Origin of the sequence: Bacillus sp. FSL W8-0640, from assembly GCF_038007725.1 — a bacterium.
Lineage (GTDB): Bacteria > Bacillota > Bacilli > Bacillales > Bacillaceae_G > Bacillus_A > Bacillus_A cereus.
On record NZ_JBBOXT010000001.1, the window covers coordinates 1,763,625 to 1,878,967 of the forward strand.

Below are 115,343 nucleotides of genomic sequence, written 5' to 3' on the forward strand. Positions count from 1 at the left end.
GACCCACTAAAAAACCGATAAAACCACTAATTAAAATAGCAAGTAAAGTAGAATATAGTAATTCCCCCTTAAAGAGAATGCCTAAATAAAAACCAATACTTAAACCGATACTCATACTAAAAGACATAATAAATACCATATACTCCATTAGGGTACCCTTACGTTTAGAAATATTGGATGCAATAAGAATTGAGGTACAGCAAAGTGTTAAGGTAGTTAACGTATAAGCAAACATTATGATACCTCCTTGTCCTATCGTTCATTTCATCATATGTGTACTTATGATAATTTATATCTGCATATTATCTGCACAATTTCATAGATGTAAGCAAAGGAACGCTTGATTTTTTAGGGCGTCTTTTTTAATTGTAAGCATGTGAAAGAAATTGTTATATTATGAGTTTCTATTGTGAAGCCATAAAGAATAAGCGTATAATATTATAGGTCTCACATTTGCGAGACAAACCGCGAATGATAAATAAGATTGTTGTTTTATCATCGCTTCTAAACATATAGACAATGAAAGTAACACTGGAATACAGATAGGGAGTTATAAAATGAAATTAATTATTGCCGAGAAACCAGATCAAGGGTTGGCTCTTGTTTCACAGTTTAAATATCGCCGGAAAGATGGATATTTAGAAGTAGAAGCAAATGAGTTATTTCCAAATGGAGCGTACTGTACATGGGCAATTGGTCATTTGACGCAGTTATGTAATCCAGAGCATTATCACGCAGAGTGGAAAAAATGGTCACTTAATACATTACCGATGATTCCAGAGCGTTTTCAATTTGAAGTAACAAAGTCAAAGTATAAGCAATTTAACGTTGTGAAACAGCTGTTACATAATCCACAGGTAACAGAAATTATTCACGCAGGCGATGCTGGGCGTGAAGGGGAACTAATCGTACGAAATATTATTAATCTTTGTAATGTGCAAAAGCCTATGAAGCGTCTATGGATTTCGTCTTTAACGAAGCAAGCTATTTATCAAGGGTTTAAAAATTTACTTGATGAATCAGATACAATTAATACGTATTACGAAGCATACACAAGATCTTGTGCTGACTGGGTTGTTGGTATGAATGCATCACGTGTGTTTAGTATTTTGCTAAAGAAAAAAGGAATGAATGATGTATTTTCTGCTGGTCGTGTCCAAACACCAACGTTAGCATTGATTGTAAAGCGTGAGAAAGAAATTGAAAACTTTAAGTCAGAGCCTTTCTGGGAAGTGTTTGCAACCTTTAATATAGAAGGAAAAAAATATGACGGGAAATGGGAGAAGGATAATGAATCCCGCTTAAAAGACCCTGATATGGCGAATAAAATTGCGGCATTTTGCCAAGGGAAACCGGCTGTTGTGAAGGAAATGAAAACGGAGCGTAAAGAGTTTCAGCCGCCGCTTTTATTCAACTTATCATCACTGCAAGCAACGGCAAATAAAGCCTTTAAGTTTTCACCGAAAAAGACGCTTGATATAACGCAAGCACTCTATCAAAAAGGGATTGTTTCTTATCCACGTTCAGATTCTAACTATGTTACACAAGGAGAAGCAGCGACATTCCCTGATATTTTACAGAAGTTAAGTCAATTTGATGAATATAAAGGCTTATTACCGGCACCAATTGAATCCATTATGAACAATAAGCGTTATGTGAATGAAAAGAAAGTAACAGATCACTACGCAATTATTCCGACAGAGCAAGTTACAAACCCAAGCAGACTATCCGGTGATGAAAAGAAAATTTACGATATGATTGTAAGAAGGCTCATTGCAGCTCATTATGAAGTTGCAATCTTTGACTATACAACAATCATTACGCTTGTAGATGAACGCGCTGAATTCATTTCAAAAGGAAAACAGCAAATTCAAGAAGGTTGGCGTAAAGTTATTTTCCAAGACGATAAAGATGACGAAACCATTCTTCCAATTGTAGCTGAAGGTGAAGAAGGAAAAGTTGTAAAGGTGAAAGTGAAAGAAGGAAAAACACAGCCACCGAAGCGTTATACAGAAGGACAACTTATTACGTTAATGAAAACAGCTGGTAAGTATTTAGAGAATGAAGAGCTAGAGAAGGTATTGAAGAAAACAGAAGGTTTAGGTACGGAAGCGACTCGCGCGGGTATTATTACGATGTTGAAAGACCGTAAATATATAGATGTAAAGAAAAACCAAGTGTATGCGACTGATAAAGGAAAAGTATTAATTACCGCAATTGGTGACAAAATACTAGCTTCACCGGAAATGACTGCGAAATGGGAACAACGTCTTGCGGAAATTGGTGAAGGTACAGCATCACCAGCAACTTTTATGGAACAAACGAAAAAGCTATCAGCTAAAATTATTGAAGATGCAGTGGAAATGTCTGAGAAGTGGGATTTCACTGGACTACATGTTGAATCGATTGAACGAAAAGGATCGAAATTTACAACGGGTAAAAAGGTTGGTAGCTGTAAAAAATGTGATGGCGATGTAATTGATAAGTCAACGTTTTACGGTTGTTCTAACTATAATACAACGCAATGTGATTTCACCATTTCAAAGAAGATATTAAGTAAAACAATTTCGCAAAAGAATATGACAAAGCTCTTAAAAGGTGAAAAGACCGATTTAATTAAAGGCTTTAAAAAGGGCGAGAAAACGTTTGATGCGAAATTAGAGTGGAAAGATAATAAGATTAATTTTGTATTTGAGAATTAATTTGTTAAAAGAGCATGACATAAAATTGTCATGCTCTTTTGTTTTTCTTTGAAATGAAATTTAACGATAAAAAAAATGCTTTAAATAATAAAATTTTATTGTAAAACGATAAATTTTATATTAAAATCATAATAAATGAGTGAGGTGCTTTTGTTAAAAGGTAACAACCTTATTTTTAAAATTAGAGGAGGTATAACTATGAACATTAACAATTTGATTGTTAAACATATGGATAACCCCCATGAGTTGGAGAAGATGTATAGAAAAGATCCGAAAGCTTTTAAAAAAGCATTCTCACAAGCATGGGACCAAAACCCTGATTCCCAGGTTCTAGCTGCTTGGTATGAAAGGTTGCATTTCAAGGAGAAAGTAAATAAAGAAAAAACATCTTTGTTTCAAAAAGGTTTCTTATTCATGGGCCTTTTAGCTATTCTGGCCGGCATAAGCACCAGGATCATTTTCCACTTTGTTGAGCAGGAAGCAATTGCTCCAATAAACTTGGCTTTTGGTGTAATTCCCTTTATTGCTGGTTATTTTGTTTACAATAATAAGCCGAAAAAAAGTATTATTTATTCCCTTATAGCGTTATTCCTAGTTTCCGGGGTGTATCTTAATACGTTGCCAATAAATTATAAAGACAGTACCATACTTGCTTATTTACATCTTCCTATATTTTTATGGGTCTTAGTAGGGCTTGCGTTTACAGGAAATGAATATTCAAAAGGCGGTACAAGATTAGCCTATATTAAATTTAATTTAGAATATTGTCTTCTCTACGGGAGCATGGCAGTGAGCGGAATGATACTAGCAATATTCACCATGCGTTTATTTAGCTTTGTTGACTTAGATATAGGAGAATTCTATTTTAGTAATGTTGTTTTATTTGGAGCAGCGGCTCTCGCTATTGTGGCTGCATACTTAGTATCAATGAATCTTAAGCTTGCTAAAAATATTACACCATACATATCTAAAATCTTTAGTCCGCTTGTCCTAGTCACATTGTTTATTTATCTTATAACGATAATTTTGGTCGGGAAAAACCCGTTCTTGGATCGTAATTTCCTAATGGCATTCAACGGAATACTGCTTGGTGTATTGGCTGTTACTATATTTTCTATCGTTGAGAGTGACTCGGACGAGAAAAAGAACATTTCAGATTATATAAATTTTTCCTTAATTGTTCTGGCGCTTATTATTGACACTGTCGCATTGTCAGCCATAGTATTCAGACTTTCTTCTTACGGGATTACACCTAATAGACTAGCTGTTTTAGGTGTAAACATACTGATCTGGGCAAATCTAATTTGGATTATGTTTTCCTATATGCGTTTCTTGCAAAACAAATCAGGACCGACAGCTATCCAAGATGCCATTACGAAGTATTTGCCAATCTACGGACTTTGGGCAGCTTTCGTTATATTTACGTTTCCTATCATTTTTAATTAGAAAGGATCTGTTAATGTAACGAAAGGTTAATTCTCTATAACATATAAAATTTTTAGAGCCCATCGATTTATAATTGGTAGTATTATGTTTGTAGTTTCGGTAATTTCATTTGTAATGATAAATAAGAAATAAGTGTTGTATGTAATCTTTCCATAATAAAAAACGTCCCAAAATGGGACGTTTTTTATTATGCGTATTGCCGTTTTTTCTTAATAAGCAACAAAACTTGTGACACACAAGCTAATACTGGTAACTCAATCAATGGTCCAATAACGAGTGCAAGTGCGATAAGAGGCTCATCTGGAAAAGCGGTCACAGCGATAGCGAGTGCAACAGGTGAGTTTCTTGCTAACGTTGTTAAGCTTAGACTTACTGTATCTTTGTAAGATAAATGCATCATGCGCCCGATAAATTGTCCTAGTAAAAAATTAATGATGAAGAACAATAGAACAGGAACGAGTAATAATAAAACAACATTCATATTTTGTAGTAAATATTTACCTTGTGATGCAAACATCGCTACTATTGCTAAACTTAAAAATACAATTTGAGCAGAGCTAAAAAACGGAATGAGTTTATTCTCGAGAGTTTCAGCTTTTTTTATTTTATTCATAATGAATTTTGTAGCGTGTGCAAGTATAAATGGTAAGACGATTACGATAACAATACTTTCTACTAAAACAGAAACCGCTACAGTTTTCATGACACCAGCAAATAAAAATAAATAAATGGGAAGGAGTAGAACTTGCAAAATTAAATTTACAGGTAAAATTGCAGTAGAAAGTGCTACATTACCTTTCGCTATTTCAGTAAAGATTAAGTACCAATCTGTACATGGAGTAACCATTAACATTATAAATCCAACCCAAAGTGCTGGATGATCGGAAAGAAATAGTGCCCCTAACCCCCAAGCGAGTAAAGGTGTCCATAAGAAGTTAATAGTAAGACTTGTTCCAGCAAATTTTAAATTGCGAAATCCTTTTTTTATTTCTTTTAATGGGATGCTGAGGAATAATCCATATAGCATGAAAAATAAGAAGGGGACAATAAATTTGTCTGAATACGTATGTATCATATTAAATTGTCCGAGTACGATGCCGCATGTAACAGCAAAAAGAATAATAAAAGTTTGAATCTTTTCTATAGTGCTCATGAATAAATCCTTTCTATATATGAATTTTCCTCTCTAAGTTTATTATACAAGTAATAAAGATGTATTTGGTGTTCAATTGTATCTCGCTTAATATTTTTAAGTCGAGATTTTATTTTTTTATTAAAAGTTACTTGACTAAAGTAAGTGACTATATTACAATCACTTACATAAGGTAATTAAATAACAAAAAGTTGCAACGGCGTAACTTAAGGTATCTATTGGAACTTTTTCTTAGAATAAGAATTTTTATGATGATGAATAATGAATATGAAAAGAAAGATTAGGTGAAGAAAATGGGACTATTTAGCTCATTATTTGGTAAAAAAGAAGAAAATAAGAATGTAGAGGGGAATAAAAAAATGTCAAAAGTATTATTTGTAAAAGCAAACGATCGTCCAGCGGAGCAAGCAGTTAGTTCAAAAATGTATGAAACATTTGTAAGTACTTATAAAGAAGCAAATCCAAATACAGAAATTACGGAATTAGATTTATTTGCATTAGATCTTCCTTATTACGGAAATATCGCGATTTCAGGTGGATATAAACGTAGCCAAGGTATGGAGTTAACAGCTGAAGAGGAGAAGGCAGTTGCTACAGTAGATCAATATTTAAATCAGTTTTTAGAAGCTGATAAGGTTGTATTTGCATTCCCATTATGGAACTTTACAGTACCAGCACCATTAATCACATATATTTCATACTTATCTCAAGCTGGAAAAACGTTTAAATATACAGCAAATGGCCCAGAAGGTTTAGTTGGTGGTAAGAAAGTAGTTGTGTTAGGTGCTCGTGGTTCAGATTACTCTTCAGAACAAATGGCTCCTATGGAAATGGCAGTTAATTACGTAACAACTGTACTTGGATTCTGGGGAATTACAAATCCAGAGACAGTTGTAATTGAAGGACACAATCAATATCCAGATCGTTCACAACAAATTGTTGAAGAAGGTCTAGAAAACGTTAAAAAAGTAGCAGCAAAATTTTAATTCATGATAGTAAATGGAAAAACCAACATGGATGACCATGTTGGTTTTTTAGTCTATTTTTCATGTTAAAAAATGTATATTTATAAAATAAAAGAAAAGTTCGAAAATAGTATTGCAAAATATTATATAGCAAACTATAATGAATTCAAGAATAGTTGATACTTAAATTAAATATTCAGAAAATTCAATTAGTTAAAATTGGAAAATGAGATAAGGAAACTTGAATGGGGGTTATATTATGGCGAATAAAGTACCGTTTTCGTTCATAGTAGTTATTGGATTAATGTTATTTGCACTATTTTTTGGAGCGGGAAATTTAATTTTTCCAGCGATGCTTGGTCAATCAGCTGGAGAGAATGTATGGATTGCTAACGCTGGATTTTTAGTAACTGGTGTTGGATTACCATTACTAGGTGTACTAGCATTTGGTTTTTCAGGTAAAGATGATTTGCAGTCGTTAGCTAGTCGTGCTCACCCAGTGTTTGGGATTGTGTTTACAACAGTTTTATACTTAGCGATTGGTCCGTTATTTGCAATACCAAGAACAGGAAATGTTTCTTATGAAATTGGTCTTAAGCCGTTTATGCCAGAAGGAGTAGGTTCTACACCTTTAATTCTTTTCACAATTATATTCTTTAGTATCACTTGTTTTTTTTCGCTAAATCCCGCGAAAATTGTCGATATTGTTGGAAAAATCTTAACGCCAATTAAGTTGACTTTCATCGGTATTTTAGTAATCGTTGCTTTTATACATCCGATTGGAGATATGCAAGCACCAGTGGAAGCTTATACATCACATGCATTCTTTAAAGGATTCCAAGAAGGATACTTAACGATGGATACGCTAGCATCATTTGTATTCGGGATTATCATTATCAATGCTATTAAAGAAAAAGGTGCGAAAACGAAAACACAAATTATGGTCGTTTGTGCAAAAGCGACAATTATTGCAGCATCTATTTTAGCAATTATCTATACAGCACTTTCTTATATGGGTGCTTCAAGTGTTGCAAAGCTTGGACATTTAGAGAACGGCGGAGAAGTATTAGCGAAAGTTTCTAACTACTATTTCGGATCATATGGCGGAGTATTATTAGGATTAATGATTACAGTAGCTTGTTTAACAACTAGTGTGGGACTTGTATCAGCATGTTCTTCATTCTTCCATAAGTTATTCCCAAATGTTCCTTACAAAGCAATTGCAATTACGCTATGTGTATTTAGTGCAATTGTTGCAAACGTAGGATTAACACAATTGATCGCAGTTTCTGTTCCAGTATTAACAGCAATTTATCCACTAGCAATCGTATTGATTTTCTTAACATTCTTCCATTCATTATTTAAAGGAAGAGCTGAAGTTTATCAAGTAAGCTTAATCGTAACATTTATCATCAGCTTATTTGATGGATTAAGTGCAGCTGGAGTTAACATTGAAGTAGTAAGCCAAGTGTTCACTAAATTCCTTCCCATGCAGGAAGTAGGATTAGGCTGGATCTTCCCAGCGATTATCGGTGGATTTATCGGATATGGCATTAGCATTTTAAAAGTGAAAAACCAAGTTCAACCAGCAACTAGAGCGGATAAGAAAATAGGTTAAATAAAAAAAGTTATAGACTTGTTTCTATAGCTTTTTTTGTTACTATTAATAATGAGAAAAAATAAAGTAGTAGGGGAAATAAAATGAAAAAAACAATTGATCATATCGGAATCGCAGTTCGTGATATAGATAGTACCATACGTTTTTATGAACAGGTTCTATCAGGAGAATTAATAGATCGTTACGTAAGTGAGGCACCAGGTGTAGAAAGCGAAGTAGCCATTCTTGAAGTGGATGGAGATAGAATTGAATTACTTGCGCCGACAAATAACACCACTTCACCAATTGCCCGATTTATAAAACAAAAAGGTAAAGGTGTACATCATGTTGCGTATCGAGTAGATGATTTAGATGTAGCTTTAGAGGAATTGAAAGAACAAGGAATTCGAACGTTAGAGCATACACTGCGCATTAATAAGCACGGTAGAAGGTTAATTTATCTTAACCCAGCGGATACAGAAGGAACGATTATCGAGTATTGTGATTATCCGGAAGAGAAATAGAAGAAGGGTATTTTTAAAAAGGTGTTACGTTATTACGTAACACCTTTTTATTTATGTATTTCACATTTTCTTCACAAATGATTCACGATAACTTTTCTTCTTCAAGAACTTACATTAATATATTTTATGATATAATAACAATCTACTTTAAAATTGTAAGTTGTATCTATCGTGATAGTTACTATCATATTAGAAGTTTAAAGGTGGAAGAGAAATAAAGAGTTATACTTTCTAGAAGTTTATATTTAATCAGGTTAATATTTCGCCGGAGAATCAAACTTCGGAAGTTAAAGTAATGAAAATAGAGCGATGAGGAAGAAAGAAGTGAAATGAGCGTGAAAGTAATGAGAAGATTAGGGACATGGTTATTACTTGCGTGTGTGCTTATCATATTGATACCGAAAAGTGCATCTGCTCATGCGTATGTTGTGAAATCAAACCCTACGGAAAATGAAACGTTGAAGAGAGCACCATCTGTTGTGAAAATTGAATTCGATGAGGACATACAAGTTTCACGTTTTAATACATTGTATGTGAGAGATACATCAGGTAAAAGAGTCGATTTAAAAGATGCTCATATTGATAAAAAAAATAAAAAACTATTAGAAGCCGGATTAAAAGAAAATCTCAAAAATGGTCTCTACTCTATTCAGTGGAAAGCTATTTCAGCTGATGGGCATCCAATTCAAGGGGTTATTCCATTCCGTATTGGATTAGCGGAAGCGGGAACAGACGATGTACAAGTGGAAGAGATGGGGTATGTCCCGCAAATCGATATGATTATGGAACGTGGGATTCTATATACGAGTTTCTCGCTATTTTTAGGAGTTCTCTTCTTTAATCTTATTATGTATAAAGGGAATGCAACCTCGGTTCGATCAAGGAGTAAGAACATAATATGGATCTCTTTATTTGGGATATTGATTAGCTTGTTATTCAATCTACCACTGCAAGCGAAAATAAATGCTGATGTTTCATGGCTAGAAGCATTCAATCCTTTACTATTAAAAGAAACATTACAGCTTTCTGTTTTTGGTTATGTATGGATTACTCAAATGGTTCTCATTAGTACGCTTATAATTGTTACGTATTTTGCGGTGAAGCATGAGAAGTTTTCGTCGTTTAAAGTATGGAGTATTCCAATACTATTGTTTATAGGGCTACTTGTTATGAAGGCCTTTAATAGTCACGCATACGGTTTAAAGTTTAAAGACATTGCTGTCGTTATGGATTTTCTACATTTATTAGCAGCTTCATTATGGGTTGGTGGTTTATCATCTATTATTTTTCTTTTATGTAAAGAGGATAATAAGTGGCATATGTATTGGGATATGATTAAGCGTTTTTCACCGTGGGCAACAGGTGCTGTCATTGTGATTTTAATAACAGGCCTTTTTAATAGTACATTTTTTATTCCAACAATCCACTCGTTATTTGATACGAAGTATGGATTGGCTTTATTAGCAAAGATACTATTATTTATTTTCATGGGGATATTGGGAATTATTCATTATGTGAAAGGGAGAATAAGAGCGCAGCAAGGATTAGGAGCTACGGTGAAAGTAGAGTTTGTCATTGGAATTATCATTTTCGTAATCGTAGCTTTTATGACAAACGTACAAACACCACCGATGCCTCCTACTGGACCATTTACAGAGAGTAAGCAATTAGATAATGGATATGAACTTACGCTAAATGTAAGTCCGAATAAGGTAGGACAAAATAAATTCCATATTACACTAAAGGACGAAAAGGGACAGCCTGTTACTGATATGGAACAAATGATATTGACGACTCAATCATTAGATATGAACATGGGGAAAGGTTCATTTAAAGTTTCAGTAGTTTCACCAGGAGAATATGAAACAGAAGGTATGTATATTAATATGACAGGAAACTGGAATATACATGTTCGTGGATTAACAAAATCTCTTGATAGTCTCGATACAGATTTTAAATTTATTGTCGGTGGCAGATAAAAAGAAGCTATGTATGAAAAGGAGCTAATAGAAAATGAAACGTATAAAAAAATTAGGAACAACAATGATCGCAACAATTATTGCAATGGGAATGTTTTCGTTACCTGTTAGTGCGCACGTCACTGTAAAACCAGCAACTTCTGACGTTGGTTCTTGGGAGACATATACGATAAAAGTACCAGTTGAAAAAAATGTAGCAACAACAAAAGTTACACTGAAAATACCGTCTGGAGTAGAGTTCCAGCAGTATGAACCAGTGCCAGGATGGAAAGTTGAGGAGCAAAAAGATACAGCTGGAAAAGTTAAAACTGTAGTATGGGAAGCAACAGGAGAAGGGATTTTACCCGGTCAGTTCCAGCGATTTACTTTCGTCGCTAAAAATCCGGATAAAGAGCAAAAAATAGCTTGGGACGCATATCAACAATATAAAGATGAAGAAATTGTTGAATGGACAGGCGATGAAAAAGCTGAAAAACCGCATTCACTTACTACAATTGCAAAAGGTACGTCATTAACAGGAGAACATGGTGAAGTTTCTAGTGTAGAAAAGAATGAAGGTACTAGTAATATGCAATTGATAGCAATTGTCTTATCTATTTTTGCGATAGTATCGTCGGTAAGTGCGTGTGTTTTTGTAGTACGTCGTAAAAAGTAAGACGTAAGAAAGAGCCTACAAACAGTAGGCTCTTTCTTACGTTTATTTCAATTCAACTTGCTGCCTTACAGCAAGTGTTTTCGGTTTTATATTTACAAAACAAATACTCACAATAATAAATAATAGTCCGATGAATAAGCTAATGGTAATAGCCTCATGTAAGAAAATTGAACTTACAATAATAGCTATTAGTGGAATGAGGAATGTATAAGCCCCAACTTTACTTGCTTCACCAGCTCCAACAAGTGTGAAGTATGCAAGCCACCCCATTGCAATAACAAAGAATGAAATAAAGAGAAGTACGCTAACAAATGGCATACTCCAAGCGATACTAGACCAGCTTTCAAACTCTGTACCAAATCCAATTAAGCAAAGACCACCAATAATAAGCTGAAGTGTTACCATCCAAATGGCATTAACACGGTGACCAGTCTTCTTAATGAATACTGTGCCAAGTGCCCAGCCAATAGCGCATCCTAACGCGAGAAGGATTCCAATAACAGAAATATGTCCTGTTAAACTGCTTGAGCTAATAACGCCTACACCAATAAATCCGAGAACAAGCCCGAAAATTTTCAAGCCGTACATTGATTCTTCAAGCCATATCCACGAGAAAATACCGAGTAAAACTGGTTGTAGAAATACAATGGCGGAAAATAACCCAGCAGGCATATATTGAAGGCCGACAGTTTGTAATCCGTAAAATATAATGATGTTAAGTAAGGAAGAAATAACGTATAAATGCCACGTTTCTTTTAAATGTAACTCTTTGTATTTCGGTAATGCGAACAGAAGTAAAATGAATCCTCCAATTAAAGTTCGAACGCCTGCAAATAAAACAGGTGGTGTATAATGCAGGGCAAACTTTGATAAAGGCCAATTGATTCCCCACATGAAAACGAGAAAGGTAAGGATGATGGCCGTCTTAGTTCGAGAAAGCTGTGTCACTGAAAGACCTCCTTGTTGTTATTCATTTCACTATGATATGATATCGACTGTAATAAATAAAATGAATCTTTTTTATGAGGAGTATAAGTGATTAGTTATGACCATTACACAACTGCAAGTATTAATAAAAACTGTTGATTTAGGTAGTTTTACGAAGGCTGCCAGGGTGTTAAATATGACGCAGCCAGCTGTTAGTCATGCGATTTCAAGTATTGAGTCAGAGTTAGGAGTTACTATTCTTATACGTGATAAACGAAAAGGGCTACTCGTTACGGATGTAGGAAATAGGATTCTTGTACATATTAGAGAGATTTTGAACGGTGTAGCGAAGATTGAACAAGAAGTTGCGATGGAGAAAGGACACGAAGTTGGGACGATTCGAATTGGGAGTTTTCCGAGCGCTTCTGCACATTTCTTACCCAAAATGATAAACCTTTTTAAGGAAAAGTATCCGAACTTAGAAGTAGTTCTTTGTGAAGGGACGATTAAAGAAGTTGAAGATTGGTTAGTATCGAGGGTTATTGATATAGGGATTGTTATTTTGCCTAATAAAGATATGGAGATTGTTCCATTAACGAAGGGGAAAATGGTTGCTATCTTAAGAGAGGATCATCCTCTCTGTAAGAAGGACGCTCTTACAATTTGTGATTTAGAGAATGAACCGATCATATTATGTAAGGGTGGATACGAACCACCCATTATTGATATGTTTAAACAAGCAAACGTACCACTTCGGGCTGAATATGTAATTTCGACAGTTACTACAGCTTTAAATATGATTCAAGAAGGATTGGGCATTGCAATATTAGCTGAATTATCTTTAACGAATTTACCAAAAAATGTGCAAACGAGAGAATTGGAACCACAAGTATGGAGAGAAATTGCTTTAGCTGTTCCTTCATTAAAGGATTCTTCAATCGCTGTGCAGCTATTTATTGAAGAATTTCAATCGCTATTTGCAGAATAAAAAGAGGTGTCTCATATATCATAATGGGACACTTTTTAATTTACTTATAAAAAATCTATGAAAAGGATTGACTTATTTTTTAGTTGTAACTATAATGATTACATCGAGGTGGTGATTACGATGAAAATTAGTAGCCGCTTTTCCATAGCTGTTCATATTTTATCTATTTTGAAAAACAATCCATCTTCACATTGTACTTCAGACTATATGGCTGAGAGTGTTAATACAAATCCAGTAGTCATTCGTAAAATCATGTCGTACTTGAAACAAGCTGGCTTTGTTTACGTAAATCGTGGACCGGGTGGCGCGGGATTACTAAAGGATTTATATGAAATCACATTGTTAGATGTGTATCATGCAGTGAACGTAGTCGAAGAAGACAAGCTATTTCATATTCACGAGAAACCGAATCCAGATTGTCCAATTGGGGCGAATATTCAAGCGGTGTTAGAAATCATTTTAATTCAAGCACAATCCGCGATGGAAGAAGTTTTGAGAAATATTACAATGGGGCAGTTGTTTGAAACTTTGCAAGAAAAAATGAATGCTTAAATCATATTTATATTTTTTTGTCATTAATGTAACTGATTTGATTACAACGATAAAGGTAAGGTGTAAAAGTTATGACTGTAAAAATGAAAGTATACTCAGATTTTATATGTCCGTTTTGTTTTTTAGCAAAAGGTCCATTAGATGAGGTAGCGAAAGAGAAAGATGTAGAGATTGAATGGATGCCATTTGAATTACGTCCAAGTCCATATTCAAAAATAGATCCATGGAATGAACCAGAAAAATTAGGTTCATGGGATGCTTTCATTCTTCCGACAGCGAAGAAGTTAGGAATTGATATGCGCTTGCCACGTGTTTCACCACATCCATATACACATTTAGCTTTCGAAGGATGTCAATTTGCGAAAGAACGTGGACTAGGTAATGAGTATCATCACCGCGTATTCACAGCATTTTTCCAAGAAGAGCAAAACATTGAAGATATTGATGTGTTAACAAAATTAGCGGTAGAAGTAGGACTTCCTGAGGCGGAATTTAAAGATGCTTTAGTAACTCGTAAATATAAAGAAAAGCATCAAGAAGCAATTCAACACGCATATGATGAAGCGAATATTATGGCTGTTCCAACTGTCATGATTGGAGATGAAGTCATTCAAGGGCTTGCTAGTAAAGAAACACTAGAAAGGGTCATTGATAAAGAAATTGAAAAGGATAAAACAAATTCATTTGAAGGTATGCAATGTAATACGGATGGATATTGCTAATTCGCTTGTTATGAAATAACAAAATAAATTATAAAACAAACATTTGGAGGAATTAAAATGTCAGCAACTACAACAAACTTAAAAGAAGCAATCGTGAACCGCCGTTCAATTCGTAAAGTAGCAAAAAACGATGCAATTACGAAAGAAAGAATTGAAGAAGTGTTAAAAACAGCTTTACACGCACCAACATCTTTCAATATGCAAAGTGGTCGTATGGTTGTATTAATGGATGGAGAGCATGAAAAGTTTTGGGATATCGTTAAAGAAACACTAAGAGCCCGCGTACCAGCAGAAAACTTTGAAGCGACTGTAGAAAGACTAAAAGGCTTCCATGCAGGTGTAGGAACAGTTCTATTCTTTGAAGATCAAGCAACTGTAGAAAAAATGCAAGAAAATGCGCCATTATATAAAGATCAGTTCCCATTCTGGTCTCATCAAGGAAATGCGATGTTACAACATACTGTGTGGATGCTATTATCTGCTGAAGGAATTGGAGCGTCATTACAACATTACAACCCAATCGTAGATGCTGAAGTGAAAGAAACTTGGAACATTCCGGCAGAGTGGAGCTTAGTAGGTCAAATGCCATTTGGTGAACCAAACGAACAACCAGCAGAAAGAACGTTCTTACCTACTGAAGATGTAGTGAAATTTTATTAAGAAATACAATATGTAACGAGAAGGAAGCTGTGCTTAAAAACAGCTTCCTTTTTTGTAGTGGTGTTAATTTATGCGTATTTAGGGAAGAAATATAAGAAATAATACGGTGAGAAGGGAATTAGAAAAATGAATGATGAGAAAAAATATACAGTGGTAGGTACTGATGTTGAGGAAGTAAAGCGTTTAAATAAAAATTCAGGGTTAACGTATAATCAAGTGAAAGAAATGTTAGCAAAGCAAATGCAAAAAAAGAAGTAATTAGATTGAAATCTTTCATTTTTTCATTTAGCATTTTGATTGGAGAGAGTTAAGTAAAAGGTAACTCTCTTTTTTGTATAGCTAAGCATCTTATAGAGTGGAGGAAGCAACATGAAGAAATGGGTAAAGGTAACGCTGTCTATCACTGGAGGCATTGTCTTATTAGCGTGTGCTGGTGGATATTACGTGTATAAAAATTATTTTCCAAAGGAACCTGAGCGTATTGTATATGATAAAGAAAGAGTGCTACAACCGATACATAATCAGCTTAAAGGAATCAATATAGAAAATGTAAAGATAAAAGAAAAAGAAGTCGTAAATGCGACTGTAGATGAGCTTCAAAAAATGATTGATGATGGAAAGTTGTCATATGAAGAATTAACGAGTATTTATCTCTTTAGAATACAAGAACATGATCAAAATGGAATAACATTAAATTCTGTTACAGAGATAAATCCTAATGCGATGGAAGAAGCAAGAAAGTTAGATCAAGAGCGGGGTAGAAACAAAAATTCGAATTTATATGGTATTCCTGTCGTTGTAAAAGATAATGTACAGACGGAAAAAGTGATGCCGACTAGTGCAGGAACTTATGTATTAAAAGATTGGATTGCAGATCAAGACGCAACAATTGTGAAGCAGTTGAAAGAAGAAGGAGCATTTGTTTTAGGAAAAGCGAATATGTCTGAGTGGGCGAACTATTTATCTTTTACAATGCCAAGTGGGTATAGCGGGAAGAAAGGACAAAATTTAAACCCGTACGGTCCGATTACATTCGATACTTCAGGATCAAGTTCAGGATCTGCTACAGTAGTTGCAGCAGATTTTGCACCGCTTGCAATTGGAACAGAAACGACGGGATCGATTGTTGCACCCGCGGCGCAGCAATCAGTAGTTGGGTTACGTCCATCTTTAGGTATGGTAAGTAGAACAGGAATTATTCCGTTAGCTGAAACTCTTGATACAGCAGGACCTATGGCAAGAACGGTAAAAGATGCAGCAACATTATTTAATGCAATGATAGGTTATGACGAAAAAGATGTTATGACAGAAAAAATGAAAGATAAAGAAAGAATTGATTATACAAAGGATTTATCGATAGATGGATTAAAAGGGAAAAAGATAGGGCTTCTTTTTTCTGTAGACCAACAAGATGAAAATAGAAAAGCAGTAGCAGAAAAAATTAGAAAAGACCTTCAAGATGCAGGTGCGATATTAACTGATAATATCCAGTTAAGTGCTGAGGGTGTAGATAATTTGCAAACATTAGAATATGAGTTCAAGCATAATGTAAACGACTATCTTTCACAGCAAAAGAATGTACCGGTAAAATCGTTAGAAGAGATTATAGCGTTTAATAAAAAGGATAGTAAAAGACGAATAAAATACGGACAAACATTAATTGAAGGGTCTGAAAAATCTGTTATAACGAAAGAAGAGTTTGAAAACGTAGTGCAAACGAGTCAAGAAAATGCAAGAAAAGAGCTAGATAGGTATTTAGTAGAAAAAGGTTTGGATGCTCTAGTTATGATTAATAACGATGAAGTTCTTCTATCAGCTGTAGCTGGTTATCCGGAATTAGCGGTTCCTGCTGGATATGATAAAAATGGAGAACCAATCGGTGTAGTGTTTGTAGGGAAACAGTTTGGTGAAAAAGAGCTTTTCAATATTGGATATGCGTATGAACAGCAGTCTAAAAATAGAAAATTACCTAGTTTATAAAAGATTATATGAAAAATAACTGGAATCTAACAATATGAAAAGAAAAAAAGGATTCTTCTCAATTAGTAAGAAAGATTGTCTATAGGAGTTCATAAAATGTAATATATTCAATTTCCATCCATTGAAGGGGGAGGTTAATTCTTAATGAATGAAGTAAAGAGTTTTTTTCGAAGTAGAGGGTTTCAACGGTTTCTCGTTTTAATAATAGTAGCGCTTGTATTATACGCATTAAAAAGTATGATTAATTTAATATTAATTACGTTTATACTGACGTTTTTAATGGATCGATTTCAACGTTTTATTTCAAGAAAATTGAAAGTAAACCGGAAAATTGTTATTGCATGTTTATATATAATATTGGTTTCCTTTATAGGCACAACGTTATATAAATATTTACCTGTGCTGACGATACAAATTTCACAATTAATTTATCAGTTTAAACTATTTTTTCAAAATCCACCTGATAATGAAATCGTTAAATATGCACTTTCGACAATTAATGGGATGGAAGTATCAAAATATATAGAACAAGGTGTAGATGTCATCTATCAATCGATAGCAAATATAGGGAAGGTAAGTTTACAAATATTATTATCTCTAATTTTAAGCTTATTTTTCTTATTAGAAAAAGAGCGTATTATTACATTTACATCTAAGTTTAAAGATAGTAAGTTAAAAATCTTTTATGAGGAAATTGCATATTTTGGTGAAAGATTTGCAAGATCGTTCGGCAAAGTAATTGAGGCTCAGTTTTTAATTGCCGTTGTAAATTGTATTCTTACTGTCATTGCATTAATCGTTTTAGGATTTCCACAGCTACTTGTATTAGCTGTTATGATTTTCTTACTAGGGTTGATTCCTGTTGCAGGTGTGATTATTTCTTTGTTTCCACTTTGTATCATTGCTTACAACGTAGGCGGAGTTATGTACGTAGTATACATACTCGTATTCATAACAGTAATCCATGCTCTTGAAAGTTATTTTTTAAATCCGAAGTTTATGTCTGCAAAAACAAATTTACCAATATTCTACACATTTATGATTCTTATCTTCTCAGAGCATTTCCTCGGAATATGGGGGCTTATTATCGGGATACCAATCTTTATCTTTTTATTAGATGTACTTGATATAAATAATGAGGATGCGACTAAAAAATAAGAAATGATAGAAAATCACTAAAAAGTCATAGGAGATAATTAAGATAAAAAGCAATCCAAAATAAATTGGATTGCTTTTTATCTTAATTAAAGAACCGGAGCCATTGTTTCTTTCAATACTTGAACAGAGTGGTCGAATTTTAATTCTTCATCTTCACTTAATTCAACCTCTAAAATTTCACGAACACCGCCGCGATTTAAAACAGCAGGTACCCCGATATAAACATCTTTTTGACCGTATTGACCTTCTAAGTAAGCTGATACAGTTAATACACTATTTTCGTCGTTTAAAATTGCTTTTGTAACACGTAGAAGTGACATACCGATACCATAATAAGTTGCGCCTTTACGCTCAATAATATGGTAAGCTGCATCACGGACGTTTATGAAAATTTTGTCTAAATCTTCTTGATTATACGTGTTGTCTTTTTCAAGCAGTGTTTGTAGTTTTTGGATACCAACGGAAACATGGCTCCAAACTGGAAGTTCAGTATCGCCGTGTTCTCCGATAATATAAGCGTGAATGTTGTGTGGACCAATATCGAAGTACTCACCTAACATATAGCGGAAACGAGCAGAATCAAGCGTTGTACCAGAACCGATTACACGTTCTTTCGGTAAACCAGATTCTTTCCAAGTTACATAAGTTAAAATATCTACAGGGTTTGTTGCGATTAAGAAGATGCCATCAAATCCGCTATCCATAATACTGCGAACGATTTGTTTAAAGATTTTGGCGTTTTTCTCAACTAAATCTAAACGTGTTTCGCCTGGCTTTTGTGGTAATCCAGCTGTAATAACTACAAGGTCAGCATCTTTACAATCTTCGTAGCTGCCTTTCCATACTCTAGTTGGAGCTGGGGCGAATGGAACAGCATGACTTAAATCCATTGCTTCCCCTTCAGCTTTTGCTTCATTTACATCGACTAAAACAAATTCTTCAGCTACGGCTTGGTTAATCATGCAGTAAGCATAACTACATCCAACTGCTCCTGTTCCTACTAATACAACACGGTTAATACCTTTTTTCATTTCAAAATTCCTCGCAATTTCATTGGTTTTGTTATGTAAGATAATACGTCTTACTTCTATAGAGTCATATCTAGTTTATTACATTTTATAAAAGATATTCAAGTATTTGAAAATGTATCCGTGCAAATCTGCGAACAAAACATAGGAATTCAGTGAACCGAATATAATTCAGTAAAATCCTTTGTAAAAGGGGAAATGGTATGGGGAACCCATTAACAATGGAAGAAATGCTTCATATTATTCATGCAGGGCTTGTTAAAAAGAATAACCCAAAACGGATTACGATTGCAGGTGCAGGGATTTCTGGATTAGTTGCAGGTTCTTTATTAAAAGAGGCTGGGCACGAAGTAACGATTATAGAAGCAAATAACAGAATAGGTGGCAGAGTGTATACGATTCGGGAACCATTTAGTGTGGGTTTATATTTTAATGCGGGACCGATGAGAATCCCTGACACCCATAAGTTAACCTTAGCGTATATTCATAAATTTAAACTACCTTTAAACCTTTTTATAAATAAAACTTTTGCAGATATCATTTATACGAATAACATTCAAACGAGATTGAATGTGTTTGAAAATGATCCAAGTGTACTTGAATATCCGGTTTTGGATAAAGAAAGAGGAAAAACGGCAGAAGAGCTAATGATTGAGGTATTAGAACCAATACTAAATTATATTAAGAAGGATCCTGATAAAAACTGGCTTATCGTTGAAAAAAAGTATAAAACGTATTCGCTTGGTTCATTTTTAATGGAGTATTATTCAGATGGTGCAATAGATATGATTGGGGTACTTCTTGATATGGAAGCTTATATGGGAATGTCCTTAATTGAAGTATTACGTGAAATGATTTTCTTTACTTCAACAACGAAATATTATGAAATAACTGGTGGAATGGATAAGTTATCGAATGCATTCTTACCACAATTAAGGGAACATATTTTAATGCAGTATAAGGTTGATAAAATTATACAAGAAGATAATAAAGTAATGTTACAAGGAAATCATGAACAAACGTTAGAGCAATTTACAATAACAAGTGATTTTGCTATTATTACAATTCCATTTTCAGCGTTAAGGTTTGTAGAAGTTCAGCCATACTATTTATTCTCTTATTTTAAAAAAAGAGCAATTCGTGAATTAAATTATATTGCTGCAACTAAAATTGCAATAGAGTTTAAAAGTAGATTTTGGGAGAAAGCGGGACAGTGTGGAGGTAAATCTATTACTGATTTACCGATACGTTTTACATACTATCCGAGTTATGGCATTCATACTCCAGGACCAGCTATCGTTATAGCAAGTTATACGTGGGCAGATGAGGCGTTAACATGGGATAGTCTCCCGCAAAGAGATCGTATTCGTTACGCATTAAAAAATTTAGCGGAAATATACGGTGACATCGTCTATAGTGAGTTTGTCACTGGAACATCTTTTAGCTGGAGTAAAAATCCGTATTCTTGCGGTGCATTTACAGCTTTCGAACCAGGCCAAGAGCTCGAGTTATTTCCGTATATTACACCACCATCTGGAAAAGTACACTTTGCAGGAGAGCATACGACATTAACACATGGATGGATGCAAGGGGCAATTGAGTCTGGAGTTAGAGTTGCATATGAAGTAAATGAACAGTGAATCTCTTATATTTACAAATGGTCATTCTTTTAATAAAATGATAAATATAAATCGTAATTATTACGCTTTGAATACATTTGAAGTAAAGAAATGGATGGTCGGTTGAATGAATAAAGTGGAGATTCATATATTAGGTGGTTTTTTAGGTAGTGGAAAATCAACATTATTACAAAATTTATTGTTAGCAGAGAAAAAGAAGAATAGAAAAGTTGCAGTATTAATGAATGAAATTGGTGAATACTCGGTAGATACAGATATTATTGGAAAAGAGAATGTTTTAAGAGAACTTCTTAAAGGATGTATTTGTTGTACATTAAAAGAAGAGCTTGAAATACAATTACATTCGTTATACCAACAAGAAAGACCAGATGTAATTTATATAGAAACGACAGGTGTTGCGCATCCAATTGAAGTGTTAGACGCGTGTGTCTCGCCAATTTTAGCTCCTTTTCTGGAAGTGAAATCAATTGTAGTCGTTTTAGATGCAGTAAGGTGGTTAAACCGAAGTATATTAAGTGCAAATGTACAACAGCTATTGCATGAGCAACTTAAATTTGGTAGTCACATTCTTGTTAATAAAGCAGATTTACTAACAGATGAAGATAAGAACACAGTATTTGAAGAAGTAAAGGCAATAAATGATCATGCGAAAATGTATGAGACAAAGTATTGTAATATATCTTTAAAAGATATAGAAGAAGCAGAATTTCCAAATGATGAGGAACATGAGACACTACATGTCAAACAGCATTTACATATACAAACGATGACATATCAATTTACGAAACCGATTGATCAAGACAAATTATATGAATGGCTTTCGAATTTACCAGATAGTATTTATCGAGTGAAAGGTTTTGTGAAATTCCGTGGAGATAAATACCCTCACCTATTCCAATATTCGTTCGGAGTACCAACTTTATTAGAACAAGACTTCGGTTTCCCGACAAACTTAGTAGTAATAGGAGAAGGACTAGATAAGAAACAATTGGCTGAAGGGTTAGAGAAAGTAGAACTTAACTCTAATTAAGGTGAAAAGACTAACTTAAAAAATAAGTTAGTCTTTTTGTATGATCATTACTGAAATGAAACAGTATTTTCAATTGGATTGCAGAATATATATTGATTGTATGTCCGTTTCCATTACATAGGAAGGTGATTATATATTTGTGCCGAATGTAGAGGGTACTACAAGAGTTTTCCATTATCTATCGAATTAGTTAGTCATGATTACGGACAGGGGATTTTGGCGTGTTTGATTCTATCAGAAAGTAAAGTATGGGGAGGATCACAATGTCGATGAAAAAACGTAAGTGGCTAAAGACAATGTTTACTGGTTGTGTTTTAGGTTCGTTATTAATAACGGCAGCTTGTTCAGGAAAGAAAACAAGTACAGAGGATGAAAAAACGATTAAGGTAGGAGTCCTTGCTTCTTTAACAGGACCGCTAGAATCGTATGGAAAACAAACAGTGAACGGATTTGAATTAGGGTTAGATTATGCAACTGGTGGAACTGGGAAAGTAGATGGGAAAAAGATTAAGTTTGTTGTAGAAGATACAGAAACGAAAGCGGATGTAGCAGTTAAAAAAGCTACGAAGTTATTAGAAGAAGAGAAAGTTGATTTTTTAGTTGGATCGTCTAGTTCAAGTGATACGTTAGCGGTTTTACCACTGGCCGGGGAATATGAAAAGATTATGGTTGTAGAACCGGCAGTTGCGGATAGTATTACCGGGAAGAACTGGAATAAATATATTTTTAGAACTGGAAGAAGTTCCTCACAAGATGCGATTGCAGGAGCAGCAGCAATTGCGAAAAAAGATGTAAAGATTGCGACATTTGCCCCAGATAACGCTTTTGGTCGTGAAGGGATTGCTGCATTTAAAGCGGGTGCGAAAAAATTAGGTGCGAGCATTGTGAATGAGCAATACGCGGATACAAATTCAACAGATTTTACAGCGAATATTCAAAATATCATTAGTTCAAAACCAGATTATTTATTTATCGTTTGGGCAGGGGCAAATTCACCTTGGAAACAGTTGAAAGATATGAATGTGGAAGCGCAAGGTATTAAAATTTCTACAGGTGCGCCAGATATACCAGCATTAAAAACAATGGATGCATTAGTAGGTATGCAAGGTTTTTCTGTATATTATCACACACTTCCAAAAAATAAAGTGAATGATTGGCTAGTTGAAGAGCATAAAAAACGTTTTAATGGTGTAGTGCCAGATTTGTTTACAGCGGGAGGAATGTCAGCAGCAATTTCTATTGTAGAAGCCTTAAAGAAAACAAAAGGTGATACAGATGTAGATACCTTGATTAAGAAAATGGAAGGAATGGAATTTGATACACCGAAAGGAAAGATGAAGTTTAGAGAGAAGGACCACCAAGCGATGCAGACGCTGTATTCTATCACATTGAAAAAGCAAGATGGTGTTGATTATCCGGTGCCAGTGTTAGAGCGAGAATTAACGATGAAAGAAACAGAACCACCAGTTCAAAATAAATAGACTGAATTTTCTGTTGTTTTTGTATAAAGAGGGGGGACCCTCTTTATACATATTTCCTTCATACTCACGGCTTTAAAGGGAGGGATTTCGTGACACATTTGCTAGAGACGAAAAATCTTAGTGTATCTTTTGGTGAACATCAAGTTATTAAAGATGTAAATTTAACTGTCCAAAAAGGAAAGCTCATTTCTATTATCGGGCCAAATGGTGCGGGGAAGACAACATTATTTAATTTACTAAGTGGACAGATTTCACCTACAACAGGTGAAGTGTATTTTAAAGGGCAAGATATTACAAAACTATCGATTTCAGATCGAACACGCTTAGGAATCGGTCGCTCTTTTCAGCTTACAAACATATTCCCAGAATTAACGGTACTTGAAAATGTCCGTTTAAGTGTTCAATCATTCGTACAAGATTACTATAGTTTTTTCCCGAGTTCAGCAAAATTAAAGCAACAAGTTGGAGAGGCGAGACGTTTCTTAAAAACAGTATTACTTCACGAGAAAGAGAACATATTAGCGAAAGATTTGGCACATGGAGAGAAAAGAAAGCTAGAACTTGCGATGTTATTGGCTTTAAAAACGGATGTGTTATTACTTGATGAGCCGACGGCAGGTATTTCGGTTGAGGAAGTCCCTGCTATATTACAAGTGATTGAAAATATTAAGAAACATCCAGAGAGCACAATTGTACTTATCGAACACAAAATGGATATGATACTAGGTTTGTCAGATCATCTTATCGTTTTATTTCATGGAGAGTTATTGGCTGAAGGATTGCCAGAAGAAATTATGAAAGATGAGCGTGTACAAAGTGCTTATTTAGGGGGATTATATAGTGGCACTATTACAAGTGAATAATATAGAAACGTATTTAGATCAGTTTCATATTTTGCAAGGAGTATCTCTTGCTGTTGAGAAAGGGACGATTACTGTACTGTTTGGTAGAAACGGGGCAGGGAAAACAACGACATTACGTTCAGTTATGGGATTTCACCGCATTGCAGATGGTGAAATTTATTATGATAGTGCAAAAGTAAGTGGATTACCTACACATTTAATTTCAAGGAAAGGAATAGGGTATGTACCAGAAAATCAAGGTATTTTTCATGATTTGACAGTAGAAGAAACATTCGCTCTTGCTAGGGGAAAAGGTGAGGAAGTAGAAGGGAAAATAGAGTGGATGCTGGAACTATTTCCGGATTTAAAGCAGTTTTGGAATAAGAAAAGTGGGCTCTTGAGCGGAGGGCAAAAGCAAATGTTGGCTATTTCAAGAGCGTTTATTAATAGTGATGGATTATTACTTATTGATGAGCCGAGCAAAGGGCTATCCCCGATAATGGTGGAGAAATTAATGGTAGCTATTTTGAAGATGAAAGAGAAAACAACAGTTTTACTTGTTGAGCAAAATTTTATGATGGCTAGTCAAATTGGTGATTATTTTTACATTATGGATAACGGACGAATTGTTCATAACGGTTTTATGAATGAATTAAAAAAGGATAAGGAAATGTGTCATAAATATTTAGGAATCTCTTAACATGAATCCGAGGTGAAAAGGATGGATGTGTTAATCAATTTATTTGTAAATGGGATTTCAACAGGGATGCTCATTTTTTTGTTAGCATCAGGTCTTTCACTTATTTTCGGTCTAATGAGCGTTTTAAACTTTGCACACGGTGGTTTATTTGCATGGGGAGCATTTACAGGTGTTTGGTTATTTAATATGACAGGAAGTTATATATTAGCTTTAGTTGGAGCAGTAGCCATGGGAATGTTCCTAGGATTTATTTTAGAAAGGTTTCTTATTAGACCGGTATATGGAAATCATGTTCGACAGCTGCTCGTTACGCTTGGAGGAATGCTCGTTCTTAGTGAGTGTATTAAAATATTTTGGGGGCCAAACCCTATTAGTGCAAAATTACCGTTATGGTTACAAGGAAGTTTTACATTCGGAGGTATTATATTAATTAAATATCGTCTATTTGTTATTTTGATTGGGATAATTATTTACATCGCACTACTACTATTACTCAAAAAGACGAAGATAGGTCTTATGATCCGTGCAGGTGTAATGGATAAAGAAATGGTTCAAGCGCTTGGTATTAATGTAAAAGCGATATTTTCTTTCGTCTTTTTATTAGGAGCAGGGATGGCAGCTTTGGGAGGATTCTTATTAGCACCGTATTCGGGCGTTATTTTCGCCGAGATGGGCATGCAGTATGCAATTTTAGCTTTTATAGTAGTAATTATCGGTGGATTAGGAAGCGTACAAGGTTCAGCTATTGCTTCTTTAATTGTCGGATTAGCTGGTGCTTTTACAGCGTATTTTATACCAGATTTATCACTTGCAATTAATATGTTAATGTTACTATTTTTCTTAATAGTGAAGCCAACTGGACTTGTTGGTGAAAAGGGGTGAAATGGTGAACAACACATCGGACCGAATTAAAGTATACTTCGGAGTATGTATGCTCATTTGTTTAAGTGTATTTCCGTTCGTAAATGATTCACGGAGCCTGTTAATTTTGTTCACTCAAATCTTCATCTTTGCTATTTTTGCAATGAGTTTTGATGTATTGCTTGGGTATACAGGAATTGTATCGTTCGGTCATTGTATGTTCTTTGGGATAGGAGCATATGGGGTAGCGCTTTTATTTGATCGACAAGGCGTATCAATAACGAACTTTTTAATTGGAATAGTAGCTGCAATTATCGTTTCAGCAATCGTTAGTTATATAATTGGTTTGCTTTCTTTACGATTGAAAAGTCATTTTTATGCAATGTTAACACTTGCTATTTCACAGTTGTTTTTCGTCCTTGCTGAAAAATGGCGTGGGCTCACTCACGGAGGAGATGGTTTTACATTTGGGGTACCAGAAATATTCCGTGATCGTTTTACTTTTTATTATGTATCACTTGTATGTTTATGCTTCATTTTTATTCTATTACGTCTTTTTACAAAGTCTTCTATTGGGAAAGTATTAAAGGCAATTTCACAAAATGAACAACGTGTTGAAGCACTTGGATATAAAGTCCTCCATTATAAAATAATCGCAAGTGTAGTGGCAGGAATAGTAGCTGCAATTAGCGGTGGTTTATTTGTTATTACATTACGCTTTGTCAATACGACTGTATTTTCAATTGAAATGACACTAAATGCACTCTTGATGACAATGATTGGAGGAGTCGGAACATTAATTGGAGCTATTGCTGGATCTGGGATTATTGAATCCCTAAAATATTATTTATCAGAACTAGCGACGGAATATCCGATTTTTGAAAGATGGACGATTATTCTAGGTTTATTGTATATTATCGTGCTACTCGTTTTTCCGAAAGGATTGGTTGGGACGGTTAAGGGACTGAAGAATATGAAACGGAATAAGAAGGAGAAAAGTGCAGAAGTGGAGCAAAATGTGTGAAAAATCAATTGTATAGAATATGAAAATCCCTCTTTTAGATTCATAAAGGAGGGATTTTTTTATTAACCAAATAGTTCATCAGGGATTTGTTTGAAAGAGTTTTGATTTGTAAAAAAATGAACAGCTAATTTCTCAACTGGAACATCTTCAATTGGTACCAATTTATCATTTTTAATCGGCAAAAAGGCTATCCCTTTTCCGTCCTGAATAAACTCTTCCATAAGCGAATAAGAATCTAATTGTTGAAGTTGACGCTGAGATAAATTATTTTCTTTTAGAAATTGTATCGTCTTATTTCTAAAAGGACACTTTTTGTCATTACTAACGAAGAAGAGTTCCTTTGAATAGTCAATGATACATTTTTCTTGATCTTTTAGTAAGCCTATAGAAATTGAAGTAGTAAATACTTTTTTAAAACCTGCACCAGAATCATCCTCATAAGTGATGACCATATCAACTTTTTGTTGCTGCAGTAATTTTGGCAAATGACTACTATTTTCTACATATATTTGATAATTCATGAAATTTTCTTTAATACGCTTACTTAAATAATTAGTCAAAATCGATTGTGACGTCGCGATTATATAAGAAGACCCACTTGTTTTAATTTTATCTTTCGCTTCTTCTAATAGAGTTAATATTTGATTCGTGTAATCTAATAAAATGTCACCAGAAGGTAATAAGGAAACGCCTTTGTTATCTCTATGTAGTAAAGGCGTTTCTAATTCTTGTTCTAATTTTTTGATTCGCTCAGTTACGTTCGGTTGAACATAACCTAACTCTTTAGCAGCTTTACTAATAGAACCCTCACTGGCTACAGTTTTGAATATAATAAGATCATTTATTTCCATATATCTCAGCCCCTTATGCACTATCATTATAAATGATACCAAACATAATTTATACCTATTTTACGTTAGCTACTTATCGATTTATCATAATGTATATAAGATTGAAAGCGAGTGATAAACATGATTGGAATGCAATATAAGGTCATTTTGCCAAAGGATTATGACATGGAAATTATTAAGAAAAGGGTAAAGGATAATGGTTATAAAACTGATGGTTTCCAAGCACTAAATTTTAAAGCTTATTTAATTACGGAAACGGAGAAAGACGGGAATTTTTATAACTGCTATGCACCTTTATATATTTGGAATGGTCATGAAGGGATGAATAAATTTATCTTTGAAGGGTATTACGATAACATTTTACAATCTTTTGGATGGCAACAAATACATATAGGTGTTCCATTAGTGGTTAATCTAAGTGATGGATTTAAGAAAAGTAGATATGTTGTTGAATATGCAGGAAGTATTTCTCAAAGTAAAACACTGATTGGGACTCAATTAAGCACTATGAATGAAGATGTACAAAACAACGAAAAGTGTTTAGGGAATGTAATCGTTTATAATCCGGATAAATGGGGGTATAGTAGGTTTAATTTTTATGAGGAGAAGCCTGAAATTGCAGTGAATAAAGGTGTTACAGTATATGAGATTTTACACATTTCACGATGAAATTTTGTTGCATATTAAAAATAAGAAAAGGAATGAAAGTCTATGCCTTTTGTGAAGATTTATTATCCTGAAAACATATTAAATGAAGAAGAGTTGGAAAAAATGGGTGAATGTATCCATCTTTCATTAATTGAACATTTTAACATCCCTGAAAATGATTATTTTCAAATGTTCTTACCTTACCAAGAAAACAAATTTTTATATAATCCATATTATTTGTTGGAAAGAGGAGAAAAGAGAACAGAGAATATGATTTATGTTTCTATTACATGTGGACCGGGAAGAACAGTGCAACAGAAAAAAGATTTGTATCAATCGGTATCCTTAAAAATTACGGAATATTCCGATGTTAAAACTTCGGATATTTTTATTACATTAAATGAGACAGCTGCTGAAAACTGGTCATTTGGTCAAGGAATAGCACAAATGGTGAAAATAAAGGGAGAAAAAAATGAACTTATTGAAGTACATATTAAAAAGAAAATGAGAGAAATGTCACCTGCATTTGCTCATTATAGTGAAAAGATATTATTTGAGGAAGTGTGGCGGGATGCCACTTTAACATTAAGAGAAAGAAGCTTGTGTACTGTGTCAGCACTAATCAGTCTCGGTAATACAGAACAATTACAATTTCATCTGAAGCTAGCTAAACAAAATGGGGTTATGGAGAATGAATTGGTTGCATTAATAACACATATGGCTTTTTACGTTGGTTGGCCAAAAGCTATGGCAGCTTTAAATATAGTAATGAATGAAAGGCAAAGTTAAGAATAATGATAAGTAAGAATTCATGTTTATATGAATTCTTACTTATCATTATTTATGCAATACTCTATCGATATATTTATTACATTTTTTCTTGCTTTTTTATCACTTGCGTAGTAAAGTGATAGTAAGATGAACGCTAGGAAGTGACAAAACATGCGTGATAATACGATAGGATCATTAATATGGTTACGTTTAATACGATTTACGAACCAAAGTAATCAAATGTCAAATGAGTTTTTAAAACGTTTTGATTTAACGACAGCTCAATTTGATGTGCTTTTGCAAATACGTACGTATCAGCCACTAACACAAATGGAGTTAGCTGAAAAGGTAACTGTTACACAAGGTGGTATTTCTCGAATGTTAACTCGTCTTGAGAAAGAAGGATATATTGTACGAAAACAAGATTGGAAAACGAAAACAATTAGTCTTACAGAGCAAGGGGAATCGGCCTTAGAGAAAGCATTGCCAGAGCAACTTGCATTTCAATCTTCGTTTTTTGATGATGTATTAAATGAAGAAGAGCAGAAAATATTATACGAGCTAATGACGAAAGTTCATAAGCATAGTGAAAAAAAAGAATTACCGCAAGAGTAATTTTTTTTACACTATCAATTGACTAATCAAGTGAAGGCGTAGGTAATACGGAGATATACCTGACTTACCAACGTTTTTAGAAAAAAACTAATACTACTTTATTAAAGGGGAGAGTAACTATGGAAAAATACCGTATAGATATAAGAAAAGGAATTGAGTTTGGATTATATTCAATTGGTGATCATGTTTTAAATCCACATAATGGGGAGAAAATTACGCCAGAGAAAAGAATTCACGAACTAATTGAAACAGCTAAGTTAGCAGATGAGGCAGGGCTTGATGTGTTTGCTGTCGGTGAAAGTCATCAAACGCATTTTACAACACAAGCTCATACAGTTATTTTAGGAGCTATTGCACAAGCTACGAAAAATATAAAAATTGCAAGTTCAGCAACGATATTAAGTACATCTGACCCAGTTCGAGTATATGAGGATTTCGCTACAATTGACTTGATTTCTAATGGACGTGCAGAAATTGTGGCTGGTCGTGGATCTCGTATTGGGGGATATAGTTTACTTGGTTATGACGTGAATGATTATGAAGAATTATTCGAAGAGAAGATGGATCTTTTATTAAAAATTAATAACGAGGAACATGTAACATGGAATGGACAGTTCAGAGCACCGCTCGCACATGCATCGGTTATTCCGAGAGCGAAAAATAATAACTTACCAATTTGGCGTGCGGTTGGAGGTCCACCAGCTAGTGCAATTAAAGCGGGACGCGCGGGTGTACCAATGATGATAACAACACTTGGTGGTCCAGCAATTAACTTTAAAGTGTCAGTAGATGCTTACCGCGAGGCGGTTGTACAAAGTGGATTTGATTCAGCTAGTCTACCAGTTGCGACAACGAGTTTATTTTATACGGCAAAAAATTCACAAGATGCACTTAGTGAATATTACCCTCACATTAATGCTGGTATGCTTACACTGCGCGGTGGTGGGTATCCGAAACAGCAATTTACAAATGCAATAGATTACCGTGATGCTTTAATGGTTGGTAGCCCACAACAAATCATTGAGAAAATGCTGTACCAATATGAATTATTTGGCCAACAACGCTTTATGGCACAAATTGATTTTGGCGGTGTACCATTTGATAAAATTGAGAAAAATATTGAATTAATTGCTACTGAAATTTTACCAGCCGTTAGAAAACATACAGCAAAATAAATAAAAAAACTGAGAGTCTAATCGACTTTCAGTTTTTTTATTTGTTCTGGAAAAATGACAAAAAAATGAACTTTTAGTCGAGGAAGAGGGAAGTTATTTTCTATTTTTGAATAACATTATTTCGAGTTTGAATTTTAAAAATACATTTTTCACTTGACAAAAAACAAGCGTTTATCGAGGGTAGTTTCGAGGACATTTTTTCGGGTAAAAGTCAAGTGTATGAAGAGAAAAACGATTGTTTTATAGATATAAAAGTAAGAAGTATATTGAAAAAACACATTTTGCTAATGAGAAAAATCTGATTCAAAAAAATGACAAAAGACATATTTCAGACAAAATGATGTCAATAATACGTCAAAAATAACCTGAATTTACTATGCAGGTATATTATACAATTCGATTAACGAATAAAACACTACAGAAATAGTGAAAAGGTAAAAAATAGCATTACAATAGTTTGAAAAACTGAAACTTCATATTTTTCGACAATACATACAAAATGTTTTTGTCTTTTCGTATTTCTTAATAATTGAGTTTGATAAGATTGCTCAATTAACTTTTATTATAAAAACTATGAAGGAAGTGATTTTAGTATGGAAACGCTCGAATTGGCACGAATACAGTTCGCATCAACAACGATTTTCCATTACTTTTTTGTTCCGCTGTCAATTGGTTTAGCTTTTATTATTGCGATCATGCAAACGTTGTATGTGGTAAAAGGGCAAGAAGTATATAAGAAGATGGCAAAGTTTTGGACGCAATTATTCCTTATTAACTTTGCAGTAGGTGTAGTAACAGGTATTTTACAAGAATTCCAGTTTGGTATGAACTGGTCAACGTATTCACGTTTTGTAGGTGATGTATTTGGTCCATCACTTGCGATTGAAGGATTACTGGCATTTTTCATTGAGTCTACATTCCTGGGTTTATGGGTATTTGGTGAGGATAAATTACCGAAGCGAATTCACTTAATGTGTATTTGGCTCCTTTCAATTGGAACGATGTTATCAGCATTCTGGATTTTAACTGCAAGTGCATTTATGCAGTCACCTGTCGGGTATGAAATGGCAGCTGATGGTCGTGCGCAAATGAATGATTTCTTAGCCATTATTCAAAACCCACAACTATGGGTACAATTCCCGCATACAATTACAGCGGCAATTGCAACAGGTGCATTCTTTATTGCTGGTGTAAGTGCATGGAAAATTACAAAAGGACAAGAAACTGTAGTATTTAAAAAATCTTTCCGAATTTCTATCATTGTTGGAACAATTACAACGGCGCTTGTATTATTCTTCGGTCATGCACAAGCGCAACAATTAATTAAGACACATCCAATGAAGATGGCGGCAGCTGAAGCGCTATGGAATACAAGTGAGGATCCAGCACCATTTACAGTATTTTCGAAAATTGATACAGAGAAGAAAGAAAATTCGTTTGAAATTCAAATCCCTTATATGCTAAGTCTATTATCGTATGATAAGTTTAGCGGTCAAGTTGAAGGGATGAATCAAATTCAAAAACAATATGAGGAAAAATATGGACCTGGAGATTATATTCCTCCAGTGCATACAATGTTTTGGAGTTTTAGAGCGATGGTAATGAGTGGAACATTCATGCTTCTTCTAGGAGCTTACGGATGGTTCTTATCAAGAAAAGATCGTTTAGCGGAAAAAACGTGGTATTTAAAATTAATGGTGTATGCAATTTCTCTTCCATTCATCGGTAATACAGTAGGGTGGATTATGACTGAAATGGGTCGTCAACCTTGGGTTGTATTTGGTGTAATGAAAACAGAAGATGCTGTATCACCAAATGTAACATTCGGTGAAGTATTATTCTCACTTATTTCATTCACATCAATGTATTTAATTATGGGTGGAATTTGTGTGTACTTATTTGTTCGTACCATTAAGGGCCACACGAATAAGAAAACGAAAAAGGATTATCAAAGCCATGATCCATTTGATAAGGAGGAAGAGTATGTTATCTCTTAATGAGTTATGGTTTTTAGTTATTGCAATCTTGTTTGTTGGATTCTTCGTACTGGAAGGTTTCGACTTTGGGGTAGGAATGGTTTCGAGGTTTTTAGGAAAGAATGATTTTGAAAAACGAGTTTACTTAAATACAATAGGACCGTTCTGGCACGCGAATGAAGTATGGCTTGTTTGTGCTGGCGGAGCCATGTTTGCGGCATTTCCGCACTGGTATGCAACTTTATTTAGTGGTTTTTATATTCCGTTTGTATTTATGCTTCTTGCTTTAATTTTACGAGGTGTTTCCTTTAAATTTCGTGCGAAAATAGATAATCATAAATGGAAGAGTGCATGGGATTGGGGGATGTTTATTGGAAGTATGTTACCTCCTATCCTTTGGGGAGTTGCGATTGCAAACTTTATGGTAGGTGTACCTATTGATGAGAGTAAAAACGTTGTAGGTGGATTCTTGCAATTACTTCATCCATTTGCGTTACTTGGAGGAGTAATGTTTCTCCTACTATGTATTGTTCACGGATTACAATTTCTTACGATACGTACAACTGGTAAATTGAGAGAACGTGCACGAATTGCTGCAATAAAAATTGCACCATTTTCATTAATTACACTTCTTGTTTTTGCTGGTGTGGGGTTATGGAAAACCGACATTTTCACTGCTCATGGAACAGAATGGATTATGGTGCCAATCGGAGCTTTTGTAGCACTATTAGTGTCCACTTTATTAAATAAAAGAAGAAGAGATGGTTGGGCTTTCTTTATGACGAGTTTAACAATCATTTTACTAAGTGCGAGTGTATTTATCGGTATGTTCCCACGTGTTATGATTAGCTCTTTAGGAGCAATGAATGATTTGACAATTTACAACGCAGCATCAGGAGCTTATGCATTAAAACTTATGACTTACTTTGCGATTGCTATTTTGCCTTTCGTTATCGGAAGTCAAATATGGAGTTATTATGTATTTAGACAACCTGTTAAGTCAGAAAACGATTTGGAGTACTAATGAAAAGAAAAAGAGGACTTCCGTCTTATCCCGGTAGCCGTATTTTATATGTAGCGTTAACGATTATTAGTATTTTAGAAGCTTTTAGTATTATTGCGCAAACAATCTTTTTAGCACGAGCTATTACGTTTTTATTTCATGGAGAGACAGTACAAACAATATTAAGGGAAATTGTTTATTTTGGTATCGCGTTTGCAGCGCGTCACATAGTAGTTCGAACATCACAAATATTAGTGGAACGTTTTGCTGAAAAAACAGGGTCGTTACTAAGAAAACAACTAATAGAGGCATATTTCACATTAGGTCCAAGGTATGTTCAAACTGTTGGAACTGGTCATCTGGTTACCTTATCAATTGAAGGGATTGAGAAATTTAAAACATATATTGAATTAACGATTCCTAAAATGATTAGAAGTAGCATCGTTCCAGGTCTAATTGTATTATACGTTTTTACGCTAGATATTGAGTCTGGAATCATTTTAGTTGTAACGATTCCTATCGTGATCATATTTATGATTCTTCTCGGATTAGCAGCGCAAAAAATGGCAGATAGTCAGTACGAGATATATCGTGTACTTTCGAACCATTTTGTAGATACGTTAAAAGGTTTAGAAACATTAAAGTATTTAGGGAAAAGTGAACAGCACGAAGGAAAGATTGAAAAAGTAAGTAAAAGGTATAGAAAAGCAACGATGCGTACTTTGCGAGTTGCTTTTCTTTCTTCTTTTGCATTAGATTTCTTTACGAGTTTATCAATCGCGTTTGTGGCAGTTGGATTAGGGATACGTTTAATAGATGGAACGATTATACTATTACCAGCCCTTACAATTTTGATTTTAGCTCCGGAATATTTTCTGCCGATTAAACAAGTGGGAGCAAATTATCATGCAACATTAGATGGACAAATTGCGATGGAGCAAATAGAAGAGATTTTGCAACAACAAAAAGGAATACAAAAGAAAGATTTAAATGAAGATATAGTATGGAATGCCTCTAGTAGCTTGAAATTACAAGACATCAAAGTTAATAATACTGAATCTGAAAAGGCTATATTAGAAGGAATTAATTTTACTTGGGAAGGTAACGGTGCTATTGGTGTTATTGGTGAAAGTGGTGCAGGCAAATCGACGTTAATCGACGTATTAGCAGGTTTTTTATCTCCTTCGAGTGGAAAGATGTTAGTAAATGGTGTAGAAGTTGATGGATCTACTCGTGAAGATTGGCAAAAAAATATCGCTTATATTCCGCAGCAACCTTATATTTTTCCGCTTTCATTAAAGGATAACATTCGTTTTTATGAAACAAATGCAACAGATGAAGAAGTTGAAAGAGTTATTAATGAAGTCGGCCTTCGTGCACTCGTTACATCACTTCCAAATGGGATGCACGAAAGAATTGGAGAAGGTGGACGTATACTAAGTGGCGGACAAGAACAGCGTGTTGCTATGGCGCGTGCGCTTTTAAGTAAAAAACCAATCATTTTATTAGATGAGCCTACGGCACATCTTGATATTGAAACCGAATTTGAAATAAAGCAAGCGATGTTACGTCTATTTAATGGAAAGTTAGTATTTTTAGCAACCCACCGTCTACATTGGATGAAACAAATGGACCATATTCTTATTTTAAATAAAGGGGAAATGAAAGAAAGTGGGACGTATGAAGAACTTTTAGAGAATGAGACATTACATTTTCATAGGGAAGAGAGGGGAGAGAAATGAGTAACTGGGTTAAACCTTATATAAAACAAAATAAAGGTAGAATGACTTTAACTATTTTCCTTGGTCTTCTTGGAATTAGTTCAGGAGCGATGTTACTTTTTATTTCAGGTTATTTGATCTCAAAATCTGCCCTTAGACCAGAAAATGTAATGGCTGTATATGTTCCTATTGTTGCAACAAGAGCGTTTAGTATAGGGCAAGCTGTATTTCATTATATAGAGCGCTTAGTCGGACATGATGTCGTACTACGTATATTAGAAAAAATGAGAACGAGGCTATATAGAATAGTAGAACCACAGGCGTTATTTTTCCGTTCTCGATTTCAAACGGGTGATATGTTAGGAGTGTTATCCGAAGATATAGAGCATTTGCAAAACCTATATTTACGTACAATATTTCCTAGCATATTAGCGCTAGTTGTTTATAGTATCTTCGTACTTGTTATCGGTGCATTTGATTTTGTTTTTGCACTTATTGTAGGTTGTATGTTAGCTATTATCGTTTTTCTTCTTCCGTTTGTATCATTACTTTTGATGAAGAAACATCATGTTACTTTAAAGCAAGGAAGAAACCGTTTGTATCAACAACTGACAGATGCTGTTTTTGGATTATCTGATTGGCAAGCAAGTGGTCGTAAAGATGAATTTATTAATGAGTATGTAAAACAAAATGATCAGTTGTTAAAAATCGAAAAGAGAGTGAAACGCTGGTATCATATTCGGGACAGTATCATTCAATTAGTAGTAGGTATTGTAGTTATTTCGATGATCATATGGACTGGGAATGAAGCGGCAAGTGAACAAATTGCTCCTACAGTTATCGCAGCTTTCGTATTAATGACTTTATCTGTAACGAACGCGCTTATTCCTATTGCAGATGCCATCGATCGAATACCGTCGTATGTAGAATCTACCCATCGTCTTAATGGCGTAGAAAGTGATAGTGTTTTACATGATGAAACGGATTTGCATGGAGAGAAAGATTATATTGAACCAAAACATGTAGATATTGAACTGAATCACGTATCGTATAGTTATCCAGATAGTAATGAGATTGTATTAAAAGATGTATCATTACAAATAAAAGCAGGGAAGAAAATTGCTATTTTAGGGAGAAGTGGGACAGGGAAATCTACTTTACTAAAATTGTTAACAGGGGCGTTAAGCCCAGTAAATGGCCAAGTTGTACTAAATGGTGAACGAGCTAATACGAATCTTTTATCTAAATATATTTCTGTATTAAATCAAAAGCCGCATTTGTTTGATACGACAATTGGAAATAATGTACGAATTGGCAAACCAGAGGCGACGGATGAAGAGATATGGAAAGCTTTAGAGAAAGCACAATTAGCTTCACATGTTACTTCTCTTCCAGACGGATTACAAACAAAAATGCATGAAATGGGAAAGCGGTTTTCTGGTGGGGAAAGACAAAGGGTTGCTTTTGCTAGAACTCTTATGCAAGAAACACCAATTATTGTACTTGATGAACCGACTATCGGTTTAGATCCAAAAACAGAATTGTCTTTAATTGAAACAATGTTTTCTGCAACGGAAGAAAAGACGGTTATTTGGATTACGCACCATCTTGTAGGAATAGAACATGTAGACGAAGTTATATTCCTTGATCGTGGCCAAATTGTCATGCAAGGTAGTCATAAACAACTTCTGAAAGAAAATGAAAAGTATCGTAAACTTTATGAGTTAGATAAAGGAATATAATTTGAATAAGCAATAATTGTAAAAATAGCTACGCCTAATGGTGGAGCTATTTTTTTTGTTAGATTGCAGGTGTATATGATTGTTACGAATTAAAAATGAATTTCATATTATACATATAATGGAGGGGATGTACATGAAGGAGCAATATAAAATCATTGTTTTAAGTGATGAATTATCAGGGGATAGGATTCGAAATACGTTAGACAAAAATAAATGTAAAACAATAGTTCATGTTGTGGACGTTTCAGATGTTGTTCGTATAGAAAGTTCTTTTCAATATATAGTCATTTGGAGAGGGGACGCAGAAAAACTTACAAATGACTTGATAAATAGGGGCGTGCAAAGTTCAAAAATTATTAATTTAACAAAATACATGTATGAATGGAAGGATAAATTAATTTCTATCTATCAAATAAATCCGGATCTTATGTCTTTATACATTTCTATGAAAAAAGCAAAGAGTGATCCGACGTATGAATTGTTTGCTACCGGTTTGTCTTATCCGCATTGTGGCATAAGTACGGAGCTTCTCTCAAAAAAGTCAATAAAATTAACACTTCCATCGCAAGATCTATACTATGATTATTTAATAGCGTCACAACTTTTATCAAACAATCATTCATTTCAATATTGTTTAATAGGAATAGCCTATTTTTCGTTTTACTTTGATATGTCGTTATCCTCCGAATCATATAGAATTCACAAAGTATATTATCCATTGTTTCAAGATGGTCATCATACTGTAGTTCACTCTCCTCTACCCACTGATGGATTCTCACATCTAAATACTCCGAAACCACTTCTTTCTATTTTTAATTTGCATTTTGAATATATTTTATTAGATGAACTAAAAGATGAATCATTGATACTGCCTTGGATAAATGCTGAGTGGAATACCACTCCTCTTCACATTCCTTTTGAAGAACACGGGAAAATAAGAGCAGCTTCACATGCTAAATTGTCGTACCCTCATACTTTAGTTGAAAATAAAATGATTTTTAAAAAATATTTAGATTTACTGTTAAAAAATGATATAAAGCCACTAATTGTTGTGTTCCCTGTTACTTCACATTATTTCAATTGTAGTAGTAAAAAATTAAAAGAAGATTTTTATAAAGTTATAAATGATTTTCAAACTCAATATTCTTTTCAAATCATAGATCTATTTGATTCGCCATTATTTTGTGACGATGATTTTTATGATAGTGATCATATGAATAAAAAAGGTGCAAATAAAATGTCCGCATTATTAAATATGTTTATTCAGGAACGAAAAGTATGATAATTTGTTTCATGTTTGCATAAAAGTATATAGGCTCCATACAGTTAAAGTAATGTGATTTTTGTGTCGCGTATATAAATAATATGCGAAGAGGTGAGAGAGTTAAAATGAGAACTCGTATTGAAAGAACTGAAGAGGTGGTAGAGCAACTTCCGTTGGTAAGTGTATTAATTCCTACGTATAATCGTCCTCGTTACTTTGAAAAGGCGCTATGTAGTGTGTTAGAACAAACGTACCCTAATATAGAAATTATAGTTGGAGATGACAGCACGAATGATGAAACAGAAAAAGTGTTACAAAAATACTTATGTGATCATTCAAATATTATTTATATAAAAAATAGATCAACTCTCGGACAATTTGAAAATGCGCTAATGTTATTTAATGAAGCGAACGGTGAATATATAAATTTTTTAATGGATGATGATGTATTTCATGTGAATAAAATTGAAAAAATGATGAAGTATTTTTTCGATGATTTAGATAATGAAATTAAGCTTGTAACATCTCATCGTCAAGTCATTGATGATAAAGGGAAAGAGCTACGACATATTTATTCGACTGTCCGTTTATTTGAAGAGGATACCATTATAGCGGGAACAGAATTAGGAAATAAGGTAATTGTGGATCAAAAAAATTATATTGGAGAACCGACAACAGTTTTATTTCGTAAAAATGATTTACAAGAACCGTTTGGGATTTTTGATAAGAGGCGGTATTTATGTAACGTAGATATAGCTTCATGGTTATCTTTATTAAGTAAAGGAAAAGCTGTATATATAGCAGAGACACTTAGTTACTTTCGATTACATCCAGATCAACAGTTAAATGAATCTAATAAAATGATGGATGGGTTAGAAGATTTTTCACACAGTATTATAGCAGGAGAACAATATGGTTTCTTATCCACTGAAAAAGAGTTAGACAAAGCGATAACTAATTTTCTAGATTATGCAAGAAGGATAGTTCCATCATCAATATTATATACATTAGACTATTACCAAAAAATTAGAGCGAAGAAAATAAACATAGAAAAGAAAAAACAACATATAAATAATAATTCTTCTTTACCGAAAGTAAGTATACTTATTCCTGCATACAATAGACCTTATTACTTGGAATTAGCACTCAACAGCGCTTTGAATCAAACATATGAAAATATTGAAATTATTATTTCTGACGACAGTACAAATAATGAAGTCAATGCTATGATTCAACCGTACTTACGTGAATATGAGTGTATTACATATGTAAAAAATGAAACGCCGTTAGTTGCCGAAAACTTTAATAAGTGTGTAGAACTTGCGAATGGGGACTATATAAACTTTTTATTAGATGATGATTTATTTCATCATGAAAAGATCGAGAGAATGATGAAATACTTTTTGGCGTTAGAAAATATTTCATTTGTGACGTCATATCGTGAACTGATTGATGAGAATGGAGAGATATTACCACCTTCAACATTAAATATGAAAATCGTGAAAGAAACTACACTTTTTGAAGGAAAAGAATTAGGGAATTATATGTTAAAAAACTTGAAAAATGTAGTTGGTGAGCCGACAACTGTTTTGTTTAATCGGAATTTGTTTGACGGGAAGTTTGGATATTTTAAAGGAAAGGCTTATTCTGCTATTAATGACATTGCAACTTGGCTAGATATGATGAGGAAAGGAAAAGTAGTTTATATACATGAACCTCTTAGTTATTTTAGACAGCATAGTGGACAAAATCAAAAACAAATGCATTTTATTTTAATGACAATTGAAGAGTGGATTGAATTAATTATAGATGCATATAATAGTGGGTTTTTAAGCTCCGAAAGTGAGTATAAAGAGAGTTTATCTTATTGTTTAGAAAATGCGGGATTTATAGTTAAGGATGCAGTAAGAAATGGCGAACTAGATCAAATTTATAATGAAAAGATAAAAAAAGGCTTAAACAAGTTAGTTGCTCATATGTTCGAGAAAGAATGTTGTTATTGTCAATATTGCAATCAACAATTTGAAAAATTTTCACCTTGGCCAGCACATTATGATTTTCCGAAATATAAATTTGAAATGTGGAATAAAGATACAGGGATATGTCCAGTTTGTAATTCGATGGATCGTGAAAGATTGTACCGTGCGTACATTGAAACGGAAACGGACTTGTTAAATAGAAACTATACAATGCTTCATATTGCACCTGAAGCAAAGTTAAGAGATTGGTTTAACGAGTATAAAAATATTACGTATGTATGTGGTGACTTAGAACCAAAGGATCCATTAATGAAGGAAATTGATGTTACAAGAATTACATATGATAGTAATACTTTTGATGTAATATTATGTAGCCATGTATTAGAACACGTTCCTGATGATGACAAAGCAATGCGAGAGTTATATAGAGTGTTAAAGCCAAATGGATGGGGAATTATTCAAGTACCAATCGTAATGAATGTAGATTTTATTATAGAGAATGAATTAATTGTAACACCACAATTGAGGAAATTAGCTTTTGGTCAAGAAGATCATGTGAGAATTTACAATCAATCGGGATTTATTCAACGATTAATGAATGCAGGATTTAAGGTAGAATTATATAACATAGCGGAAAAACAAGGAATGAAAAGTGCTAGGAAATTTGGATTATCTGAAACAGATATGCTCTATATTGTCCGAAAATGATAGGAAGGAATAGATAGATATGGAGAATATTCCTTTTTTACGTGCTTCAACTGTACCTGTAAGTGAGTATTTGGACGAATTGAAGGAAATTGATACATCTCACATATATACGAATTATGGACCTATAAATCAACGTTTTGAGGAAACAATTATGTCGTCATTTTTTCAAAACAGGGGAGCTGTTACAACAGTAGCAAACGCAACGTTAGGGTTAATGGCGGCTATTCAACTAAAGAAAAGAAGAAAGGGAAAGTATGCTCTCATGCCTAGCTTTACATTCCCTGCGACTGCCTTAGCCGCTATTTGGTGTGGATTGGAACCTTACTTTATTGATATTTCAATAGATGATTGGTATATGGATAAAACCGTACTTTTGGATAAGATAGAAGAATTAAAAGAAGAGGTTGCGATTGTTGTCCCGTACGCCACTTTTGGATCATGGATGAACTTAGAAGAATATGAAGAATTAGAGAAGAAGGGGATTCCGGTTGTCGTAGATGCGGCGCCGGGATTTGGATTAATGAATGGAGGGATGCATTACGGTCAAGATTTTAGTGGAATGATCGTATATAGCTTTCATGCAACAAAGCCATTCGGAATTGGTGAAGGAGGGCTCATATATAGTAAAAACGAAGAAGATATACAACGTATTAAAAGAATGGGGAATTTCGGATTTGATAAAAATCGTGAATGTACGATGATGGGGTTTAATTGTAAAATGTCTGAATACGCAGCAGCTATTGGGATTGCGACTATAAAAAAGTGGGATCAAAAATTAAAAGAACGTACCCGTATTTCTGAATGGTATAAACAGTTGTTACAAAATACTGGGTTAATGAAAAAAGGGTGGAAAGTCCAAAAGACAGAAGCAGTTATTCACCAATTTATGCCTATCATTTGTCCAGAAGAAGTTCGCAACATACAAGTAATTGAAGAACTGAAAAAACAGAAAATAGAAGCTAGATTATACTTTTCACCATCTTGCCACCAACAAGTTCTTTTTAAAAACTATAAGTCGACAGATTTAACAAAAACGAATAAAATAGCAAAACGAATCGTAAGTTTACCTTTATGGGAAGGAATGACGAAAGAACTAGTAGAGCAAATTGTAATCTGTTTAGAGCAGAAGGTGGTGTCGGTAGATGAATAGTTTTTATAGTCAAGAAGAACTAAAGAAAATTGGATTTTTATCTGTTGGGAAAAATGTATTGGTTAGTAAAAAAGCAAGTATATATAATCCGAGTGCTATATCAGTTGGCAATCATGTAAGAATTGATGATTTTTGCATTTTAAGTGGTAAAATCACAATTGGAAGTTATTCGCACATATCAGCGTATACAGCGTTATATGGAGGGGAAGTTGGGATTGAAATGCATGATTTTGCAAACATCTCAGCTAAAACAATCGTATATGCAGTACTTGATGATTTCAGTGGAAATACATTAATGGGGCCAACCGTCCCGAATCAATATAGGAATGTGAAAGCAGAAAAAGTTATTTTAAAAAAACATGTGATTATTGGTGCTAATTCTATTATTTTTCCAAATGTAATTGTAGGAGAAGGTACGGCAGTCGGCGCGATGAGTATGGTAAAAGAGAGTTTAGATGATTGGTATATTTACGCTGGAGTTCCCGTAAGGAAAGTAAAACCTCGTCAAAAAAAGATGCTAGAGTTAGAAATTGATTTTTTAAAAAGCATTTATTCTTAACAAAAAAGAATGAATGCTTTTTATTTTTATCCCGCTATTTGCCGATAAAGAGTCGACTGGTGAGGGCTAATTAAAGTTTCACTTTATGATAGAGCAGAGTGTATCTTAACTTATTATGTTTTAAATTTTGCTGACCAAGGCAATACTGAGCCATAGTGAATGTAAAGTTGGAGGGCGAGCGTATATGTTTGATGAGGATGGGATTGTTTTAATTATGGAACCAGCTGATGAAAGAAACTTGAGGAGATTTATTTTTTCAGTGCCAAAGTCAGTGTATGAAAAGAAGGGGCTTACATTACACTATGGAACAGCTATAGGACAAGGGTATATGGATATAATTGAAGATATTATAAGCGTGCATATAGAAATAGATGTTGTAACGATAATAGGGCATGTAAGAGGGTAAATAGCTATTTGAAAAAGGTTATAAACAATTTAGCTAGAAGTTATGTATAGAGAAAATTACAGACAATTATAAGGACGAAGGGGGTCTAAAATGAAAATAAAATCAATTGTATTAGTATTCATAGTTTCAATTGGTTTAATGGGATGTTCAATAGTGGAAGAAGGAAAGAACTCCATAGATTATGCTCAAAAGGCGACAGACTATGTAAATGAAATAAGTGCATTTGCAAATGATGCACCAGCATTAGCAGAAAAGGCCGTTAATGATAGCGAGGCTCGAAAAGAATTAGAAACGAAGCTTAGTGAAATTAAACAAGATATACCCGCATTCAATGAATTAACGCCACCTGATGTAGCAAAGGATCTTCATCAACAAATCGTCGGATATAACGAAAAGTTAAATACGTTAATTGATACGGCGAAGACAAAGATAGAAGAAGGCAAAGTGGATGTAGAGCAATTTAAAAACTCTGAGCTTATGCAGACGGTAGATCAAGTTCGAGATTTGAAAGATAAAGTGCAAAATTTAGGTCAATAGTAAAAAGCTCCGTTTGTGATAAACGGAGCTTTTTGTATAAGTGATTACTTAATAAAATACACCACAACACCCATTAAAATGATAGTATTCCCAATTACTTTTCTTTTTGTTACTTTTTCACCTAAAAAATACCAACCGAAAATTAATATGATGATATAACTTAATGATTCTAATGCAGAGACTTGATTTATTGTCAGTCCCTTTAAGGCGATAATATTGAATCCTGCGTTAAGTACAAATAAAGAGTAACCGATGATTACATATGGATTTACATATTCTTTTAATTTAGAATCATATTGCTGTAAAGTAGCCTTTTTTAATAAAATTTGTGAGTAATTGGCCAATACGATTCCAAAGATCAATAACAACATATAACTATTCATCTTTTGTCACCACCACAATTCCGACGATAATAATAGCCGCACCAAGTAAATGATTCCACTGTATCGTATCTCCAAATAGAACTACTGACCAAAGCATTGACCACAGTATAATAATTCCGCGATGTGAATATGCTTTTGATATTTCGAAATGCTTAATTACTTGTTGCCATAAAATTGCATATCCGAATAAAAGTACAACTAGTCCGAAATAAGCAATAAAAAATGAGATGGAAGCAATGGGAAACTTAGCTGCCCATTTCATGTAAACCACAATGATAGAATATATCAAAAAAGCTACATGTAAAAATACGTAATTTTTAATAGTTGGTTTCATTTATTCACTCTCTTTTACATATAAATATATATTTATATCTATCTTTTCCTAATAATAGATATTGGAACGTATTTTGTTTAATCTTTCACATTCCAAATTATATAGTATCATGGCTTTTATTGTAAAACAATAGAAGCTATGCATTCATTTTTTCCAAGGTTCTACAATATGTATCGTTTTATTTGTTGCATCCAACTTTACTTGAATACCGATAGGCATGGTAATCATGGGATGTGTATGACAACAATCGAAGTCAGCTAGAAAAGGAATTCTTTGATTTTGAAGTACTTCTAATAGTATTTCAAAAGGCTTTCGATTTGTACCACAATTATCAAATTGCTCATGTTTTCCAAGAATGATACCTGAAATTTTATCGAATACACCGTTAATTTTAAGTAATGAAAAGCTTCTTTCAATAGTAGCTGCATCTTTTGAACTGTCCTCAATGAAGAGAATGTCGCCTTCTTGAATATGTGGCATATAGGGGCTACCCAAAATTCCTTGTATCGTGTTTAAATTCCCGCCAATAATACGCCCAGTAGCTTTTCCATCAATTACTGAAATCCAATCGTTTGGTCGAAGTTCTTTCTCCTTCGTCTTTTCTTCCCAATTAATAAATTCATCTGACCAAAATAATGGTTGTTTTATATGATAAGGAAGAGAATGATCATGTAGTAAAGTTTCAGCAAAATATTTGTATGTGCAATCAACAAAAGGTTCAAATTCGCCAAAGGAAGGGACGAGAGCTGGTCCATAAAATGTAGGGATTCCTGTTTTGGCGTAAATTCCTAGTAATAAAGCAGTTGCATCTGAATACCCAATCATTATTTTAGGGTTCTTTAGAAAAGCATCATAATCAATATAAGGTAATATTGAATTTGAATTCATCCCACCAATTGTTGACATAATACAAGAAATATTAGGATTTCTTATTAAGACATTTAGCTCCTCAGCACGCTCTTGTATACTACCAGAACGATAAAAATCATATCGACCTGTTAATGAACCTTCTAATATATGAAACCCTTTCTGTTGTAAGTAAGATTTTGCTCGTTCAAATCTTTTTGGAGAAGTGTAGGTTACTGGTGAAGAAGGGGAGTAGATCCCAATTGTGTCTCCGTATTTTAATGATTTTGGAAGTAGCATTTGTATGAATCCCTTCTATTAAATAGTTTATCTCGCTATTTGACGGGTAGCCCGATTGGGGGGCTGATTAAAGTTTCGCTTTATTTACGAGATTTTATTATTGAATATTCTTACGTTTCAATATTGTAAGTTTAACATAAATAAATTAAAAAAATCATTGCTGTACTATGAATAAATATACCTTTTACCTTGACTGTATAAAGGAATTGTTGTTAAGGTTAAATGTGAGTGTATAAAAGGTTTGCTAAAGGAGTTTTGAAATGAATCGGTTAAAATGGGGAAGGATGACAGTCCTATTAGTTATTATTTTAGGGATATGTTGGTTCTTATTCCAAGGAAATCAAAAGAGCATAGCGAATGTAGAGGGACAACCTTTGCAAGTGGCAGAACTACCTAAAGCAGGATTTACTGAAAAAGTAGTCCCGCCAAAGTACATCCCACCAGAAATTAACGCAAAAGCAGCTATGATTATCGATGCGAGTGATGGAGATATTATTTATCAATATAATGAAAATGAAGCTTTTGCACCGGCTAGTATGTCTAAGATGATGACAGCGTATCTCTTACTAGAGAGTATACATAACGGGAAAGTTCGCTGGGAAGATCCAGTAAAAATGAGTGCGAAGGCGGCACAAACAGAAGGAGCGAGAATCCCAGTACAAGTTAATGACACATTAACTGTTAAAGATTTATATCATGCATTAATGATTGAGTCAGCTAATAATTCGGCTGTGGCTTTAGCAGAACATATGGCAAAATCGGAGAAAGATTTCGTTCAGCTTATGGATGCAAAAGCGAAACAGTTAAAAATGTCGGAACATGCTAAATTTGCAAATGCTTCTGGATTACAAGAGCCGGATGGAAGTGAAACAAAAATGACGGCTGGTGATGTAGCACAATTGGCGTATCATCTTATAAAAGATTATCCGGAAATATTAGAAGTGACTCACTTACGTCAAAGTCAGCTAGCATTTAATAATATTAATGTTATAAGCACAAACGACATGTTAAACAAAAATAATAAAAGTTTATATATAGAAGGAATGGACGGACTAAAGACTGGATTTACAGATAGCGCAGGATACTGTTTTACTGGGACTGCAAAGCAAGGTGATAATCGAATTATTACAGTGGTCATGGGGACATCAAGTAAAACAAAACGTTTTACAGAGACAAATAAGTTAATGTCGTATGCATTTGGATTAGTTAATTAAGTAAGTAAGTAAGTAAAATACGAATCTAGATCGCTACATAAGTAAGACTGTTTGTTGTTACTAATTTTAGATAACAACAAACAGTCTTTTTATTTTTATTTTAAAAAGGAAAAAGCTTCTAAATATAAGTGTTATTATTTGAGTTTGTTTGTTGCTGTGATATTATAAAGTTATAAGCTTATTAATAATAAGTTTGAGGGGCGTAATATGATATATACATATGAAATAGCCTCAATTGAAAATTGGAGGGAATTATGATGGCAAAAGATTTTTACTCAGCAATTGAAGACAGAAGATCTATTTATGCAATTAGTAAAGAGCAAGTAGTTTCTGATGAGAAAATTCAAGAAGTGATTTATCATGCTGTAAAACATACACCTTCAGCTTTTAATTCTCAAAGTGCTCGCGTTGTTGTTTTATTAGGAGAACAACATGATAAATTATGGGATATTACGAAAGAAACGTTACGAAAAATTGTACCTGAAAATAACTTTGCACCTACTGAAGAAAAAATGAATGCATTTAAAAGTGGTTATGGAACGGTTTTATATTTTGAAGACAGTGAAGTAGTGGAAAGCCTTCAAGCAAACTTTGCATTATATAAAGATAATTTCCCAACTTGGTCTCAGCAATCATCAGGAATGTTACAATTTGCAATTTGGACAGCTTTAGAAATTGAAGGGTTTGGTGCTACGTTGCAGCATTACAATCCGCTAATTGATGAAGAAGTGAGAAAAGAGTGGGATGTTCCAGCAAATTGGAAGCTCACTGCGCAAATGCCATTTGGTAAACCGGTAGTACATGCTGGTGAAAAAGAATTCCAACCGTTAGAAGCCCGTGTGAAAATTTATAAATAAAATAATTTGATAAAAGGTGAACAGGAATATAACCTGTTCACCTTTTTTTATACGTAATAAGGGTTTTTTTGTCCAGCATTTTTCATCTGATTTTTTAATTCATTTTTACCTGTTTCAATAGCTGATACTTTTTGTAATGTTATCATTGAAACGAATTGAATAAAAGCATAGTATAACTCTATATTTTTTTGTATTGGATCATCTATTATATTTCTCACAAATATGCCTCCTCTTTTTATTCCAATAAAACTCCGCATTAATGGGCAGCCCGAGTGGTGAGGGTTAATAATTAGCGGAGGATGTATAAAACCCTTACTGATTAAAGTTCCATTTTATAAGGGAGTGAAACTTTAGTCAGTTCGCTAAAATTCTATTTTATTAGGATATATATAATACTATAAATATCCTATAAATTCCAGTATCGGAAAAAGAGAACAGTTGATATAGTGTGTGTTTTCTTTAAAGGAGAAATGGCTTTTTTGAAATAAATCTTACAATTCGTCAAATTATTTCAAAATTGTAGATAGTATAGAAATTTAGTTTTCTAAAAATATTATACTATTGATAAATAGAGTGATTTTTGTCATGATGAAAGTATACTTCATGTAAGGAGCTTTATAAGGAAATACATAATGTGGTTTGTATTAGGTTAATAGAATTTTTTATAGAAGATAGAAAAGGGATGTTTTATATTGAGATATTAAATGAAATGTCGAATTTTCATGCGATATATGAGAAATTTGAAAAAATCATTGCAAAAACACTATAATTAATGATAAAGTTCACATGAAGTTCACACGGATTTCACTTTGTTCATTTAAAATGAACTCTGTGTGAAAAATAAAACTCTTGCTAAAAAATGGAACTGGATGAATATTTTACTTTGATAATATTGTAAAGTATTAAAGTTTTAAGTTTTTTTAAGAGGATAGTAGGGAAAGGAAGTAAAGACAACTTATGAAAAAAGTAATTGCAGGTTTAGCAGCAGCTTCTGTAGCTGGCGTTGCAGTTCCAGGAATGGATTCTGTTCATGCACAAGTTTCAAATGAAGCGCTAAAAGAAATTAATGGACAAACTCAAACTCAAACGACTGTAACTGAAACAAAAACTGTAGAAACAACTTCTGAATTAAAATACACAGTAACTGCTGATGTATTAAATGTTCGTTCAGGTGCTGGTACAGGACATAACGTTATTTCTAAAGTGAAATCAGGTCAAGTGCTACAAGTAGTTGGACAAGAAAACGGTTGGTTCAAAGTAAACGTAAATGGTCAAACAGGTTATGTAAGTGGTGACTTCGTAACGACTGGTGGCAAAACAGGAACGACTGTTCAACAAGGAACAGGTACTTACACAGTAAACGTTTCTTCACTTAACGTACGTACAGGCCCAAGTACATCTCATACAGTATTAGGTTCTGTAAACAAAGGTAAAACAGTACAAGTTGTAGGTGAAGTACAAGATTGGTTTAAAATCAACTTCAATGGTGGAACTGGATACGTAAGCAAAGACTTCGTAACAAAAGGTGGTTCTGCTGTATCTAACGAAACACAACAACCAACTACAAACAACAATACTACAACAGTTCAAACTGGTGGTTCTTATGTTGTTAACACTGGTGCTTTAAAAGTACGTACAGGCCCAGCTACATACAACGCTGTAATCGGTGGAGTAACAAATGGTAAAGTATTAAACGTTACTGGTGCTGAAAATGGTTGGTACAAAATTAACCATAACGGCCGCACAGGTTATGTAAGTGCAGACTTCGTTAAGTTTGTAAAAGGCGGAGTAAACAACGTTACAAATAACAATAACGTTACAAATAACGTTCAACAACCAGGTAAAGACGTACAAAAACCAACAACAGGTGGAGATACATCTTCAATCGCTGGATTCGCTAGATCTTTAGAGGGTAAACCTTACAGAACTGCTGGTACGACACCTAATGGTTTTGACTGCAGTGGTTTTATTTACTATGTATTAAATAAAACAGGTCACAACATAGAGCGCACAAATGTTAAGGGATATTGGGCTCAGTTAACAAAAACTAACAATCCACAACCAGGAGATTTAGTATACTTTAGCAATACTACAGAAGCTGGTGGTTTAACTCATATGGGAGTTTATTTAGGAAATGGTAAGTTTATTAGTGCGGAAACAACTTCAACAGGTGTGAAAATTAGTTCAGTAAATAATTCATACTGGAGCAAACATCTAGCTGGTTACACAAAAGCATGCTAAGAAAAAGTAGTTTTATATACTTTTCGTATAGAGAAAAGGCTTTCCAAGGAAACTTGGGAAGCCTTTTTATAGTTGAATAAATTGGAAGTTCAATAGTTTTTATTTTAACTTTCCATTTAAAAATCGATCATATAAGTCATGGAAATAGTTAGGACGAAATAAGTTCGCTGCATGTCCCGCTAACGGTATTTCCTTATATAGAACGTTAGGCAAAATAGATTTCAAATCAAATAGACAAGATTTATAGAGATGATCATGCTCTCCCATTACCCATAGTATAGGGTGAGGAAGTGATTTTAATTTAGATTTTAAATCGAATTCTAATCGATGTCGTAATGACTGGGCAATTATGGATGAATGTAATTGTAATCCGAAACGGTAGTAAATATTTCTTGAAATGACTGCGAACGGATTTGCTTTTAGTATACCACTTGGAAAAATAGTATTTGCGTATTGAGAGAGCCATTTAGAGTATTCATCTCCTCGCTTCTCCCAAAAATTTTGAAATACATTATATAAACGAGAAGGGTTATTGTAATGTCCTCCAATATGACAAATACTTAATACTTTTTCTGGATGCATTTGCGCAAAAATTGTAGAGATGTAACAGCCGTAACTTAGCGCACAAATATGAGCTTTTTTAATACCTTCTTGTTCATATAAGTTTAATAATTGATCTACGAGGCGCTGTAATGAAAAGTCGATTGCTTCACCTTTATCATCACCGTGACCTAATAAGTCATAAGTTATAATGTTGTAGGAGGTGGAAAATCGTTTTTGCTCCTTTTTGAAGGCGCGACGATTGCCAACTAATCCATGAATAAAAATAATTGTTTCCTTTTCAGAATGTATATTTGTTTGCAAAAAGGATACTCCTTTCACTAACTGGAGATTTGTATCGTGTTTTAAATTATTTATCTATAATTTACATAGAATAATATTAAGTACCAGGTAATAATATCAGATGTTTATATCTGTTGTAAAGATGAGTTTTTATGTATATTTTGTAAAAATAGAAAAAGTGTATTTACATTCAGTTTACATTTGTATTGTATTCTAATTTTAGAAAGAACAGTTTTGTTTAATATGAGGAGATGAACAGGAATGGAAGTTAGAAATGAAATGAAGAAAAAAGGGAGTTGGAGGCAGTTTTTACGCCTTATTCAAGATACAAATCCTCCGAAAGGAATTTTAGTATTTGCGTTGTTAATGAGTTTGCTTTCTACGGGAGCGAGTTTATTTATTCCTATGCTGACAAAAGGATTAGTAGATAATTTTTCGCTTTCTTCAATTAGTGCAGGACAAATTGTTGGGTTAGTTGCTTTCTTTGTAATGCAAACTATTGCGGCAGGGTTGTCTATATATTTACTAAATTATATTGGGCAGAAGATTGTAGCGGGACTAAGAGAACGTTTGTGGAAAAAGGTACTTATCCTGCCGGTATCTTATTACGATCAAAATAGAACAGGTGATACGATTAGCCGTATGACGAATGATACAGGTGTTGTGAAAACGTTAATTTCTGAGCATTTGTCAAACTTATTAACAGGTGGTATTTCAATTGTTGGATCGTTAATTGTATTATTTGTTTTAGATTGGAAAATGACTGCGTTACTTTTAACGGTTATTCCGTTGTCTGTGTTAATTTTAGTTCCACTTGGACGAAAAATGTATAAGATTTCAAAAGCGCTTCAAGATGAAACTGCATCTTTTACAAGTGTGTTAACGCAAGTGTTATCAGAAATTCGTTTAGTGAAATCTTCAAATACAGAAAAGAGAGAATATGAAACGGGTAATACAGGTATACAAAAGTTATTACAATTTGGTTTGAAAGAAGGAAAAGTGCAAGCATTAATTTCGCCAGTTATGTCGTTTGTTTTAATGGCACTACTTGTTATTATCGTAGGATATGGCGGGATGCGAGTTTCTAGCGGTGCATTAACAACCGGTGAACTTGTAGCGTTTATTTTGTATTTAGTTCAAATTGTAATGCCAATGAGTCAATTATCTATGTTCTTTACACAATTCCAAAAGGCAATTGGTGCAACGGAAAGAATTAGTACGATTTTAGAATATGAAGTAGAAGATCATGAAACTGGTGTGAAAGTGACAAATGCTAAGCAACCGATCGTTCTTGAAAATGTACATTTTGAGTATAACGAAGAAGAGCAAGTTTTGAAAAATATTGATTTCACAATTGAATCTGGAAAAGTGACAGCGATTGTAGGACCAAGTGGTAGTGGGAAAACAACTTTATTCTCATTATTGGAACGTTTTTATGAGCCAACTAGTGGCGCCATTAAATTAGGGGAAGAATCAATTACGAGTTATTCATTACAGTCATGGCGACGTCAAATCGGTTACGTATCACAAGATAGTCCGTTAATTGATGGAACAATTCGTGATAATATTTGTTATGGCGTCGAGGGTGAAGTAACGGATGAAGAAATTGAAAAAGTAGCAGCAATGGCATATGTTGATGCATTTATTCATGACTTACCAAACGGTTATGCAACAGAAGTTGGAGAACGCGGTGTGAAGCTTTCTGGGGGACAAAGACAGCGAATTGCCATTGCCCGAGCGTTACTTCGAAATCCGCAAATTCTTATGCTAGATGAGGCGACTTCAAGCTTAGATAGTAAATCTGAGTCTGTCGTTCAAAAAGCGTTAAATAACTTAATGAAAGGCAGAACAACGTTAGTGATTGCGCATAGACTTTCTACTGTTGTAGATGCAGATAAAATTGTCTTTATTGAAAAAGGGAATCTTACAGGTAGTGGTACGCATGATGAATTATTACAGACGCATGATATGTATCGTGAGTTTGCAACGCAACAATTGAAAATTAAAGAGGGTGCATTATAAAATGAATCATCAGCGGGAAGTTTACTCCACTGATGATTCATTTTTAAAAAATATATTAGATGCTAAGTAGAAAGGAAATGGTTCCTTTGATACCTAAAATTTTAATAGTAGATGACGATCCACACATTAGAGAACTCGTTTCGGTATTTTTAGAACGAGAAGGTTTTCAAACATATGAGGCAATTGATGGAGTAGATGCACTTCAGAAAATGGATGACGTAAAAGTCGATATGGTTATTCTTGATATCATGATGCCAAATATGGATGGATTTGATGTATGTTTTGAATTAAGAAAATACTATGATATCCCGGTTCTGATGCTAACTGCCAAAGGGGAAACATCACAAAAAGTAAAAGGATTTCACCTTGGGACAGATGATTATCTTGTAAAACCATTTGACCCTATAGAATTAGTAGTGAGAGTAAAGGCATTATTGAAACGTTACCAAATTACAGTTTCCCAATCGATTCAAGTTGGAAATGTATTATTAAATCGTAAAACATTCGAAGTTACATCTGGAGAACAAACGGTTACATTACCGTTAAAAGAATTTGAGCTGCTCTTTACTTTAGGGTCTAAATCGGGAAGAACTTGTTCGAGAGAGCAATTAATTGAAGAAATATGGGGATATGATTTTGAAGGGAATGAACGTACACTAGACGTTCATATTAATCGGTTACGTGAGAAGTTTCAAGAAGAGCAGTCGAAATTTAGTATTAAAACAATAAGAGGATTAGGGTATCGCTTAGAGGTAAGTAAATGAGAAAAAGAAAACGAATGAGTAAGTTGAAGATGCTGAAAGTATTTGGAGCGGTATTAGCGCTCTTTTCTTTTCTTACCATAATTTGGTCTATCTCATTTTATGTAGCAACTAGTATATTGAATGCTTTTGACGTAAACGTATCGCCGTTTGTTGCTTTTCTAATTAGTGATATGGTCGGTTTTGTCTTTATTATTCTTATTTGGACATTGATTGGAATATTAATGAGACCAAAACGAGAGGCGATGATTTGGACTATTATTGAACCGATACAAAAAATTGCAAAAGGAGACTTCTCCGTAAAAATAAGAAATGAAGAAAAGTATGATGGTGAAATTGGCGTGCTCGTAAAAAGTATAAATGATATGACAGATGAACTGAATACGATGGAGAAAATGAGACAAGAGTTTGTATCGAATGTTTCTCATGAAATACAGTCACCGTTAACTTCTATAAAAGGATTTGCTAGAGCACTACAAGACGATAATCTTTCTGAGGAAAAAAGAAAGCATTATCTTACCATTATTGAAACTGAAACAACGAGATTATCTAAACTAAGTCAAAATTTACTAAAGCTAACTCTTTTAGAATCAGAAGAGTATACACCAGAAAGAGTGAGCTATCGATTAGATCAACAATTAAAGCAAATTGTGTTAAATAGTGAACCACTCTGGGCTGAAAAAGAAATTGAGTTAGAACTAGATTTAGAAAAAGTATATGTTATTGCTGACCAAGAAAGTATGAGTCAAGTGTGGATTAATTTAATTCATAATAGTATTAAATTTACTCCAAGCGGTGGTACGATTACTATTCAGTTAAAGGAACATGAGACAGTAGTGGAAGTGCGTATCCGTGATTCAGGAATTGGTATATCAGAAGAACAGAAACAACATATTTTTGAGCGTTTTTATAAAGCGGATTCTTCACGAAATCGTGCCTATGGAGGAAGTGGCTTAGGTTTAGCTATTGTAAAGAAAGTACTCGACCTTCATCAAGGAGAGATAAAAGTGGAGAGTGAGGAAGGAAAAGGTACTGAATTTATTGTGCGTATGCCGAATCATGAAGAGAAATAGTGTTAGAAGGAGAACCCTCTAACACTATTTCTCTTTAAAAATGCATTTACCGTTACTGCAATTATATTGAAAAGCTTTTCCTTCGCTTTTCATACTCATACACTCCCCTATGCTGGATTTGTTTTTATTTTACATGAATAATGGTAAAAAAATGAAACTTATAAATAAAAACTTTCTATAGTTACCTACAAGTAACCTACGCACATGAAAGTGCATCATTGCCTTTTTACATAAACATAGATACAATTTTAATATAATACATAACTGAGATGATTAAGGAGTGTTATACTTGGCAGAATTATTACAAGGTAAAAATGCTTTAATTACAGGAGCAGGTAGAGGGATTGGTCGCGCTGTAGCAATCGCATTAGCGAAAGAAGGCGTAAATGTAGGCTTATTAGCTCGTTCAGAAGAAAACTTAAAAGCTGTAGCAAAAGAAGTAGAAGCAGAAGGTGTAAAAGCTGTTATTGCAACTGCTGATGTTTCTTCATGCGAAGAAGTAACAACTGCGATTGAAACGTTAAAAAATGGTTTAGGATCTATCGATATTTTAATTAATAACGCTGGTATTTCTAAATTCGGTAAGTTTTTAGAACTAGACGTTGCTGATTGGGAAAAAATCATTCAAGTAAACTTAATGGGTGTATACTATGCAACTCGTGCAGCTTTACCGAGCATGATTGAACAACAATCTGGTGATATCATTAACATTTCATCTACAGCAGGACAAAAAGGTGCACCTGTAACAAGTGCATATAGTGCTTCTAAATTTGGTGTCCTTGGCTTAACAGAATCGTTAGCGATGGAAGTTCGCAAACATAACATTCGTGTAACAGCTTTAACTCCAAGTACAGTAGCAACTGATATGGCTGTAGATTTAGGATTAACTGATGGAAACCCTGATAAAGTAATGCAAGCAGAAGATATTGCAGAATTTATCGTAGCGCAGCTGAAATTAAATAAACGTACATTTATTAAATCTGCTGGGCTTTGGTCTACTAATCCATAGGAATTAAATTTAACTTTAAAAGAAGGGATATCTATTCTGTAAGGGGTAGATGTCCCTTCTTTATTTTTTGTATTCGAGACAGAATTTTCGGTATAATTAAAAGTGAATGGTAGAAAGCATTGGGAAATTGAAAGGGATGGCAATTGTAAAAGAGTGATGTAAGGAGGAAAAAGGGATGAAAAAGAAGTTTCAAAAATTATAACATGTATCGTGTATAACGAGATTAGCTCGTGGACCTCCAATATACATAACACTATATTATATATTAAAAAATTGGAGGATATAAGTAGATGAGAACTGAAAAAGAAATGTTAGACGTAATTATAAATATAGCAAAAGAGGATGAAAGAATTCGAGCAGTTATCATGAATGGATCGCGTGTAAATCCAAATGTGAAAAAAGATTGTTTTCAAGACTATGATATTATGTATGTTGTAAATGATATACAATCTTTTACGTCTAATCATAATTGGGTTCATAGATTTGGAGAAATAATGATAGTACAAATGCCAGAAGAAATGTCGTTAGTTCAACCAGATGAAGATGGGAAGTTTCCATATTTAATGCAGTTCATGGATGGGAATCGGATTGATTTAACGCTAGTTCCAGTTGAGTTAATAAAAAAGTTCGTTGGACAAGATAGTTTAAGTAAACTGCTTCTTGATAAAGATAATTGTATGGAAGGATTCCCGCCAGCAAGCGATAAGGATTACTTAATAAAAAAGCCTACAGAAAAAGAGTTTTTGGATTGCTGTAATGAATTTTGGTGGTGTAGTACAAATGTGGCAAAAGGGTTATGGAGAGAGGAACTTTCTTATGCAAAAGGAATGCTTGAAGGACCAGTGCGAGATATGTTCATCGTAATGCTAGAATGGCATATTGGTATGAAAACAGACTTTACAGTTAATACAGGGAAGTTTGGAAAGCATTTCGAGCAATATATTGAAGAAGATATGTGGGAGCAATTTAAAAGGACATTTTCTAATGCTGAATATGAAAACATATGGGAGTCATTCTTTGTCATGAGTGATTTATTTAGGGAAGTGGCGAACGAAATCGCTAACACGTATGAATATCAATATCCGCAAGAAGATGATGATAAAGTGACGAACTATTTAAAACATGTGAAAACTTTGCCAAAAGATAGTACATCAATTTATTAATAATATAAAGCAGTAAGACTGTCCTAATTAAGGACAGTCTTATTTTTGTTTATGAATAACAATTTCTCTAACAAAGTGCAGATGAATCACATATGAAAATTTAGGGAGGTTTTTTATCATGTATTATTTTTATTCGCCACAAATGTTTACTCCATATCAATGGGGACTAGAACGAGATGTTTCGTATGCTTATATGCCATATAACTCACTTTATTATGGAGAATATATAAGCGCATTGCCATACGCATATATCCCTCAAAGCTATGAAGTAAAAATGAAAGCAGATGATCGTGGATCGTGGACACCATTTTCATGGGTTGAAAAATATGCGTACGCATTTTCAGGACCGTATAATAAAGCGGAAGTAGCTCTTACATTTGATGATGGACCAGATTCAGAATTCACGCCAAAAATATTAGATAAGTTAAAACAACATAATGTAAAAGCTACTTTTTTCTTACTTGGTGAAAACGCAGAAAAATTTCCGAACGTAGTAAAGCGTATTGCAAATGAAGGGCATGTAATTGGTAATCATACGTATAGTCATCCGAACTTAGCGAAAGTAAATGAGGATGAGTACCGTAATCAAATTATAAAAACGGAAGAAATATTAAATCGTTTAGCTGGTTATGCACCGAAGTTTATACGTCCGCCATACGGTGAAATACTTGAAAATCAATTAAAATGGTCCACAGAGCAAAATTTTATGATTGTACAGTGGAGTGTTGATACGGTTGATTGGAAAGGTGTGAGTGCTGATACGATTACAAATAATGTGTTAGGGAATTCATTTCCTGGAAGTGTCATCCTCCAACATTCAACACCAGGTGGGCATTTACAAGGATCTGTAGATGCACTAGACAAAATCATTCCGCAGTTAAAAACGAAAGGGGCACGTTTTGTAACACTTCCAAGTATGTTCCAGACATCAAAAGAAAGAAAGTGAATGTGTTATGAATTGGGAAAATAAGGTTTATGTCGTATAATGAAAGTGTAAGTTAGGGGGGATATAATTGATTTATGCACTAGTAAACATAGGAATAAGCATATTGATTAGTATTATTTTTATATTTGCGGCAATTATTCTTCAAAAGAATCCACCGACCGATATTAATGCGGCATATGGTTATCGTACGAAACGATCTATGAAAAATAAGGAATTATGGGGTGCGGGTAACAGGTATAGTGCAGAAGTGATGAAGCAAAATGGATTCATCATGATGTTAATTGGAAGTGTTATTAGTATACTGTTTAGATACTCCCATACAACGTTAGCTATAATGATCTTTATGCTAGTACTAATCATTCGCTTATTCATACGAGTAGAGAAAAGATTGAAGGCACTTGAGCAATAATGAAAAATAGGACTCCACGCAATATAATGCTAGGAGTCCTATTTTATTTATAAACTATTATTTTCTAGTAAGTCTTTTCCTTGTTCAACAACAAATTCATAGTATGCAAGATCATATGGATAAATATCATCAAAAGTTATCGTTATCGGTTTATTGCTCAAAACAGAAGTAGCTGTAAAAGATGAAATTTCACCATTTAATAGTTGTAGAAAAGAAGTTGCATGTACTTTCATCACATCGTCTACTTCTTCACCTGGTGCGAATGGAAGTGGATTGATGACATTGTGAAAATACATATGACAAAATTCACGATCAGTAAGATTTGAAATTTCATAATCTATTTTAAAGATTCCTTTGTATACTAAATCAGTAGTTTGAAAGGAAAGCCCCAATTCTTCTTCGATTTCACGAAGACCACCAATTTGTACATCTTCATCATGCATAATATGTCCAGCTGAAGTAATATCCCATATAAGTGGAGCTTCTTTTTTATTTTTAGAGCGTAATTGGAAATATAAGAATATATCTTTAGCATCTTTTTCTACAAACCAACAATGAAATGTTTCGTGCCAATCACCGTCACGATGCACTTCATCGCGTAATTTCTTCCCAAGTGTATTTCTTTCATAATCAAATATTGTTAACCACTCTGTCATTTTAATTCCCCTTTCTGCAAATTTTATTATACAATATTCGTATTGAATTTTGGGAAAATAAAGAAAAAGGGGCGATTATAAGTGGAGATAGAGCGTATGGAAATAAAATCGATTATTTCAACAGAGGAAGAGTTACGGAAAATATTGGGGAAACCAAGTGAGCGAGCATTGAAAAAAGTTATTTCATCATTAGACCACCATTGTGTAGATTTCCTTTCTAAATCTCCTTTTCTAGTATTATCTACTGCAAATAAGTTGGGGGAGTGTGACGCCTCGCCGAGAGGAGACGCACCTGGATTTGTATACGTACTCAATAATAATAAAATTATCATTCCAGAAAGGCCAGGAAATCGTCGTATAGACTCCATTTTGAATATTATTTCAAATCCACGTGTAGGACTAATCTTTTTTATTCCAGGTCTTGGGGAGACACTCAGAATAAATGGCCGAGCGTATATTACAAACGACGAAGAAATTTTGAAAGAAATGCAGGCGAATGGACGTAATCCGTTGCTTGGAATTGTTGTTGAAATAGAAGAGTGTTACATTCATTGTGCAAAAGCGTTTATTCGTTCTAAGATGTGGGATCCAGAATCTTGGTTACATAAAAAAGAGTTACCTTCAGCAGCAAAAATGTTGTTAGAGCATGCGAAAGTGAATGCTTCAGAAGAAGATGTTGCACGTTCTTTAGAAGAAAGTTATACAAAAAGATTGTATTAAAAATTTTATTGATATAATTTTGTAAGGTGAGTATGTACGGGTTTTAGAATGGGAATTTATCCCGCATTAACGGGCAGTAACACCCCTACCTCAAAATTCAGCGAAAGCAAAGAAGTTAGGTGGGGATCAACTGCCCGTAAAAGCCCGATTGGTGAAGGCTAATAATCAGTGGGGATGAACAAAATCCCCGCTGATTAAAGTTTCACTTTATATATGAACCGTTGATTTATAAACTGGAGAAATGACAAAATAGGTAAATTGAGTGGCAGTTGCATAATGCTATTGTGAAATATAATAAAAAATTATTTTGAAAATAGTTAGTAAAAATAGGCTTGCTTTTTAAAAATTTGATAACTATAATAAGTTAACAAATAGACATGAACGAAAAAGTAATGATAAGGACACGAAATCATTTTTACGGTTTACAGAGAGGGAAGCCAAGGGTGTGAGCTTCCTAACACGAGAAATGATTTTACCACCTTTGAACTTCAATAGTGAACGAGTAATCTAGTAATTATTGGCGGTATCAGCCGTTATCTGAACTTGAGCAATCTAGGGAGAAATACGTCTAGATTGGAACAAGGGTGGAACCACGAAAACACATTCGTCCCTTTCCTAGGGATGGGTGTGTTTTTTTACTTTGAAAGGAGGTGCAGTAACATGGAACGATTTGTACGTACGGAAATAACCACCACCTGCATGATTAAAAAGCAGAGTAAGGTGATTGATAGAGATAAATAATAAAATTGTAGGAGGAGATTAGAAGATGAATAACGTTATAAATGTTGGGGTATTAGGTTTAGGTACGGTCGGAAGTGGTGTTGTCCATATTTTGAAAGAACATTATAAAAAAATCGCTCTTGATACAGGATACGAAGTGAAAGTGAAAACAGTCGTTGTACGTGATTTGGAAAAAGAACGCGATGTTTGTATTGACGGAATTGCAGTAACAAGTCATGCAGATGAAGTTCTAAATGATTCAAATATTGATATTGTAGTAGAGGTAATGGGAGGAATTGAAGAAGCAAAACAGCATATTGTTAAGGCTTTACGAAATAAAAAACATGTCGTAACAGCAAATAAAGATTTAATGGCTGTATATGGTGCAGAGCTTCTTCAACTGGCGAACGATAATGATTGTGATTTATGTTACGAAGCGAGTGTAGCGGGCGGTATTCCAGTGTTAAGAGGATTAACGGATGGATTAGCTTCAGATCAAATTGAAAAAATAATGGGAATTGTAAATGGTACAACAAATTATATGTTAACAAAAATGAGTCAAAATGGATGGTCTTATGAAGAGGCTTTACAGGAAGCACAAAAATTAGGCTTTGCAGAATCGGATCCGACAGCAGATGTAGATGGACTAGATGCGGCGAGAAAGGTAGCAATTCTTGCAAACTTAGGTTTTTCAATGAATGTTTCATTAGATGATGTGCAAGTAAGAGGGATTCGAAAGGTCGAAAAAGAAGATTTACAAATGGCTGAAAAGTTAGGATTTACTATGAAGTTAATTGGTAAGGCTGAAAAACAAGGACCAGCCATTCATTTAAGTGTAGAACCGACGCTTTTACCGAGCCAGCATCCATTATCAAATGTGAATAATGAATTTAATGCGGTGTATGTCCATGGCCAAGCGGTAGGAGAAGTAATGTTTTATGGACCCGGAGCTGGGAAGTTACCGACTGGTTCTGCTGTAGTAAGTGATATTATTTCAATCGTTAAAAATATGAATCAAGTTCCGAAAAATAAAAGTGCGTTAAAAGAACCAGTTCCTTATGAATTACAAGGTGATGAAGAAGTAGTTTCGAAATATTTCTTACGTATTTCATTACGAGATGAGCCTGGGATGTTACAAAAAATAACAGAATGTTTCGTTAATTGTTCTGTAAGTTTAAAAGAGGTTATTCAATTACCTTTAAACCGTGAACTGGCAGAAGTCGTTGTTGTGACACATCGAACTTCCAAGTATCAATTTGAACGAGTTTTAGAAGCGATAGAAGCTGTCGCAAGTGAAATAAACAGTTACTACATTATTGAGGAGGAAAAACAATATGTATAAAGGACTATTAAAACAGTATGCGTCTTATTTACCGGTGAATGAAAATACACCTGATGTCAGCTTAATGGAAGGAAACACACCACTTATTCCATTATTAAATATATCAAAACAATTAGGGATTCAGCTATATGGTAAGTACGAAGGAGCGAATCCGACAGGTTCTTTTAAAGATCGTGGTATGGTTATGGCAGTTGCTAAGGCGAAAGAAGAAGGTTCAGAAGCAATCATTTGTGCATCAACAGGTAATACATCAGCGTCAGCTGCAGCATATGCGGCACGTCTTGGGATGAAATGCATTATCGTAATACCAGAAGGAAAGATTGCACATGGAAAATTAGCGCAAGCGGTCGCTTATGGAGCTGAAATTATTTCAATAGAAGGGAATTTCGATGATGCGCTTAAGGCTGTAAGAAATATTGCTGCAGAAGAGCCGATTACGTTAGTAAACTCAGTAAATCCTTATCGAATTGAAGGGCAAAAAACAGCAGCGTTTGAAATTTGTGACCAATTGCAAAATGCACCAGATGTTCTAGCTATCCCTGTTGGGAATGCAGGGAATATTACAGCGTATTGGAAAGGCTTCTGTGAATATGAGAAAGAAAAAGGTTATAAAAAGCCAAGAATTCATGGCTTTGAAGCGGAAGGAGCAGCTGCAATTGTAAAAGGGCATGTAATTGAAGAGCCTGAAACAATTGCAACAGCGATTCGCATCGGTAACCCAGCAAGTTGGTCGTATGCAGTAGAGGCTGCCGAGCAGTCTCGTGGTGAAATAGATATGGTATCAGATGAAGAAATTTTACATGCGTATAGGTTATTAGCAAAAACTGAAGGAGTTTTCGCTGAACCAGGATCAAATGCTTCATTAGCCGGCGTAATTAAACATGTTCAATCTGGGAAAATCAAAAAGGGAGAAACAGTTGTTGCGGTATTAACTGGAAATGGTTTGAAGGATCCTGATATCGCTATTTCTTCAAATCAACTAGACATCGCAAGTGTGTCAAATGATATAGAACAAATTAAAGATCATATTAAAGGGGTGATTATGTCGTGATACCATTTAGCGTTCGTGTCCCTGCTAGTACGGCGAATGTTGGTCCTGGATTTGATTCAGTTGGAATAGCTTTGTCATTGTATTTAGGTGTGGTGGTTAAAGAAAAAGCTGATAAATGGCAAGTAATCCATTCCTTTGAAGAATCAATTCCGACAGACGATAAAAATTTAATCGTTAGCACGGCATGTAAAGTATGTCCTTCTATATCACCCCATATAATAGAAGTTACTAGTAATATCCCATTAACGAGAGGGCTAGGAAGTAGTGCATCAGCGATTGTAGCTGGGATAGAGCTTGCGAATCAACTAGGCAATTTGAACTTAACTGCTGATCAAAAAGTTCAAATTGCTACAAATTTTGAAGGACATCCTGATAATGTTGCTGCTTCTATATTAGGTGGAACTGTAATTGGAGCACTTGATGGAAAGGATGTTTCCGTCGTAAGAATTGAGAGCAAGGAATTGGGTGTAATTTCTCTCATTCCGAATGCAGAATTAAATACAGATGAAAGTCGATCTGTATTACCAAAGATGTTTCCGTTTCATGAGGCAGTTAAAGCTAGTGCGATAAGTAACGTATTAGTAGCTGCATTATGTCAAAAGCGGTGGGAAGTTGTAGGTGAAATGATGGAGAGAGACCATTTTCACGAACCATATCGTTTAGAACTCGTACCATTATTACCATCTATTCGTAAATGCGCAAAAGAATTTGGTGCGTACGGCACAGCACTTAGTGGTGCGGGGCCATCTATTTTTATATTAACGCCATATGAGAAGCGTCAAGAAATCGCTGAGCAATTAGCGAGAGTATTTACAGATATGAAAGTATGTGAGCTTGAAATCGACCATAAAGGTATTATTGTAAATAAGGAAGAGCATATTGGATCGTAAAGAAAGCTGGCATGGCTAGCTTTCTTTACGTTGCAAACCTATTTTAAATTAGGTTTTTTCGGAAAAATATAAAACAAATGTTGATTTTGAATAATGTAAGTAAAGAGTGCATTCATTTTGGAGGTGATTAAATGAATAAAGAGTCACCAGAAGAAAAAAGAGAGCGTATGAGACAAAGTGAATTAAAAAGTAATCCTACGGGTTCTTTACGTGACGGACTCAATAGAGCGGAAACGGGTAGTCCAGTTGATATAGCAGGCGGTATGAATTGGAAAGGTACAGGAATAATCATTTTAGTACTACTTTTAGGATACATTGTATACACTTATTTTTTCAGTTGAAGAATGCTTGTTAAAATTTTGATTTGTTTAGTTTCATAATTGTTGAGAAAAAATGTAGTTACTGTATTACATATCTTCTAAGCGAATTATAGTTGTTCATATCAACTTTTAATACTCCAAACAGAGCTAGCAAAATGCTAGCTCTATTATTTTTTGCCACATTCCTGTAACAAAGCATCTGTATATTCATTGGTGGAGGTGCAGAGGATGAAAAAAATGATAGCGATATGTCTTCTTACAACTATGTCGTTTTCGACTTTAGTCGGTTGTGACGTAAAAGGTAGTAATGCTGTACAAGAGTCTAAAATAAAGAAAGCGACGTATAAAGATTTTACTTATGATGTAAATCCAGAAACATTCACATTAACTGTAGAACATGAGGGGGCAAAGGAACAGGCATCACAACCCCTACCGAAAATGAAGGTATCGAATGTAAAAAAAGAAAAGGATCGTACATCGTGGGAATATCCAGATCAAAAAGTAAAAATAAAATTAGAAAAGAAAAAAGACCACTTAAACATTGAAGTGGAATCGACTGGTGCAGAAAGCTTTACATGGCCGAAAGTAGAAGCTGAAAATTATACACTTCCGTTATGGGAGGGTAAGCAAATTCCGAGCAATGATGAGAATTGGAAGAAGTTTTTAAAGGATGATGCATATTCATTTGCTGAATCATTTTCTATGAAGTTTTTCGCATTAAATGGTTCGAAATATTCAATTGTATATATTGCAACGAATATGTTTAATAATGAATTGAAATTTCATTCGGATCCGAAAATAGGATTTGATTTTACACATGAATTTCCGAGCATAAATAAAAATAAAACATATGGATTTCAATTATATGTGACAAATAATGATGCGGTAAGCATTGCTAAACTGTATAAGGATGATATTGTTCGAAAAGGTGAATTTAAAACATTACAAGAAAAGGCTAGAAAAAATAAAGAAATCGAAAAGTTATATGGAGCGGCGCATTTTTATTTTTGGAATCAAAATGGTTTATTAGAAAATAATATAAATTGGCCAAAACTAAGGGAGCAAATAAATAGCCCGCTGTTTAGTCATATAAAAGAACTTATTCAAAAGAATAGTTCCGAGCCTGGGGAACTGAATGTATTGGATCAAGTAAGTAAACAAGATTTCATTGATAAGTATCAAAAAAATGTTATTTTACGTTATATAAACGAAGTATTATCGATGAAGGAATTTTATAAAGAGGATATTTTTCAAAACGTTAATCAGGAAGCTAGTGTGCTATTAAAGAAAGGTGTAGGTCACTTAACGAATACAGAATTGTATAGCTTAAATAAGCATTTATTAAAGTCGCTACTTGGTGATGCGGTTGAAGAGGTAAGTAAATGGGGTAATGCAGATGGAACGGATATATTAAAGGAAATGAAAGAGGCAGGAATAGAAAAAGCGTGGATTGGTCTGCCGAACTGGGAACAAGGATTTATGCAACCTAATTTCGTGACAAAAGCTAAGGAAATGGGGTATTTAGTTGGTCCGTATGATTCGTATCATTCCATTCACGAAAAAAGTGATAAAAATTGGAACACAGCATCCTTTAATGACCCGTCATTATACGAAGAGGCTACTGTAACGAAGAAAAACGGAGAAAAGGTGCAAGGCTTTTTAGGAAGAGGTCGCAAGTTAAATCCGACTTTATCGCTGCCTAGTGTAAAGGAACGCATGAATGATATATTACAAAATGGTCCTAAATATAATTCATGGTTTATTGATTGTGATGCGACAGGTGAAATTTACGATGACTATTCAGCGAAACATATAACGACGCAAGAGCAAGATTTAAAAGCACGTTTAAAACGAATGGACTACATTGCGCAAGAAAAGGGTATGGTCGTTGGTTCTGAAGGCGGAAATGATTTTGCTAGTAGTACGATTGCATTTGCACACGGAATTGAAACACCTGTTATTAAATGGGACGATGAAGATATGCGGAAAAATAAAACAAGTCCGTATTATGTCGGTGGATATTGGTCACCAAATCAAAATGTGCCTGAAAAATATGCAAAACAAGTACCATTGAAAGAAGAATATAAACAAGTATATTTAAACCCAGTATATTCGGTACCATTATATAAATTAGTATACAATGATTCCGTTATTACAACGCATCATTGGGAATGGGGAAGTTTAAAGGTAAAAGATGAAGTTGGAAATCGAATGCTGTCTGAATTATTGTATAATGTTCCTCCGTTGTACCATTTAGATGAAGTAGAGTGGAATAAGCATAAAAAAGAAATTACAGAGCATCTAAAAGTTTGGAATGAAGTTCATGAAAAAGCAGTAAAAGAAGAGATGACGAATTTTGCGTATTTGTCAGAAGATAAGCTAGTACAATCTGTTTCTTATGGAAAAGATATTAAAATCATTGTGAACTTCTCAAATGAAGACATGGAAGTAGAAAAAACGAAAATAAAAGCAAAGTCGGCTTACATTGATAATCAGGGGAAGAAAAGTGTGTATACGCCGTTTGAGAAATAATAAAGTTAAATATACTGTATTCATAGAGATTTTATAATTAGCTGGATTCTTTATTCATATCGTTTGTTAGGAAAAAGACATTCTAATTTAAAATGAAAGAGTTAATAAATTTGTAAATCCGTATGTTGCGAAGTGCTAAATTTTTGAAATTGGTAAATAGTGACTTGCCAAAAATAAGTACGAGAGTATAATGTGAAATGGAATACGTATTGGGTTTAAGTAGTAACCTTACAAAATTGTAAGGTTAGTGAAAGGAAATTCAATATGAAGATAAATAGACTTACATTATACTTGGTAAAGAGAAAGAGAGGCGAATGGGTATGAGCTCTGAATTAGAACAAAATACGAGAAGTAATAAAAAGCGTTCTAAAAGAAAGTCAATAAAATGGTTCATATTAATTCCATTTTTCCTACTTATTTTTGGAGGAGTAGGATATGGTTCGTTTATATATAATAAAGCAAAAGCTGTTGTAAATGATGCGTATGCAAAAATTGATAAGTCATCAAAGCGTGATAAAGAAGTTGAACCTTTAAAGGATAATATTTCAATATTAATCATGGGTGTAGATGGAAGTGAAATGAGAAAAAGCCAATATGGCGAAGCAGTTCGAACAGATGCACTTTTATTAGCAACAATTAATAAAGATGATAAGTCTGTTAAGCTAGTAAGTATTCCACGTGATTCACGTGTTTACATTCCAACTAGAAAAAAATTAGATAAAATTACTCATGCTCACGTATTTGGTGGCGTAGAAAGCACACGTGATACGGTGGAAAGATTTTTAAATGTCCCTGTTGATTATTATGTGAAGTTTAACTTTGAATCATTCGTACAAATTGTCGATTCAATTGGTGGTATTGATATTGATGTACCAGTTACTTTCACTGAACAAGATAGTAAAGACCAAGCTGGTATGATCCATTTAGAAAAAGGTTACCAACATTTAAATGGAGAACAAGCACTTGCACTTGCAAGAACGCGTAAAATTGATAGTGACGCAATGCGTGGACAGAGACAGCAACTTGTAATAGAAGCAATTGCTAAAAAAGCGATGTCTGTTCAATCAATTAGCAAAATGGGCTCTTTACTGGATGCGGTTGATAAAAATATGAAAACGAACTTAACATTTGACGATATGCTGGCCATTACAAAAAATATGGCAGGATCTAATTTGGAAATGGAAAAAATGCAAATAGAAGGTACAGATAAACGTATCGGTGGTATTTATTATTACATTCCAAATGAAAAAAATGTAAAAGACATTTCCAAAAAATTAAATGATCATTTAGGTGTAACGCCAAAATCAGTCCGAAACGAATAATAAAAAAAGATTGGCTTTTGCCAATCTTTTTTTATGGGAATGTATTTGTAACTTTTCTGTAACGATTTTTTAGTTTAGAAAAATTATACTCATATGTATGAGTATAATGGATAGGTAAAAAAGTAAAAGGACATATTCAAAATTTGTGGTAAGGAAAGATATCATATGCAGAAATGGTTAAGCATGATGGGAATTATCTTTATATTGACTGGATGTAAAATGTCTGAGGCTCCAACAAGTCTAATGGAAGCTCCTACAAATGAAAAATGGATTAATGAATTAAAGGAACAAATTGATAAAGATTTACCTGTTAATTATCGCTTACTTACTCCAATGTCTAACAAAGATAAACAGATGATTTGGTCAATGAATTTTAAACAAGATAATAAGAAAGAAGCCATCTTATTTTATAAATTGCCGAATGAAGATCATAGCGTATATTTAGCCGTATATGAAGAAATCGGAAATGGCTGGAGAATAAAGTCCACACATAAATTTGATGGAGGAGATGTAGATATCGTTGAAGTCGGTGATTTTACAGGGAACGGGAAGAGAGAGTTGTTAATCGGAATCTCTGTAAATCGTGAATCGTTAGAACATGTTATGTATGTTTTTTCGGAAGAAAATGAAGAGATGAAGGAAATATATAATCGAAGTTATACGAAGTTATTCATAGAGGATCTAAATGAAAATGGACTGAAAGATATAAGCCTTGTTACATTTGAAAAAGATGAGAAGCTGACAGTTGAGTTCATGGAACAATTTAAGACTTTATCTGAAGTGTCATACGATCCATTTATAAATAGTATTCAAAGAATACAAATGGGTCGTATATCTAAATCACTAAAGGCGGTAGTAATTGATGCAGGAGTTGGCGCTCATTCAGGTATAACTTATGTAGCAAAATTTGATCAGGATCATTATGAAGTATTACCTATAGATGGGAAAGAAGATTTATTTAATGAATATGTTGTAGAAAGTAAAGATGTTAATGAAGACGGCATTATTGAATTTGTTCGTACTGTACGTCCAAAAGGTTGGGAGGATAAATCACATGGCGATAGTCCGCTTTTTGAACGTTACATACAGTGGAGTGAATCTGGAATTAAACCAATTGAAGAACGATATATAGATATAGAAAAAGGATATTATGTGAAAATTCCTAAAGAGTTAATAGGGAAAATTACAATACCAGATCAGCAAAAAGAATCAAATTCTCAAAAGTTTTTGGATACAAGAACAAATGAAATATGGCTTGAAGTTCATATTTTTAAGCGGAAAGAATGGTTCAATATAAAAGGCTACAGCGCAGCAATTAAAACAGCTTCTCACGTATATGCAGTACCGAAGCAATCGAAATTTGAAAAAGTGAAAGAATATATAAAACCGCTAGCGGATTATCAACAAGAGTAGGAGGTGGGAATTATGTCAAAAATTTTAGTTTTAGAAGATGAATTAACAATCCGTAGCTTTATTGTTTTAAATTTAAAACGTGCTGGATTTTATGTAATAGAAGCTACTACTGGAGAAGAAGCGTTACAGATTTTGAGTGAACAAACTGTTGATATAGCACTGCTGGATGTTATGTTACCGGGAATTGATGGTTTAGAAGTTTGTAAGGCTATCAGGAAAGAAAATGAAAAAATGGGTATTATTATGTTAACCGCACGTGTACAAGATGAAGATAAGGTGCAAGGACTAGGAATAGGGGCAGATGATTATATTGCAAAACCGTTTAGTCCAGTAGTATTAACTGCACGTATACAGTCTTTATTAAGAAGAATAGAAGTACATGAAGAAAAAACGAATATTGTTACGTCAGGTCCATTTTCGTTAAATATTATAGAAGAAAGATTGTATAAAGATGGACAATTAGTCGATTTAACACCTACAGAGTATATGATATTACAGTATTTAATGAATCAGGCTTCAAAGCCAGTTTCGCGTGATGAAATTTTAAATATGATTTGGGGAACCAATTACGTAGGTGAAACGAAAGTAGTAGATGTAAATATGAGACGGTTACGTCAAAAAATAGAATGTAATCCATCAGAACCTGAATTTATTCTTACGGTGTGGGGAAAAGGATATGTGTGGAAGGAAAGTATAAGATGAAACGGAAAGTGACTCTATATTTTATGACGGTCATTACACTTATGCTTGTATTATTTGAAGTTGTATTTTCAGTTTCAATTTATCGATACTATTATAATGGTATTGTGCAATATATAGAGTCTCATGCGAAAACGAGTACACGTTTTTTTTCAGAATACAATTCACTATACTTTATTCGATTACAAGAATATAGTGGTGACATAATTAGTAGCTTTCAATTAGAAGGAACAGAATTACAGTTAATTGATCGTCACGGCTCGGTTATACAATCTTCAAGTGGTGAAAAGGTAGAAGGTAAAGTGAATATTCCACAATCATTATTAGAAGGTGAAATGTATAATCAAGTTACTACGAAAGGTAATAAAAAACAACTAGAGGTGCTAAGCCCACTTATACATCAAGGACAAACTATTGGTGTTTTAAAATACACGACTGTTTTAACAAATGTAAATAAAAAGATTATTGAAATTATTACGTTTACTATTTCTGTAGGTATTGTTATTTCAGGAGTTGCCTTCTTAATTAGTAGACGTTTGGCAAATTCATTTGTTGAGCCAATTGAATCCATTATTCAAGCCTCTTCACAAATTGCAGAAGGCACATTAAAGCAAAAAATTAAAGAAGATTATCCTGGAGAATTAGGTGACTTGGCACATAGTTTAAATTATATGGCCTATAAAATAGATAAGGCTGAGCAGATGAAAAATGAATTCATTGCTTCTATTTCGCACGAAATACGAACGCCTTTAACAGGAATTAAAGGTTGGAGTGAGACGTTAAAAACAGTAGATCATTTAACAGAAGAAGAAATAAAGCAAGGTATGGGCATTATTTCAGGTGAGACAGATAGGTTGATTCATTTAGTAGAAGAATTGCTAGATTTTTCAAGATTACAATCAAATCATTTTAATTTATATAAACAAAAGGTGCAATTGTACGATATACTAGAGGAGACGATTTGGCAATTAACTCCTAAATCGGAAGAGAAGGAAATTCAATTTATTACTACTATAGACCGAATTGAATTGATGGGAGATCGAAATAGGCTAAAGCAAGTTTTCTTGAATATTGTTCAAAATGCAATTAAGTATTCACATGAAAAAAGCACAATACACATTGAAGCGACTAAAATAGAAGGACAAGCAGTGATTAAGGTAAGAGACGAAGGGATTGGAATTGCTAAAGAACATTTACCATATATTGAGCAATCATTTTACCAAATTAATAATCATGCTGCAGGTGCAGGTATTGGTTTAGCTATCGTTAAAAAAATGGTAGAGCTTCATGGCGGTGCGCTTAGTGTTACAAGCAAAGAAGGAATAGGAACAACAATTTTGATAAAACTCCCATTATAATACAAATAAAATCTATTTATATGGTGAAATAAAAATAAATAGATGTATAATTATATTGGGCGATTTATATATAAGATTAATAGGGAGAGGAATTCGATAGAATGGAAAAAGCTTTAAAAATTAAACAAATAGTAGTCGTTTTAATAGCGATTGCCGCAGTAGCTATTGGGTATTACATGTTTCAATCAATTACTTCACCAGCAAAAGCTGTTGCGAAACAAGAAAATGTAGTGCAGCTTGCAAGTGAACAGCCGAAAGTTGAAATGAATAAAACGGCACCAAGTCGTTTTAATGGAAAAGAAAGAAAAGTTGCTTATCTTACATTTGACGATGGGCCAGGGAAATATACGGCTGAATTATTAAATACGCTAAAACAACATGATGCGAAGGCGACGTTCTTTTTAATTGGAGCGAATGTAAAAGAATTTCCTGATTTAGTGAAACGTGAAAATGCTGAGGGTCATTATGTAGGCATGCATAGTATGACACATAATTTCGCAAAGTTATATAAAAATGGCGAGTATGTAAATGAGATGAAAGAAGATCAAGGTTTAATCGCTAATATTATTGGGAAATCACCTAAATTAACACGTCCTCCATATGGTTCGATGCCTGGATTAAATGAAGGTCTTCGAAATAAAGTGGTAGAAGGCGGATTTAAAGTATGGGATTGGACAATTGATTCATTAGATTGGAGATACAATAAAATGCCAGTTGATGCAGCTGCAGCACAAATTGCTCAAAATGTATTAACAAACGCAACAAAACCACAAGAAGTAATTTTAATGCATGATATTCACCCGCAATCAGTTGCTGCTGTGCCAGCAATTTTAAAAGGGCTAAAAGAAAAAGGTTATGAGTTCGAAGCTTATCATGAAGAAAGTCACTTCCCAGTGAACTTCTGGCATGATAACCGTATGTAATGGAGGAATGAACGTTGAAGTATGGAAAAGTAGCAGTAGTTGGAGCATTATCAGTAGGACTTTTAACAGGTTGTTTCGGTGAAAAGCCAGAAGAAAATCTATATACAGCTTTTGAAACAGCAGCAACACAAGAAAAATCTTTAGTGGATGAAGCAAAAAAATTAGAGCAGTTAGAGAAACAAGGGCAAGAATTATATGCTCAAATTTTGCAAGAAGGTAAAGATCATAATGAAGCAGTTGTGAAGAAAATAGAGCAAGCTACTGCAAATGTAGATGATCGTGAAAAAGTATTGAAAAGTGAGAAAGAAATGCTAGAAAAAGCACAGAAGGAAACGAAATCTGTTCAAAGTAATATAGAGAAGATTGAAGATAAGAAGTTACAAAAACAAGCAAAAGCAGTAGAAGAGTCGTATAAGAATCGTTATGATGCATTCCAAAAGATGAATGAAAATTACACGAAAGTGTTAGCGACTGAAAAAGAACTGTATGAAAAATTAAAAGTAAAAGAAACGAAATTAAAAGAAATCGGTGAAAAAGTTAAAACCGTTAATGAATTAAATGTGGAAGCACAAAAGTCGAAAGAGCAGTTTAACAAATTTACAAAAGAGTATAATGACAGTAAATTAGCATTCTACAAAGATGCAGAAATTAAGATTAAAGATCAGAAATAAAGAAGAATCTAAAGTGTAATAAAAAGCCGGAGAAACATCGTTATAAATGTTTTTTCGGTTTTTTACGTTAAATGAATAGAAAAGACTGGAATTGATATCATAAAAGAGTTATAGTGAGTTATTCTAAGGGAAACATTGTAAAGTAAGGAGAATGGGAATATGTCATATGAATTTTTACTCAAATTAGGTTTAGCACTCTTTTTAGGATTATTCATCGGGATAGATAGGCAGCTAAAGAATAAACCACTTGGTGTGAAAACAAGTATGGTTATTTCTGTAGCAAGTTGTTTAATTACGATGGTTTCAATTGAATCTGTGCATGTATATTCTGTTCCAGGACATACAAATATGGATCCGATGCGACTGGCCGCTCAAATTGTTAGTGGAATTGGTTTTCTTGGCGCAGGTGTCATTTTACGAAGAAGTAATGACGTTATTTCTGGATTAACAACAGCTTCTATGGTGTGGGCTGCTTCAGCTTTAGGAATCGCAATTGGTGCAGGATTTTATTTACAAGCGACAGTTGCTATGGTTTTAATTATTTTAGCGATTAATGTACTTCCGCAACTTGTGAAAATTGCAGGACCGTATTCATTAAGACAAAAGGATTTATCTATAAAAATTACTGTTAAAGAGCATCATGAGTTAGATGGTATATTTAAGCAAATTAAAAATTTAGGCATGCATGTGAAACGCGTGAAAATTAAAGATATAGATAGTGGAGCATTTCAGCAACTGGAGATGGTTATTTTAGCTCCAGAAGATTTATATACAACAGAGTTATATAGTTCCCTGAAAGAGATAGATCGAGTAGTTTCAGTTGAAGTGGAAAGTAGATAATTGTGACAAAAAAGAGTGAAGTTCAAATTCACTCTTTTTTATTTGGATTTTTAAGGAATGAAATTGATATAATGATGAGTAATAAGGGGAGGAGAAATGATGGGAATACATATTAGAAGAGCAATAGAGGATGATATATAAGGTATAGCAAAGGTGCATGTCGATAGTTGGAAAACAACGTATAAAGGGATATTTGCTGACGAAATTCTAGATAATATAGCATATGAGAAACGAGAAAAACAATGGGAAGATATTTTTCAAAAAGAAGGTAATCATCAATTTAGATTTGTAGCAGAGAATTTAAATGGAGAAATAGTTGGATTCATCGATGGGGGAGTAGAAAGAACTGGTACATATAATTGTGATGGAGAATTATATGCAATCTACCTTTTACAAGAGTATCAAGGAATGAAAATAGGACAAAAGTTATTTCAAACTTTATTATCGGATTGTATAAACAATAACATGCAATCACTTTTAGTTTGGGTTGTTACGAATAATCCTTCTAAAAAGTTTTATGAAAAATTCAACCCTGAAAAAATTGATACGAAATTTTTAGAGAGAGTAAGGGTAGAAGAAACAGCGTATTGTTGGAGAGATTTGAATTTGTTACAAAAACAAACAGCTATATAGATTGATACATATAATAATATTATGTAAACATATCATAGGGAAAGGTATACCTCATTTGGTGTACCTTTTTATTAATCCATCAAAAAATGGATTAATAAAAAATAGTAGGTAATTAGTTTGAAAGCAAGAATTTTTCTAGTGTACTTTTAACTAGATTAAAGAAAAGAAAGAAAAAAATAAAAATTTAATTTGATAAAAAAATTCTGAAATATACTCTTGAATTGAATATCATTATCAATTAGAATCAGAATTGATAACGATATTCAATTATCAATTATAATATGAAATTCCGATAGCGTTAATATAAAGAGGAGGAACTAACAGTAAGTGAAAACATAAGTAAACGTGGATATGCGTAATGAAAAATATAAGCTCGATGACTGCATGGAGAGAAATGTTTCAACCATCACCATCGCACACAAAGATAGGGTTTTCCGTTTTGATTATGATTGGTTTGATGGATTTCTTCATAAGTTGGGAGTCAAAGTTATCATTGTTACTAATGAAAGGTTGTCTCCACAAGAAGAGTTTGCTTAGTATTTGATATCTGTTATTCACATATTTAGTTGTAGGATATACAGATTGAGGAAATACAAAAAGAGAATGTCGGAGGATGAAGATCTATGAAAAAAGCATATCTAATAGAGATTAAGCCGACAAATGAACAAATAACCAAGATCCATCAAACGATTGGAGTGTGCAGGTATGTTTACAATCTATATCTTTCAAAAAACAAAGAGATATATGAATCCGAGGGGAAATTTCTTAGTGGCTATGAATTTTCTAAATGGCTAAACAACATTCATACAAAAGAATGTGACCAGTGGATAAAAGAAATATCAAGTAAAGCTGTAAAACAAGCGATTATGAACGGAGATAAAGCTTTTAAGCGATTTTTTAAAGGTTTATCTAAGTTTCCACGCTACAAGAAAAAGAAAAATGAAGATGTAAAATGTTATTTCCCTAAAAACAACAAAACAGATTGGATAGTTGAAAGACATAGAGTAAAAATCCCTACGATTGGATGGATGAGATTAAAAGAGTATGGATATATTTCAAAAGATGCGGTTGTAAAAAGCGGAACGATAGCTAAAAGAGCAGGAAAATATTTTGTATCTGTGCTTTGTGAATTGGAAGAAACAAAAGCGAAGCCAACACTCCATTCAACGGGTGTAGGCATTGATTTAGGCGTGAAAGATTTCGCTGTACGTAGCGATGGGAAAATTCACAAAAATATAAACAAAACAGGAAAAGTAAAAAAGATAGAAAAGCGGTTAAAACGTGAACAACGCTCTTTATCACGTAAATTTGAAAATCTAAAAAAGAGAGGTGAACACTCTGTTACTAATAAAAGAGCGAATATAGATAAAAACATTCTTAGGGTGCAAAAACTACATGCCAAGTTAGCAAACATTCGATTAGCGTATGTAAAGTCTGTTGTAAATGGTGTGGTGAAAACCAAGCCAACGTTTATTACAGTAGAAGATTTGAATGTGAAAGGTATGATGAAGAATAAACATCTATCTAAAGCAGTTGCTAAGCAGTGCTTTTATACATTTAAAACATGGTTATTGACGAAGTGTGAGGAATATGGAATTGAACTGCGTCAAGTAGACAGGTTCTATTCATCTTCAAAGCTATGTTCATGTTGTGGTCAAAAGAAAGTAGACTTAAAGCTATCCGACCGAGTATATGAATGTGACTGTGGAAATGTAATGGATAGAGATTTGAACGCGTCAATCAACCTTTTACAAGCAAAAGAATATATAATACTAACGTAAATAGATTGTATATATTACGGTGGGCTACATCGGAATTTACGCCTGTGGAGTGTTACAGCAAACTGTAGTAGCGAGTGATTGGCGAGACAGGACACGTAGAAGCAGGAATACTCTAAGAATGTACATTTATCTATATTTTTAGTAGCAGGACCAGTATGCAGCATGCGAAACAAATCGCAGAACATGCAACATTACAAAGCTTTTTAAACTGTTATTTAAGAGAAACAGGGAGTGGAGAATGGATTACAGAGGATGAAAGAATGAAAAGTATCTTCAGTAATACGTTGAATAGAGATACAGTCCCCACATATTTATGTTGTCGGCTATCGGCACAGAACGTTACTTTGTATGGAGAAGTTATATATAAATCATCAACAGATCGCCATTTGTTTGGAGAACAATTTTATTATCAAATTGGAGATAGTAATTCCGTTATTACAGCAGATTACGTTACAGTTATTACGTTTTTAATAAAAGAGATGTCGATCAACTACGGAGAAGGAACGAATCCTGCGGAACTTATGCTTCGAGTTATCCGCAGTTGTCAAAATATTGAGGAATTTACAAAAGAGAGAATAGAAGATACATCCGCATTATACGGTTTCCATACAACTTTTATAGAAGCGGAGCAGTCTTTATTATTTGGGCATTTAACTCATCCTACACCAAAGAGTAGACAGGGGATATTGGATTGGAAAAGTGCAATGTATTCTCCAGAATTAAAAGGGGAATGTCAGCTTCATTATTTTCGGGCACATAAAAGTATAGTAAATGAAAAATCATTATTATCAGATTCTACAACAACGATTATAAAAGAAGAATTAAGTAATGATGAGATGGTTAGTAAGGAATTTATAGCGAAGTACTGTAAGGAAGATCAATATGCATTAATTCCAATTCATCCGCTTCAGGCAGAATGGCTCTTGCATCAAGCTTACGTACAAGATTGGATAATTCAAGAATTGCTTGAGTATATTGGTCCTGTAGGTAAGTATTATATGGCAACATCATCACTAAGGACGCTATATCATCCCAATTCGAAGTATATGCTTAAGTTTTCATTTCCGGTGAAAGTAACGAATTCAATGCGTATTAATAAACTGAAAGAACTTGAGAGTGGTCTTGAAGGGAAGGAAATGTTAAATACGGCTATTGGTGAAGTACGAGAAAGATTTCCAGGATTTGATTTTATTTGTGATCCAGCCTTTATTACATTAAATTATGGAACACAAGAATCTGGATTTGAAGTGATTATTCGTGAGAATCCTTTTTATAGTGAACATGCAAACGACGCAACATTAATTGCTGGGCTAGTTCAAGACGCTATACCTGGGGAGCGTACGCGGTTATCGAATATTATTCATCGCCTAGCAGATTTAGAAAGTAAAAGCTGTGAAGAAGTAAGCTTAGAGTGGTTTAGACGATATATGAATATTTCTTTAAAGCCAATGGTATGGATGTATTTACAGTATGGTGTTGCATTAGAAGCTCATCAGCAAAATAGCGTTGTTCAGCTAAAAGATGGTTATCCGGTCAAATATTATTTCCGTGATAATCAAGGATTTTATTTCTGTAATTCAATGAAAGAGATGCTTAATAATGAATTAGCTGGTATTGGAGAACGTACTGGAAATTTATATGACGACTATATTGTGGATGAGAGATTTCGTTACTACTTAATTTTCAATCATATGTTTGGCCTCATTAATGGTTTTGGCACAGCAGGATTAATTAAGGAGGAAATTCTTCTCTCGGAATTAAGGTCTGTACTTGAATCATTCCTTCCATATAACCGGGAACCTTCTACATTTTTAAGAGAATTATTGGACGAAGATAAGTTAGCGTGTAAAGCAAATTTACTAACGAGATTTTTCGATGTCGATGAGTTAAGTAATCCATTGGAGCAAGCTATTTATGTGCAAGTACATAATCCACTCGTTAGAGAAGTGGCTGTTCGTTCATAAATAACGTTAAAATTTCACGTAATACAAATAATGGTATTTTGTCATAAGGTGGAGGGTTTTATGAGAGTGGACATGTATCATACGAAAGTATTGAAGGCGCTCGAATCAGAAGATTACATTTCAGTACGAAGAAGAGTGCTACGTCAATTAGTAGAATCGTTAATTTATGAGGGGATTATTACACCGGTTCGCATAGAAAAAGAAGAACAACTTCTTTTTCTAATACAAGGACTTGATGAAGAAGGCAAAAGTGTCACGTACAAATGCTATGGCAGGGAACGGATGACATTTGGACGTATTTCGTTAGACTCATTAATAGTAAGAGTTCAAGATGAACAGCAAGAAATACAATCTGTCTCGCAATTTCTAGAAGAAGTTTTTCGGGTTACTAGTGTAGAACAAGCTAAATTAGATTCTTTTATACACGAATTAGAACAAACAATATTTAAAGACACGATTGCACAATATGAAAGAAATAATAAGAGAGAATATACTCAAAAATCTTACGATGAGTTTGAAAGCCATTTAATAGACGGCCATCCATATCATCCTAGTTATAAAGCACGTGTTGGATTTCAATATCGTGACAATTTTCAATATGGTTATGAATTTATGCAGCCAATAAAACTCATATGGATTGCAGCGCATAAGAATTATGCGACTGTAGGTTATGAGAATGAAGTGATGTATAACAACCTTTTAAAAGAGGAGATTGGCGATCGTAAATTAGAAGAGTTTATGGAACGAATTCGTAATAAGGGATGTAATCCAAAACAGTACGTGTTTATACCTGTTCACCCATGGCAGTGGGTGAATTTCATCATTTCAAATTATGCGGATCATATACAGGGGAAATTTATTATTTATTTAGGAACATCTGAGGACGATTATTGCGCGCAACAGTCAATGAGAACATTAAGAAATATTACGAGTCCAAAGAAACCGTACGTTAAATTATCGATGAATTTACTCAACACTTCAACACTTCGTACGCTGAAACCATACTCTGTTGTGAGTGCACCAGCAATATCAAATTGGTTAAATGATGTTGTAAGTAATGACGCCTATTTAATGGATGAAGCACGTTTAATCTTGTTAAATGAGTTTTCCAGTGTAACGTATGACACGAATAAAAAAGCTATATATGGTTCATTAGGATGTATTTGGCGCGAAAGCATTCATAAGTATTTAGATGCACAAGAAGATGCAATTCCTTTTAATGGTTTATACGCTAAAGAGAAAAATGGTACACCAATTATTGATGCGTGGTTGAATAAATATGGAATGAAGGATTGGCTACAATTACTTATTCAAAAAGCGATAATACCAGTTATACATCTTGTTGTAGAGCATGGCATCGCACTGGAATCACATGGACAAAATATGATTCTAGTCCATAAAGAAGGGGTGCCTGTTCGTATTGCGTTAAAGGATTTTCATGAAGGGCTTGAGTTTTATCGTCCATATTTGAAAACGGTTGACAAATGTCCCGACTTTACTAAAATGCATAAAACATATGCGAATGGAAAAATGAATGATTTCTTTGAAATGGATCGCATTGAATGTTTGCAAGAGATGGTGTTAGATGCACTATTCCTGTTTAATTTAGGAGAATTAGCATTCGTACTTGCGGATGAATATGGATTGAAAGAAGAACATTTTTGGATGATGGTTGTTGAAGAAATTGAAAATCATTTAAGAATATATCCACATTTGAAAGGTAGATTTGAAAATATTCAATTATATGCACCTACATTCTATGCTGAACAATTAACGAAACGTCGATTATATATGGATCTGGAATCGCTTGTTCATGAAGTTCCAAATCCATTGTATAGAGTAAGACAACTTATGAAACAAAAATCAGCTGTTACAGGGGGAAATTATGCTAATCGTTAATAAACAAGAGTATAGCAAAAGTGATTTTGAATCGAGATTACAAGTTTATGAGGAAATGGAACAATTTAAAGAAGCAGAAGGAAATAGATTTGCACTTTGTCTGAAAGATCCATTCGATATTATTACGATTGTGTTTTTCTTAAAAGAAAAGAAATCATCAGTATTACTTATACATGAAGATACACCAAAAGAAACAGCTATTGAAATGGCAAAGCGTGCAAATTGTGTAGGAATTTTATATGGAGAATATGGCGATTTTACAAAATTAGAAGTAGGGAACTTTTTACTAGAAGAGCCTTCTTTATTGCAATATAGTTCTGGAACTACAGGGGAACCGAAACTAATTCGTAGAGCATGGACGGAAGTTGATACGGAAATTACCGCTTATAATGAAGCTTTAAACTGTGAAGTAGATGAAGTGCCAATCGTTATGGCTCCTGTTTCACATTCATACGGACTAATATGTGGTACTTTATCAGCAATTAAGAGGGGGAGCCAGCCTGTAATCATTACGAATAAAAATCCTAAATTCGCATTAAATATAGTTCGCAATACAGAGAAACATATTATATATGCAGTACCACTTATGTTACACATTATGGGGAGTTTTCCATTAGGAACGTTCCAGTTTCATAAAATTATGACATCAGGATCGCCTTTGCCAGAAGCACTATTTTATAAACTAAAAGAAATGACAACATATATGATGCAGCAATACGGTTGTTCTGAAGCAGGTTGTATTAGTATATGTCATGATATGAAGAGCCATTTAGATTTAGGAAACCCTTTACCTCATGCGAGTATAAGCATAGGTTCAGATGAAAATGCACCGGAAGAAATCGTCGTGAAAATGAATGATAAGGAAATCTTCACGAAAGATTTAGGGTATAAATCTGAGCGTGGCATTCATTTTATGGGGCGTATGGACGATGTAATTAATGTTTCGGGATTAAAAGTCTTTCCTATAGAGGTAGAAGAAACGATGCTTCGATTGGAAGGTGTTCAAGAGGCAATTGTATATCGAGGGAAACATCCTGTCATGGGCGAAATAGTTAAAGCGAAAGTGATCTCTCATGTTGATCCAGTACAAATAAGAGAATGGTGTATTCAGTACTTACCTTCTTATAAAGTTCCCCATGAAATTGAAAGTGTAAATGAAATTCCTAAAAATAAAACTGGAAAAGTAAGTAGAAAGTTACTAGAGATGGGAGAGGTTACAACATGAGACGGGAAGCGTTAAAGAATGCCGTGTTAAAAATTATGATAGAAAAAATGGAACTGAAAAATGTAACGCATTTAGAAGAAACGATGCGCTTAAATCAAGATTTATATATAGATTCGGTAATGATGTTACAGCTTATTGTATACATAGAAATGGATATAAAGCTATGCGTTCCAGAGGATGAGGTAGATCCAAAGGCATTTCTTACTGTAGGATCTTTGCTTGATTTTATGGAGGAGTTACAAGAAGTAAATGTGAATAACTAACCTTTAGGAAAGTGGATGAGAGTATGACTTCAATAAAAGTGCACTGTTTAGTGAGTTGTTTTTGTGAAATTATAAAAAGGCGTAGCGACATTGATTTTCGTCCATTTTATTTTGGACTATGGGATGGAGATTTTGATATAACAGAAGGCGGAATTATTTCATATCACTCTGAAAACATTAACCATGATCATTATTTACTTTGGTTTGAAAAATTGTACGGTATTAAAGTAAACGAATGGTATGATCATGCAAAAGATAAAGATAGCAATGTAGAAACGTTTTTAGAATTAGTAGAAAACAAGCCGGGAAATCGTTATGTCATTGTAATGGTTGATATGTCTCTATTACCAGAGAGGGAAAATAAATTTCATCAAAAACCGTTTCCACATTATTTAATGATATCAAAAACAGAGAAAGAAGAAGAGTGGTTCATGCTAGATCCTGATTTTCGTTGGGAAGGAAATATGGAAAGAGAAAAAGTACTTCACTCTATTCAAGATAACCCATTTGGTGGAGGGTATTTCATTGATATAGAAGGAATTGGGGAGCCAACGCAAGAAACAGTAGCTAGTTATTTCACAGAAACATTCAAAAAGAACGACAATGAACTGACTATGGAGCTGAAAAATTTAATTGTAAAAATGGCAAATGAGGAAGAAGGATATGCGCTTTCTGGACTTGTAGCAGCAGTAAAACAAATACCAGTACTTGCAATTCGTAAATATAGTTATGAGCATGCCTTTGCATACTTCCGTGAAACGTTGCAATATTCGGAGCAAGAATTTGATTATTGGTGTGATCGGGTAGAGGATATTGTACAAGGATTTACAAATGTACAGTATCGTGCAATTAAAATGGCAATGACGAATAATAAAGGTATGCTAGTATCGATTATTGAAAAACTGGATGAAATGAATGCAATTGAACTGCAAATTAAGAAGGAATTAGAGAGACAGTTTCTATCATGGAAAGGTATGAAAACAAATCAGTCTGTCGCAACTTTTTAATAAGCTAACTGAATTTAAGATAGGGGAGTTTAATGCTATGAAATATTCGCTATGTACCATTTCATTTCGTCATCAATTAATTTCATTTACTGATATTGTTCAATTTGCATATGAAAACAGTTTTGAAGGAATTGAATTGTGGGGGACTCATGCACAAAATTTGTATATACAAGAACGCGAAACGACAGAACGAGAATTGACTTTTCTAAAGGATAAAAACTTAGAAATTACGATGATAAGTGATTACTTAGATATATCATTATCAGCAGATTTTGAAAAAACGATAGAGAAAAGTGAACAACTTGTAGTACTAGCTAATTGGTTTAATACGAATAAAATTCGCACGTTTGCTGGGCAAAAAGGGAGCAAGGACTTCTCGGAACAAGAGAGAAAAGAGTATGTGAAGCGAATACGTAAGATTTGTGATGTGTTTGCTCAGCACAATATGTATGTGCTGTTAGAAACACATCCCAATACACTAACGGACACATTGCCTTCTACTATAGAACTATTAGAAGAAGTAAATCATCCGAATTTAAAAATAAATCTTGATTTTCTTCATATATGGGAGTCTGGCGCAGATCCAATAGACAGTTTCCATCGATTAAAGCCGTGGACACTACATTACCATTTTAAGAATATATCTTCAGCGGATTATTTGCATGTGTTTGAACCTAACAATGTATATGCTGCAGCAGGAAGTCGTATTGGTATGGTTCCGTTATTTGAAGGTATTGTAAATTATGATGAGATTATTCAGGAAGTGAGAGGTACGGATCTTTTTGCTTCCTTAGAATGGTTTGGACATAATGCAAAAGAGATATTAAAAGAAGAAATGAAAGTATTAATAAATAGAAAATTAGAAGTAGTAACTTCGTAATGTGAAATGATGTGAGAGTCTCGTTTTAGAGGCTCTTTTTTTATGGTAAAAAATAACCAAAAATTTCCATGTATTTTAATTTGAATTTAACACAATTTATATATAAATAAGGAGGTGATTGGTAATGGCTAGAAATCGTAATTCTAATCAATTAGCATCACATGGAGCACAAGCAGCTTTAGATCAAATGAAATATGAAATTGCACAAGAGTTTGGTGTACAACTTGGCGCTGATACTTCTTCACGTGCAAACGGTTCTGTAGGCGGTGAAATTACAAAACGCCTTGTAGCGATGGCAGAACAACAACTTGGTGGCGGATATACTCGCTAATTGTAGAAGGTTATAGGAGAAAGGAAGGATTCTTCCTTTCTTTTTTTTTCAATTAATTGGTATGGATATATTGTGAACTGGATTCAAAGAATAGGAATAATACTATAATTTCCCCAATTTCTTTTGTTGTGAATGGGAAGTAGTAAAGATGTAATAGCCCTGGTGGAATGAAAAGTTACGTTCCAGCGGGGCTATTATATGGTAAGAAATATATGATGAAAGGTTTCGAAGCCAACATGTTAAAAAAAGAAAACTGTTGTTTAATTGCGCTTGCATCAGTTCCACTTGTTATGACATTAGGGAATTCAATGCTCATCCCAATTCTGCCGACTATTGAAAAGAAATTACATATTTCATCGTTTCAAGTATCCATGATTATTACAATTTACTCTATCGTAGCCATTCTACTTATACCGATTGCTGGTTATTTATCAGATAGATGGGGACGAAAGATGGTAATGGTTCCGAGTTTGCTGATTGCAGCTATAGGAGGAGCGATAACTGGTTGGGTATCTTGGAAAGTTGATAATCCCTACAATTGGATATTGATTGGTAGAGCGATTCAAGGTATTGGTGCTGCTGGTGCAATGCCAGTTGTTATACCGTGTGTTGGTGATTTATACAAAGACGAAAAACAAGTTAGTACAGGTTTAGGAATCATAGAAACATCCAATACATTTGGGAAAGTGCTGAGCCCTATTTTAGGGTCTGCTCTTGCTGCCGTTGTATGGTTCTTACCATTTTGGGCGATTCCAATTTTATGCGTAGTATCAATTGTTTTATTACTTGTTCTAGTAAAGGCAAAGAAACAAGAAGGAGAAGTACCACCACTTAAAGAGTTTATAAAATCTATTCTGTCTACGTTTCGAGAAAAAGGAAGATGGTTAATTGCCATTTTTGCATTAGGTGCAATTATTATGCTTATTTTATTCGGAATTCTCTTTTATTTGTCGACTATACTGGAATCAAAGTATGACATTCATGGTATATGGAAAGGGTGTGTGCTTGCTATCCCGTTACTTGTACTGTCACTTAGTTCATATATGGCCGGTAAAAAAATTGGAGATAATCAAAATGTTATGAAGAAGTGTATCTATATTGGTTTTTTAATGGCAGCTGCATCAGTCATCATTCCTTTATTTATAAAAGGGATTTATTTACTACTTCTTTGTCTCGTTATTATGGGGATAGGGATTGGTATGGCACTCCCATGTTTAGATGCCCTCATTACACAAGGAATTGAAAAGGAGCAAAGGGGAACAGTTACGTCATTTTACAGTTCAATGCGATTTATCGGTGTAGCAGCTGGACCACCTTTATATTCTTTTTTCATGAAAGGGGCGGACCATGAAGTGTTTTATTTGACTAGTATTTTCGCTGCCATTGGTGCTGTCATAGCAATCATTTGGATTAAACCAGCAAAGGATGCAAAGGCGGTAAAACAGAAACCGGAACCTACTTCATAATTTGTAAGAGAATTGCATGATGTTTTGAGTAACATGCAATTCTCTTTCGTTCATTAAGAATAAATAACTTGTTTTAACATATAAAGTGCGACACCCCATATGATGAGACCAGAAAATTTATTTAATAATAAAATTGTCTTTCCGGTTGAGTCTAGTCTTTTTAGAAATTTCCCCGCTAAAGCTAAGCTTATAAACCAAATCCAAGAAACGATAATAGTTGCAAGTGTGAAAGCCCATTTTTCACTTCCTATGTATTGAATAGAATTTGTTCCAATTACACCGATTGTGTCTAAAATAGCATGTGGATTTAATAACGAAACTGATGCTGCGAAAAGGATTTGCTTTTTTAAGGGCATACTTTTTTCTTGTGTTACATCGTTGGAAGGGCTACTTCTCCAAATAACAAAGCCCATGTATAGGAGAAAGAAAAATCCAATTATATATAATGAGTTAGTTAGCCAAGAAAAAGTAAGGAGTACAAGGGAGACACCTTGCACTGCAATCAATATGAGTAACGTATCACATATAGAGGCAGTTAATACTACAGGGGCTGCCCTCCAAATGTTTGGTTGGCTCGCACCTTGGTTAAAGACAAAAACATTTTGTACACCTAATGGAATGATAAGTCCAAATGCAAGAATGATACCATGAATAATTGCTTCACTCATCATATTACCTCCTATTTTAATTCATTATGATAGTGTATATTGTATAGAAGAAATGAAAATTTGTATCCATCCATATGGTTGGGGAGGTTACCAACCAAAAAGAATATAAGGTGATATGATGGAAAGATTCGTTTGGAAACCGGATATGTCTCTAGCGACGCCGCTGTATAAACAAATAGAAACGTATATAAAAGAAAGGATCGTTAATGGAGAATGGACCGTTGGAACGAAATTACCTTCACAAAGAGATTTGGCCCATACATTTGGTGTGAATCGAAGCACAATTGTAATGGCTTTCGATGAACTAGTTGCGAAGGGATATATTGAAGGGAATGGCAGGAAAGGAACAATTGTTGTAAATAATAATGAGAATGTTTCAACTTACGCACCCCCGCCTAATTGGCAGTCTTATGTAGAAACAGGACTTCATTATCCGAATCTCCCAGCTATTCAAGAGATTAATCAAGCTGAATTTTACCCACATGTAATTCGGTTAGGAACAGGTGAGCTCGCGCCGAGTCTCTTACCTGAGAAAAAGATGAAAGAAATTATGAATAACCTTTTAAAGTCAAATGTGACGCTTGGGTATGAAGAGCCGAAAGGAAATCTTTATTTAAGGGAAAAGATTTCCGAATACTTAAAGGAGCATGGCGTATATGTATCTCCTGACTCTATATTAATTGTTTCAGGAGCAATTCAAGCGCTGCAACTTATTTCTATGGGGCTTCTTTCGAAAGGGGCATCAATCTTATTAGAGAAACCATCCTATTTATATTCGCTTAATGTTTTTCAATCAGCAGGAGTACGTTTAATTGGAATCCCAATGGATGAAAGCGGGTTACATACATCATATATTAAGAAATATAAGAAGCAATTTAATGCCTCTATTTTATATACAATCCCGTCTTTTCATAATCCAACGAACTTTAGTATGAATGCGAAGAAACGAATAGAAGTGATGGAAATATGTAATGAAATTGGATTACCTATTATAGAGGACGCAGTGTATCAAGACTTATGGTTTGATGCACCTAGTTCGAAACCTTTAAAAGCCTATGATAAAAATGGAATCGTACTACATATTGGAAGCATGTCCAAAGTAATTAGTCCAGGTTTAAGAATTGGATGGATTGTTGGACCCGAGCCAGTAATTCAAAGATTGTCAGACATAAAGATGCAAACAGATTATGGTTCAAGCACTATATCCCAGCAAATTGCAGCAGAGTGGTTTACAAATGGTCTATATGATGAGTATTTGCGATTTGTAAGAAGTGAATTGAAAAAACGAAGAGATTTTATGTTACTAATGTTAGATAAATATCTTCGTGAAATAGCAACTTGGCATGAACCAACAGGCGGGTTTTATATATGGGTACATATAAAAGTACCCATTTCATATCGCAGTTTATTTGATAAAGCTCTGCAAGAAAAGGTTTTATTAAACCCAGGTACTTTATATGATAGAAGTGCAAATCAATTTTTGCGCCTATCGTATTCATACGCAACGTTAGAAGAAATTGAAATAGGTATAAAAAAACTTGCACAACTAATGAAAAAGTAAGAGGAGAAAGTAATGAAACAATATGTAATTTGCCAAATGATCAATGGAGAAAAATATTTAGCTGCTTATGCGGAGACGAAGCAAGAGGCGATTGAAAAAGCAGAACTGTTAGGATTAAGAACGGGAAATCGTTACATAGTTATAACTGCAGAAGAAGCCGAAGGCTTAACGTATCCTTAAACAATGTATGAGATTATATAGGAAGTAAATAAGTCTAGTAATATAAGAATTTACTAGGCTTATTTACTATTAAGTTGTTAAACGTTCTCGTATTTATACGCAAAGTAATAATATTATGAGTCAAGTTGACGAAAAAATCGATTTGTCTTTCGGTCTTGATTTCCTTTTCTATACTCATCAATATATTGCCTAAAGTTCCAAGCTTGTAAAAATTTATTAGCAGAGTTATAACCAGAATTGTAAAGCCAGTCTTTTTCTTCCTTCGTCAGTTCAAAATTAGTACTTGTAATCGTTCCTGTTGGAATTGTAATCGTTCTTGCTTTTGATTCCTTATCTAAATGACGTAAATCATGAGCTTGCATCATTGTTTTAAATAGTCCTTTGAACATAGAAATAGGCTCGTTATAGTGAGCAGGGTCAGCTTGAATCTCATCTTTTACAAAATGAAATCCGAAAGTCGGCCAGCGAGGAGCGGTAGGTGAATCGAAGATCCAAATTGGATAATTACTTAGAATTCCTCCGTCAACCATATAACAAGGCTGCTTCCATTTTGGAGTTCTCCATTTTACGGGTTCAAAGAAGAAGGGGATTGTACTACTCATTCTTACCGCTTTAGCGATAGAGAAGCGATAATTTAAAAATCCATAGTTTGGTAAGTCGTCAGGAAAGACAACCATTTTACCATTACTAATATCAGAAGCGATGATTTTGAGTTTGTTTAGATCCGGTAAATTAGTAAATAAATGAACACCTTTTTTTCGAAGTAATTCTTCAATCCATTCTTCTATAAATACATTAGAGTATATACCTAGAGTAGTCCATGCACTTAGTCCTTTTCCGATAAAGGGGATTTTGTCAATAAAGGTTTTCTTCGTAAATTTGTTATAATCGATATCAGTTATAATGGTTTTTAGCTCTGAACAAGAATATCCTGCAGCTAAAAGTGCCGCGATAATTGCACCAGCTGATGTTCCAGCTACACGTTCCCATTCATAACCTTTTTCGGCTAACGCGCAAATTGCCCCAACATGCGCAATACCGCGCACACCGCCTCCTTCAAAAACACCATCAATCTTCATTAAACATACTTCCTTTCAAATAAAAGATTTGGAAATGGCAAAAAAGCACGTATTGTACGTGCTTTTTTACAATGGTTTTTAAGTTTACTAGCAGCCTACAAAGCCGCCCCAACAGCTAGCTCCGATGATGATTAGAAGGATGAATAAAACGATTAATAAAGCGAAACCTCCGTAACCACAACCACCACAGCTACCGCCGTAACCGTAACCGCCGCAACTATATCCGTAACCCATGTGGAATTCCTCCTTATATTAAAAATAAAAATGAACGAGGGGAAAATGTACTGGAAGAACTAAAGAACTATCGTGTTTGTAGGAACAATGTATAGTATGCTTTTTTAAACTTGTTCGCGTACGAAGGATAAGCCCGTTTTTGGAGGCTTGTTGATTTTGTAAAGAATGAAGTATAATCTTTGTACTATGATATAAATAAGTATGTAAATGTAAGGAGAATTTATGAATAAAAAAATTGAAGTATTAATTGATAAATATGAACTAACACACTTGAAAGAGGAACTTATTAATACTGTATTTCCTTGTATAAAAGTTGTGCCAAAGCAGCAGGAAACTGTTGCGATAGGTAGTTCGAAAATGGGAGGAGTTCCTGATTTACCAGCTTTATTTGAATATCCAAAGCATAAAGGAAATCCACTACAATTTATCGCGCAATTTAACTTAAGTGATTTACAAAACGTTGGTATGGATCACAATCTTCCTAAGACGGGGATGCTGTATTTCTTTTGCATTGAAAATTATTTTGAAGAAAATGTGAAGCTAACAGAGGGTGGGCGTGTACTTTATTATGATGTTCCTGTAGAGCAATTACGAAGAGGAAATGAAGTACAAGCGAAATATAACCAGTGTGCAATTACTTTTGAACTGACATACAAATTACCAGAACTTTTCATTGAAGATGAGGCTGATTCAGATCGTTTCTTGCAATTACTTGAAGAGCTAATTCCGGATAACTACGATAACCATCAAATGTTTGGTGAGCCATTCTCTGTACAAGAAGAAGTGTTATATGAGACGGGAGAATATATGGGAGTAGACCCGCAGCAAATGACTCTTTTATTCCAAATTGATTCAGATCATAAAAATTGTAATATGGTTTGGGGAGAACTAGGGATGCTATATTTCTGTATTAGTAATGAAGATTTGAAAAATCAACGTTTTGAAAATACATGCTGCGTATTACAAACATGCTAATGAAAAAAGGTTGTTCTTTTTAAAAGAACAACCTTTTTATGTGAATTAGTTAATATGCATAATCTCATATGACCTATACGAAAAAGTATTGTATACTCTGAAACTATACGATACTTTTTCGTATAGTTATAGAATATAAGGAGTGACAAGATGGGAAAGACAAGTAAGTATGTGACAGCTGCCGCACTTTGTTCAACTATAGTAATGGGAGGCTTACAAGCGTCATCTGTATCTTATGCAGCTACAAATCCGACTACAGTGACAGCACAATCAGATGTAAAGTTATTAGATGATTTCAGAAAAGAATTAAAAAAACAGATTGATAATCGAGAAGAAAATATTACAATCACATATAAAACAAAAGATAGAAATGCTAGAAATATTATGGATCAATTGTATGGTGAGTTTAATAAAATTGTAGATGCTGATGAGTATGTAAAATATAATGTAGCGTCTACTAGATATTCCATTAAAGGAATGCCAGGGGACTATACGTTTACACTGCAAGTAAAATACCGTGAATCAAAAGAACAAACTCAATATGTAAAAGCTCAGGCGAAATCAATTGTTGGATCAATTGTAAAACCAGGGATGGATGAGCATGAGAAAGTAAAAGCTATTCACGATTACGTTGTTAAGCATGTGTCTTATGATACGTCTTATCAAGCGTATACAGCATATGAAGCATTAGCGAATCGTTCTGCCGTTTGCCAAGGATATACATTATTGACGTATGAGTTGTTAAAAGAGGCAGGTATTCAAAATCATATTGTAACAGGCACAGGAAACGGACAAGCTCACGCGTGGAATTTAGTGAACATTGAAAACAAATGGTATCACCTAGATACTACATTTGATGATCCAGTACCAGATAAAGCAGGGCGTGCAACTTACTCATATTTTAATATGTCTGACGAACAGTTAAGTAAAGATCATGAATGGGATCGTAGCAAATATCCAGCGGCAACTACAAGTTATTTTGGTGAATTAACAAATAAAATAAAAGCTGGTAGCTCAAAAACTGTCGTATATGAGCAGATGTTAAAAGAAACAAATTTACAATACTTATCTGCAGAATACGGAGCAGAAAATTATAATGAATTTAAGCAAAAGTTGCAGCAAAAGTTTGCAACCAAACCAGAAAAAGTAGAAGTACGATATAAGCAGTCCATGGATGGGACGATGCAAGATATAAAGAAAGTATTAAATGAAATAAATTGGCCAAAAGGTGCAAAGCGTGTGTCTTATCAAGTAGCGCCTTACAGTGCATTGGCGGGTTATTCATTAGCGACAATTACATTTACGTATTAAGCAATGAGAAAGAGCATCTGTAAAAGATGCTCTTTTTATATTTATCGATCACTTTAAAATTTTGGGAATTATGTGATAAAATAAAAAGGAGAGGATGTGAATGCTGAATGAACTTGTTCGAAAGTAATATTTTTACATTGATATATACTTGTTTAGTAATCGGACTTATCGTTTTGTTTTTCATATCATTTACTTTGTTTATTAGAAGAGTATTACAAAGCAGTGCTGCAAAGAAACACCACGTGATTAATATGAACCAGAAGCTAGATCGAATCATTGAATTGCTTGAAAAAGATAAGAAATAGCGATAGAAGAGGTATGAAAAGGGGAAAGAGAATGGCCAATTATATAAAAGAATTACGTGAAAAAGTAGGACATGATTATGTTTTCTTAAACTTTGCCGGTGGTTGTGTATTTAATAAAGAAGGAGAAGTATTACTGCAAAAAAGAGGAGACTTTAACGCTTGGGGATTTCCAGGTGGTGCAATGGAGATAGGAGAATCAGCTGCGGAAACTGCAATCCGAGAAATAAAAGAAGAAACCGGGTATGATGTAGAAATAAATGAGCTTATTGGAGTGTATACAAAATATTTTCAATCATATCCAAATGGAGACAAGGCCCAGTCAATTGTGATGTTCTTTTCATTCTCAATAGTTGGAGGTGACAAAAAAGTAGATGGTGATGAAACGTTGGATTTGAAGTTTTTCCCGTTAGACGACATGCCACCGTTATTTTGTAAACAACATGAAGATTGCCTGCAAGATTTATTGGAGAAAAGAGTAGGGGTATATCGTTAACATATAAAAAAGAAGCTAAATGAAGATTAGCTTCTTTTTTATGTTTAATTTATTTCCACCAATCATCAAACATTGACGCTGGTACTTGTCTTTTATGCTCACTCACTGTGTAACGTTTTTCAATTTTCTCTGCAACGTCAGCTGGAACTGCTTTACCTTCTAAATAATCATCTAATTGATCATAAGTAATACCTAACTCTGTTTCATCAGCTTGACCTGGTTTTTCATCTAATAAATCAGCTGTTGGCATTTTTAAGTACAGTCGCTCGTCTGCGCCTAACTCTTGTAATAATGCACGTCCTTGGCGCTTCGTTAATCCCGTTAATGGTAATAAATCTGCACCACCATCTCCGAATTTTGTAAAGAACCCTGTTACAGCTTCTGCAGCGTGATCTGTTCCGATAACAAGTAGCCCTTTTTGTCCACCAATTGCATATTGAGTAACCATACGGATACGTGCTTTCACGTTACCTTTATTGAAATCTGTTAATGATTCACCCAATAAGTTTTCATATTGATTTGAAAAAGCATCAACAGTTGAAGCAATATCAAATGCAACAGATTGATCTGCTTGAATGAATTGTAATGCTAATTGTGCATCATCTTCATCTTTTTGTACTTTATAAGGAAGACGCACGGCGATAAACGTTGCATTACCACCTTCGTTACGAATTTCTTCAACTGCAAGTTGTGCTAAGCGTCCTGCTAATGTAGAGTCTTGTCCGCCGCTAATACCAAGTACAAATCCTTTTGCACCTGTTTTTTTTACATAATCCTTTAAGAAATCAACTCGTTTACGAATTTCAATTTTTGGATCAATTACAGGCTGAACATGTAATGCTTTCATAATCTGTTCTTGTAATGTCATTATGTTTCCTCCTATTCATATTAAAGCGGTAATTAAGTTTATATGTATAATGGTACATACTTCTATCCTTTATTATTTCGCAAAATTAACGAATATACAATAGGATGTGTGTATGAATATGAATGTAGTCATTATAAATAAAGTACTACGTATAAGCAATTTTTTAAACCTTTCAAAAATGTAAGGTTTTTGTCATTTGAATCGATGGAAGGTATTTCCGCACTTTACTAATATAAAAACATAGATAGTAGAAGGGCGGAGAAGTAATATGAACATTAGAGAACTAGCATATCGGAATGTAACCCGAAATAGACGGACATACTCAGCCTATTTTTTGAGTAGTGCATTTGCAATTATGGCCTTTTTTGTGTATTCATTTTTTGCGTTTCATCCGGCATTAAGTGCAGGAGAATTAGGTCAGTACGTATTCGTAAGTATGTCTTTTGCACAGTCTATTATTTACTTATTTACATTCTTCTTTATTTTATATTCGATGGGAATGTTTTTAAAAACGAGAAAGCGTGAACTAGGAATTTTAATGATGCTAGGTATGACGAAATATCAATTAAAGCGTCTGATCTTTTTTGAAAATATTATGATTGGAATAGGGGCAATTATTTTTGGTATTCTTTCAGGTATGTTATTTTCAGGGGGATTACTATTTGTCGCTCCGATGATATTGAAACTAGATATCTCCTTATCCTATTACATACCGATGAAAGCAATTGTTGTAACGAGTATTATGTTTTTTATTTTATTTATGATCATATCATTGTTTAGTGCAGGAATGATTCGTAAAAATAAGATTATGAAGTTGTTTAGAGGATCAGCAGAGGCGAAACCGGAACCGAAAGCATCAATCATTTCTTCCATATTAGCAGTAGTATTGCTTAGTGCTGGCTATGTAGGAGCTCTTCTATCACATGGAGCAATGGTATTTATTATGATGATTCCTGTTACAACGGTAGTTATTATTGGGACGTATTTGTTGTACAAGCAGCTGAGTGTCTTTATTATTCGATTATGTAAAAAAAGTAAACGTTTCTATTGGACACAGACTAATATTATTACGTTATCAGATTTAGCGTATCGCATGAGAGATAACGCAAGAATGTTCTTTATTGTAACCATTATTTCTACTGTAGCATTTTCCGCAATAGGGACATTAGTTGGCTTCGCATCCATGACGAAAGGGATAATGGAGAGACCGATTTCGTTTCATTACCATTCTAAGCAAGGGAATAGTAACGAATCACAGCATATACAAATGATTGACAAAGGATTAAAGAAACATAGTATAGCAGCTTCAAAAACTAATATTTCGACAAAGAAAACGGAGGAACAGTCGTTAAGAAGCGCCATTTTTATAAAAGAATCAGACTATAAGAAATATGCAAAGTTAACAGAAGAACCATTTAATACTGTAGCAAATAAAGAAGTTGTATTTTTGTCAGCTAATATACCAGGGCCAACGATGAAAGAAAGAAAAGAAATTACTTTACCTAATATGAATGAAAATTTAAAAGTGAAAAAAGTTACCTCATCTTCATTGGGGAAAATATTAAGAGGAAATGTTTATGTAATCTCTAATAGTCAATATGATTCATTACAAGATGGGTTTATAGAGACAAAAGACTATATGTATAAAACTGAAAGAACGAAAGATGAGATTGAAATTGGTAAAGAGCTTACGCATCAAATTAAACCGTATCAAGAATATTCAACGTTTAGTGCGGAAGAGTACGAGCAAAACCAAAGTTTACAAATTGCAGGACCGATTTTATTTGTAGGTTTCTTTATTGGTATAGTATTTTTCGTTTGCGCAGGAAGTTTCCTTTACTTCCGTTTATTCTCCGATTTGGAGGATGATGTTCGTTTGTTCGAAATGATTCGTAAAGTTGGATTGACAAGTAGGGAATTATCGAAGGTAGTTACAATTCGATTGGCCCTTTTATTCTTCGTTCCAATTGGTGTTGCAACATTACATGGAGCAGTAGCCTTAACGGCGTTAGGACAAATGTTTGAGTACTCATTGTTTAAAGAAAATACAGTTGTATTAAGTATTTTCATAGGTATTCAAGTTGTATACTTCTTACTTATAAGATCCCGTTATGTAAAACAATTGAAAGAGAGATTACGTATGCATTAAATGTGTTTTTTTAACTCGAGTACAAAATTTTCTAAAAAGAGGCAAGTATTGTCAAAAAGTGATAAAATGGAAAAAGCGAGGTGAAAAAATTAATAGAGAGTAAGGGGGGAGAAATATGAAAGCAACAGGAGTTATTCGAAAAGTAGACGAATTAGGACGAATTGTTATCCCTAAAGAATTACGCGATGTATTGGGAATACAAATCAAATCACCGCTTGAAATTTTTGTAGAAGCAGATAAAATCATTTTACAAAAATATCAACCTTACAATGCTTGCCAAATCACAGGTGATGTTTCAGGGCAGAATATTACATTAGCAAATGGAAATATTACAGTTGGCATAGAGGGAGCGGAATATTTAGTAAAAGAAATAGAAAAGTTTTTAAACAAGAGTGAGGTTTAGTCTTAATTTATATTATTTTTCAAATACATATCATTCTTTTAAAAGACTGTAAGAGGACCATTAATTGGTCCTCTTATTTTGGTTATTAGTTGAACGACTCGGGTTGTTACTTCCTACAAATCATAGGGAAAATAAAGAAGTATTATAGAGGTAGTAAATGATGTTGAGAAATATTTGAAAAGAAGGAAAACAAAAAGAATAAAACGAATGTTACATTTACACGTATTCAAAAGTGGTCTGAAATGAAAATAATACATTTTCAGGAGGGATTACGATGAGTAGTACAGTGAATAAACAAAAAGGTATACAATTGATTCCGTTTACCGTAAATAAGGTGGTAGAACAAGTAAATGAAATTCCACCAGGTGTACAACTGATTCACGCTCCGCAAGTATGGGAAAAGAGTGTGAAGGGGCAAGATGTAGTCGTTGCCGTATTAGATACAGGGTGTGATACTAATCATATAGATTTAAAAGATCGTATTATCGGCGGAAGAAATTTCACAAAAGATTATGAAGCTGATCCAAATGTGTATCTTGATAATAACGGACATGGTACTCATGTTGCGGGAACGATTGCCGCGACTGAAAATGGTGTCGGTGTATTAGGAGTTGCACCACTTGCTAAAATGTTAGTATTAAAAGTTTTAGCGGGAGATGGTTCTGGAAGTTATGAGCAAATTATTGAGGCAATTCATTATGCTGTAAATTGGAGAGGGCCGAATCAAGAGAAAGTGAGAATTATTTCAATGTCACTTGGTGGTCCGCAAGATGTTCCAGAATTACATGAAGCAATTCAAAATGCGGTAAAGCAGGATGTTCTCGTTGTATGTGCTGCTGGAAATAATGGAGATTGCGATGATGAAACAGAGGAACTAGACTTTCCGGGTGCGTACTCCGAGGTAATTGAAGTTGGTGCCGTTAATTTAGAGCGGAAGATTGCATGTTTTAGTAATTCAAATCAAGAAATTGATCTAGTAGCGCCAGGTGATGAAATATTATCTACGTATCCAGAAGGAAAATATGCTGTGCTAAGTGGAACTTCCATGGCGACGCCGCATGTTGCTGGAGCGCTCGCCTTGCTCATTAAACAGTGTGAGAAAGAATACGGTCGAAAGTTATCGGAGCCGGAAATATATGCACAACTCATTAAAAGAACTGTACCTTTAGGGTACGAACGTACATCTGAAGGGAATGGATTAATAGATTTATTAAAAGAATAGCCATATTAAAAAAACATCTCATATGAATATGAGATGTTTTTTTAATATGGCTCTGTCGCATGTAATACAACTTGTAATAAACCTGGGAATCTAGCATTTAAATCTTCTTCACGAATTGAAATGAAACGTTGTGTTCCTTCAAGGCGCGTGTACATAACACCTGACTCACGTAAAACTTTGAAATGGTGAGATAAAGTTGATTTTGCAACAGGGATGTTTAAAGCACCACAAGATTGTTCATTTTTCTCTAGTAACATATTTACAATTTGTAAACGAATTTGATCGCTAAGTGCATATAAGACAGAAGAAAATTGAATTTCTTCTCGATTTGGATGATAGAGTGTACGCATATTTCACCTACTTGTATAAGTTAAGATATTTGCACTATAACATATAAAGTGGTATATTTCTATTGTTCGAATATATTCGAACAATAGAAATATAGGGGGAGAAAAAATGAAGTATATAAAATTGCAAAAGGCAGGATTAAATATTTCAAAGTTGGGTTTAGGTACAAATGCAGTAGGGGGACATAATTTATATGCTGATGTGAATGAAGAAGAAGGAAAGCGATTAGTAGAAGAAGCTATTCAGCAAGGGATTACATTTTTTGATACAGCAGATTCATATGGTTTCGGTAGATCGGAGGAATTAGTAGGAGAAGTATTAAAGGGAAAACGTCATGAGTTTATACTTGCTACAAAAGGTGGAATTCAACCGTTGTTAAATGGAGAAACTTATATTAACAATGAACCAAGTTATTTAAGGAATGCTGTGGAAAATAGCTTAAGAAGATTACAGACTGAATATATTGATTTATATTATTTACACTTTACAAATCCTGAAACAAGTTACATAGATTCAATCGGAGAGCTTACTCATTTAAAAGAAGAAGGGAAAATTCGTTCAATTGGAATATCGAACGTAAACATAGAACAATTAAAAGAGGCGAATCAACATGGTCATATAGATGTTGTACAATCTCCATACAATATGTTAGAACGTACAGCTGAGGAAGAACTGTTGCCGTATTGTATAGAAGCGGGTATTTCATTTATTCCATATGGGCCTCTTGCTTTTGGAATATTAGGCGGAAAATATACAGAAGATTTTAAATTAAATGAAGTCGATTGGCGTCAAAATGTAAATCTATTTGAAGAAAATACATATAAGAGTAATTTTAAGAAAGTGAATAAGTTAAAAGGGCTAGCTAAAGAAAATGATATTGAAGTGTCTCATTTAGCGTTAGCATGGTTATTAAATAAAGAAGGGATTGATACTGTTATACCTGGTGGAAAGCGGGCAGAGCAGGTAAGAGAAAGTGTGAAAGCGGTAGATGTTGCATTGAATGAAAGAGTCATGAAAGAAATCCAATCTATTTTAGAAGATTAGTTAAACAGAGGGAGAGTACCCTCTGTTTATATAAGGAGAAGGTCTAAATGAACAGAGTACTAGCTGTATTTTTTATGATAATGTTTATGATCGGTACAGATACTTTCTTAATTTCACCACTGTTGCCGACATTGCAACAGGTGTATCATGTTTCAACTGAGTTGTCAGGATGGATGGTGAGTTCGTATGCTTTAGGGTATGCTGGATTTGCGCTTGTGGCTGGTCCTATATCAGATGGATTAAACAGAAAAAAAGTAATGGTACTAGGTATGAGTTTTTTTGCAATAAGTACGTTTTTTTGTGGAATTGCACCGAGTTTTTTATGGATGCTAACATTTAGATTTTTAGCAGGTGTAAGTGCAGCTTTTGTATCTCCACAAGTGTGGGCATCTATTCCGCTCCTTATAGAGAAGAAGCAAATTGTGAAAGCAATTGGGGTTGCAACAGCAGGGTTATCAATCTCTCAAATTTTAGGGCTGCCACTGGGAGCTTATTTAGCAACGATACATTATACAATTCCATTCTATTTCATTGGTATATTATCAGCACTACTTGTCATTCTTATTTATGTTGTATTACCAGAAATACAGTCGGTTCATATAGGTGGAAATAAAAAAGCGATTTTACAGCGTTATAAACAATTACTTACAGATTCAAAGGTTTCACTTTCTTATTTTGCATACTTTGTTTTTCAAACCGGAAATTTTGCTGCATTTTCATTTTTTGGTGTATGGCTTTCCATTCAATTTGGCTTACAAGTTCATGAAGTAGGTACAGCTATGCTCGTATTAGGATTAGGAAATTTAATTGGTAATATTTTTGGTCCTAGAATCGTAAATAAAATTGGTTATAACCTTTCTTTCTATGGTGGAATTATATTTACAGCAGTGCTATATGTATTACTTCCTCATGTAAAGAACATTGTATTGGTGGAGTTATTGTTCTTTGCTTTATTTTTTGTGACAGGAATTTTGTTTGTATTAATGATGAGGCACTTACAAAACATGTCTAGTGTAGCAAGAGGAACAGGAGCCGCGCTTGCAAATGCTTCTATGTACATTGGTCAAATGATTGGTGCGGCAATAGCTGGAATGTTATTTGCAATATCTCACAATTTTATACTTATAGGTAGTTTTACTGCGTTACTATATATAGGAGCTTTATTTTTGTTTAGAAAAAGTGAAAAAATTACTGAAAATAGTGAAACAGGAATTGCATCATAAAGCTTGTATAAATATTTCGCAATTCAGAATTAATAAGAGTGTGAATACATGAATGTGCTTTTAATTAAAGTGGTTACTAAAAGTATAGAAATAGTAGAAGAAATGTATTGTAACAAAGTTATGAGGAATCAAAAAATAAAAATCCCTATAAAGATAGGGATTTATATATCGGCATATAGTTCCTTGGAAAAGGATATACTTAGTTTAACATATAGGAGTACTTATAATTGTGAAATAGATGTGAAAGTAATGTGAAAAGTATTGTAATAAAAAGCACTGTTTTAGCTAATGTAGCTAAAACAGTGCTTTTCTCTTTGATTGAACAGTTGCAGCATTTTCATCATGTATACCTGCATCTTTTATAATTCGTTGTTTTGCTTTATTTAATAGATGGTTTACTGCTTCGCCAAAATAGTTAGCTTCGCTTTTTGTGCGGGCTTCTCGTAAACATTTATAGTTTTCTAGCAGTTCCTCTTTTTCGGAGTTTGTTAAGAAATCTTCTATTTTCTTTTTTGTCATACGAAACACCCTTTCTCCTGACAAACGACGCAATAGAAAATATTTATTTCTCATTATAACAATAATTTTAAAAGAAAGTATACACTAACGTCGCAATAATTTGTCAATTTCTTGAATCTTCTCATCAGCTTTCCCAATTTGCGTATTTTTAGCCTGTTCGCCACCAAGAGCTTGATGTAGTAAAAAAGTTTGACCGGAAATAGCAGTTACAATGGATACTTTTATAATTTCTTTTATTGCGGTGACATCGAATAAAACGAGCCCAAGAAGTGCGGCTAGGCTACCAGTAAAAATATCAGTTAAAAATCCAAAATGAAAAAATGTTTTCAAACGGCGTGGAAGCAATAACTTACCTTGGTTATTGATTAGATGGGAAACGAAGCCGGTAATGCCACCAACGAGAACAGCGGTTAGCCATTGATACATCTCCATCGAATCCACTCCTTTTAGTGAATAAGATTCGATTATTTTATATTGATTCCTTTTAATATTTCATATAAGCATATTGAGAAAGTTTGTTTGGGTATAATTTGTATTCAAATTAATTGTAACAGAAAATTTAGATATATTTCAGTCTATTATATGAATCATTTTTACAATAATATGAATGCAGAAAGGGGTGCGTGATATGAATATAGATTATCGAATAAGAAGTGTAGATGGTTATACAAAAAAAATAGGGGAATTAGTAAGCCTGCTTGAGCATACGAGAGCTGTAACATTAGGCGAAGTAAAAAATTTATCAGTTGAGCAATTAGATTTAATTATGCAAAGCAGCGGAAATTCAATTGGCGCCTTATTAAAGCATATAGCAGCTATTGAAAAAGTTCATCAGCTTATTTCATTTCAAGATCATGACTTTACAAAAGAAGAATTAGAAATATGGGAAGATGCACTGTATTTAGGGGAAGCGGGTAGAGCAATCCGTGGTCATGAAATACAATATTATGTACAACTTCTACAAAGTGTTCGAGAAGAATCTCTGAAGTATTTAAGTGAACAAGGTGATGAGTGGCTCATGTTAGAAAGAAAGTGGCCTAACTATGGTTTCATGTGCTAGAAGATGAAATTAGTCATCGAGGACAAATTAGAATGCTCAAAAACAAGTTATTTGAAAATTACGTAAAATAATGTAGCTTTTTATAGGAGAATTCCATATAATGAGAATAATTAAAATAAGAACGGGGTGATGTATTATGGCGAAAATAACTTATATGAATAATCAACCAAATACAAAGGTGGATGGAAAGGGCGATATTATATAAGGTAATTCGCAATCCTTCCACTTAGTACAAACTAGGGAGGATATTTATTTGAATCAAAATATTTTAGAATCTTTCGGCTGGGATTCATTTTTTGAAGAACAAGTTACAGAGAAAAATTATGAAGTAGGTCGTATTTTACTTGAGCATAAGCATATATATCGCATTATTTGTAATGATGGTGAATATATGGCAGAACTGTCTGGGAAGTTTCGGCATGAAGCGATTACGAAAGGCGATTATCCAGCAGTTGGTGATTGGGTGTATATAAAGAAAATAGAAGATGAAAAGAAAGCGATTATTCATCGTATTTTCCAGCGAAGAAGCTCTTTCTCAAGACAAGAGGCTGGAACAAGAACAGAAGAACAGATTATAGCAGCAAATGTAGATTATTTATTTTTAGTGAATGCACTTAATCATGATTTTAATGTTAGAAGGATGGAACGTTATTTATTATTAGCGTATGAAAGCGGCGCTATGCCAGTTATTGTTTTAACAAAGAGTAGTATATGTAATGATGTGGAAGAGAAAATTGTAGAAACGGAAGCTATAGCAATTGGTGTTCCTATTTTCGTTGTTGATAGTTTAGAGCATACAGGTATAGATTCGTTGAAACAATTCGTTTCTTCAGGGAAAACAATTGCTTTAGTTGGATCATCAGGGGTAGGAAAGTCAACTTTGTTAAATGCTCTAATAGGAATTGATGTAGCAAAAACGGGAGATATACGTGAAGAGGATAGTAGGGGGAGGCATACGACAACGCATCGAGAATTATTCCAATTGCCTAGTGGCGCTCTCGTGATTGATACGCCTGGCATGAGGGAATTGCAACTTTGGGAAGGCAGCGAAGCGATTCAAACAGCATTCTCTGATATTGAAGAATTTGCGACAACATGTCGTTTCCGTGATTGTAAGCATGAGAATGAACCAGGATGCGCGGTGTATAGTGCAATTGAAAATGGACTTATTACGATAGATCGTTTGAAAAGCTATAAAAAATTACAAAGAGAACTGGCGTATTTTATGAGGAAACAAGATGCAATCCTTGCCAGAGCAGAGCGTGATAAATGGAAGAAAATTTCTAAACAACATAAAAAAATGTAAAAACCAAAGGGGCCCCTTTGGTTTTTTCTATTTGTAAATTTTATAATAATATTATTCGTATATATAGACAAAAGGAAATTAATTGTTTAAACTTTACAAAGTATTCACCATAATAGGTTATGAAAATAATAATTAGGGAACGGGAAATATTCATAATTAACTCAATTTAACTTTTAAATTTGAAAATTAGGAGGTTCATAATGGGTAAACTATTAAATTTGTTTCGTGATATGAAAGTAGCAAAAAAGCTATTAATTTCATTCTTTGTAATTTTAATTGCAGCCGTTTCTATAATCGGGGGCATGTCTTATCAAACTGCTAAAAAGAATTTTGAATCACAAATTACGAGTAGTGCTAACGATAATATAAAAATATTAGATAATTTAATCAATCAAATGATTGAAGCAAAATTTAACGATGTGAATAACTTTGCACGAGTAATTCAAGGGAATATGTATCAAGGGGATAATCAGGATGAGCTAAGAAAGACATTATCTCAGTATATCAATTTGAATATAGATGTTGAACAAGTGTATGTTGCCGGTAATGATAAGAAATTTGTACAGGAACCAAATATACAAATGGCAGCAGATTATGATCCAACAACACGACCTTGGTATAAAGATGCAGTGGCAAAACAAGGTGGTATTGTTGTTAGCGAGCCATATAAGGCAAAAGGAAATGGACATATTGTCGTAACGATTGCAAAACAAACAGAAGATAAAAATGGGGTTGTTGCGCTAGATTTAAGTTTAGACAATTTATTAAAAACAACAAAGTTAATCAATATTGGTAAAAAAGGATATGCCTTCATTTTAGATGGAAAGCAAAAAATCATTGCTCATCCACAAGAAAAATCAGGGGATAAAGCAGCTGATTCTTGGGCAAAGAAAATTTATGAAGATAATCATGGTGCTTTTACATATTCTTATGGTGGTAGTGAAAAGAATATGGTATTTGCTACAAACGTAAAAACAGGTTGGAAAATTGGTGGGACGATGTACGCAACTGAAGTAATTGAAGCTGCTCAACCTGTATTTTATAATATGTTAATTGTTATGCTTATTTCGTTAGTAGTAGGTGGAGTACTTATTTATTTTGTGACACTTTCAATTACGAAGCCTTTAAAGAGATTAGTTATCACTTCTAAAGAAATAAGTGAAGGGGATTTAACGCAAACAATTGAAATTCATTCTAATGATGAAATTGGTCAACTTGCGAAAGGTTTTAACGAGATGACAAATTCATTACGGACGTTAATTGGAAGGATTAACACTTCGGCAGGACATGTTGCAGCAGCATCAGAAGAACTAACTGCAAGTGTAAGACAAGCGAGTGAAGCAACTGAGCAAATTACAACAGCAATGGATGAAATATCAAGTGGGGCAACGACGCAAACAACAAGTGTAGAAAATGGTGCTATGTTACTGTTTGATGTAACGGAAGGAATTCAGCATGTAGCAAATAGTTCATCATCTATTAATATCGCTTCTGCTCATACTCGTGAAAAAGCAGAAGATGGTGGGAAACTAGTAGGAAGAACAGTAAACCAGATGCAGTCTATTGCAGAATCGGTTTCACAATCAGATGCTGTTATACAGTTATTAAATAATAAATCAAAACAAATTGGTGATATATTGGAAGTAATTCAAAACATTGCAGATCAAACAAATCTTCTAGCTTTAAATGCGGCAATTGAAGCGGCAAGAGCTGGTGAACATGGAAGAGGTTTTGCAATTGTTGCAGATGAAGTACGTAAATTGGCAGAGCAGTCTAGCATATCTTCCAGTGAAATTAGTAAATTAATAGGCGAAATACAAGACGATATGGGTAAGACAGTCAAATCAATGAATCATGTAAATGAAGAAGTTCAATCTGGACTTGTTATTGCAAATGAAACGAAGCAAAATTTTGCTGAAATTTTACAATCTACAAATGAAATAGCTAATCAAATTAAGACGATGGTTGAAACGGCTAATGGAATGTCAAAAGGGGCAAATGAAGTATCTATTTCAGTAGGACAAATTGCAATGACAGCACAAAATAATGCGACAAGCACACAAAATGTTGCGGCTTCAGCTGAAGAACAGCTAGCTTCGATGGAGGAAATTGGATCAGCGGCGGGTACGCTATCTCAAATGGCTGAAGAATTGCAAGTATTAATTGAGAGATTTAAAGTTTAATAGAGAACAGACTCCCCCTAGTAGCATTATGACACTAGAGGGTAGTCTGTTTTATTATGTAAAATCAAATGGAGATGTAAACTTCCTTTATGACGTTTAAAATGGTATTTTGCATAATATTTGTCGAAAAATAGAGGTGTTTGTTAGCTTTGTGTATAATTATTAACCTATAGAATACAAATAAAAGGAGAGTATTATGGGAGTGTATTGGGGGACAAAAAGACATTCTTGGCTTAGTTACGTCTCATTTTGGCTAAGTATTTCATTTTTTATTGTTTTTCTAATTGAAGTGTTTATATTAAAAACACTTTCGAATAGCTCGGTGCAAATTGTTAAATATTTTTATTTTATACTTGTACCAGTAAATATTTTTCTTAGTTTAAAGCTACTATTTAAGAAGAATGAAAAGAAAGCGTTACCTATTTTTAGTTTCATTGTCTCATTATTATTTGCAATTTTAATAATCGTATTAGTTTTAGCAGCTATAGGGAAGTTCTTTTAAGGGGAGTGGTATAAGTCACTCTCCTTTTTTATTTGTGGTAGTCTTACTATATGTAAAAGTGTGAATGCTGTGAGCTAATAAAAGCGGAGAGTAGACAATATTTGCATGGATTAAAGTCTGTCGTTATTTGAACTTGTAAGAGTGTATGGAGTAATGAGGTAATATACATAATAATGGAGATAGAATTAGTTATTTTATAAGTGTGTATGAAGCAAATGAATACGGTAAGAACGGTGATATATGGTACAATAGCTATGGATAGTGATAGAGATAAAGGGTATATAAAATACTCATCGTTTTTTAGTAAGAGAGGGGTTATCTTATGCTATACGAGGATTTGGAGACATTATTTCAAACAGCTCCGAAAGAAGATAGAGGCGGATGGAAATATATAATCCAAGAACAAAATGATACATTTAAAATTGGTGATGAAATACTGAAAAATCAAATGAGTGTCGAATTGTATTTTAATGAATACGATGAGGTGAAAATCACTTTATATAAAGATGGAATTCCCATTACGACTATGCAAAAAATTACGATTTCAAAAGTTGAATTAGACGAAGATGAAGAAGGTATTCAATTTGTTTTAGAACGCATGCCTAGTCGAATGATTCGGTTGCAGTTAAAGCCGTATTTAGCATTAGAAATGGGACCGTACTGGGAAGTATGTGATGATTGTGAATGAACATAAAAAAGCATCCAATAACATGGATGCTTTTTTATGTTTTTTGAAGTTGTTTAAACGCAATGATTGGAAGTATAACAATACTTACCCATCCGATGATAGGATATAGAATGTGAAGTAAGTCACTGTAACCGATGTAACTAAAGCAATAACTAATTAGTAAAATGAAGAAAATAATATTGTGATTTTTCCACCCAGTAATAGATTGCATCTGTTTTGTCATTCCGAACACATTACCAACTAAAGTTGTGAAAACTTCACCGAAAATAATGAGAACGAAGAAGAAGTGAAAAGTTGCATTAAATCTTCTTATGACTTCAGCCATTGGGATGTTATATTGATAAAATTGATCGACTGATAAGATTGCTAAATGGCTGCATAATAAAATTAAAGAAAGTCCAGCACCACCTAAAATCCCACCCCAAAAAATGGCTTTTCGATCCTTTACTTCACTGGCTAATGGGACGAGAACACTTTGGGCGAGAGAAAGGTTTAAGGCGACATATGTAATAGGGCTAGTAATCCATTTCATATTCCAGCTCTCTGCAGGAATAGTGTTATTAATAGGAGGTGTACCGTGAAAAAAGGTTGTAATAGCAAGTCCTATAATAAAAATCATCATAATAGGTACGACAAGTGTATTTACTTCAAAAACACCTTGTAACCCGCGGCTACTTATAATGAGACAAGCGATAACTGTAATGAGAATACCGAGTTGTCTTGGTAAGCGAAGTTGCTCTTCAAATACTGCACCAGCGCCTGATAACATAACGCTCGTTACGCCGAATAAAACGAGTAATAATAATGTGTTTACAACATTCCCAAATACATCCCCAAATAAATATTTGTTAAATTCTTGCGCTGAAAATGCCCCGATTTGTGATGAAAGTAACATCATCTTTGTACCAAGCCAAATAAAAAAAAATCCACTTACACATATGCCAATTGTCCCGTATAATCCATTCACTGTGAAAAATTCAACAATTTCTCGTCCAGTAGCAAATCCAGCTCCAACGACAGTTCCGATATAAGTAGCAGCTACTTTCTTTGCTACTTGCCATTGTTGATTGTCCATGTTATCCCTCTTTCTACTATGATGAGCTTGATGTACTATTATGCATATGTATGAGCTTGGACAATTAGACGTATGAAGTGGTTGAAAAAATACATGAATTAAATGATATTAGGGAAGCATTAAAGGTGTTAAAACTTTGTTACATATAAGCCAATTGTTCGAAAGGAAAGGGAATGTATGGTAAAATGTAATTAAGTAATTAAAAGATAAACATTACAAAATGATAAGAGGAGTGATTGTATGAGTACGAAAACAAATGTTGTTGAAGTATTAAACAAGCAGGTAGCAAACTGGAATGTGTTATATGTTAAATTACATAATTATCACTGGTATGTGACAGGGCCACACTTCTTTACATTACATGAGAAATTTGAAGAGTTTTATAATGAGGCTGGAACGTATATTGATGAGTTAGCAGAACGTATTTTAGCTTTAGAAGGTAAACCATTAGCGACAATGAAAGAATATCTCGCAACATCTAGTGTCAGCGAAGGGACAAGCAAAGAATCTGCAGAAGAAATGGTGCAAACATTAGTGAATGATTATTCTGCACTTATTCAAGAATTAAAAGAAGGTATGGAAGTTGCGGGTGAAGCTGGCGATGAAACATCAGCTGACATGCTGTTAGCAATTCATACAACATTAGAACAGCATGTATGGATGCTAAGTGCATTCTTAAAATAACGATAAATATATAGAAACCCATTGAAAAATTATTTCAATGGGTTTTTTTATGATTTTTCAGTTTTCTTTTATGCTATAATATAGTAAAAAGGAGGCGATGCGATGTTTCGCTTTTTCAGAACTGGAAAAGAAGAGCGGGAAATTACGAAAGATGAATTAGAACAAGCGATGGCTCAGTTTTTAGAAACGAATGCTAATATCGTTTATACAGTATTAGTAAATGATGATTATACAGTAAATTATGATTTGTTAAAACCATATTTACCTGCATTTCCAACAAATGTTTTTCTCATAACGAAGGAAACGCTTGAGGTATTTGAACATACAGCAGAAAATTTAAACCTAGTGAAAGAAATTGATGTCGTACAAAAAGCAGTAGATCAATACGTAACAGAAAAAGAAATGTTCCCAATTGTTGAAGGTAGCGAAGATCGCCTCATATGTGGAATGAAATTAGGACCTTACTTAAATCGTAGCTTAAAAAGAGACTTATATATTTCAGAAAAACATTATTTAGTTTCAAGTAAACCAGATAGAAAAAAACAAAAGAGTGGGTAGACGTAATGAAAACAACAATACATATATTGTTGTCTTTTTTTGTTTGTTAAAATATTGATTTTTCAGTCTATTCTTATTTATACTAAATGTATTGGACAGGGAAGAGCAACTATTAAGCATCATTTTGAGAATAAGGTATTGTTAGCGTGGGTTATACAAAGTGGTATAAAGATTCGCAAACAAATATTATAAAAGGTTTCGGGGGAATTGGTACATGAAAAATAGTATGACTTACATTCAATTATTAAATGAAACGTTACGTTGTTATGCAAATAAAGGAAGTTTTGAAGCGTACAATTATATAATGGAAAACGCTACAGGTGTAATAGGGAATGAGGCGCAAATATATAATTTTAAGTATGCACTCGCAAGTGCATCGGGACTTGAAAAAGAAGCATTACATTTAATGAGAGAGGCCATTATAGAAAAGGGATTCTGGTATGGAAATGAGTATTTAATTTCCGACGAAGATTTAAAATCACTACATAAATTTGAAGAATTTCATACAATGGTGCAATTATGTAAAGAAAGAGAAGAATTAGCACATAAAAAGGAAAGACCAGATGTGAAATATATATACAGTAAGAAAGAGGGAAATCTACTACTTACATTGCATGGTAACCAAGAAAATATACAAATAGTAGAACCATATTGGAAATCTGTTTTGATACAAGATTATATGTTAGCTTTACCACAGTCTTCACAAATTGAGTTTTCAGATGGATTTGTTTGGGAGGATATAGAGAGAGGGAAAGAGGAATTAAAAGAGCATTACAATAAGTTTATAGAAAATCATACAGTAGAAAGTGTAATCATTGGTGGTTTTTCTTCAGGGGCGAGAGTAGCTTTATATACGATTTTACAACAAGATATAAATGTAGATGGTTTTGTTTTTATGGCACCATGGCTTCCCGAGATTGAAGAATGGGATGAGTTGCTAAGAGTGCTGAAGGATAAACATATAAAAGGATATATAGTATGCGGGGATCAAGATGAAGATTGTTTCGAATCCACGCAGCAATTTGTACAACTATTAAGAGAGAAAAATATAGAACATAAGTATAAAGTTGTGCCTGACTTAGATCATGATTATCCTATTAACTTTGAAGAGCTATTAAAAGAAGCTATTGAATATATAGGAAATGAAAACAATAAGTAGTAAGAAAAAGAGATGCATCACATGTGATGCATCTCTTTTTAGAATTATAAATTAAAAGCATTCGCTAGTAAGCGATAAGAATTTAATTTATGTTCAAATTGATGAGTAATCGTGACAATCATAAATTCGTCAGTATTGTATGCTTTGCTTAAGTTTATTATTTTTTCTTTTACAGAAGACGGATCACCAACAATCATACGTTGACGATTTTCTTTTATACGGAATAAATCATAAGCGCTGTATGAATAATTTTGAGCAGTTTCAATAGAAGGTGTACCAGTAGTTCGTTTTCCTTGCTCTAATAATAAGATTGATAGATCTAAACTAGAAGCAATTTTTTCCGCTTCTTCATTTGTTTCTCCGCATATAACAAAGATGGCAACGATTGAATTAGGCTTATCTCCTAAAAATGAAGGCTCATATTGTTCTTGGTAAGCCCTCATAACTTCAGGGCCTCCGAAGCCGTTAATAAATTGTGCAAATGCGAAAGAAGCTCCGTTGTTTGCAGCAATTTTAGCGCTCTCTCCGCTAGAACCGAGCATCCACATTTCAGGAGACGTTGGGATAACTGGAGTGGCTTTTAAGTTTGCATAGTGATGGTTTTCTGGTACTTGATCATGTAAGTACATTGCAACGTCTGCAATTTGTTCTGGATATTGATCAAGTGAGACCATTTTCCCTTCTTGAAGTGCGCGAGTTGCTATTGGCATACCACCAGGTGCTCTACCAACACCGAGATCGATGCGGTTCGGATACAATGCTTCTAGAACACGGAAATTCTCAGCAACTTTATATGGGCTATAATGCGGTAACATAACACCACCTGAACCGACTCTAATACGGTCCGTTTTTGCGGCAATATGAGAAATAAGTATTTCTGGACTTGAACCAGCTAAGCTTACGGAATTATGATGTTCGGATACCCAAAAACGTGTGAATCCGAGTTTTTCAACTTCTTGTGCAAGCGTAACTGTATGTGAAAAAGCTTGGGCTGCTGTGCTACCATCTGAAATAGGTGATTGGTCTAATACACTTAACTTGATCATAGAATATACCTCTCAATCTTAATGTACATCCTATTATATATTTACTTATGAAAAATGCGTAGTGAAATGCTCAAAATGAAAAGCGGATAATCTTATTTCCGCTTTTAACGAGAAAATCCGCGTTCATAATGATTCATTTCGACTAGATTTAAAATATATTCATAGTTGTCAATTTCACGCTTTAGTTGTTCACGTTCTTTTTCAGATAGTGTCATATTGCTAAGTTTTTTACATAAGTTTTGTTTCTTTAATTCTAAATGTTTTTTTGTAGCATCGTAGTCATAAGTATGTTTCATTTTTAACCACTCCTTCTTTGTAGTTGCTATATTATACGAAGTATAAAGAAAAGTGAGATCTGTCTCTTATGTACTTTTAGTGAATATTCAAATTGCAATGGTGTTATGTTTATGGGGATTTATGAATAAAATGCACTAAACCACTAACGTCCATTTGATGAAGTAAGGGGTGGAATTGTGCAGAAAGATATAATGTATAATACTGAAATGGATGAAGCGTTAAAAGTTATAGATCAAGGATTGAAGAAGACGATAAGCCCAAAACAAATTATTGTAGTGGGAGCTGGTATGGCTGGGTTAGTTTCAGCTTCTTTATTAAAGGCTGCAGGACATGATGTGAAAATTTTTGAAGCAAATAACCGGGTAGGTGGTCGTATAGAAACAGTTAGAATGGAAGATACCGGATTATATTTAGATGTTGGAGCAATGAGGATTCCTTATTCACATACATTAACGATGGCATATATAAGAAAATTTAGGCTACAGGTGAGACCTTTTATTAATAGGAATGAGACGGATATTATATACGTAAATGGACGGAAAACGACGTTAAAACAATATGAAAAAGATCCAAGTATTCTAAGATATCCTGTGGAAATGAATGAAGTTGGAAAAACGTCAGAGGAATTATTATTGTTAGCGGTACAGCCCATTATAAATTTTATAAAAAAGAACCCAGAAAAAAATTGGGATATTGTTGTAAAGGATTTTGGGAGATACTCTACTGGACAATTTTTAAAGTATCATCCTTATCAGTATAATACTTACTTTTCGCCAGTAACAATTGAGATGATTGGTGTTTTATTAGATTTAGAAGGTTTTTTGGAACGGTCGTTTGTAGAGACTTTACGCTTTCTATACATTATGCAAGAGGAGAGCGGATTTTGTGAAATTGTGGGCGGGAATGATAGATTGCCAAAGTCATTTTTACCGCAATTAGAAGAGAATATTATATATAATCAAAAATTAATGAAGTTACATCAACACGATAATGGTGTGACAGCTTTCTATCGGAACGAGGAAACTTTTGAATATAGTAGTATTACAGGAGATTTAGTTATTGTTACCATTCCGTTTTCGACAATGCGTTTTGTAGAAGTAGATCCGTTTGATTCTATATCTCATGAAAAATGGAAAGCAATTCGTGAATTACATTATATGCCTGCGACGAAAATAGGAATTCAATTTAAAAGCCGATTTTGGGAAGAACAAGGACAATTAGGTGGCAGAATTATAACAGATTTGCCAATTCGTTATGCCTATTATCCAAGTTATGGAATTGGGGAGAAAGGACCGGCTATGATGTTAGGTAGCTATACATGGTCTTATGACGCGTTGTTATGGGATGGTTTATCAAAAGGGGATCGTATTTATTACGCATTACACAACTTAGCAACAATATTAGGTGGTCAAGTGTATGATGAGTTCATATCTGGAATTTCAAAAAGCTGGACATTGGATCCGTATGCGCTTGGAGGATTTGCACTTTTTCAAGCAGGTCAAGAATCTGAGCTGCAACCAGCGATTGTCAAACCAGAGGGGAGAATATTCTTCGCTGGAGATCATACAACGCTATATCACGGATGGATTCAAGGTGCGATTGAATCTGGAATTCGTGTAGCGGTGGAAGTGAATGAGTAAAAGGTTTTCAATTCAGAAAATTCTTTACTATATAACTTCAGATGGATATTATTATATATAAAAGAAATATAGGGAGTGTTTACAGTGAATCCGTTATTATTCGATTTTCCTTCTGAATTTTATACTGACAGACTTTTTATTCGAATGCCGAAACCAGGAGATGGTAAAGTTGTATATGATGCAATTCAGGCTTCAATACAAGAACTAAAACCTTGGATGGTGTTTGCACAAAAAGAGCAAACAGAGCAAGAAGTAGAAGAAAGTATTAGAAAATCACATATTCAATTTTTGCAACGTGAGGATTTAAGATTACTAGTATTTTCGAAAGAAACAGGTGAATTTATTGCTTCAGCCGGATTACATCGTATTAATTGGGATATACCTCAATTTGAAATCGGATATTGGATTGATACAAGGTTTAGCGGAAAAGGCTATATGGTAGAGGCTGCGAAAGGTATAACGGATTACGCTTTTTCTGAATTAAAAGCAAATCGTGTAGAAATTCGTTGTGATTCTTTCAATAAGAAGAGTAGAGCGATACCTGAGAAATTAGGTTTTAAGTTAGAAGGTACGTTAGAAAGTGCGAGTGTTGCGGTAGATGGAAACGGATTAAGAGATATGTGTGTATTTGCCATGACTAGAAATACATATGAAAAAGAAGAGCTGTAAGAAAACAGCTCTTCTTTTTATGCATTATGGTACAGGATGTCCATTAGAGCTTTCGAAAATTGTAAACCATTGTTGACGGTCTAAGTTAACTTTTGTAGCAAGAGCGGCAGTTTTTACGCGATCTAATTTACCAGAGCCAACGATTGGCATCATATTAGCTGGATGAGCAAGTAACCAAGCATACATAACCGTATCTATACTAGAAACACCTAGCTCAGTAGCAACTTTTTGCACAGTTTCACGTACACGTACGGCGCGTTCTGATTGACCAGTAAAGATCTCCCCACCAGCAAGAGGTGACCAAATCATTGGATTGATTCGTTTTTCTTGGCATAAATCAATTGTCCCTTTTTCAAAATGCTCAAGCTGCAATGCAGAAACTTCAATCTGGTTCGTAATAAGCGGGAAATCTAAGTACGAACTTAACATATTAAATTGTGAAGGTAAGAAGTTAGATACACCGAAGTGACGAACTTTCCCTTCTTGTTTTAATTGTGAAAATGCTTTTGCCACTTCATTTGGATCCATAAAAGGATCGGGACGATGAATAAGTAATACGTCAATATAATCTGTATGTAAATTTTTAAGTGATGCTTCTACACTTTGCATAATATGCTCTGTACTAGTATTGTAGTGAGCAACATATCGTTCTGGAAATTTCGGTGATGGGGGAGCGATTCCACACTTTGTAATAATTTGCATGTTTTCTCGTAAGGAAGGCTTTAATTGTAAAGCTTCGCCAAATAACCCTTCACACGTATATGCGCCGTAAATATCAGCGTGATCAAAAGTAGTAATTCCCATATCCATACAATCTTCAATGAAAGAAAGTAATTCTTGTTTTGTCATATTCCATTCTGCTAAACGCCAAAATCCTTGAATAATACGAGAAAATTCTAGCGTTTCAGCCATTTGAACTCGCTCCATTATAAGTACCCCCTTGATGAATAATAATGTTTTGAAAAGGCTTTCTTACTACATATTATTATATAGTTAATTAGGTGTACAGACAATAAATATGTTTTGCTATAAAAACGATTTTTTCTATCATGCCTTTCGAGAGGACTCCCATCTCTAAACGTAAATGAAGGTGGTGAGGTGAATCGAAAGGAATATTTTATTTTTGAGAAAAAAACGGAAACGTATGTTCTTTTTTTGCTATAATATCCTTAACAAGGAGGTGAATAAAATGGCAAAAGAAAATCCATCAAACTATAAAACTCTTCAAATCTGGATAAAAAAAGGGCATCGTATGTATTCTTATTTTCAAGAATGTTGTCATAACGCTAAGAATATGTACAACACCACAAACTTTTATATACGCCAGGTGTACACTGGATTAACACAAGAAAAAGAGTTGCAGCCTTTGCAAAAAGAAGTTCTGGATAATATTCATAAAAATATTGGGAAGATGAATGACACACAACGTCTTGTCTATCGGAAGAAATTGGAAAAAGAGAAAGTAAAGCCTAAAGAAGAACAGAAAGAGATTACATGTAATTTGTTTTCAGAACCTAATTTTGAAAAACCTTATGTAGATTACAACTTTCTAGATGCACTATTTAAGGCTATGATTCAAAATGATTATCGAGCTTTGCCTACGCAATGTAGCCAGTCCATCATGAAAGGTTTGTTCCAAAATTGGAAATCTTTTTTTGCTAGTTTAAAAGACTATAAAAAGAATCCAAACAAATATGATGGAATGCCTAGGATTCCAAAGTATATTCGTTCTTCTGAAAAAGAGATTCTGTATACAAACCAAGATTGCATCATTAAAAACGGTAGATTTTTAAAGTTTCCAAAGACGAAATTGCAATTAAATATTGGGAAACTAGGTTTCACTGAAGGTAAACTGAAACAAGTTCGTGTGATTCCAAAATACAATGAATATGTAGTGGAATTGGTAATTGATGTTCCTTCTGAACAACAAATGATTGAAGAGAATGCTCGTTATATGAGTATTGATTTAGGGATTGATAACCTTGCAACCATCGTAACAAACACAGGTATGAAACCTGTCCTTGTTAAGGGCAAACATGTCAAAAGCATAAATCAATATTACAACAAAATGAAGAGTCATTTTACAAGCATTCTTAGAAATGGAAAACAAACGAATGAAGGACCTTTTACTTCTAAAAGGATAGAAAAACTTCATCAAAAACGTTACTTGAAAATAAAAGACGTCTTCCATAAAGTTAGTCACCACATCGTAAAACTAGCTCAAGAAGAAGAAGTTTGTAAAATCGTTATTGGTCAAAACAAAAGTTGGAAACAAGAAACGAATATGGGAAAAAGAAATAACCAATCGTTTTGTCATATCCCGCATAATTTACTGATTCAAATGATTACATACAAAGCAAATGCTGTAGGCATTCAAGTTGTTGTAACTGAAGAATCATATACATCGAAAGCAAGTTTTCTGGATAACGACTTCATTCCAACGTATGGAGAAAATGACCAAAATACAACTTTTTCAGGAAAACGAATAAAGCGCGGTATATATCGTTCAGCAAATAAAACTTTAATTAATGCAGATGTAAATGCTGCGGCTAACATTTTACGAAAAGTAATCCCAAATGCATGGACAAATGGGATAGAGGGGTTAGGCGTGAAACAGCTCGCTAATGTGTTAACTCCCCTGACGTTAATCGTCCGTTAGGTCGAAACGTTAGAAACCCCCACTTCAAGCTTTGTTAAGTGGGGGAGTGTTCATATGCTATAATGTAGAAACATATAGCTATAAGGAGATGTACGAAATGATTCCAGTAACAATATTAACTGGTTTTCTTGGATCTGGGAAAACGACATTATTAAATCGTATTTTATCAGAAAATCACGGTAAGAAATTAGCGGTGATTGTAAATGAAA

General features: G+C 34.0%; 114 protein-coding genes, 3 pseudogenes and 1 other annotated feature (2 of these 118 cut by a window edge). Of the genes and pseudogenes, 94 read left to right on the plus strand and 23 right to left on the minus strand.

Features of this window, described 5'->3' with window-relative positions; all coding sequences use genetic code 11:
- Positions 1–235: the start of a hypothetical protein gene (locus N2V80_RS09230; protein ID WP_000458531.1), read on the minus strand. It extends 311 nt beyond the left edge of the window; the window shows 235 of its 546 coding nt (coding positions 1–235); its start codon is at positions 233–235; the stop codon falls past the left edge of the window.
- Between the two features lie 322 nt (positions 236–557).
- Between N2V80_RS09230 and topB the strand changes: the two genes are divergently transcribed.
- Both topB and N2V80_RS09240 read left to right on the plus strand, forming a co-directional pair.
- Entirely contained in the window at positions 558–2,702 is a 2,145-nt protein-coding gene (topB, locus tag N2V80_RS09235; protein ID WP_000766764.1) for a DNA topoisomerase III, read from the plus strand.
- Positions 2,703–2,900: 198 nt separating this feature from the next.
- On the plus strand, positions 2,901–4,148 hold the full coding sequence (locus N2V80_RS09240) for a DUF4153 domain-containing protein (RefSeq protein WP_001024713.1): 1,248 nt from the start codon (positions 2,901–2,903) through the stop codon (positions 4,146–4,148).
- A 187-nt stretch (positions 4,149–4,335) separates the two neighbouring features.
- On the opposite strand, the gene N2V80_RS09245 is transcribed toward N2V80_RS09240, so the two are convergent.
- On the minus strand, positions 4,336–5,301 hold the full coding sequence (locus tag N2V80_RS09245; protein ID WP_000103804.1) for an arsenic resistance protein: 966 nt from the start codon (positions 5,299–5,301) through the stop codon (positions 4,336–4,338).
- A gap of 293 nt (positions 5,302–5,594) precedes the next feature.
- Here N2V80_RS09245 and N2V80_RS09250 point away from each other — a divergent pair, with 293 nt between their 5' ends.
- From N2V80_RS09250 to N2V80_RS09270, 5 genes are all read left to right on the plus strand, one after another.
- Complete coding sequence (locus N2V80_RS09250; RefSeq protein WP_000522502.1) at positions 5,595–6,287, plus strand: FMN-dependent NADH-azoreductase; 693 nt, start codon at positions 5,595–5,597, stop codon at positions 6,285–6,287.
- 238 nt (positions 6,288–6,525) lie between these two features.
- Positions 6,526–7,884 (plus strand): branched-chain amino acid transport system II carrier protein, encoded by a 1,359-nt coding sequence (gene brnQ / locus N2V80_RS09255; RefSeq protein WP_001284783.1) that lies wholly within the window; start codon positions 6,526–6,528, stop codon positions 7,882–7,884.
- A gap of 83 nt (positions 7,885–7,967) precedes the next feature.
- On the plus strand, positions 7,968–8,387 hold the full coding sequence (locus N2V80_RS09260; RefSeq protein ID WP_000750855.1) for a VOC family protein: 420 nt from the start codon (positions 7,968–7,970) through the stop codon (positions 8,385–8,387).
- Positions 8,388–8,716: 329 nt separating this feature from the next.
- Positions 8,717–10,366, plus strand: coding sequence for a copper resistance CopC/CopD family protein (locus tag N2V80_RS09265; protein ID WP_000114328.1), 1,650 nt, complete (start codon positions 8,717–8,719; stop codon positions 10,364–10,366).
- Between the two features lie 34 nt (positions 10,367–10,400).
- Positions 10,401–11,021: a YcnI family copper-binding membrane protein gene (locus tag N2V80_RS09270; RefSeq protein ID WP_000821400.1), complete on the plus strand. Its 621-nt coding sequence runs from the start codon at positions 10,401–10,403 to the stop codon at positions 11,019–11,021.
- Between the two features lie 42 nt (positions 11,022–11,063).
- On the opposite strand, the gene N2V80_RS09275 is transcribed toward N2V80_RS09270, so the two are convergent.
- Positions 11,064–11,969, minus strand: coding sequence for a DMT family transporter (locus N2V80_RS09275; RefSeq protein WP_061654540.1), 906 nt, complete (start codon positions 11,967–11,969; stop codon positions 11,064–11,066).
- Positions 11,970–12,066: 97 nt separating this feature from the next.
- Between N2V80_RS09275 and N2V80_RS09280 the strand changes: the two genes are divergently transcribed.
- From N2V80_RS09280 to N2V80_RS09310, 7 genes are all read left to right on the plus strand, one after another.
- Positions 12,067–12,936, plus strand: a complete 870-nt coding sequence (locus N2V80_RS09280; RefSeq protein ID WP_000156749.1) for a LysR family transcriptional regulator — start codon at positions 12,067–12,069, stop codon at positions 12,934–12,936.
- A 120-nt stretch (positions 12,937–13,056) separates the two neighbouring features.
- Positions 13,057–13,488: an Rrf2 family transcriptional regulator gene (locus N2V80_RS09285; RefSeq protein WP_000704063.1), complete on the plus strand. Its 432-nt coding sequence runs from the start codon at positions 13,057–13,059 to the stop codon at positions 13,486–13,488.
- A 71-nt stretch (positions 13,489–13,559) separates the two neighbouring features.
- Entirely contained in the window at positions 13,560–14,210 is a 651-nt protein-coding gene (locus N2V80_RS09290) for a DsbA family oxidoreductase (protein ID WP_000216673.1), read from the plus strand.
- A gap of 57 nt (positions 14,211–14,267) precedes the next feature.
- Positions 14,268–14,870: a nitroreductase family protein gene (locus tag N2V80_RS09295; RefSeq protein WP_001277011.1), complete on the plus strand. Its 603-nt coding sequence runs from the start codon at positions 14,268–14,270 to the stop codon at positions 14,868–14,870.
- Positions 14,871–14,996: 126 nt separating this feature from the next.
- Positions 14,997–15,128, plus strand: coding sequence for a hypothetical protein (locus tag N2V80_RS09300; protein ID WP_000997344.1), 132 nt, complete (start codon positions 14,997–14,999; stop codon positions 15,126–15,128).
- Between the two features lie 111 nt (positions 15,129–15,239).
- The gene (locus N2V80_RS09305) at positions 15,240–16,850 is read left to right on the plus strand and encodes an amidase family protein (RefSeq protein ID WP_000759469.1); all 1,611 of its coding nucleotides are present in this window, start codon (positions 15,240–15,242) and stop codon (positions 16,848–16,850) included.
- Positions 16,851–16,994: 144 nt separating this feature from the next.
- On the plus strand, positions 16,995–18,008 hold the full coding sequence (locus tag N2V80_RS09310) for an AI-2E family transporter (protein WP_001006597.1): 1,014 nt from the start codon (positions 16,995–16,997) through the stop codon (positions 18,006–18,008).
- 86 nt (positions 18,009–18,094) lie between these two features.
- Here N2V80_RS09310 and N2V80_RS09315 read toward each other — a convergent pair whose 3' ends face one another.
- A complete protein-coding gene (locus N2V80_RS09315) occupies positions 18,095–19,039 on the minus strand; it encodes an L-lactate dehydrogenase (RefSeq protein ID WP_000715321.1) in 945 nt (314 codons plus the stop codon).
- A 200-nt stretch (positions 19,040–19,239) separates the two neighbouring features.
- On the opposite strand from N2V80_RS09315, the gene N2V80_RS09320 reads away from it, so the two are divergent.
- The 7 genes from N2V80_RS09320 (at position 19,240) to N2V80_RS09350 (ending at position 26,614) form a co-directional block, all read left to right on the plus strand.
- Positions 19,240–20,676 carry a flavin monoamine oxidase family protein gene (locus N2V80_RS09320; RefSeq protein ID WP_000528025.1) on the plus strand — a complete coding sequence of 479 codons (1,437 nt, stop codon included), beginning with the start codon at positions 19,240–19,242 and terminating at the stop codon, positions 20,674–20,676.
- Positions 20,677–20,782: 106 nt separating this feature from the next.
- Complete coding sequence (locus N2V80_RS09325; RefSeq protein ID WP_001044941.1) at positions 20,783–21,706, plus strand: CobW family GTP-binding protein; 924 nt, start codon at positions 20,783–20,785, stop codon at positions 21,704–21,706.
- Between the two features lie 263 nt (positions 21,707–21,969).
- The gene (locus N2V80_RS09330) at positions 21,970–23,187 is read left to right on the plus strand and encodes a substrate-binding domain-containing protein (protein ID WP_000062003.1); all 1,218 of its coding nucleotides are present in this window, start codon (positions 21,970–21,972) and stop codon (positions 23,185–23,187) included.
- Positions 23,188–23,276: 89 nt separating this feature from the next.
- Complete coding sequence (locus N2V80_RS09335; protein WP_000149337.1) at positions 23,277–24,050, plus strand: ABC transporter ATP-binding protein; 774 nt, start codon at positions 23,277–23,279, stop codon at positions 24,048–24,050.
- Positions 24,028–24,729: an ABC transporter ATP-binding protein gene (locus N2V80_RS09340; protein WP_001196696.1), complete on the plus strand. Its 702-nt coding sequence runs from the start codon at positions 24,028–24,030 to the stop codon at positions 24,727–24,729. Before N2V80_RS09335 ends, N2V80_RS09340 begins: the two co-directional genes overlap by 23 nt.
- 21 nt (positions 24,730–24,750) lie before the next feature.
- Positions 24,751–25,611 (plus strand): branched-chain amino acid ABC transporter permease, encoded by an 861-nt coding sequence (locus tag N2V80_RS09345; RefSeq protein ID WP_000382787.1) that lies wholly within the window; start codon positions 24,751–24,753, stop codon positions 25,609–25,611.
- Between the two features lie 49 nt (positions 25,612–25,660).
- Positions 25,661–26,614, plus strand: coding sequence for a branched-chain amino acid ABC transporter permease (locus N2V80_RS09350; protein ID WP_002102967.1), 954 nt, complete (start codon positions 25,661–25,663; stop codon positions 26,612–26,614).
- Positions 26,615–26,676: 62 nt separating this feature from the next.
- Here the strand turns inward: N2V80_RS09350 and N2V80_RS09355 are convergent, their stop codons facing one another.
- Positions 26,677–27,465 carry a LysR family transcriptional regulator gene (locus tag N2V80_RS09355; RefSeq protein WP_000405005.1) on the minus strand — a complete coding sequence of 263 codons (789 nt, stop codon included), beginning with the start codon at positions 27,463–27,465 and terminating at the stop codon, positions 26,677–26,679.
- Positions 27,466–27,585: 120 nt separating this feature from the next.
- Between N2V80_RS09355 and N2V80_RS09360 the strand changes: the two genes are divergently transcribed.
- From N2V80_RS09360 to N2V80_RS09430, 15 genes and pseudogenes are all read left to right on the plus strand, one after another.
- Positions 27,586–28,134: a DUF4865 family protein gene (locus N2V80_RS09360; RefSeq protein WP_000579894.1), complete on the plus strand. Its 549-nt coding sequence runs from the start codon at positions 27,586–27,588 to the stop codon at positions 28,132–28,134.
- Between the two features lie 42 nt (positions 28,135–28,176).
- A pseudogene (locus N2V80_RS09365) lies at positions 28,177–28,590 on the plus strand (tautomerase family protein); the annotation flags it as partial.
- 27 nt (positions 28,591–28,617) lie between these two features.
- The gene (locus N2V80_RS09370) at positions 28,618–28,902 is read left to right on the plus strand and encodes a carboxymuconolactone decarboxylase family protein (RefSeq protein WP_223272771.1); all 285 of its coding nucleotides are present in this window, start codon (positions 28,618–28,620) and stop codon (positions 28,900–28,902) included.
- Positions 28,903–29,055: 153 nt separating this feature from the next.
- A complete protein-coding gene (locus tag N2V80_RS09375) occupies positions 29,056–29,499 on the plus strand; it encodes a MarR family winged helix-turn-helix transcriptional regulator (RefSeq protein ID WP_001205528.1) in 444 nt (147 codons plus the stop codon).
- Between the two features lie 119 nt (positions 29,500–29,618).
- Positions 29,619–30,674 (plus strand): LLM class flavin-dependent oxidoreductase, encoded by a 1,056-nt coding sequence (locus N2V80_RS09380; protein ID WP_000417539.1) that lies wholly within the window; start codon positions 29,619–29,621, stop codon positions 30,672–30,674.
- Positions 30,675–31,267: 593 nt separating this feature from the next.
- The gene (cydA, locus tag N2V80_RS09385; protein ID WP_000448870.1) at positions 31,268–32,671 is read left to right on the plus strand and encodes a cytochrome ubiquinol oxidase subunit I; all 1,404 of its coding nucleotides are present in this window, start codon (positions 31,268–31,270) and stop codon (positions 32,669–32,671) included.
- On the plus strand, positions 32,658–33,674 hold the full coding sequence (gene cydB, locus N2V80_RS09390) for a cytochrome d ubiquinol oxidase subunit II (protein WP_053512678.1): 1,017 nt from the start codon (positions 32,658–32,660) through the stop codon (positions 33,672–33,674). The genes cydA and cydB overlap by 14 nt, the downstream gene beginning before the upstream one ends.
- Entirely contained in the window at positions 33,674–35,395 is a 1,722-nt protein-coding gene (gene cydD, locus N2V80_RS09395) for a thiol reductant ABC exporter subunit CydD (RefSeq protein ID WP_061654539.1), read from the plus strand. The genes cydB and cydD overlap by 1 nt, the downstream gene beginning before the upstream one ends.
- Positions 35,392–37,116: a thiol reductant ABC exporter subunit CydC gene (gene cydC, locus N2V80_RS09400; protein WP_061654538.1), complete on the plus strand. Its 1,725-nt coding sequence runs from the start codon at positions 35,392–35,394 to the stop codon at positions 37,114–37,116. Before cydD ends, cydC begins: the two co-directional genes overlap by 4 nt.
- A 133-nt stretch (positions 37,117–37,249) precedes the next feature.
- On the plus strand, positions 37,250–38,398 hold the full coding sequence (locus N2V80_RS09405; RefSeq protein ID WP_000664248.1) for a hypothetical protein: 1,149 nt from the start codon (positions 37,250–37,252) through the stop codon (positions 38,396–38,398).
- A gap of 107 nt (positions 38,399–38,505) precedes the next feature.
- The gene (locus N2V80_RS09410; protein WP_061654537.1) at positions 38,506–41,067 is read left to right on the plus strand and encodes a glycosyltransferase; all 2,562 of its coding nucleotides are present in this window, start codon (positions 38,506–38,508) and stop codon (positions 41,065–41,067) included.
- A 19-nt stretch (positions 41,068–41,086) separates the two neighbouring features.
- Entirely contained in the window at positions 41,087–42,217 is a 1,131-nt protein-coding gene (locus N2V80_RS09415) for a DegT/DnrJ/EryC1/StrS aminotransferase family protein (RefSeq protein WP_000427968.1), read from the plus strand.
- Entirely contained in the window at positions 42,210–42,776 is a 567-nt protein-coding gene (locus N2V80_RS09420) for an acyltransferase (protein WP_001084184.1), read from the plus strand. The genes N2V80_RS09415 and N2V80_RS09420 overlap by 8 nt, the downstream gene beginning before the upstream one ends.
- 184 nt (positions 42,777–42,960) lie before the next feature.
- Positions 42,961–43,182, plus strand: coding sequence for a hypothetical protein (locus N2V80_RS09425; protein WP_000459099.1), 222 nt, complete (start codon positions 42,961–42,963; stop codon positions 43,180–43,182).
- Between the two features lie 90 nt (positions 43,183–43,272).
- On the plus strand, positions 43,273–43,719 hold the full coding sequence (locus N2V80_RS09430; RefSeq protein ID WP_000695229.1) for a DUF6376 family protein: 447 nt from the start codon (positions 43,273–43,275) through the stop codon (positions 43,717–43,719).
- A gap of 44 nt (positions 43,720–43,763) precedes the next feature.
- Here N2V80_RS09430 and N2V80_RS09435 read toward each other — a convergent pair whose 3' ends face one another.
- The 3 genes from N2V80_RS09435 to N2V80_RS09445 all read right to left on the minus strand — a co-directional run bounded on the left by N2V80_RS09435 (position 43,764) and on the right by N2V80_RS09445 (position 45,582).
- Entirely contained in the window at positions 43,764–44,102 is a 339-nt protein-coding gene (locus N2V80_RS09435; protein WP_001089876.1) for an EamA family transporter, read from the minus strand.
- Positions 44,095–44,436: an EamA family transporter gene (locus tag N2V80_RS09440; protein WP_000805132.1), complete on the minus strand. Its 342-nt coding sequence runs from the start codon at positions 44,434–44,436 to the stop codon at positions 44,095–44,097. The genes N2V80_RS09435 and N2V80_RS09440 overlap by 8 nt, the downstream gene beginning before the upstream one ends.
- 144 nt (positions 44,437–44,580) lie before the next feature.
- Positions 44,581–45,582 (minus strand): S66 family peptidase, encoded by a 1,002-nt coding sequence (locus N2V80_RS09445; RefSeq protein WP_061654536.1) that lies wholly within the window; start codon positions 45,580–45,582, stop codon positions 44,581–44,583.
- Between the two features lie 260 nt (positions 45,583–45,842).
- Here N2V80_RS09445 and N2V80_RS09450 point away from each other — a divergent pair, with 260 nt between their 5' ends.
- Complete coding sequence (locus N2V80_RS09450) at positions 45,843–46,796, plus strand: D-alanyl-D-alanine carboxypeptidase family protein (RefSeq protein ID WP_001080871.1); 954 nt, start codon at positions 45,843–45,845, stop codon at positions 46,794–46,796.
- A 254-nt stretch (positions 46,797–47,050) separates the two neighbouring features.
- Positions 47,051–47,653: a nitroreductase family protein gene (locus N2V80_RS09455; RefSeq protein ID WP_170950841.1), complete on the plus strand. Its 603-nt coding sequence runs from the start codon at positions 47,051–47,053 to the stop codon at positions 47,651–47,653.
- Between the two features lie 47 nt (positions 47,654–47,700).
- Here N2V80_RS09455 and N2V80_RS09460 read toward each other — a convergent pair whose 3' ends face one another.
- Entirely contained in the window at positions 47,701–47,871 is a 171-nt protein-coding gene (locus N2V80_RS09460) for a hypothetical protein (RefSeq protein ID WP_061654534.1), read from the minus strand.
- A gap of 739 nt (positions 47,872–48,610) precedes the next feature.
- On the opposite strand from N2V80_RS09460, the gene entFM reads away from it, so the two are divergent.
- Positions 48,611–49,894: an enterotoxin EntFM gene (gene entFM, locus N2V80_RS09465; RefSeq protein WP_061654533.1), complete on the plus strand. Its 1,284-nt coding sequence runs from the start codon at positions 48,611–48,613 to the stop codon at positions 49,892–49,894.
- A gap of 99 nt (positions 49,895–49,993) precedes the next feature.
- On the opposite strand, the gene N2V80_RS09470 is transcribed toward entFM, so the two are convergent.
- The gene (locus tag N2V80_RS09470) at positions 49,994–50,758 is read right to left on the minus strand and encodes an alpha/beta fold hydrolase (RefSeq protein WP_061654532.1); all 765 of its coding nucleotides are present in this window, start codon (positions 50,756–50,758) and stop codon (positions 49,994–49,996) included.
- A 240-nt stretch (positions 50,759–50,998) separates the two neighbouring features.
- Here N2V80_RS09470 and N2V80_RS09475 point away from each other — a divergent pair, with 240 nt between their 5' ends.
- The 3 genes from N2V80_RS09475 (at position 50,999) to hitS (ending at position 54,593) form a co-directional block, all read left to right on the plus strand.
- A complete protein-coding gene (locus N2V80_RS09475) occupies positions 50,999–52,759 on the plus strand; it encodes an ABC transporter ATP-binding protein (protein ID WP_061654531.1) in 1,761 nt (586 codons plus the stop codon).
- Between the two features lie 86 nt (positions 52,760–52,845).
- Positions 52,846–53,523 (plus strand): envelope stress response regulator transcription factor HitR, encoded by a 678-nt coding sequence (hitR, locus tag N2V80_RS09480; protein ID WP_000612414.1) that lies wholly within the window; start codon positions 52,846–52,848, stop codon positions 53,521–53,523.
- The gene (hitS, locus tag N2V80_RS09485) at positions 53,520–54,593 is read left to right on the plus strand and encodes an envelope stress sensor histidine kinase HitS (RefSeq protein ID WP_061654530.1); all 1,074 of its coding nucleotides are present in this window, start codon (positions 53,520–53,522) and stop codon (positions 54,591–54,593) included. Before hitR ends, hitS begins: the two co-directional genes overlap by 4 nt.
- 24 nt (positions 54,594–54,617) lie before the next feature.
- Here the strand turns inward: hitS and N2V80_RS30510 are convergent.
- Positions 54,618–54,686 (minus strand): annotated as a pseudogene (locus tag N2V80_RS30510) (DUF3139 domain-containing protein); the annotation flags it as partial.
- A gap of 196 nt (positions 54,687–54,882) precedes the next feature.
- Between N2V80_RS30510 and N2V80_RS09490 the strand changes: the two are divergent.
- The 4 genes from N2V80_RS09490 to N2V80_RS09505 all read left to right on the plus strand — a co-directional run bounded on the left by N2V80_RS09490 (position 54,883) and on the right by N2V80_RS09505 (position 58,120).
- Positions 54,883–55,602: a 3-ketoacyl-ACP reductase gene (locus N2V80_RS09490; protein WP_000818979.1), complete on the plus strand. Its 720-nt coding sequence runs from the start codon at positions 54,883–54,885 to the stop codon at positions 55,600–55,602.
- A gap of 290 nt (positions 55,603–55,892) precedes the next feature.
- Positions 55,893–56,765 carry an aminoglycoside 6-adenylyltransferase gene (locus N2V80_RS09495; RefSeq protein ID WP_061654529.1) on the plus strand — a complete coding sequence of 291 codons (873 nt, stop codon included), beginning with the start codon at positions 55,893–55,895 and terminating at the stop codon, positions 56,763–56,765.
- 118 nt (positions 56,766–56,883) lie between these two features.
- Positions 56,884–57,711: a peptidoglycan-N-acetylglucosamine deacetylase gene (locus N2V80_RS09500; RefSeq protein ID WP_061654528.1), complete on the plus strand. Its 828-nt coding sequence runs from the start codon at positions 56,884–56,886 to the stop codon at positions 57,709–57,711.
- A gap of 70 nt (positions 57,712–57,781) precedes the next feature.
- Complete coding sequence (locus N2V80_RS09505; RefSeq protein WP_025966230.1) at positions 57,782–58,120, plus strand: SdpI family protein; 339 nt, start codon at positions 57,782–57,784, stop codon at positions 58,118–58,120.
- 47 nt (positions 58,121–58,167) lie between these two features.
- Here N2V80_RS09505 and N2V80_RS09510 read toward each other — a convergent pair whose 3' ends face one another.
- Positions 58,168–58,776 carry an NUDIX hydrolase gene (locus N2V80_RS09510; RefSeq protein ID WP_061654527.1) on the minus strand — a complete coding sequence of 203 codons (609 nt, stop codon included), beginning with the start codon at positions 58,774–58,776 and terminating at the stop codon, positions 58,168–58,170.
- Between the two features lie 81 nt (positions 58,777–58,857).
- Between N2V80_RS09510 and N2V80_RS09515 the strand changes: the two genes are divergently transcribed.
- From N2V80_RS09515 to N2V80_RS09630, 24 genes are all read left to right on the plus strand, one after another.
- Positions 58,858–59,496 (plus strand): pyridoxamine 5'-phosphate oxidase family protein, encoded by a 639-nt coding sequence (locus N2V80_RS09515; RefSeq protein ID WP_000402131.1) that lies wholly within the window; start codon positions 58,858–58,860, stop codon positions 59,494–59,496.
- 383 nt (positions 59,497–59,879) lie between these two features.
- Positions 59,880–60,111, plus strand: a binding site (T-box leader).
- Positions 60,112–60,262: 151 nt separating this feature from the next.
- Positions 60,263–61,558: a homoserine dehydrogenase gene (locus tag N2V80_RS09520; protein ID WP_061654788.1), complete on the plus strand. Its 1,296-nt coding sequence runs from the start codon at positions 60,263–60,265 to the stop codon at positions 61,556–61,558.
- Entirely contained in the window at positions 61,551–62,609 is a 1,059-nt protein-coding gene (thrC, locus tag N2V80_RS09525; protein ID WP_000276439.1) for a threonine synthase, read from the plus strand. Before N2V80_RS09520 ends, thrC begins: the two co-directional genes overlap by 8 nt.
- Positions 62,606–63,499 (plus strand): homoserine kinase, encoded by an 894-nt coding sequence (thrB, locus tag N2V80_RS09530; RefSeq protein ID WP_000612105.1) that lies wholly within the window; start codon positions 62,606–62,608, stop codon positions 63,497–63,499. The genes thrC and thrB overlap by 4 nt, the downstream gene beginning before the upstream one ends.
- A gap of 131 nt (positions 63,500–63,630) precedes the next feature.
- Positions 63,631–63,840 (plus strand): DUF6366 family protein, encoded by a 210-nt coding sequence (locus N2V80_RS09535; protein ID WP_001031483.1) that lies wholly within the window; start codon positions 63,631–63,633, stop codon positions 63,838–63,840.
- Between the two features lie 207 nt (positions 63,841–64,047).
- Positions 64,048–66,351: a glycoside hydrolase gene (locus N2V80_RS09540; protein ID WP_000738150.1), complete on the plus strand. Its 2,304-nt coding sequence runs from the start codon at positions 64,048–64,050 to the stop codon at positions 66,349–66,351.
- Positions 66,352–66,671: 320 nt separating this feature from the next.
- Positions 66,672–67,673 (plus strand): LCP family protein, encoded by a 1,002-nt coding sequence (locus N2V80_RS09545; protein WP_001987131.1) that lies wholly within the window; start codon positions 66,672–66,674, stop codon positions 67,671–67,673.
- Positions 67,674–67,838: 165 nt separating this feature from the next.
- On the plus strand, positions 67,839–69,086 hold the full coding sequence (locus N2V80_RS09550) for a hypothetical protein (protein ID WP_001174863.1): 1,248 nt from the start codon (positions 67,839–67,841) through the stop codon (positions 69,084–69,086).
- A 12-nt stretch (positions 69,087–69,098) separates the two neighbouring features.
- Positions 69,099–69,788 (plus strand): response regulator transcription factor, encoded by a 690-nt coding sequence (locus N2V80_RS09555; protein ID WP_000036068.1) that lies wholly within the window; start codon positions 69,099–69,101, stop codon positions 69,786–69,788.
- On the plus strand, positions 69,785–71,143 hold the full coding sequence (locus tag N2V80_RS09560; RefSeq protein ID WP_000824531.1) for a sensor histidine kinase: 1,359 nt from the start codon (positions 69,785–69,787) through the stop codon (positions 71,141–71,143). The genes N2V80_RS09555 and N2V80_RS09560 overlap by 4 nt, the downstream gene beginning before the upstream one ends.
- Before the next feature lie 101 nt (positions 71,144–71,244).
- Entirely contained in the window at positions 71,245–72,066 is an 822-nt protein-coding gene (locus N2V80_RS09565; protein ID WP_000409484.1) for a peptidoglycan-N-acetylglucosamine deacetylase, read from the plus strand.
- A gap of 14 nt (positions 72,067–72,080) precedes the next feature.
- Positions 72,081–72,737, plus strand: coding sequence for a YkyA family protein (locus tag N2V80_RS09570; protein ID WP_000873565.1), 657 nt, complete (start codon positions 72,081–72,083; stop codon positions 72,735–72,737).
- A gap of 159 nt (positions 72,738–72,896) precedes the next feature.
- Complete coding sequence (locus N2V80_RS09575; protein WP_000119510.1) at positions 72,897–73,577, plus strand: MgtC/SapB family protein; 681 nt, start codon at positions 72,897–72,899, stop codon at positions 73,575–73,577.
- Positions 73,578–73,721: 144 nt separating this feature from the next.
- A complete protein-coding gene (locus N2V80_RS09580) occupies positions 73,722–74,210 on the plus strand; it encodes a GNAT family N-acetyltransferase (protein ID WP_240520977.1) in 489 nt (162 codons plus the stop codon).
- 351 nt (positions 74,211–74,561) lie between these two features.
- Entirely contained in the window at positions 74,562–74,747 is a 186-nt protein-coding gene (locus N2V80_RS09585; protein ID WP_021728404.1) for a putative site-specific integrase/resolvase, read from the plus strand.
- Positions 74,748–74,833: 86 nt separating this feature from the next.
- On the plus strand, positions 74,834–75,991 hold the full coding sequence (locus N2V80_RS09590) for an RNA-guided endonuclease InsQ/TnpB family protein (RefSeq protein WP_000710469.1): 1,158 nt from the start codon (positions 74,834–74,836) through the stop codon (positions 75,989–75,991).
- Between the two features lie 155 nt (positions 75,992–76,146).
- Complete coding sequence (locus tag N2V80_RS09595; protein WP_001163356.1) at positions 76,147–77,955, plus strand: IucA/IucC family protein; 1,809 nt, start codon at positions 76,147–76,149, stop codon at positions 77,953–77,955.
- Positions 77,956–78,015: 60 nt separating this feature from the next.
- Positions 78,016–79,854: an IucA/IucC family protein gene (locus N2V80_RS09600; protein ID WP_001261836.1), complete on the plus strand. Its 1,839-nt coding sequence runs from the start codon at positions 78,016–78,018 to the stop codon at positions 79,852–79,854.
- The gene (locus tag N2V80_RS09605; protein WP_061654787.1) at positions 79,841–81,079 is read left to right on the plus strand and encodes an AMP-binding protein; all 1,239 of its coding nucleotides are present in this window, start codon (positions 79,841–79,843) and stop codon (positions 81,077–81,079) included. The genes N2V80_RS09600 and N2V80_RS09605 overlap by 14 nt, the downstream gene beginning before the upstream one ends.
- Complete coding sequence (gene asbD / locus N2V80_RS09610; protein ID WP_001250558.1) at positions 81,076–81,342, plus strand: petrobactin biosynthesis protein AsbD; 267 nt, start codon at positions 81,076–81,078, stop codon at positions 81,340–81,342. Before N2V80_RS09605 ends, asbD begins: the two co-directional genes overlap by 4 nt.
- 23 nt (positions 81,343–81,365) lie before the next feature.
- On the plus strand, positions 81,366–82,349 hold the full coding sequence (locus N2V80_RS09615; RefSeq protein ID WP_000200708.1) for a DUF6005 family protein: 984 nt from the start codon (positions 81,366–81,368) through the stop codon (positions 82,347–82,349).
- A gap of 37 nt (positions 82,350–82,386) precedes the next feature.
- On the plus strand, positions 82,387–83,229 hold the full coding sequence (locus N2V80_RS09620) for a sugar phosphate isomerase/epimerase family protein (protein WP_061654786.1): 843 nt from the start codon (positions 82,387–82,389) through the stop codon (positions 83,227–83,229).
- Positions 83,230–83,353: 124 nt separating this feature from the next.
- The gene (locus tag N2V80_RS09625) at positions 83,354–83,560 is read left to right on the plus strand and encodes an alpha/beta-type small acid-soluble spore protein (RefSeq protein ID WP_000113545.1); all 207 of its coding nucleotides are present in this window, start codon (positions 83,354–83,356) and stop codon (positions 83,558–83,560) included.
- A 236-nt stretch (positions 83,561–83,796) separates the two neighbouring features.
- Complete coding sequence (locus tag N2V80_RS09630) at positions 83,797–85,026, plus strand: MFS transporter (RefSeq protein WP_033667350.1); 1,230 nt, start codon at positions 83,797–83,799, stop codon at positions 85,024–85,026.
- Between the two features lie 53 nt (positions 85,027–85,079).
- Here N2V80_RS09630 and N2V80_RS09635 read toward each other — a convergent pair whose 3' ends face one another.
- The gene (locus tag N2V80_RS09635) at positions 85,080–85,694 is read right to left on the minus strand and encodes a LysE/ArgO family amino acid transporter (protein ID WP_001287305.1); all 615 of its coding nucleotides are present in this window, start codon (positions 85,692–85,694) and stop codon (positions 85,080–85,082) included.
- A gap of 118 nt (positions 85,695–85,812) precedes the next feature.
- On the opposite strand from N2V80_RS09635, the gene N2V80_RS09640 reads away from it, so the two are divergent.
- A complete protein-coding gene (locus N2V80_RS09640; protein ID WP_061654789.1) occupies positions 85,813–87,255 on the plus strand; it encodes an aminotransferase-like domain-containing protein in 1,443 nt (480 codons plus the stop codon).
- Positions 87,256–87,267: 12 nt separating this feature from the next.
- Positions 87,268–87,435 (plus strand): DUF3933 family protein, encoded by a 168-nt coding sequence (locus N2V80_RS09645; protein ID WP_000816389.1) that lies wholly within the window; start codon positions 87,268–87,270, stop codon positions 87,433–87,435.
- A 113-nt stretch (positions 87,436–87,548) separates the two neighbouring features.
- On the opposite strand, the gene N2V80_RS09650 is transcribed toward N2V80_RS09645, so the two are convergent.
- A complete protein-coding gene (locus N2V80_RS09650; protein WP_061654785.1) occupies positions 87,549–88,514 on the minus strand; it encodes a patatin-like phospholipase family protein in 966 nt (321 codons plus the stop codon).
- A gap of 87 nt (positions 88,515–88,601) precedes the next feature.
- Positions 88,602–88,748 (minus strand): YjcZ family sporulation protein, encoded by a 147-nt coding sequence (locus N2V80_RS09655; protein WP_000540425.1) that lies wholly within the window; start codon positions 88,746–88,748, stop codon positions 88,602–88,604.
- Positions 88,749–88,970: 222 nt separating this feature from the next.
- Between N2V80_RS09655 and N2V80_RS09660 the strand changes: the two genes are divergently transcribed.
- The 4 genes from N2V80_RS09660 (at position 88,971) to N2V80_RS09675 (ending at position 91,832) form a co-directional block, all read left to right on the plus strand.
- The gene (locus N2V80_RS09660) at positions 88,971–89,723 is read left to right on the plus strand and encodes a YwqG family protein (protein ID WP_001034837.1); all 753 of its coding nucleotides are present in this window, start codon (positions 88,971–88,973) and stop codon (positions 89,721–89,723) included.
- Positions 89,724–89,873: 150 nt separating this feature from the next.
- Positions 89,874–91,034, plus strand: coding sequence for a transglutaminase domain-containing protein (locus N2V80_RS09665; protein ID WP_000520858.1), 1,161 nt, complete (start codon positions 89,874–89,876; stop codon positions 91,032–91,034).
- 107 nt (positions 91,035–91,141) lie between these two features.
- Positions 91,142–91,339: a DUF4083 domain-containing protein gene (locus N2V80_RS09670; protein ID WP_001048102.1), complete on the plus strand. Its 198-nt coding sequence runs from the start codon at positions 91,142–91,144 to the stop codon at positions 91,337–91,339.
- Positions 91,340–91,370: 31 nt separating this feature from the next.
- Entirely contained in the window at positions 91,371–91,832 is a 462-nt protein-coding gene (locus N2V80_RS09675; RefSeq protein WP_000024999.1) for an NUDIX hydrolase, read from the plus strand.
- 49 nt (positions 91,833–91,881) lie between these two features.
- Here N2V80_RS09675 and nadE read toward each other — a convergent pair whose 3' ends face one another.
- Positions 91,882–92,700, minus strand: a complete 819-nt coding sequence (gene nadE, locus N2V80_RS09680) for an ammonia-dependent NAD(+) synthetase (protein WP_000174891.1) — start codon at positions 92,698–92,700, stop codon at positions 91,882–91,884.
- A 268-nt stretch (positions 92,701–92,968) separates the two neighbouring features.
- Between nadE and N2V80_RS09685 the strand changes: the two genes are divergently transcribed.
- The 3 genes from N2V80_RS09685 (at position 92,969) to N2V80_RS09695 (ending at position 96,474) form a co-directional block, all read left to right on the plus strand.
- A complete protein-coding gene (locus N2V80_RS09685) occupies positions 92,969–94,849 on the plus strand; it encodes an FtsX-like permease family protein (protein WP_061654784.1) in 1,881 nt (626 codons plus the stop codon).
- A 115-nt stretch (positions 94,850–94,964) separates the two neighbouring features.
- Entirely contained in the window at positions 94,965–95,252 is a 288-nt protein-coding gene (locus N2V80_RS09690; protein ID WP_000648325.1) for an AbrB/MazE/SpoVT family DNA-binding domain-containing protein, read from the plus strand.
- Between the two features lie 274 nt (positions 95,253–95,526).
- Complete coding sequence (locus tag N2V80_RS09695) at positions 95,527–96,474, plus strand: serine protease (RefSeq protein ID WP_000099756.1); 948 nt, start codon at positions 95,527–95,529, stop codon at positions 96,472–96,474.
- A gap of 41 nt (positions 96,475–96,515) precedes the next feature.
- Here N2V80_RS09695 and N2V80_RS09700 read toward each other — a convergent pair whose 3' ends face one another.
- Positions 96,516–96,824 carry an ArsR/SmtB family transcription factor gene (locus N2V80_RS09700; RefSeq protein ID WP_001259906.1) on the minus strand — a complete coding sequence of 103 codons (309 nt, stop codon included), beginning with the start codon at positions 96,822–96,824 and terminating at the stop codon, positions 96,516–96,518.
- A 106-nt stretch (positions 96,825–96,930) separates the two neighbouring features.
- Between N2V80_RS09700 and N2V80_RS09705 the strand changes: the two genes are divergently transcribed.
- From N2V80_RS09705 to N2V80_RS09715, 3 genes are read left to right on the plus strand one after another with little or no spacing between them, the layout of a single operon-like run.
- Positions 96,931–97,866, plus strand: coding sequence for an aldo/keto reductase (locus tag N2V80_RS09705; RefSeq protein WP_000874082.1), 936 nt, complete (start codon positions 96,931–96,933; stop codon positions 97,864–97,866).
- 47 nt (positions 97,867–97,913) lie between these two features.
- Complete coding sequence (locus tag N2V80_RS09710; RefSeq protein WP_001082497.1) at positions 97,914–99,089, plus strand: MFS transporter; 1,176 nt, start codon at positions 97,914–97,916, stop codon at positions 99,087–99,089.
- Positions 99,090–99,137: 48 nt separating this feature from the next.
- Entirely contained in the window at positions 99,138–99,344 is a 207-nt protein-coding gene (locus tag N2V80_RS09715) for a hypothetical protein (RefSeq protein ID WP_001101742.1), read from the plus strand.
- A 39-nt stretch (positions 99,345–99,383) separates the two neighbouring features.
- On the opposite strand, the gene N2V80_RS09720 is transcribed toward N2V80_RS09715, so the two are convergent.
- On the minus strand, positions 99,384–99,608 hold the full coding sequence (locus tag N2V80_RS09720) for a hypothetical protein (RefSeq protein WP_000162602.1): 225 nt from the start codon (positions 99,606–99,608) through the stop codon (positions 99,384–99,386).
- An 84-nt stretch (positions 99,609–99,692) separates the two neighbouring features.
- The gene (locus N2V80_RS09725) at positions 99,693–100,040 is read right to left on the minus strand and encodes a DUF4257 domain-containing protein (protein WP_000426317.1); all 348 of its coding nucleotides are present in this window, start codon (positions 100,038–100,040) and stop codon (positions 99,693–99,695) included.
- A gap of 196 nt (positions 100,041–100,236) precedes the next feature.
- Between N2V80_RS09725 and N2V80_RS09730 the strand changes: the two are divergent.
- The 5 genes and pseudogenes from N2V80_RS09730 to N2V80_RS09750 all read left to right on the plus strand — a co-directional run bounded on the left by N2V80_RS09730 (position 100,237) and on the right by N2V80_RS09750 (position 105,347).
- Positions 100,237–100,739: pseudogene (locus N2V80_RS09730) on the plus strand (DinB family protein).
- Between the two features lie 182 nt (positions 100,740–100,921).
- On the plus strand, positions 100,922–101,974 hold the full coding sequence (gene rsgA / locus N2V80_RS09735) for a ribosome small subunit-dependent GTPase A (protein WP_001073074.1): 1,053 nt from the start codon (positions 100,922–100,924) through the stop codon (positions 101,972–101,974).
- A 200-nt stretch (positions 101,975–102,174) separates the two neighbouring features.
- Positions 102,175–104,157 carry a methyl-accepting chemotaxis protein gene (locus N2V80_RS09740; RefSeq protein WP_000517294.1) on the plus strand — a complete coding sequence of 661 codons (1,983 nt, stop codon included), beginning with the start codon at positions 102,175–102,177 and terminating at the stop codon, positions 104,155–104,157.
- Between the two features lie 196 nt (positions 104,158–104,353).
- Entirely contained in the window at positions 104,354–104,659 is a 306-nt protein-coding gene (locus N2V80_RS09745) for a hypothetical protein (RefSeq protein WP_000539571.1), read from the plus strand.
- Between the two features lie 322 nt (positions 104,660–104,981).
- Positions 104,982–105,347: a DUF3979 family protein gene (locus N2V80_RS09750; RefSeq protein ID WP_000965059.1), complete on the plus strand. Its 366-nt coding sequence runs from the start codon at positions 104,982–104,984 to the stop codon at positions 105,345–105,347.
- Positions 105,348–105,381: 34 nt separating this feature from the next.
- Here N2V80_RS09750 and N2V80_RS09755 read toward each other — a convergent pair whose 3' ends face one another.
- Positions 105,382–106,422, minus strand: coding sequence for a YkvI family membrane protein (locus tag N2V80_RS09755; protein ID WP_000370203.1), 1,041 nt, complete (start codon positions 106,420–106,422; stop codon positions 105,382–105,384).
- 240 nt (positions 106,423–106,662) lie between these two features.
- On the opposite strand from N2V80_RS09755, the gene N2V80_RS09760 reads away from it, so the two are divergent.
- From N2V80_RS09760 to N2V80_RS09770, 3 genes are all read left to right on the plus strand, one after another.
- Entirely contained in the window at positions 106,663–107,106 is a 444-nt protein-coding gene (locus N2V80_RS09760; RefSeq protein WP_000105199.1) for a Dps family protein, read from the plus strand.
- A 102-nt stretch (positions 107,107–107,208) separates the two neighbouring features.
- Positions 107,209–107,664 carry a DUF3939 domain-containing protein gene (locus N2V80_RS09765; RefSeq protein ID WP_000488206.1) on the plus strand — a complete coding sequence of 152 codons (456 nt, stop codon included), beginning with the start codon at positions 107,209–107,211 and terminating at the stop codon, positions 107,662–107,664.
- A gap of 214 nt (positions 107,665–107,878) precedes the next feature.
- On the plus strand, positions 107,879–108,823 hold the full coding sequence (locus N2V80_RS09770) for an alpha/beta hydrolase (RefSeq protein WP_061654783.1): 945 nt from the start codon (positions 107,879–107,881) through the stop codon (positions 108,821–108,823).
- A 44-nt stretch (positions 108,824–108,867) separates the two neighbouring features.
- Here N2V80_RS09770 and N2V80_RS09775 read toward each other — a convergent pair whose 3' ends face one another.
- Both N2V80_RS09775 and N2V80_RS09780 read right to left on the minus strand, forming a co-directional pair.
- Complete coding sequence (locus N2V80_RS09775) at positions 108,868–109,869, minus strand: LLM class flavin-dependent oxidoreductase (RefSeq protein WP_000594042.1); 1,002 nt, start codon at positions 109,867–109,869, stop codon at positions 108,868–108,870.
- A gap of 104 nt (positions 109,870–109,973) precedes the next feature.
- Positions 109,974–110,165, minus strand: coding sequence for a DUF3896 family protein (locus tag N2V80_RS09780; protein ID WP_000683359.1), 192 nt, complete (start codon positions 110,163–110,165; stop codon positions 109,974–109,976).
- Positions 110,166–110,342: 177 nt separating this feature from the next.
- Between N2V80_RS09780 and N2V80_RS09785 the strand changes: the two genes are divergently transcribed.
- The gene (locus N2V80_RS09785; protein WP_061654782.1) at positions 110,343–111,806 is read left to right on the plus strand and encodes a flavin monoamine oxidase family protein; all 1,464 of its coding nucleotides are present in this window, start codon (positions 110,343–110,345) and stop codon (positions 111,804–111,806) included.
- Between the two features lie 84 nt (positions 111,807–111,890).
- Positions 111,891–112,475, plus strand: coding sequence for a GNAT family N-acetyltransferase (locus N2V80_RS09790; RefSeq protein ID WP_001068749.1), 585 nt, complete (start codon positions 111,891–111,893; stop codon positions 112,473–112,475).
- A gap of 24 nt (positions 112,476–112,499) precedes the next feature.
- Here the strand turns inward: N2V80_RS09790 and N2V80_RS09795 are convergent, their stop codons facing one another.
- Positions 112,500–113,402 carry an aldo/keto reductase gene (locus N2V80_RS09795; RefSeq protein WP_000442785.1) on the minus strand — a complete coding sequence of 301 codons (903 nt, stop codon included), beginning with the start codon at positions 113,400–113,402 and terminating at the stop codon, positions 112,500–112,502.
- A 262-nt stretch (positions 113,403–113,664) separates the two neighbouring features.
- On the opposite strand from N2V80_RS09795, the gene N2V80_RS09800 reads away from it, so the two are divergent.
- Both N2V80_RS09800 and N2V80_RS09805 read left to right on the plus strand, forming a co-directional pair.
- Entirely contained in the window at positions 113,665–115,134 is a 1,470-nt protein-coding gene (locus tag N2V80_RS09800; protein ID WP_001040871.1) for an RNA-guided endonuclease InsQ/TnpB family protein, read from the plus strand.
- A gap of 97 nt (positions 115,135–115,231) precedes the next feature.
- On the plus strand, positions 115,232–115,343 hold the start of the coding sequence (locus tag N2V80_RS09805) for a CobW family GTP-binding protein (protein ID WP_061654781.1). The gene runs 839 nt beyond the window's last position; the window shows 112 of its 951 coding nt (coding positions 1–112); it begins with the start codon at positions 115,232–115,234; the stop codon falls past the right edge of the window.

Bases quoted from the DNA above. Each gene is read 5' to 3' on its own strand.
- topB (WP_000766764.1), top strand. From the start codon at position 558: ATGAAATTAATTATTGCCGAGAAACCAGATCAAGGGTTGGCTCTTGTT.
- N2V80_RS09240 (WP_001024713.1), top strand. From the start codon at position 2,901: ATGAACATTAACAATTTGATTGTTAAACATATGGATAACCCCCATGAG.
- N2V80_RS09245 (WP_000103804.1), bottom strand. From the start codon at position 5,301: ATGAGCACTATAGAAAAGATTCAAACTTTTATTATTCTTTTTGCTGTT.
- N2V80_RS09250 (WP_000522502.1), top strand. From the start codon at position 5,595: ATGGGACTATTTAGCTCATTATTTGGTAAAAAAGAAGAAAATAAGAAT.
- brnQ (WP_001284783.1), top strand. From the start codon at position 6,526: ATGGCGAATAAAGTACCGTTTTCGTTCATAGTAGTTATTGGATTAATG.
- N2V80_RS09260 (WP_000750855.1), top strand. From the start codon at position 7,968: ATGAAAAAAACAATTGATCATATCGGAATCGCAGTTCGTGATATAGAT.
- N2V80_RS09265 (WP_000114328.1), top strand. From the start codon at position 8,717: ATGAGCGTGAAAGTAATGAGAAGATTAGGGACATGGTTATTACTTGCG.
- N2V80_RS09270 (WP_000821400.1), top strand. From the start codon at position 10,401: ATGAAACGTATAAAAAAATTAGGAACAACAATGATCGCAACAATTATT.
- N2V80_RS09280 (WP_000156749.1), top strand. From the start codon at position 12,067: ATGACCATTACACAACTGCAAGTATTAATAAAAACTGTTGATTTAGGT.
- N2V80_RS09285 (WP_000704063.1), top strand. From the start codon at position 13,057: ATGAAAATTAGTAGCCGCTTTTCCATAGCTGTTCATATTTTATCTATT.
- N2V80_RS09290 (WP_000216673.1), top strand. From the start codon at position 13,560: ATGACTGTAAAAATGAAAGTATACTCAGATTTTATATGTCCGTTTTGT.
- N2V80_RS09295 (WP_001277011.1), top strand. From the start codon at position 14,268: ATGTCAGCAACTACAACAAACTTAAAAGAAGCAATCGTGAACCGCCGT.
- N2V80_RS09300 (WP_000997344.1), top strand. From the start codon at position 14,997: ATGAATGATGAGAAAAAATATACAGTGGTAGGTACTGATGTTGAGGAA.
- N2V80_RS09305 (WP_000759469.1), top strand. From the start codon at position 15,240: ATGAAGAAATGGGTAAAGGTAACGCTGTCTATCACTGGAGGCATTGTC.
- N2V80_RS09310 (WP_001006597.1), top strand. From the start codon at position 16,995: ATGAATGAAGTAAAGAGTTTTTTTCGAAGTAGAGGGTTTCAACGGTTT.
- N2V80_RS09315 (WP_000715321.1), bottom strand. From the start codon at position 19,039: ATGAAAAAAGGTATTAACCGTGTTGTATTAGTAGGAACAGGAGCAGTT.
- N2V80_RS09320 (WP_000528025.1), top strand. From the start codon at position 19,240: ATGGGGAACCCATTAACAATGGAAGAAATGCTTCATATTATTCATGCA.
- N2V80_RS09325 (WP_001044941.1), top strand. From the start codon at position 20,783: ATGAATAAAGTGGAGATTCATATATTAGGTGGTTTTTTAGGTAGTGGA.
- N2V80_RS09330 (WP_000062003.1), top strand. From the start codon at position 21,970: ATGTCGATGAAAAAACGTAAGTGGCTAAAGACAATGTTTACTGGTTGT.
- N2V80_RS09345 (WP_000382787.1), top strand. From the start codon at position 24,751: ATGGATGTGTTAATCAATTTATTTGTAAATGGGATTTCAACAGGGATG.
- N2V80_RS09350 (WP_002102967.1), top strand. From the start codon at position 25,661: ATGCTCATTTGTTTAAGTGTATTTCCGTTCGTAAATGATTCACGGAGC.
- N2V80_RS09355 (WP_000405005.1), bottom strand. From the start codon at position 27,465: ATGGAAATAAATGATCTTATTATATTCAAAACTGTAGCCAGTGAGGGT.
- N2V80_RS09360 (WP_000579894.1), top strand. From the start codon at position 27,586: ATGATTGGAATGCAATATAAGGTCATTTTGCCAAAGGATTATGACATG.
- N2V80_RS09370 (WP_223272771.1), top strand. From the start codon at position 28,618: ATGAGAGAAATGTCACCTGCATTTGCTCATTATAGTGAAAAGATATTA.
- N2V80_RS09375 (WP_001205528.1), top strand. From the start codon at position 29,056: ATGCGTGATAATACGATAGGATCATTAATATGGTTACGTTTAATACGA.
- N2V80_RS09380 (WP_000417539.1), top strand. From the start codon at position 29,619: ATGGAAAAATACCGTATAGATATAAGAAAAGGAATTGAGTTTGGATTA.
- cydA (WP_000448870.1), top strand. From the start codon at position 31,268: ATGGAAACGCTCGAATTGGCACGAATACAGTTCGCATCAACAACGATT.
- cydB (WP_053512678.1), top strand. From the start codon at position 32,658: ATGTTATCTCTTAATGAGTTATGGTTTTTAGTTATTGCAATCTTGTTT.
- cydD (WP_061654539.1), top strand. From the start codon at position 33,674: ATGAAAAGAAAAAGAGGACTTCCGTCTTATCCCGGTAGCCGTATTTTA.
- cydC (WP_061654538.1), top strand. From the start codon at position 35,392: ATGAGTAACTGGGTTAAACCTTATATAAAACAAAATAAAGGTAGAATG.
- N2V80_RS09405 (WP_000664248.1), top strand. From the start codon at position 37,250: ATGAAGGAGCAATATAAAATCATTGTTTTAAGTGATGAATTATCAGGG.
- N2V80_RS09410 (WP_061654537.1), top strand. From the start codon at position 38,506: ATGAGAACTCGTATTGAAAGAACTGAAGAGGTGGTAGAGCAACTTCCG.
- N2V80_RS09415 (WP_000427968.1), top strand. From the start codon at position 41,087: ATGGAGAATATTCCTTTTTTACGTGCTTCAACTGTACCTGTAAGTGAG.
- N2V80_RS09420 (WP_001084184.1), top strand. From the start codon at position 42,210: ATGAATAGTTTTTATAGTCAAGAAGAACTAAAGAAAATTGGATTTTTA.
- N2V80_RS09425 (WP_000459099.1), top strand. From the start codon at position 42,961: ATGTTTGATGAGGATGGGATTGTTTTAATTATGGAACCAGCTGATGAA.
- N2V80_RS09430 (WP_000695229.1), top strand. From the start codon at position 43,273: ATGAAAATAAAATCAATTGTATTAGTATTCATAGTTTCAATTGGTTTA.
- N2V80_RS09435 (WP_001089876.1), bottom strand. From the start codon at position 44,102: ATGAATAGTTATATGTTGTTATTGATCTTTGGAATCGTATTGGCCAAT.
- N2V80_RS09440 (WP_000805132.1), bottom strand. From the start codon at position 44,436: ATGAAACCAACTATTAAAAATTACGTATTTTTACATGTAGCTTTTTTG.
- N2V80_RS09445 (WP_061654536.1), bottom strand. From the start codon at position 45,582: ATGCTACTTCCAAAATCATTAAAATACGGAGACACAATTGGGATCTAC.
- N2V80_RS09450 (WP_001080871.1), top strand. From the start codon at position 45,843: ATGAATCGGTTAAAATGGGGAAGGATGACAGTCCTATTAGTTATTATT.
- N2V80_RS09455 (WP_170950841.1), top strand. From the start codon at position 47,051: ATGATGGCAAAAGATTTTTACTCAGCAATTGAAGACAGAAGATCTATT.
- entFM (WP_061654533.1), top strand. From the start codon at position 48,611: ATGAAAAAAGTAATTGCAGGTTTAGCAGCAGCTTCTGTAGCTGGCGTT.
- N2V80_RS09475 (WP_061654531.1), top strand. From the start codon at position 50,999: ATGGAAGTTAGAAATGAAATGAAGAAAAAAGGGAGTTGGAGGCAGTTT.
- hitS (WP_061654530.1), top strand. From the start codon at position 53,520: ATGAGAAAAAGAAAACGAATGAGTAAGTTGAAGATGCTGAAAGTATTT.
- N2V80_RS09495 (WP_061654529.1), top strand. From the start codon at position 55,893: ATGAGAACTGAAAAAGAAATGTTAGACGTAATTATAAATATAGCAAAA.
- N2V80_RS09500 (WP_061654528.1), top strand. From the start codon at position 56,884: ATGTATTATTTTTATTCGCCACAAATGTTTACTCCATATCAATGGGGA.
- N2V80_RS09510 (WP_061654527.1), bottom strand. From the start codon at position 58,776: ATGACAGAGTGGTTAACAATATTTGATTATGAAAGAAATACACTTGGG.
- N2V80_RS09520 (WP_061654788.1), top strand. From the start codon at position 60,263: ATGAATAACGTTATAAATGTTGGGGTATTAGGTTTAGGTACGGTCGGA.
- thrC (WP_000276439.1), top strand. From the start codon at position 61,551: ATGTATAAAGGACTATTAAAACAGTATGCGTCTTATTTACCGGTGAAT.
- N2V80_RS09535 (WP_001031483.1), top strand. From the start codon at position 63,631: ATGAATAAAGAGTCACCAGAAGAAAAAAGAGAGCGTATGAGACAAAGT.
- N2V80_RS09540 (WP_000738150.1), top strand. From the start codon at position 64,048: ATGAAAAAAATGATAGCGATATGTCTTCTTACAACTATGTCGTTTTCG.
- N2V80_RS09545 (WP_001987131.1), top strand. From the start codon at position 66,672: ATGAGCTCTGAATTAGAACAAAATACGAGAAGTAATAAAAAGCGTTCT.
- N2V80_RS09550 (WP_001174863.1), top strand. From the start codon at position 67,839: ATGCAGAAATGGTTAAGCATGATGGGAATTATCTTTATATTGACTGGA.
- N2V80_RS09555 (WP_000036068.1), top strand. From the start codon at position 69,099: ATGTCAAAAATTTTAGTTTTAGAAGATGAATTAACAATCCGTAGCTTT.
- N2V80_RS09560 (WP_000824531.1), top strand. From the start codon at position 69,785: ATGAAACGGAAAGTGACTCTATATTTTATGACGGTCATTACACTTATG.
- N2V80_RS09565 (WP_000409484.1), top strand. From the start codon at position 71,245: ATGGAAAAAGCTTTAAAAATTAAACAAATAGTAGTCGTTTTAATAGCG.
- N2V80_RS09575 (WP_000119510.1), top strand. From the start codon at position 72,897: ATGTCATATGAATTTTTACTCAAATTAGGTTTAGCACTCTTTTTAGGA.
- N2V80_RS09585 (WP_021728404.1), top strand. From the start codon at position 74,562: ATGCGTAATGAAAAATATAAGCTCGATGACTGCATGGAGAGAAATGTT.
- N2V80_RS09590 (WP_000710469.1), top strand. From the start codon at position 74,834: ATGAAAAAAGCATATCTAATAGAGATTAAGCCGACAAATGAACAAATA.
- N2V80_RS09595 (WP_001163356.1), top strand. From the start codon at position 76,147: ATGCAGCATGCGAAACAAATCGCAGAACATGCAACATTACAAAGCTTT.
- N2V80_RS09600 (WP_001261836.1), top strand. From the start codon at position 78,016: ATGAGAGTGGACATGTATCATACGAAAGTATTGAAGGCGCTCGAATCA.
- N2V80_RS09605 (WP_061654787.1), top strand. From the start codon at position 79,841: ATGCTAATCGTTAATAAACAAGAGTATAGCAAAAGTGATTTTGAATCG.
- asbD (WP_001250558.1), top strand. From the start codon at position 81,076: ATGAGACGGGAAGCGTTAAAGAATGCCGTGTTAAAAATTATGATAGAA.
- N2V80_RS09615 (WP_000200708.1), top strand. From the start codon at position 81,366: ATGACTTCAATAAAAGTGCACTGTTTAGTGAGTTGTTTTTGTGAAATT.
- N2V80_RS09620 (WP_061654786.1), top strand. From the start codon at position 82,387: ATGAAATATTCGCTATGTACCATTTCATTTCGTCATCAATTAATTTCA.
- N2V80_RS09625 (WP_000113545.1), top strand. From the start codon at position 83,354: ATGGCTAGAAATCGTAATTCTAATCAATTAGCATCACATGGAGCACAA.
- N2V80_RS09630 (WP_033667350.1), top strand. From the start codon at position 83,797: ATGTTAAAAAAAGAAAACTGTTGTTTAATTGCGCTTGCATCAGTTCCA.
- N2V80_RS09635 (WP_001287305.1), bottom strand. From the start codon at position 85,694: ATGAGTGAAGCAATTATTCATGGTATCATTCTTGCATTTGGACTTATC.
- N2V80_RS09640 (WP_061654789.1), top strand. From the start codon at position 85,813: ATGGAAAGATTCGTTTGGAAACCGGATATGTCTCTAGCGACGCCGCTG.
- N2V80_RS09645 (WP_000816389.1), top strand. From the start codon at position 87,268: ATGAAACAATATGTAATTTGCCAAATGATCAATGGAGAAAAATATTTA.
- N2V80_RS09650 (WP_061654785.1), bottom strand. From the start codon at position 88,514: ATGAAGATTGATGGTGTTTTTGAAGGAGGCGGTGTGCGCGGTATTGCG.
- N2V80_RS09655 (WP_000540425.1), bottom strand. From the start codon at position 88,748: ATGGGTTACGGATATAGTTGCGGCGGTTACGGTTACGGCGGTAGCTGT.
- N2V80_RS09660 (WP_001034837.1), top strand. From the start codon at position 88,971: ATGAATAAAAAAATTGAAGTATTAATTGATAAATATGAACTAACACAC.
- N2V80_RS09665 (WP_000520858.1), top strand. From the start codon at position 89,874: ATGGGAAAGACAAGTAAGTATGTGACAGCTGCCGCACTTTGTTCAACT.
- N2V80_RS09670 (WP_001048102.1), top strand. From the start codon at position 91,142: ATGAACTTGTTCGAAAGTAATATTTTTACATTGATATATACTTGTTTA.
- N2V80_RS09675 (WP_000024999.1), top strand. From the start codon at position 91,371: ATGGCCAATTATATAAAAGAATTACGTGAAAAAGTAGGACATGATTAT.
- nadE (WP_000174891.1), bottom strand. From the start codon at position 92,700: ATGACATTACAAGAACAGATTATGAAAGCATTACATGTTCAGCCTGTA.
- N2V80_RS09685 (WP_061654784.1), top strand. From the start codon at position 92,969: ATGAACATTAGAGAACTAGCATATCGGAATGTAACCCGAAATAGACGG.
- N2V80_RS09690 (WP_000648325.1), top strand. From the start codon at position 94,965: ATGAAAGCAACAGGAGTTATTCGAAAAGTAGACGAATTAGGACGAATT.
- N2V80_RS09695 (WP_000099756.1), top strand. From the start codon at position 95,527: ATGAGTAGTACAGTGAATAAACAAAAAGGTATACAATTGATTCCGTTT.
- N2V80_RS09700 (WP_001259906.1), bottom strand. From the start codon at position 96,824: ATGCGTACACTCTATCATCCAAATCGAGAAGAAATTCAATTTTCTTCT.
- N2V80_RS09705 (WP_000874082.1), top strand. From the start codon at position 96,931: ATGAAGTATATAAAATTGCAAAAGGCAGGATTAAATATTTCAAAGTTG.
- N2V80_RS09710 (WP_001082497.1), top strand. From the start codon at position 97,914: ATGAACAGAGTACTAGCTGTATTTTTTATGATAATGTTTATGATCGGT.
- N2V80_RS09715 (WP_001101742.1), top strand. From the start codon at position 99,138: ATGAATGTGCTTTTAATTAAAGTGGTTACTAAAAGTATAGAAATAGTA.
- N2V80_RS09720 (WP_000162602.1), bottom strand. From the start codon at position 99,608: ATGACAAAAAAGAAAATAGAAGATTTCTTAACAAACTCCGAAAAAGAG.
- N2V80_RS09725 (WP_000426317.1), bottom strand. From the start codon at position 100,040: ATGGAGATGTATCAATGGCTAACCGCTGTTCTCGTTGGTGGCATTACC.
- N2V80_RS09740 (WP_000517294.1), top strand. From the start codon at position 102,175: ATGGGTAAACTATTAAATTTGTTTCGTGATATGAAAGTAGCAAAAAAG.
- N2V80_RS09745 (WP_000539571.1), top strand. From the start codon at position 104,354: ATGGGAGTGTATTGGGGGACAAAAAGACATTCTTGGCTTAGTTACGTC.
- N2V80_RS09750 (WP_000965059.1), top strand. From the start codon at position 104,982: ATGCTATACGAGGATTTGGAGACATTATTTCAAACAGCTCCGAAAGAA.
- N2V80_RS09755 (WP_000370203.1), bottom strand. From the start codon at position 106,422: ATGGACAATCAACAATGGCAAGTAGCAAAGAAAGTAGCTGCTACTTAT.
- N2V80_RS09760 (WP_000105199.1), top strand. From the start codon at position 106,663: ATGAGTACGAAAACAAATGTTGTTGAAGTATTAAACAAGCAGGTAGCA.
- N2V80_RS09765 (WP_000488206.1), top strand. From the start codon at position 107,209: ATGTTTCGCTTTTTCAGAACTGGAAAAGAAGAGCGGGAAATTACGAAA.
- N2V80_RS09770 (WP_061654783.1), top strand. From the start codon at position 107,879: ATGAAAAATAGTATGACTTACATTCAATTATTAAATGAAACGTTACGT.
- N2V80_RS09775 (WP_000594042.1), bottom strand. From the start codon at position 109,869: ATGATCAAGTTAAGTGTATTAGACCAATCACCTATTTCAGATGGTAGC.
- N2V80_RS09780 (WP_000683359.1), bottom strand. From the start codon at position 110,165: ATGAAACATACTTATGACTACGATGCTACAAAAAAACATTTAGAATTA.
- N2V80_RS09795 (WP_000442785.1), bottom strand. From the start codon at position 113,402: ATGGAGCGAGTTCAAATGGCTGAAACGCTAGAATTTTCTCGTATTATT.
- N2V80_RS09800 (WP_001040871.1), top strand. From the start codon at position 113,665: ATGGCAAAAGAAAATCCATCAAACTATAAAACTCTTCAAATCTGGATA.